The sequence below is a fragment of the Dyella sp. S184 genome (assembly GCF_009766065.1).
Classification (GTDB): domain Bacteria; phylum Pseudomonadota; class Gammaproteobacteria; order Xanthomonadales; family Rhodanobacteraceae; genus Rhodanobacter.
Window position 1 is genome coordinate 1 of record NZ_LMUE01000012.1, and the last position, 114,629, is coordinate 114,629.

Genomic DNA, 114,629 nt, shown 5'->3' on the forward strand with positions numbered 1-114,629 from the left:
AACGCTGGCCTGTCGCTTTGAGCCTAATAGGCGTCGGGCCGTAATGTCAAGTAGGGGATAATCGCCTTATTAAGCGGGTGTGCTGGAAAGACAGATTTTGACCTCGGCGGAGAAAAAATAATTGTGCCGACTCCTCTAGGATTTTCGCCGATAGGTTCACGAGTTCCGAAGTTTAGAGCGTTTGAAGAGAAAATATTACCTCCAGGAATACTTTTAGAGTACTACCTAACAGATCATGATTTCCAAGACGTCCTAGATGGGCACAGCAAAACTCGGAATAGTGCACTCTCTATAACAATGTCTAGAGAAATGTACGGGCATGATTTTAGCGAAGATAATTTTCTTGGAGCTGCCTACTTCAGAAGGGTGGTGGAAGGCAAAAATTTTGGCAAAGACGAAGCTGCTGAAAATGAGAAAAAGAAAGTTGATGCTGAAGCTAATGGAGTGATTCCCCATCTTGCTACTGATGGAAAATGGCTTGGTGTTTTTCTTGATCAGCACGATGCGATCGGCGTGGCATCAATTTCAAACGATGGCTCAAGAAACGTTTTATCTCTTTCGGTGACCGTAAGAGTCAAAAATAGATATATAAAATTGGGATGTGGTCGCGTTGTAAATACAGATGCAGAAATACAACCGTTTGAAAATATATGCTCCAAGTGGGCGAGAGATATTCTGAAATACAATCCTAGTTCTTAAGACTTGTAACGATACGCATCAATCGCGGTCTCCATTTCGCCGTTGAATCAAAAAGCTCAGATTCGCCGTCGAATCAAAAAGCTCAGAGATATTTTCTGACGGACTGTAAGGGTTTGGGCTGATGGTCGAGGCGGTTTTGAGCGCTGGATGAGCTCATCGCAACGACGGTGAAGAGGCGTCACGCAATGTCATCTGCGTCTGAATTTGCCTGGTATACCGCAGCATGTGATCCTGCGCGGATGGTACGTGACCTCTGCGCCACAACAGGGCGCACAAACAACAACGGCCTCCTATTGGAGGCCGTTGTTGTTTGTGCGATCCACCCACGCGTGCCTTGACTTAGAAACGGTATTCCAGGGAGGTGGAGAAGGCGGCGATATTTCTTTTTGCCTTTGTATCGGTGAACCCATTTGGGTTGTCGGTTGAATTGTATTTGATGTTGTAGTCATCGTAGTTCAGGCCGACGCTCACGTTGCTCGTTACGTCGTAACCCACGCCCATGCCGGCGTACCAGCCATTGCGGTAGCTCGTGTTGGAGACTGATGGACCGCCCGGCAGGCCAAAGACATGATCGGGCTCACAGGGGATGAGCGATGTTGTGCAGGCGACGGTGGTGTGTGAGCGCAGCCAACCGGCGTGTGCTGTTACAAACCAGTTGTCGTGGAAGTCGTATTTTCCGTTTGCGCCGACAGTCAGCGCTTTGGGTTGGATGGAGTAGACGCGGTACGGTTCTGAGTAATCTCGCTTGCCCTTGCCAAAATAGGCGTAGCCAATTTCCGGGCCAACAATGCCGTCCCAGCGCCAGCCAAAGCGCAAATTCTGGAATACACCGTTGTCGTGGGTAAGGTCGTCACGGTATTTGGGACGATTGCTTGCCGTCGCATCACGGTATTGTGAGGTGCCGAGATTGCCGGCCACGAAGAAGTTATCGAGCTGGTTGGTATCGGCGTTATTGCCGACTGACGAATCACTCTGGCTGGCCATGCTTGTTGCGGGAACTGCCACAACCATGGCAATAGCCAGGAGCAGTAACTTCTTCATGTGGAACTCCATGTACTTATAGTTGTTGAACCATGCAGGCGAGAAGCCGCTGCGAGCCGCGCAAACTACATGGTTAGAAGAAAATGATGAAGTGCAAAATTTTGCGACGACTTACGACGGAGTCATTGATGACGCTAGATCGCATTACTAATTTCGGTTGGCAAAGGTCAGGCCGCGTGGCCGACCAAGCAAATGTGTGCCGACGCACAGCTGACGCGTCTACCTAAAAGGCTTAGTAACGCCGCTGCTTCTGGCTCAGGACTTCTGCAGCCCGGCGACCATCTCCGCGAACCGCTGCTGAAAACGCGGGTCGGCATCGAGAGTCCTGCCAATCGCATCCACCATGGGCAGGAACTGCGAGTCCTTGCGGAAATCGCTACCGAATTCCCACAACAAGATTTCGCGCAACGCCGGCTCACGGGCGTCGGCAAGCGACTGCGCATCAGCCACATCGACGTGCGCTACCAAGGTGTGGAGGCGCTGGCGCAGTTCGTCGACAGAGTGCGGAACGGACTTAGGCGGTTTCCCGGCTGATTCCTTTGCGGCTATTCCGGTATTGGCGCCCACACCACGGGCCCGGTCGCGTGCCAGGGCACGCAAAGTTTCCAGCAACGAGGATGACGGTGAAATACGGTCGGTCGGCACGGATCTATCCAAAACCTGGTGTGATGTTGGTGAGACGTAGTCTATCCATTCGGATGAGAAGGGGTAGGCGGTCGAAGGATGCAGTTACCTGGTCTTGAGTCGGCCTGTCGTGCTGTTTGCGGCCCGTGGCGTCTTTGTCGGCGCCTAGATGAGCGTGCAAGAAATTACTGTTTATTTGAGCTGAGACCAATGGTTACAAGGGTTCACCCGTCCAAACGCAGCGCAAGAAATCGCTGTAAAAATTGCTATTTGACGAATACGGGACTTGCCTCGTAGGCTCCGCGCCATTGCAGCTCGAGTACCTAGTGGTAGCAGGGATTCGCTTGACAGTGCAGGGGCGCTGTACAGAGGGGCTGATGCAGTAACGTTTGGATGTCCATGTCCAAACGTACAGGGGATGTACGTGTTCGAGATCGTTGAGTGGGGCCGGTACCATCCTGCCCCTGCCGTAAGACCTATCCAGATAGTGCGGCAAAAGTTTAGGCACAGGCAGTGAGTCACGTGCCCAGCCTGGAGCAGTTCGCTGACAAGGACCCGTCGAATCCGGTTCTCTTGTGCGATCGCCACGATCCTGATGACCGTTCGGCGCGCTATGCGCAAAGTGTGCTGTTGCCGGATGACGGGCGGCTAGAGGAGGCGCATGCGCTGGTCGAGGGCATCCTCGCCAGGCAATCCGCCCACGACGTGAACGTGCCGTTGGACTTCGTTGTCCAGCTGCGCGAAATCGTGCGTCCGAAAGGGTAGCCATGGATAGCGATCTCGCCATGCACCTTTTATCGGAGACGCTGCTCACGGCAGCGAAGGTGTCCAGTCCGATCCTGCTGGCGACGCTCGTCGTGGGCGTCGTGATCTCGGTGCTGCAGGTAGTGACGCAGATCCAGGAAATGACTCTGACGTTCATCCCCAAGCTGGTGGTTGTCGTGGCGATGTTCCTGGCCACGGGTGCGTGGATGATGGCGGTGGTGGTGGAGTTTTCCAAGCGGCTGTTCGGCCTGATCGCAGGGATGTGAGTAGGCAGTGAACACGATGGACGTCCAAATCGGTGCGTTTCTACTGGCGATGGCGCGGTTCTCGCCGTTGCTGATGGTGCCTGCTTTCACGCCGTTTGCCTGGGTGCCGGCCTCGATCCGAGTTACGATTCTGCTTGCGCTGGCTATGACGGCGATGGGAGTCAATGCCTCGCCGATACCGCAGATCGGCATGGATGCGCCGTTACCGTTTGTGCTCGCATTGGTGGGCGAGAGCTTGCTCGGTCTGTCGTTCAGTCTGGCCATTGTTTTGCCAGCCGCCGCCTTGGGATTTTCTGCACGTGTCGTCGACATGCAGTCCGGTGTGGCCGCCGCCAGTCTTTTCAACCCATCCACCCACGTCACCGAGTCCTTGATCGGTACGACCGTGCAGTGGGCCGGCATGATGGTGTTCTTCACGCTGGGTATCCATCTGCGGTTGCTGCAAGGCATGGTGGCCTCGATCGACGTCGTCCCCTTGGGCAGTGGACGCATGACGTTGTTGCCCGAAACGTTCATCGCCATGCTGTCGTCGCAGTTTCTGCTCGGCATGATGGTCGTGGCGCCGGTGGTGCTGGGTCTGTTTGCGATCGATCTGGCCGTGGCCTACGCAAGCCGTTCCATGCCTCAGGCCAACGTGTATTTCGTTGCATTGCCGTTGAAGGTATTGGCTGGCTTTGTGCTGCTGGCCGGATCGCTGCGCTTTGCGCCGCAGCTGATTGAACGGCTTTACCGGGATGCGTTTTCGGCGTTGCCAGGCATGGGGGCACGCTGACCGTGGCCGACAACGATCAAAGCAAGACTGAACAACCAACGGCATTCCGCCTTGAGGAAGCGCGTGAGCGGGGACAGGTGCCGCGCAGTACGGAACTGAGCGGCGTGGTCGTGGCTATCGTCTTCAGCATCGCGTTTGCCGGATCCAGCTATACCTTGGCCTCTGCCCTCGCGCATTCGGTCAGCCATACGCTTCTGATGGCCGGCAATGCCCCCGAACCTTCGGCCGGGCTGATGCGATGGCTGGAACAGACATTTCAGCCGGTATGGCAGGCGATGGTACCTATCGCCTTGGCGATGGTCGTGGCCGCCGTCATCGCCAATCTCATGCAAACCGGTCCGACGTTCAGCACGACGCCGCTCGAGCCCGATTTTACGCGGCTCAATCCTGCGCAAGGGATGAAGCGCATTTTCTCGCTACGGGTCTTATGGGAACTCTTCAAGCTGAGCCTGAAGGTGGCATTGATCGCTGGTGTGGTGTGGGCGTTGGCACCTGGCGTCGATCGTCGTGTGGAAGCGGCGGCCTTCTCGGCACCGACGGGCATCGGCCAAGTGCTGCGCTCGACCTATGTGCAGGTGACCACGTGGATGATGGTCTTGATGGGCTTCGTGGCCTTGCTGGATCTGTTTTTCAGCCGCCGCGAATACATCCGCAAATTGCGCATGAGTCGTAACGATCTCAAGGACGAGGTCAAACGGCGCGAGGGCAGTCCGGACATCCGCCAGAAGCGCAAGCGCCTGATCGCGGAACTACTCAAACATTCGCGTTCGGTGCGTCGCGTACCGGATGCCGACATCGTGCTGACCAATCCGACCCACCTGGCGGTGGCACTCAAATACCGCCCCAAGACGATGCGCTCACCTATTGTCCTTTCAAAGGGCGCGGACGCACTGGCCGCACGCATGCGCACCATCGCTGCCAACGCCGGCGTGCCCTGTCTGCGTTCACCGGAACTGACGCGTGCGCTTTTCAAGGAATGCCGCATTGATGAGGCAGTGCCTGCGCACCTTTATATCCAGCTCGCTCCGGTCTATCGCTGGCTGATGAAGCGTCCCGACAACAGGATCTTCTCGTGAATACGCTGTTCGGCCAGCTATGGAGCGGCAAGCGCGATGTGATCCTCGTGCTCGGGATGATCATCATTCTGGTGATCTTGTTCACGCCGATTCCGCCGGCGCTGCTGGATTTCCTCCTGGTGCTCAACTTCACCGGTGCCCTGCTGGTGTTGCTGATCACTTTCTTTACCGATTCACCGCTGACGTTCTCAACGTTCCCTTCGTTGTTGCTGATCACCACGCTGTTCCGTCTGGCGCTGAATATCTCCGCGACCCGCCTGATCCTCGACAGCGGCAACGCCGGTCGCGTGATCAACGCCATCGGTGCCTATGTAGTCGGCGGCAACTACGTGATCGGCCTGGTGGTGTTTCTCATTCTTGTTGTCGTGCAATACGTGGTGGTGACCAGCGGCGCGCAGCGAGTGGCGGAAGTTGCTGCACGATTCACCCTGGATAGCATGCCCGGCAAGCAGATGAGCATCGACGCCGACATGAACATGGGGCTGATCGATCAGCACGAGGCCAAGCGCCGGCGATCCCAAGTCGAGAAAGAGGCAAGCTTCTACGGTGCGATGGATGGCGCGACCAAGTTCGTGAAGGGCGATGCCATCGCCGGCATCATGATTATCGTGATCGATATCATCGGCGGCCTCGCCGTCGGCATGGTCCAGCACAGTATGGCGTGGGGCGATGCTGCGCATCGCTACACCCTGTTGACCGTAGGCGACGGTATCGTCACGCAGATCCCGTCGCTGGTGATTGCGGTGGCGACCGGCATCATCATCACGCGTGCGGCCTCGGACGAGCATCTCGGTACCGAGATTGCGCGTCAGGTGCTCTCCAATTCGCGCACCTTGCTGATCGTGGCGCTTTCGCTGGCTGGATTGTTGTTCCTTCCTGGTTTGCCCGCATGGCCGGTCTTACTGGTTCTAATCGGTGTCGTGGGCTTGACGGTGTATGCGGCGCGAGCCACGCCCGAAGCCCCGAAAAGCGCCGAGGAGGTCATCGAGCCGACAGAGAAGCGAGCCGAAGAGGACCTGTACAAGCTGCTGACGGTCGAGGCGATCGAAATCCATCTCAGCAGCGCGATTGCGACGGCCTACAAGACACGCGGCCTGGATCTCGGCGATCGCATCGCAACGTTTCGCAAGCAATTCGCGCTGGATGCGGGTTTCATCTTGCCCAAGGTGAAGACCATCCAGGATCTGCCGCTGGCAGAGGATACCTACGAGCTGTTCGTGCAGGGCTCACGGGTAGGCCGCGGCGAATTGCGTTTTGATGCTCTTCTGGCCATCAATCCGGGTGGAAAGCGGCCGCGACTGGAAGGTCGCGAGACCCGCGATCCAGCGTATGGGCTACCCGCGCTTTGGATCAATCCGGAGCAGCGCCAGTACGCGCGCGGGGCTGGCTACACCCTGGTCGATCCGGAGACGGTATTGATCACGCATCTTGGCGAAGTGGTCAAGCGCCATGCGCCCGATCTGCTTACCCGTGCTGAGACCGAACGCCTGGTGACACGCGTGCGCGAACAGCAGGCATCACTGGTCGATGAGCTGATTCCCGGCGTGATGTCCTATACCGATGTGCAGAAGGTCTTGCAGCAGCTGTTGCGCGAGCAAGTCAGTATTCGCAATATCGTGACCATCCTTGAAGTACTGGTGGATGCCGGCAAGACGATCAAGCTGACCGAGGATCTCGTCGAACGTGTGCGTGAACGACTCGGTCCGACGATCTGTCAGCGCGTGAGCGACGCCAAGGGCGAACTGCATGTCTTGACGCTGGCGCCGGAGCTCGAACGCGCCATCACTTCCGCCGTACGTCAACGTGAAGGCGCGGGCATCCTGGTTGGCGAGGTAGGACAGCTCGAGGCTCTGCTGAGTGGATTGGCCAAGCATTCCGAAGCCATGATGACGCGCAACCATCTGCCGGTTCTGCTTTGTCCGAGTCCGGTGCGACGCCATCTGCGCGCGTTGATTCAACGCAGCCTTCCCCACGTCACCGTCCTGGGTATCAACGAAGTGCCTTCCACCGTCGTGGTCAAGGCCTTCGGTACCGTCACTGCCGCTACCACCGCTGCCGCTGCCGCATGAGGAGCTCATGAGCAATATCGTTTCTGCTATCTCGCGCTATCTGAGCAATGACGTTGAAGCGCTCAACGTCGTCAGCCAGAACGTGGCCAATATGGGCACGGCCGGCTATCGCACCGAACGCCTGAAACCTGATTTCAAAACGGGCATGCTTGATGCGACGCCGACCCTCGATCTCACCGACGGAAGCCTCAACGTCACGCGCAATTCGCTCGATCTGGCGATCCAGGGAAAAGGTTTTTTTGTCGTCGACGTGGGCGGCCAGCAAATGCTGACACGCGACGGTCAGTTCCATATTGATGCGGATCAGCAGCTGGTCGATGCATCCGGACATCCGGTCATGGGCCAGTCCGGGCCGATCACGCTGACCCAGCCGGGAGTGCATATCAATGCCGCCGGCGAAATCACCAGCGGCAAGGACAGCATCGACACCTTGCGCATCGTCGCGGTCGGTACGCCCAGTGCGTTGCGCGAAACCGGCGGTGGCCTCTACAGCTATGCAGGCGCTGAAGCGGATTTCGACGGCAGCATTCATCAGGGCGCGTTGGAGAAGTCCAACGTCGATGCGAGTACCGAGATGGTGCGAATGATGGAACTCACGCGCCATGCGCAATCCGTACAGCGTGCCATCGCAGCCTATGACGAGGCCATGCAGGCGGGCATCAACCATATTGGCGACAACAGCTAAGACTTGAGGACTGACCATGATTGATGCACTCGCTATCGCGACCGCTGGCATGAAGAGCCAGGAATTGCAGATCAACACCCTGTCGAACAATCTCGCGAACATGCAGACGCCGGGCTACAAGTCCCAGCGTGTGGCGTTCGGTGACATCGCGGTGATCACGCCCTCTCAGGTGGAGGCGGGGCTCAGCCCGGAACATACCGGCGCCGGTTCAGAGATCCTCTCCACCACGTCGATGTTCTCCCAGGGCACCATGTCTCAGACGGGCAACACCTGGGACATGGGTATCCAGGGAAGCGGATTTTTTGAGGTTGTCGATGTCAGCGGCAACCACCTATACACCCGCAACGGCCAGCTGCACGTCGATAGCGACGGTTACCTGGCTGACGTCGCTGGAAATCGGCTGGCCCAGAATATCCAGATCTCGCCGGACGCCAGCAACATCACGGTCAACGCCAACGGGCAGATCTACGCAAATATTGGCGGCAGTACCACCCAGACCCTGTTGGGTACGTTCGAGCTGAGCACGTTTCCATCGCCGGAAGGTTTGCAGGCGGTAGGCAATAACGATTACGTGGCCACGCAGGCATCCGGCGATCCGAGTGCGGCGAAACCGAACGCGGACGGGATAGGCTCGATCATGCAGGGCATGTTGGAAGGCTCCAACGTCGACCTGGACAATGAAATGTCGACGCTGATGATCGCGCAGCGTGCTTATCAGCTCAATGCACGTGTGCTGCAGGCGTCGGATCAGATCCTCGACACCATCAATAACCTGCGCCAATAAGATGTTCAGATGCCTGCTCGCATCGGGATTGCTGCTGGTGTCGCTGTCTAGCACGGCGGCAGCATCGTTCCAGCATGTCACGGCCCAACGCATGGTTGCCGTCGCGCGCGCGCGGATTGATGCCCAGCTGGGCGATGCGCGTGGAACGGCGCAGGTGACCGTCGTGGGTACACCGGAGGACGTCGTTGTATCGTCCGGCGCCATCGCGTTGAAGGCAGGTGAGCTGAAGGGAAAGTGGCCGCGTGCCCGTGTGGGGGTGCCGGTGATCGTCGAGGTGGATGGTCAAACGGTGCGCTCGGCAACGGTCTGGTTCGCACTGAGCGTGCCGGGGCCGGTGCTCGCTTATGCCAGCGATGCGCCGCTCGGCAAGACGGCCGCGTCGCTCAAGTTCGTGCCGCGCAGCGCAGATGTCGCCCAGGTGCAGGGCGATCTGGTACGTGATCCGCAGGATGTGGCAGGGATGCGCTTGCGCCACGCGGTCACCGCCGATGCCGTAGCGATACGCGAAGACTTCGAACGCGTGCCCGACGTGGATCGCCAGCAGAGGGTCCAGGTATCCGTCGCCTATGGATCTATCCACCTGGAAGGGCGGGGCATCGCCACGGGCCAAGGAAGTGTTGGCGACGTAGTGTCTGTGTTGGTCGATGGTGCTGAAACACCGGTGCGCGCGCGCATCACCGATAAGGGAGCGGTAGAAGTTGTCCAGTAAATATTTCCTGATCGCATGTCTTGCGTGGCTGTCGGTGCCCGTGCCAGCGCATGCGCAGACTTCCGGCTCAATGATCAACCCGGACACCTACCGTGGCCTGGTTGCCGATCGTCGAGCGCATCAAATCGGCGATACGTTGACCGTGATTGTCACCGAGACCGCGAGCGCCAGTGCAAGCGCCAATACGGACGCTAACAGTAGCGTGCAACTCGGCGCCAACACCCAGACCCATAGTGGCAGCCACAGCTATGGGCTGGGCCTCTCCGGAGACGATGCAGGTCAGGGCAAGACATCGCGTGCTGGTGCGCTGCAGGCGCAGCTGGCGGTGCGCGTCATCGCGGTGGAGGGCGATGGCATGCTGCGTATTCACGGTGCACAGACCGTGGCGATCAATGGCGAAAAGCAGCAATTCGTGCTTACCGGGCTCGTGCGCTCGGAAGATATTTCTTCGAACAACACGATTCTGTCCAATCGTATCAGCGAGGCGAATATTGAATTCACCGGTCGCGGCGACATCTCCGAAGCGCAGAAACATAGCGTCCTCTATCGCATCACCCGCTGGCTGGGGCTGATATGAGACGTATTCTGCTGGGTCTGCTTTTTGCCTTGCTCCCCTGCGCCGCGGCGTGGGCCGGCGGGGACGGCTATAGCGTGCGTTTGAAGGAAATCGCCCGGGTCGAAGGCGTGCGCGACAATGCGCTTACCGGGTACGGCATTGTGGTGGGGCTTGCCGGCACGGGTGACACCAGCAAGAACCGGCTGACCATTCAGTCGGTCGCCAATACGCTCAGCCACTTTGGCGTCAACATCAGCCCGGATGATCTCAACAGCCGCAACGTCGCGGCCGTCATGGTCACGGCGACACTGCCGCCGTTTGCAGAGTCCGGGCAAAAGCTTGATGTATCGGTGTCCTCGCTGGGTGATGCGCGCAGCCTCGCCGGCGGCGTTTTGATGCTGACCCCTTTGAATGGCCCAGATAACAAGATGTATGCGCTGGCACAAGGTGCATTGTCCGTCGGCGGCTATGAGGTCAGGGCATTCGGCAGCTCCGAGCAGAAGAACCACCCGACCGTCGGTCGTGTACCGGATGGCGCGTCGGTCGAACGCGAAGCGCCTTTGGGCCTAGGCAGTGATGGCCGCACGCTCGATGTGGTGCTTTATCAACCCGATTTCACCACCGCCGAGCGCGTTGCCGAGTCGCTGCGTCGCAACGCGGGCGTGGAAGCGGTTGCCGAGCATGCCGGAAAGATCCGAGTGACCTTTGCGACACCCCCGACCGATTTGGTCCGCACCATCTCAACGATCGAAAACGTCCTTGTGACCCCTGATCAGATGGCTCGCGTCGTCGTCAATGAGCGCACAGGCACGGTGGTATCCGGTGGCGACGTGCGGTTGGGTGCAGTGACGATTTCCCAGGGTGACCTGCGCATCGTGGTACAGACCGATTACATGGTTTCGCAGCCAGACGGCGTGCTGGTCAACCCTTCGCGCAACATTGGTACGGCCGTCGTTCCACAGGCCAATATCAATGTCCAGGATCCGGAGGCGAAGCTGGTCAATATTCCCAATGGCGCCACCGTGGGTGACCTGATTGCCGCGTTGCGCGCCATACACCTGACCACGCGCGATGTGATCACCATCCTGCAATCGATCAAGGACGCCGGCGCTCTGCACGGCGAACTGATCATTCAATGAGGAAGTGTTTATGGATTTGACTACCGAAGCGGTTCGTCTGGGCATCAGCATGGCGCGGGTGCGTGCTGAAATTGCCAGCGACAACATCGCCCACGTCGACGTGCCGGGCTATCGTGCGCAGCGCGCGGATTTCTCGAGTGCGGTAGGTCTGCTGCATCAGGCGGTGACGCAACCGTCGCTGGACAGCGATAGCTTGGAAACGATCACGCCGGCCACGCTGCGCGCCTCCACACGCTTCGCGAATGCCGATCCGAACGCGTCGGTAAATCTGGACAGCGAAGTGGCCGAACTGGAGACCGCGAGCGTGGATTTCCAGTCATTGTCGACGGTGATGTCACGGCGCTTTGCCCTGATGCAATTAGCACTGACGGGAGGGAATTAAAAATGTCCGTCGATTCGATTCTTGCGGCTTCGCGGTTTGGTCTGGCATTCGAGCGTCTGCGACTGGAAGCGGCCAGTCAAAACATCGCAATCGCCAATACACCGAATGCCCCCGGACACCCTGCACGACTGATGCGTGCCGTGGCTCCCTATGAAGCCGGCTTCGACGCGGCGGTCGGCGCGACTGGCCAGGGTTCTTCGTCCGAACCCATGCTGGTCGCGATGAACGCTGCGCCGCGTGAGGTACATGATCCATCGGATCCGATGGCCGACAAGAACGGCATGGTCAGCTATCCGGGTGTCGATATGGTGCAGGAAATGAGCACGCTGGTTGAAGCGAGCCGTGCCTACGAAGCCAACATCCGGGCGTTCAACACGCTGCGCGGGATGGCGCTGCATGCGCTGGACATTGGAGGTGAATCGTGAGTATTACCCCCATCGCGCCCCTCTCGATCGGTCAAATTGGCCTGCCGGAAGGCGGCATCGCTGACGTCGCGCAGAGCGGGCCGCAATTCATGCAGATGGTCGGTTCGGCGGTCGATGGACTGAATGGCAGCCTGAATGATGCCGATGCATCGGCTCGCTCGCTTGCTGCGGGTGGGAACGTGCCCGTGCACGACGTGATGATCGCCATGGAACATGCGCATCTTCAACTGCAATTTGCGGTTGAGGTCCGTAACCGGCTTCTTTCCGCCTACGAGAATCTGACGAACATGCAGGTGTAGGAGCAAGGAACATATTTGGTATTTCGGATCCGACCGAAATGCCTTTTCAACCGGATCGGTAGATTCGGGCAGGAACGATGGGTTTGTATCCCGCAGAGGGATTTTTGGAGTAGGTATGCGGCAGTTCTTTGTATCGATGTCTCGAGGCTCGCGCGTCGCGTTTGCGGCGTGCCTGCTGTTGATCGCGTTGGTGATCGGTGGCGCGGCTTGGTGGATTGCGCATCCACCTTACGGGGTATTGTTCGGTGATCTGCGCCAATCGGATGCCGCGGAAATCACCTCCACCCTTGGCCAGATGCAGGTGCCGTATCGCCTGACTGACGAGGGAAAGACCATCCTGGTGCCGAACGATCAGGTCTACGAAACTCGCATGAAGCTCGTCGCGCAGGGCGTACCTAAAGGTGGCAGCGTAGGTTTCGAGCTCTTCAAGGACTCCGATTATGGGGTGACTGAATTCGCTCAAAAGGTCAACTTTCAACGTGCACTTCAGGGCGAACTGGAGCGGACCATCGATTCGCTGGACGAGGTCACTTCGTGCCGTGTGCACCTGACGATCCGTCACACGGATTTGTTTGAACGTGACCAAGAGGCCTCCAAGGCGTCGGTGACCTTGAGTCTTCGGCCACAGAAGCATCTTGATGCGCGCAGTGTGGCCGGTATCCAGCGCTTGGTGGCTTCTGCCGTCGACGGCTTGAGTCCGGAATCGGTGGTGGTGCTCGATGACAAGGGTGTGGCGTTGTCCGGTTATGCCGCCGATGGGCAAGGTGGCGCTCTCGGAGGCGATCAACTCGACCGGGAAGCCAAGTTGGAAACGCAGATGCGCGAGCGCGTCGGCGAACTATTGCATCGTGTGATGCTGACCAATGACTTTACCGTTTCGGTCGATGTGCGTCTTAACTATGACCACGTCAAACAGGTCAGTGAACGGTTGATTGCCCAAGGCAAGGATGGCAATGGACTGCTCGTGCACGAAAAGACCAACTCAAGCGGCCGGATACCTGATAGCAGCGCCGATACGGATCATGTGGCCACCGGCCCGACAAGCAGTAGCAACGACCGTGATCTCGAATATGCGCACGGACGCGAGCAGGAAGAGGTCGAGCAGGCACCGGGCCGCATTGACCGCATCTCCGTGGGCATTGTCATTCCCTCGACGCTGCCCCAAAGCGAGATCAACAAGTTATCGGATGTCGTGTCCGCGGCACTGGGCCTGGATGCCTCGCGTGGCGATAAAGTGGACATCGCCGCGATCGCGGCGCCGGAGCCCGTAGAGGCCGCTGCGCCTGCAGCTCTCGTGGCGCTGCCCGCTGCCGATGCTGCTTTACCCGATACCGCGGCGACCGCGCCGGCTCAAGTAGTCGATATCGTTTCGCCGAAGTGGGTTTTTCCCGTGGCGGCGGTGCTGATCATCTTTCTTCTTATCGCTATCTCCAAAGCGCGCACCAGCGTACCGCCTCGCCTCTCGGCGCCGCAGCGTGAAGAAGCGCTGGCGCGGCTGCGCCGCTGGATCGAAACGGTAGAGACGGAATGATCAATAAGGTGGGTGTCCGTAAAGCGGCTTTGGCCCTGGCTTCCATGCATCCGGCGGATCGGCGCTGGATGCTGGCGCATATGCCGCCGGCCTGGCGCCCATCGCTCAATGCGCTGATTGGCGAAGCGCAGACGCACGTGTCGATCGATCCGGAACTGCTGCAGGCGGCCTTGGCCGACGAGCATGAACAATTTGAGCATGATCTGCCCACGCCCGACATCCTGATCGTGTTGCTGGATCGCTTGGCCAGTCATTGGGTTGCCCGTGTTTTGGTGGCTGTCGTTCCCGACCATGCGGAAATTTATTTGGCGACGTGCGACAAAAATCGTGGCGAAGCCATCCGTCGCGAAATGATGCGATTGCCCAACCCCTTTCCCACTTCCTTGGCGCATGCCATGGCTTGCTACCTGGGAGAGGCGGGTCATGCCGTCCGATCGAGCGGGGCCGCGCCGTGATCCGTCGGCTTGGGACGGATGCCGTACTTGAAACGATCGGGCGTCGTTTGGTCGCGGGCGGCCGCGAGGTGCCGCCTTTCGTGGCACCCGTGCATGCGGAGGATCCGAGTGGTACGCAAGCGTATCGAAGCGGGTACGCCCAAGGTTTCGAAGCAGGTGAACAGGACGGCCTACGGACGGTCGAAGCATACAAACAGCAAATCGAAACGGACGCACGTGCGAGGCTCGATGCTGCCTTGCAGGATCTGAGCCGTGAGCGTGAGCGTCTTGCCAGCTGTGCCGAGGGGCTCGGAGACGCTTTAGACCGCTACGGTGCGGCATTAGAAGACATGGCCTTCGAGATAGCGTTGGCCTCTCTGGCACGGTCGTTTGGAGAAATGTCGGGTGACCATGCCTTGCTGCGGCGATTGTGCACGCAGATGGTGGAGGAGCATCGGGCAAAGGCCGTGAGCCTGCGGGTTTCGACAGGGGATCGGGCCGTCTTGCCTGAGCACATTAGTGGTCTGGAGGTCATCGAGGACGCGGGGTTGGCCGACGGGGAATGTCGCATCGAAACCTCACACGGCCATGTGGAAACCTCGATGGCTATGCGTCTGGAGGCGATTGTCGCAACGATGCTCGACACCTTGCGGACGACGCGTCCATGAGCGCTGTGGAAACCATCAGCCGCTACCGTGAACTGCTCGCGCAGCGACCGTTTTCGCACGGGTATGGCGTGCTGCTTGGTTTCAATGGCCTCGTCATCGAAGCGATCGGTCCGGACGTCAAGATCGGCGAGCTTTGCGAAATCGAGGATAGTGGGCAAGATCGGCCTATTCGCGCCGAAGTCGTCGGGTTTCGCGAAGGGCGCGTTTTGTTGATGCCCTTCGGTCATCTTCGTGGGGTATCGGCAGGATCGCGAATTCGCTCGCTGGGCCATACGCTGCAGGTACCGGTTGCGCGGGCCATGATCGGGCGGGTGCTGGATGCTTTTGGTGCGCCCTTGGACAGTGGGCCGGCCATCGAGGCCGAAGACTATCGCGCCGTACAGCGTTCGCCGATCAATCCCTTGCAGCGGGCACCCTTGGACGAGGTTCTGGAAACCGGCGTCAGGGCGATCGATGCCGTCTTGCCCTTCGCCAAGGGACAACGCGTCGGCGTGTTCGCAGGTAGCGGTGTGGGCAAGAGCACCTTGCTCGGGATGATGGCTCGACATGTCCGCGCGGATGTCGTGGTGGTAGCGATGGTCGGTGAGCGCGGGCGCGAAGTGGGCGATTTTCTGCAGGAAGCTTTGGGGCACGATGGACTGCAGCGCTCAGTGATGGTGGTAGCGACGGCCGATCAACCGGCATTGGTACGCACCCACGCCGTGCACGCGGCGCATGCGGTGGCGGAGTTCTTTCGTGACCAGAAATTGGATGTGCTGTTGATCGTGGACTCGATCACCCGCTTTGCGATGGCGCAACGCGAAGTCGGCCTGGCAGTCGGCGAGCCGCCGACATCCCGGGGCTACCCACCTTCGGTTTTCAACTTGCTTCCGCAAATCCTCGAGCGGGGAGGGCGGGTACGCAACAGCGGCTCGATCTCGGCCATCTACAGTGTGCTCGTCGAGGGCGATGACATGAATGAACCGGTCGCCGATCACATGCGGGCCATCTTGGACGGTCATGTGGTGCTATCGCGTGATCTTGCGGCTCGTGGTCAGCTGCCGGCCATTGACCTGCTCACCAGCGTCAGCCGATTACTGTCGCGAGTGGCGGACAAAGAAGAGCGCCAGCTTATTCTGCGCACCAAGGCTATCGTCTCCACCTACGAAACGTCCCGTGACCTGGTGGATATGGGGGCCTACCAGGCCGGAACAAATCCGGCGCTGGACGAAGCCATCGCGATGCATCCGCGTATCGTAGAATGTTTCCGTCAGGAGCCGTCGCAATCGTCATCGCGCCGCGAAAGCATTGAAGCTCTGAGAAGTATCGTGACAGGGGGAGGGCGATCATGAAGCAACAAAAGTTGCACGCGTACCATGTCCTCCTGCGAATGGTGCGGGTACGCGAACTCCGTGCTTCTGCGGTTTTAAGCGAAGCGGCCGGCAAGGAGCGCACCTGTCAGTCGCGTCTTGACGACGTATTGGCTTCACGCGATGCGATATCGGCAGCCCATGGTCGATGTGTACAGAGCACCTCTACGGTCGATATGGGCCGTTATGAAATGCTTTCACTGCTCGACGGTGCCTACGCAGCGAAGCAGCAATCGGTGTCGAGCGAACTTACCGATGCCACGCTCGCGCGAAAGGATCGCGCGAGCGAGAACCTGTTGGCCAAGCGCTATCGCGAACGGGTGGGTGCACATGTCGATCAGCTGGATGGGGAGCTACATCGGGAGCGCGCCGCTAAGGCGCAGGAAGAATCTGTTGAACTGTGGCTGGAAAGCCGGAAGGGGCTATGACAGACGTCTCCAGTATTGATGCATCCTACCGTCAACATCATTTCGGCAGTGGGCGTTCGCCGCTCCATGATTTTGCCGATGAGTTGATGAAGGGTGCCAGAAAAGCATCCTCCATTGTGCCCAGTGCGGGTCACGCGGTGACGTCATCTTTCGCCACGGCAGAAAGCAGTTCTGAGTTGGTCAAGAGTGATCTCAAAGCACTCCCGGCGGCGCCAGTGGGGGTTCGCGTCGCAGTGGCTCCCTCCGTTGCTTCGACAAGCACTTCTACGGCACCGGTCAAGGGCGTCCTCGAATTGCCACCAAGCACCTTGGAGCCGATACGTCCGGTAGTGGTTCCTGCGGCTGGTCCAGCAGGGACGCCCGTTGAACCGGTCAAAGGGATTCTTCAGGCGCCCACGGGTGTTCCAGTCGCTCCCGTTCGCGTCTCGGCCATGCCTGTCGCCTCACCAGAAGACCCCGCCGCGCCCGCGGATCCCACCGTGATCGCGCAAACGGACGTTGCGGCTGATGAGGTTCCTGTGGAAGTTGCTCCCATGATGACCACGCAGGAACAAATACAGTTGAACACGGTGGTTCAGCCCACCGGGGTGACCGAAGCATTACTCGGTTCTCGCGTGTACGGTGTGCATCTCCTTGCGGGAGCCTATCTTTCCGAATTGGTCGTTTCGGAAAGTGAGAGGGAGTTCACCGGGCCACGCTCCGAGGCACCGCCATTGACGGAAAGTACGGTGCCACAGGAACTCGCCGCGGCTTCTTCATTATTAGACGTCAATATACCCACCCCGGATGAATCGCTACCGACGCAGGCTGCAGTGAGCGCGATCGATTTACTCCTCGACAGTGAGCCGTCTATGCCGACGGACGATATCGCGTTGACGAACGCTGTGGTGTCCGATGGAACCTCCACACTGCTTTGGTCCGAACGTTCCTTGCGCTTCACTCCGCAGCGTGACGGGACAGCCATCGCCTGGGTACGCGATTACCGTCTGGAGAGTCATGAAATGCCCCGGTTGATGGAGGCCCTGCGAGGGGAGGCCAAAGCCAAGGGTATGTCGTTGAACAAAATCATGTTGAACGGTCGCGAAGCCTGGTCTTCGCATAGCAATCAGTGAACGAGGAGCGTCATGTCAGTCCAGGCTATCGGTAGCACATTGAGTACAGCGAACTCGGCGACACCGTCCAGCGCCAGTATCAGTGAGCAGAATTTTATCCAGCTGTTCGTCAGCGAATTGCAGTTCCAGGATCCGATGGAACCGCTGGATAACAGTCAGTTCCTTACCCAGCTTTCGCAATTCGTTGGTATTGAGCAACAAAGCGAAGAGGTGACGGGAATTAATAACTTGCTTACCTTGGGTGCTTCGGAGCAGCCCTTGGACTTGCTGTCCCACACCGTCGAGATTGCCAATGCCGATGGCTCGACAACGACCGGTACGGTGACCGGTGTTCAGTACAGTACGAATGGAGCACAACTTACAGTGACTGCTTCAGGCAATAACGTATTAACCAACGTCAATCTGTCGCAGATTCAGGTCGTCTCACCCTAAGGAGGAAGCCATGTCATACAACCTCATGCAAGCGTTGTACACCAGCGTCACGGGCCTCAATGGATTTTCGCAGAGCCTGGATACCATCGGTAACAACATCAGCAATATGAATACTCCAGGATTCTGGGGTAGCGAGTCCTTTTTCGAAAACCTTGCGGGCGATATTGGAACCTCGATCGCCGGTACGGGCATGGATACGAGTCAGGGCGATATCGAACAGACCAACACGGCGACGGACGTGGCGATTAACGGGCAGGGACTTTTCGTTCTTAAGGATCCCCAAGGCAATCTTTATTACACGCGCTCTGGCCAATTTGAACTCAACTCATCCGGTCAGTTGGTTGATTCGGTCAATCAGTACGTGGTTCAAGGTTACGATTCATCCGGAAATTTTGGCGACATGAATATTTCCAGCCTTCAGACGTTACCGGCCAAACCCACGACCACGGTCAATTTGACGGGCAATCTGTCCAGCTTGGACCCCACCGACAGCGTCAGCAACATTGTTGTTTACGATGCTCAGGGGACGCCGGAAACGCTGACGATGACGCTGACCAACAACAACCCGTCGGGGGCGAGTTCGACGACGAATAGCTGGAGCGTGGTCCTTACCGATAGCAGTGGCAACACCGTCGGTAGCGGCACGATCAGTTTTGGTACCGATGGCACTCCCTTGGCCGGTTCCAACACGATCACCATGACAGGCGTCCTCGATGATGCGTCTCAGTCGATCACTTTCAATTTTGGTACCCCTGGAAGTCTGAGTGGGGCAACCAGCCTTGGCGGTACGGCGACAAGTCTCGCCGCGCAGGTGGTGGATGGAAACGCACCCGTGGGTCTTTCCTCCGAATCCTTCAACACGGATGGCGTGCTTGAGCTCACCTATGCCAACGGACAGACCGTAGCGGGCCCTCAGCTTGCTTTGGCGTCGTTCACAAACGAAGCCGCCATGCAGATGATTCAGGGCAATCTCCTGTTGGCGCCACAAAACGAGATCGCGCAAATGGGCACGGCCAACAGCGGGATTTTCGGTCAGGTTGAAGGAAGCAGCCTTGAGATGTCAAACGTGAATCTCACTCAGGAATTGGCCGACATGATCGTGATCCAGCGGGGCTATCAAGCCAGCTCCCGCGTGATGACGGTAGCCAGCGACATGCTGCAGCAGCTCTATGAAGCGACTCAAGGTAACTAAAGCATGACGAGTGAGATTCGCTTTGGCTGGCTCGGTGAGGCGCGACGTGCCGCACTGCGCACATCGATCGCTGCAGAAGTGATGGATTGGTCACGTGCATGGTGGATGCACCACGCGCCTGGCGAGGTCGACGTGCGCTCGATCGAGCCAGATAGCCTTTACTCCAAGGCGGTGATGCCGCTGGTATCAGCCAATGATGCCGGCGTGTTGGTCTTGCACCTCAACGGGAAAAGCACAGACGCTATCGGTCGTCATCTGGCCGGTGCGGCCGGTGACGAAGATGCAGGTCTGGCCCAGCGCATCGGTCAAGATGCGCTGGAGGATCTGGCTCTGCGCATTCGCCGCAAAGCGGGAGCCATGAAGGTTGCTGCCTTATGTCCAGACGTTACGCCGCTGGCTCTGGAACATGCTCGGCTGGGCGCCTATGCGGTAGCGCTGTCGTTGGGGCGGATGGAATTGGGTTTGGTCATGGATCGCCGGCTGGCCGATGGTCTTGCACCGCCATCCGCGATCAAGGGCCAGAGCCTGGTTCCACGCCAGGCAGCGATAGGGCATGCAGCACTTACCGTGACCGCCGTAATGAATTTCGGATCGATCGATTTGGCCCATTTATCCGATCTTTGCGTGGGCGAGGTCCTGGTCGGCGATCGGAAACTGGAAGACACCTTACACATCCATGTGGATGGCCACATCGCTGTCGCGAACGGGCATCTGCGTCGGCAAGGAACAAAACGTGCCGTCATGTTTGACGGCGTCAGCTCGCAGGAACTGCAAAAGTCATGAACGAAACTGTTATTGAACCTATCGAATTGGAAGAAGCCGCGTACGCATCGAGCGTGAGCGAGCCATTGATCAAGCGCAACCTCGCGCTATTGGGGCACGTTAGCGTCCGTCTGGACGTGCTCGTAGGTAGTGCACAAATCAACGTCGAAAAGTTGTTTTCCTTGAGCAAAGGCGACTCCATTGCACTGGACGCGGACTTGGATGCACCGATGGTCCTGCAGCTCGACGGCAAGCCTATTGCACGAGGGCATCTCATGGCAGTAGGGGACTCTTTCGGTTTGAAGATTACTGAAATTTTGTGAAGGCTTTGAATCAGAAAACCGCGGCACTGCGCGGTATGCCGCTTGCCCTCGCACTGAACGCGCCAGCCATTCCTTATAGGACCGATACGCCGGTGTCGGTGAGCAATCTTGCTCTGGCTATGCTGGTGACGGCTCTTGTTTTGGGCGCACTTGTGGGTGTGCTTGTTTACGTTCGCCGGCGTGGCTGGGGACTGGGCGGCCTACGTGCAAACAAACAAGCGGCTGAGGGTATTGAACTTCAGGCGACGCGACGCGTGAGCCTGTTAACTACGGCGCACGTGGTGGCCTATCGGGGACAGACGTATTTGATCGTGGAAAGTGCGCGCGGATCAACTACGACAGTGTCGCCTCTGCCTGTCGCCGCTCCAGCCTCAACAGGCGAAGCCTCATGACGAGAGGCAAGTATTTCGCATTGTTTGCGCTGTTACTGGGTGGCCTTCTCTTGCCGGTCGTGGGATGGTGTACCGATCCTATTCAGGACGCCATTGCGCGCGCTTCCAGCGAAGACTATTCGCCGATCTTGCGCTCATTCCTGCTGCTTTCGTTGCTCTCTTTGATCCCGCTGCTCGTGATTGCGATGACCGCGTTCACGCGCATTATTGTGGTCCTTTCACTGGTGCGCAGCGCCTTGGGTTTGCAGCAGACGCCGCCGAACAGCGTACTGCTTACACTGGCGATGTTTCTCACTCTTTTTGCGATGAATCCGGTATTTCAAAGCGCGAAGCAGGCCGGGCTAGATCCCTATATTCGACATGAAATATCTGCGCCCATCGCCGTTGAGCGTGTGTTCCAGCCGTTCAAGCTTTTCATGATCCAGCAGACCCATCAGGAGGATCTGCTCGCAGTCATTCGGATGGCCAAGATGACACCGCCGAAATCGGTGGATGATATCGGCGCGTTGCAATTGATTCCGGCATTCATGCTTAGCGAGTTACGCACTGCTTTCCAGATCGGCTTCGTTATATTCCTTCCCTTTCTGCTCATTGACTTGGTTGTGGCCGCTATTTTGATGGCGCTTGGCATGATCATGTTGCCGCCAACCACGGTCAGTTTGCCCTTGAAGATCCTGCTCTTTCTTCTTATCAACGGCTGGGGATTGCTGGCGCAGGCCTTGTTAAGCAGCTACCAGCACTGATTGATGAGTGGCCGCCTTGGAGAGCGAAGAGCGCGAACTATGGGACCGATGGCATACATCGCGGGATGCGGATGCCCGGCATGCACTGATCATCAAGTACTCGCCTTGGGCAAGGCTGGTCGCACGCGATGTCTATGTTCGTGTTTATGGAATCAGCGACGCATGGCACGATTGCGTACAGAATGCCCTGATCGGTTTGCTGGAAGCGATTGATCGCTTCAATCCCGACTTTGAAGCGAGCTTCCAGACCTACGCGCGCTATCGGGTCCGAGGCGCCGTGTTCAACGGGGTTAGGACGTTACGCGAAAGCACGGCGCAGGGTATGCGCAGTCTCGATCATTCGAGTGCCTTATCGGATCGGCTGCAGTCGCTGGACGATGATGACTCTTCCGATCCGCTCGAAGCTTTCGTGTCCACAGCGGTTGGGCTCGGTCTTGGATTTCTGCTGGAGTCGGGCTCCATGCAGTCCGACGTACATTCCACCGACGCCTATACGGAGCTGGAGAGGCACGAGCTGAGCACGCTGATCACTGGCGGTATTGAGCAGCTTCCACAGCGGGAACAAATGGTTCTGGTATTGCACTACTACCACTACATACCGTTTGTTGAGATAGCGACCCGTTTGGGAGTAACCAAAGGGCGGGTATCACAACTGCATAAACGTGCCATCGAGCGTTTGCGTATGCGTTTGCGAACGCGTTTGTCTATCGGACCCGATTAGCGCAGTAGTGTTAATGCTTGTTCCGGCGTGAATCAGGTCATCGCAAGTGGAACGATAAGGCCTAGCGTGTTCAAGCTAGCTATTTCGCGTTCGTTGAAAATAATGCTCGGCGGAAAATGCTTGCGATCCCGGGGCAGTCCAAATCCCTGATGCCGAGGAACTTGCAGGCGCGCGTGAGTGTGGCGCCGATCGAGTGTGGGTTATGCGACGGTTTCGAAATGACGACGTGCGGTGTTTGTACGCGGCTCACACGGCGCGATGGGAGGGTGTAATAATTTGCGAGCGAGCAGTTTCGGGGTGGCGTGCAGTGCAGACCAAGTAACGAGTCTCGTACTTCCAAACACAGGGCCATCCCATGCAAGACCGCTACACCGAAGCTATCCGTTTTGCGGAACGTGTCAGAGGCCGCGCTGACGCATTAAGCGCAGCCGCCACAAGCATTGCCGCTGCGGCGCGCGAACGCATGATCACTTCCGACGAGATCCACCAGCTGCTCGAGGTCATCGCCGACGATCTCAAGCGCACCGCCGACCAACTGCTCGACGAGTTAACTCGCCCTGCCGCTGCCGCGAACTGACCGCCTCGCCACCGGCAATAGCGCCACAGGCGTGGACGCGCGCAACCCATCAAGGTAGTCGGCCCACGCCTGCATCATCTTCTTTCGCTCGGCCAGGTACTGCGCCTTGTTGTAGATCCCGCGAATGCGGTTTTTGTCCTTGTGCGCCAGCTGACGCTCGATCGCGTCCTCGTGCCACTTGAGCTCGTTTAACGCAGTACTGGCCATGTGGCGCATACCGTGCTGCACGATCTCGCCCTTGAAGCCAAGGCGGTGCAGCGCAGCGTTGATCGTGTTGTCTGACATCGGTCGCTTGATCGTGCGCTCACCGGGGAAAACGTAACGTCCGCTGCCACTCAATGGATACAGCTCGCATAGCAGATTAACCACTTGCCGGCTCAGTGGCACCACATGCGGCTCGGCTGTAGCTTTCTTGGCCTTGCGCATTTTCAGCCGCACGGCTGGCACCGTCCACGTGGCCTTGGCCAAGTCGAACTCGATCCACTCAGCCATGCGCAATTCGCTTGGGCGCGTGAACACCAGCGGAGCGATTTTCAGCGCGTACCGTGTGACATAGCTACCCTGGTATCCATCGATCGCGCGCAACAATTCGCCAATACGGGCAGGGTCCGTGATGGTGGGGAAGTTGGCACCCTCAGCCGGTGGGATCGCGCCGATGACATCGGCAGCGGGATCACGCTCCGCTTTGCCGCTGACGATCGCAAACCGGAATATTTGACTGAGGTAGTTGCGCGTGCGGTGCGCGGTTTCCGTTGTGCCGGATTCATGGATCCGTTTCATGGTCGCGAGGATCTGTGGCGCTGTCACCGAGGCGATCGGTATCGGACCGAGCCACGGGAACACGTGCATCTCAAGCCGTCGCAGTACCTTGCCGCTGTATGTGTCCACCCATGTTGGCGATTTTTCCTTGTGCCAAAGCCGCGCGATCGCCTCGAGGCTGTTGGCCACCGCCACCTCTTGTGTCAGCTTTTCAACACGCCGCTGCATACTGGGATCGACACCGCTGGCCAGCAGCTTCCGCGCGGCATCGCGCGCGTCGCGCGCCTCAGCCACGCTGACATCGGGGAACACGCCGACACCCATCATTCGCGCCTTGCCAGCAAAGCGATATTTCAGCCGCCAGTAGCGCGCGCCGGTCGGCATCACCTGCAGGTATAGCCCCTTGCCAGCGGCAAGCCTGTACATCGTCTCGCGTGGCTTCGCGTTGCGCGCGGCCACGGCAGTCAACTCACCCATCAGCTCTCTCCTGGTGGTACATCCATGTCAAATCGACCGCTCCATCGATTTGTACCACCTAAAGTACCACCAGTCGGCGTGCGTTGCAGTGCATCTTGTTGCGACAACCTGAGACAACGAAATCAGCTATGACCTAGTCAGAGAGCCATTTTTAGCTGTGCAATGAGACCTGCTGCGTCTTGCTGATACCTATAAGTGGTGGGCCCACCAGGACTCGAACCTGGAACCAAAGGATTATGAGTCCTCTGCTCTAACCATTGAGCTATAGGCCCGCGCAAGAGCGGAAGTTTACCGTAGACCTTGTGTGCGATGGCACCGTTGTACTCGGTCAGTTCTTCCAGGCCTTACTCCCGAAACGAAACAGCCCCGCGTTGGCGGGGCTGTTTCAGTCTTGCAGGTTGCAACGGCTATCAATCGACGTCGAGGAACGAGCGCAGCTGTTCGGAGCGGCTCGGGTGACGCAGCTTGCGCAGCGCCTTCGCTTCGATCTGGCGGATCCGCTCGCGGGTGACGTCGAACTGCTTGCCGACTTCTTCCAGCGTGTGATCGGTGTTCATGTCGATGCCGAAGCGCATGCGCAGCACCTTGGCCTCGCGAGGGGTCAGCCCGGCGAGCACGTCGCGCACGGTTTCCATCAGGCCGGTCTCGGTGGCCGAGTCTACCGGCGAACTGGCGTTGCCATCTTCGATGAAGTCGCCCAGATGCGAGTCCTCGTCGTCGCCGATCGGGGTCTCCATCGAGATCGGCTCCTTCGCGATCTTCAACACCTTGCGGATCTTGTCCTCGGGCATCTCCATTTCCTTGGCCAGTTCTTCCGGCGTGGCCTCGCGGCCGAACTGCTGGAGCATCTGGCGGGAAATGCGGTTGAGCTTGTTGATCGTCTCGATCATGTGCACCGGGATACGGATGGTGCGTGCCTGGTCGGCGATCGAGCGGGTGATCGCCTGGCGGATCCACCAGGTGGCGTAGGTCGAGAACTTGTAGCCGCGGCGATATTCGAACTTGTCGACCGCCTTCATCAGGCCGATGTTGCCTTCCTGGATCAGGTCGAGGAACTGCAGGCCGCGGTTGGTGTACTTCTTGGCGATCGAGATCACCAGGCGCAGGTTGGCCTCGACCATTTCCTTCTTGGCGCGACGGGCTTTCGCCTCGCCACTGGCCATGGCGCGGTTGATGTCCTTGATGTCGATCAGCGGCAGGAACAGCTTGCGCTCGATGGTGGCGAGCTTTTCCTGTTCGGCGTCGATCGCCTCGCGGTGGGTCTTGATGTTCGGCGACCACTTCTGGCGCTTGCGGCCCAGTTCGGCCGCCCACTCGAGGTTGCCCTCGTTGCTGGGGAAGGTCTTGATGAACTCGGCCTTGGGCATCTTCACCTGCTTGACGAAGATGTCCATCAACACGCGCTCGTGGTGACGGATGTCGTTGACCACTTCGCGCAGCTTGCGCACGAAGCCGTCGATCAGTGCGGACGGCAGCTTCAGCTTGAGGAATTCCTCGGCCATCTGGTCGCGCAGCTTGACGATCTTCTTGTCGGTGATGCTTGCAGCCTTCGGCGCGGCCTTCTGGAACTTGCCGTAGTAGTCGCGCAACAGCTCCATGCGGCGCTTGACCTCTTCCGGGTCGGGACCGGTCGGGCCGGCTTCTTCCTCGTCCTCGGTCGCGGTCTCGTCGTCGTCGGCTTCCGTCTCGTCGCTGGGATCCGGCTCCGGCAGCAACAGCGCGGCGGCTTCCTTCTCCTTGCGGGCGAGGTCAGCGGCTTCTTCCAGGTCGAGGAAGCCGGCCAGGATTTCGCTGAGGCGGCGCTTGCCGTCCAGGTGCTGGTCGTATTCCTCAAGCAGCAGTTCGATCGTCAGCGGGAAGCTGGCCAGCGCGGTCTGCACCTGGCCGAGGCCTTCCTCGATGCGCTTGGCGATGGCGATTTCGCCTTCGCGGGTCAGCAGTTCGACCGTGCCCATTTCGCGCATGTACATGCGAACCGGGTCGGTGGTGCGGCCGACTTCGGCATCCACGGCGGACAGCAGGGCCACGGCTTCTTCGGCGGCGGCATCGTCGTCACCGGAGGTGTTGCCGGGTGCCGCGCCGTCGGCGATGGTGTCGGTGTCGGGTGCGGCATCGTGCACTTCGATGCCGACGCCCTTGAGTACCGCCATGATGTCTTCGATCTGCTCCGGGTCGACGATGTCGTCGGGCAGGTGATCGTTGATCTCGGCGTAAGTCAGGTAGCCCTGCTCCAGACCTTTGGAGATGAGCGCCTTGATTTCCGACTGTTGCTCATGGGGAGCTTTGCTGTTCATTAATTAACCGACCGCCGCGGGGTTCAAGAACCGGACATTATAGCGATGTGCTGCTTTTTTGACCAGTTTCAAGTGAGAAAAATTTTCAGCAAGGTACGCAAAAATCGCGCCAAATTGCGGCCTTGCAATGCTTTTGCAGGCTGCGGGCCACTTGTGGCCTGTCTGTATCCGTTCAGCCGGTGTCGAGCCAGAAAGTTACCGGGCCGTCGTTCACCAGCTGGATCTTCATATGGGCACCGAAGCGCCCGGTTTCCACCCCTGGATGCGACGCGCGTGCAAGTTCCAGCAGCCGCTCGAACCAGCGTCGGCCGTGCTCCGGCGGTGCGGCGCTGGTAAAACTGGGACGCATGCCCGAACGGGTATCGGCAGCCAGGGTGAACTGGCTGACCAGCAGCAGGCCGCCGCCGGTGTCGGTCAGCGAGCGGTTCATCTTGCCGTGGTCATCGGCGAACACGCGATAGCCGAGCAGACGTTCCAGCATGCGCTTCGCCTGCGCCTCGCCATCGTCGGGTTGCACGGCCACCAGCGCCAGCAGGCCAGGGCCGATCGCACCGACGGTTTCCTCGTCGACATCGACACGGGCGGAAAGGACGCGCTGGATCAGGGCAATCATGGCGACAGAGTAAGGATCACGTGGCTAGCTTACGGTGCTGCCGGGGGCGGTGAAAGATGCCAGATCGGTTCGGTGATCCCGGCGTGGCTGTCCGCTCCCGTAAACTGCGCGGATGCGTCCCGACATCTATCTCCTCTATCTGCTGTTGCGCCTGCTCGCGCTGCTGCCCATGCGTGTGTTGCACAGTATCGGCGGCGGCGTGGGCCGGTTGCTGCTGTGGCGGCATGGCCGCATGGTGCAGAACACCGCGGTGAACCTGCGTATCGCGCGGCCATCGCTGGATGATGCTGCGCAGATGGCGTTGTTGCGCGAGGTGATGATCGAGAGCGGCAAGTCGGTCAGCGAGATCGTCAAGGTCTGGGGCGCGGGTGCCGAGCCTGCGCTGGCGCTGGTGCGCGAGGTGCGTGGCGAGGCGTTGCTGGATGCCGCGCTGGACGCCGGCAAGGGCGTGATCATCGCGGCGCCACACTTGGGCTGCTGGGAATTGCTGAATTACTGGCTGTGCCGCAAGACCCCGATGGCGATCCTGTATCGGCCACCGCGGATCGCCGCGGTCGAGCAGCTGCTGCGCAAGGTGCGCGGCGCGCTCGCACCGGAGCAGGTGCGTGCCGATGGCGCTGGCGTGCGCACCTTGTACAAGCGGCTGGCGGCCGGTGGCACGGTCGGCATCCTGCCGGACCAGAAGCCGCGCGCTGGCGAGGGCGAGTTCGCACGCTTCTTCGGCCGCGAGGCGCTGACCATGGTGTTGCTGCCGCGGCTGGCCGCGCGCACCGGTGCGACCGTGCTATTCGCGTTTGCCGAGCGTTTGCCGCACGGAGCAGGCTATCGCATCCAGATACTGCCGGCGCCGGAGCGGCTGGCCGATGCCGATCCAGGCATCGCCTGCACTGCACTGAACCAGGGCGTGCAGGACTGCGTCGAGTTGGCCTTTGCGCAATACCAATGGCAATACAAGCGCTATTCGGCCGATGGCCTGATCAGCCCGTACGACAGAGAGCAAGAAGAGTAGGTACGCCCTACGGCCGTTCTTTTTCCAGCCTGCGCAGGAACACGGTCATTTCCTTTTCCGCCTGCTTGTCGCCGCGTTGCGCCGCCGCAGCGATACCGCTGCGCCACGCCTCGGTGGCAGCCTGCGTCTGACCAGCTGTCAGGTAGGCTTTGCCGAGCAGCTTCCATGCCGCCGAATAGGTGGGATCGAATGCTACTGCGCGCTGAAACTCATCGATGGCTTCGGCGGCCGCGCCCATACCCAGCAGCACACTGCCCAGCGAAAAGCGCAGCAGCGCGCCGTCGCGCGGACCGCCGCACTGCAGGCGCAGGCTGCTGATCAGTGCCGCATTCATGGCTGCGCGTGATAGCCCCTGTCATCGACGGGGTAGACCTGCGTCGGCTGGGCCGGCTCTGGCGGGGTAAGGCCGGCGCGCAGGTCGGCCAGCGAGGCGGCAGGCCAGACCACCAGCCACGACGAACGGAACGGCTGCACCAGCAGGGCATAGCGCAGATCGTTGGCCTCGAGCTTGCCCGGGTGTGCCACGATCAGGCCATCCGGATGGGCATGGGCAAAATCCTGCACGGCCTGATCGCCGAACAGTTCGGCGATCGGTTGGGTCAGCCGCCCTTCGAAATGGAACTCGCCTTCGTAATTGCCCAGGTAGCCGATCGGGCGCTGCGCTTGTTCTGCCTCGCTAAGCAAATGAGCGGTCGGGCTCAAGTCCCAACGCGGCCACAGGGTCAGGGTGAACAAGGCATTGAGGGCGAGCGTGCCGACCAGTCCGGCCACCGCCAGTCGGCGCAATTCGCCACGGCCGCGCAGCAACAGCAAGGCACCGAGTACCAGGAACACGACGGCGAAGTAACGACTGTACGGTGCAGCGGCATCCGGCCATTCGCCATGCACATAATTGCCGGCCACCAGCAGTGGCAGCGCGAACAGCAGCAGCGCAAAAACGATGCCGCCCACACCCAGCGGCCAAGTGCCGAACCAGGTATTGTCCGCGAGTGCCGGGCGCCGCTCGCGCAGCACTGCAATCGCGCCGGCCATCAGCAGCACGGCACCACCGAATTCCGGCAGCGGGTAATACAGCTGCTTGCCGGTGATCAGCGAGAACACGATGAAGCTGGGCAGCAACCAGCACAACGCAAAGCGCAGGCCGGGCTCGAGCGGCTTGCGCAGGCTGGCCAGGGCTAGCCAGACCCGTGGCCAGCCACTGAACGGAAACAGCAGCAACGGCAGCCACAGCAGATAGAACCAGAAGGGCTCGGCATGGTTCTGCAGGTTCTTTGCCTGCGCCAGACCGTTGACCACACGACCGGCGGTCTGGGTGAAAAACAGTTTCTGCCGGTAAGCCTCGCCACCGGAGAAGCCGGCCGGCAGCGCCCATGCCAGCAGCATTGCGCCGCCGAGCAGGAGCGCCAGCGCGCCGCGGCCGTACCAGCGTGCCCGATGCTGGCGGGCCCAGTCGTTCCACAGCGGCCCGAGCAGCCACGGAAATAGGACATGCAGCAGCATCACCGGACCCTTGGTCAGCAGGCCCAGGCCGATGCACAGGCCGAACAGCCACCAGCGCGGTTCGGCACGCCGCATCTTCGGGGTCAGGCACAGCAAGGCGGCCAGCGTCCACACCGCCAGCAGCACGTCGTACATGATCTGCAGGCCAAACAGGAACGCATAACCCAGTGCCAACAGCATCCATGGTGCCGCCTTGGCCATCCATGGCCGGCTCGGGAACAGTCGCCGCGCCAGCATCGAGATCAGCACCAGCTGCATGCCGCCGATCAGCACTTCGAGTACACGCGGCCAGACGTCATTGACACCGAACACGAACCAGCCGGCATGGATCAGCCAGAACAGCAGCGGCGCCTTCTCGCTGTACGGCTCGCCGTTGATATGCGGCACCAGCCAGTGGCCGTGCGTCCACATCTCCCACGCCACCGCCAGCGTGCGGGTCGAGTACAGTGGCATCGGTCCGTGCGAGAAGATCGCCAGCAGGGCGACCAGCGCCCACAGCGGCAGCCATGGCCATGCGGCCCGCAGGTGTTCGGAACGGCTATAGGCGCTGACTGACACGTGGCTCGCTCTTGGCGGATTTGAGGGGATTCTAGCCTGCGTCGGGTACCTGCAAGGCGATGGAGTCAGCGCTGCGTGTTCAGGCGGGTCCCCAGTAGCCGATGCGGCGACGGAGCTTTAGCTTGCGCCACAGGTTCAGCGGCTTGCGCCGGCGGTTGCGGGCGCCGGTGGCGATGAAGGCGTCGATCGCGTCAAGCACGCGTTCGCTGGAGTGGCCGTCGCGATACGGATGAATCGCGTCGGCGTAGTCGCGGATCGCCTTGAGCAGTTCCGGCGGCCTAGCCAGCGCTCGTTCGATCGCGGGCTCGAACTGTGCCGGTTCATCGATGTCAATCAGTTGCGGGCCGGGGCGGCGGTTCTTGAACGTCACCACCGGTTTGCCGGTGAGCAGGAACTCGTTGAGCGCGGACGAGGTGTCCGAGCACATCATGTCCACCTGTGGGAACAGTTCGAGGATGTTGTCGTTCTCGGCGAAGCTCAGGTATTCGTTCTGCAGCGCCTTGAACTTCGCCGTGGTCTCCGGATTCATCTTCGGGTGGAAGGTGACGATCCAGCGCCAGCGACCATCACGCGACAACCGTTTCACCTCCTCGTACAGCGTCTCGGCCGCACTCCACGAAGGTGAGAACGTCGAGTGATAGAGGATCACCGGCGGCTTGCGCACTTCCGGCAGCGGGCCGGTGATTTCCTGCATGAAGGGATCGAGCTTGGGAAAGCCGGTCTCGGTCACCGTGAAGTGGCCGACGTGGTCCGCGATTTCCTTGAACTTGGCGGTGTCGCGCGGCCCGGTCGTGCAGTACAGGTCGAAGAAGCCGCGGACGTAGATATGCCGCGGCTTGCCGGCGTCGAAGCCGTGGAACGTCTCCACCTTCACACCGGGGAAGAAATGCGGCACCGCATTGCTGGAGGTGATCACGGCGATCGGTTTCCAGCGGCGCACTTCGTCCACCGTGAGCAGGCGTTCATCCGCGACCAGATCCTCCGCGCCGGGGCCATCGAAGAACCATGCGGCCTCATCGCCGCGGACGCGGATCGCCTCCTGCAGCGGGCGCAGGATCGCCAGCGCGTAGCGCTCCGATCCGTACAGTAAATAATGTTTTTTGCTGCTCATCAGCGATCGATGCCATGCTGGGTGAGGATGTGCGCCGCTTGCGCCACCGACTCCGGGTTGTTGACCATTTCGTAGTAGCGCATGCGTTTGTACAGCGCATAGTTGGCCGCGGTCTGCGCGATCATGAAGCCGCGCCAGCCGTCGAGAAAGGCGAGCCTGAACAGATAGTCCTTGAGGAAGGCCAGCACAAACACGAACGGCGCCTGCCACATCCGCACCGGCTTGCCCTTGTCCAGCCAGTCGCGGCATTTCAGTTCGGCGTAGCGCAGCACCTTCAGCTGCTTGTGCGGCAGGGTCGGGTTGTTGACGTGGTTGAACGGTGCACGCAGCGTCGGTGCGGCGCCGTCGAAGCGTAGCGATTCGTGCACTCTTGCATCGCTCCAGCGCGCGCGGCTGCGGTGGTAAAGCCGCGCCATGCGCTCGCCGACCGCCGGGCGATACCAGCGCATCGGCCGGCCCATGTAGATCGTGCTGCGGCGCAGCCAGGCGGCCGGTGCGGCGCTTGTCATCAGTTCCGGCAGGCGCTGCTCGAGTTCCGCGGCGAGTTCCGGTGTGAGGTATTCGTCGGCATCCAGCACCAGGATCCAGTCGTGACGGCACTGCGTGGTGGCGAAATTGCGCTGCGGACCGAAGCCGAGCCAGTCCTGGTGGACGACGCGCGCGCCGTGCGCCTGTGCGATCGCTACCGTGTCGTCGTCGCTGCCGCTGTCGATCACCAGCTTCTCGACTGCAAACGGCACGCTGTCCAGACAGCGTGCGATATTGTCGGCCTCGTTGTGGGTGATGATGGCGAGGGTCAGCGGGAAGGTGGACATGCAACGGATTCTAGCCGATCCCCTCGGATGCCTGGTCGCGATGGTTGCCCATAGGTGACAGGGATGGGTCGCTGTCCGCAACGGCTGACATATCCTTTGAGTTCGATATGATGGGCGGATGGCACGAGCTGCTGGCAACTAGTGTTGGGGACACGTTGTCTCATCAGGCAGTAGTCACCTCCGGAGTGGGCGCGAATGAGCGACAACGTGAGCGAAGGCCTCCTGGCAGAGCCGCCCTTTTCGAAAGAGGCTGCGGTTGATCCAGCGACTGCCAGCCACGACCGCGGCGCGGGGGGGCAGGCAACCACGTTCGCGGTGGTCATCACCAGCTACAACTATCGCGATTTCGTGCTGGAAGCCGTGGAAAGTGCGCTGGCGCAGAGCCGCAAGGCGGTGCAGGTCATCGTGGTCGACGACGGTTCCACCGATGGGTCGGATGCTTTGCTGCGCGAACATTATGCTGCCGACGAACGGGTCACCCTGATCAGCGGAGTCAACGGTGGCCAGCTCAGTGCGTTCCAGCGTGGAGTGAACGCGGCGCGGGCGGAGGTCATCTGCTTCCTCGATTCGGATGATCGCTGGGAGCCGGCGTATCTGGCCCATCTCGGCGCGTTGTACGACACGCGGGCGGATATTGACTTTGTGTTTTCCGATCTGCAGTTGTTCGACCAGCAGGATCGGGTGATGAAATTTCACGACCACGCGGTCGACCTCGGCTACACCGCAATCAGCACCTATGTGCTGACGCAGTGGTATGGCGCCCCCTCCTCTGCGTTGTCGATGCGCGCGCGGTGGGCGCGGCAGGCACTGGATCTTCCAGACTCGTTCCAGCGGACTTGGCGGCTGTCGGCAGACAATTGCCTGGTGTTCGGCTGCAGCGTACTCGGCGCACACAAATACTACCTGCCGACCGGTTGCGTCCGTTACCGCATCCACGGCGCGAACGGCTGGTGGTCGAACGAGTCGCCGCGGCTCGAGTACATCAACAAGATGACCTCCAGTGCGCTGATCCAGCATTACGCCGCAAGGGTCGGCATGGGTCCCGAGTGCATCGAGTTCAGCAAGCTGGAATTCATGACCAAGCCACGGCCGCCGTGGAAGGAGACCAAGCGCTATGTCAGGCTGGTGATGATGCGACGGGTATCACCATGGCGAAAATGGGAGCGCGCGGTGAACATTCTCCGGCGCGGCTGGAGGCTGCGTGGCTGATACCACGACCATGCGTGAGGTGGGCGCGGTCCCAGCGATGCGTATCAGTGTCGCGGTGATCACCTACAACTGGCCTGCGGCGCTGGAGCTGGTGCTGCGGGCGCTGGCCGCGCAGACCGAGTTGCCCTACGAGGTGATCGTCACCGACGATGGTTCGCAGCCCGCCACGCGCGAACTGCTTGAGCGCATCGCGCAGGACTATCCGGTGCGCCTGGTGCATTTGTGGCAGCCAGACGATGGCGCGCGCATGAGTCGCGCACGCAATCGCGCGATTGCCGCCGCACAGGGCGATTACATTATCCTGCTCGACGGAGACATGGTGGCTGAGCGGCACTTCATCGCCGATCACCGGTTGTTTGCACGCCGTGGCTGTTTCGCGCAGGGGTCGCGCGTGTTGACCAATGAAGATCTGGCCCGGCGCATGCTGGAGCATGGCGTGTTGATGCCGGGCTTTTTCAGCCGTGGCATCGATCGACGGCGTCACACGCTGCACATGCGGGTAATGGCTTACTGGTATGCCAAGCCCAGCACCAAGCGGCGTGGTATCAAGAGCTGCAATATGGGGTTCTGGCGTGATGACCTGCTGCGCATCAACGGATTCAACGAGGCGATGACCGGTTGGGGCCGCGAGGATACCGAGTTGGCTGCACGCGCCTTCCACGCTGGCCTGTTCCGGTGCGACCTCCGTTTCAGCGCGCTGGCGACGCATCTCTACCATCGCACCCGCAAGCATGTCGTTGACAATCCGAACGACTTGATCGTTGACGACACGCGTGCGCGTCAGTTGATCCGTTGCGAACACGGTCTCGACCAGCACCTGGCCGAATTCACAACCGCTCCGGCTGACCTTCGTTCAGTTCAACGCACAGTTCAACGCACCCTGGCCTGAGCCGAACCCGGGCGCTCGGTAAGGCTGCGTGGTTGGCGACTAGGCATATGCGTACTTGTACTTGGCAGAGGCGGCGTCAGAGCGTGGGTCGAAGAGGCATGCATAGCCTGTGGCTGTGGACTGGGTCGCGTGGTGAGCGCCGATGACACTGCTGAAGATCCCCACGCGACCCACTTGATGAAATGCTTGCGCTGGAGCAACAGGGCGTAGACAAGTGCGACAGGCAAAGCAGCCAGCATGATCTTGATGAGGTAGCCCCAGCCCGCGCCATTGCCCAGGTATTTGCAGATGGCCAAGTGGCGGGAGCGTACGTAATGAAAGGACCTTATGAAGCTGACTCGCAAGCTCGGTGCGGACGATGCTCCCCCGGCATGCCATGCGTTGGCCGCCGGTTCCAACAGACATTCAAAGCCTGCCTTTTGCATGCGCAGACACAGGTCATCGTCTTCGTAAAACAGAAAGAAATTCTCATCGAACCCACCGATATGGCGGAACGCTTCCGCTCGCAACAGCAGGCAGCAGCCATTCAGCCACTGGGCACAGCAGATGGCGTTAGCTACCCGGTATGGTTTTTTCGGTGGAGTTTCGTAGAAGGCGGGACGAAAGCATTTTTGAGGCTTCTGGTTATCCCGCCAGCTTTGTGGCGCCACGATTCCAGCCGAAGGATAGCGGTGCAGCGCATCCATCAGGGTCAGCAGTCCATCGGGTTTTATGTTGCAATCGGGGTTGAGCAATAGGGCAAACGGGGTCTGAACCTGTGCCATTGCTTCATTATTGGCCTTGCCGAACCCACCGTTGTCCGCTCGTTCGATGATCCTAGCTTGTGGCATCAGCTTACGCACGGTCGATGTCGTGCCGTCTTTGCTGCCGTTGTCAATCACCAGCACATGGGGAAAAGGCTGCAAAGTGGCGGCAAGGGACTCGATAAGCGCCTGACTATGGTAGGTGACGCATATGATCGTCACTTGCTCAAAGGGGTTGCGATGCATTATCGGGGCCTCATTTGGATCTCTCCTGATTCCCCATGAGTCTCATCCTGACTTGGGTGACTTCCGTATTGGTGCTGGTTTACGACTTTCTTGTGCAGCTTCCGAGCATATGCGTGAAGATGCAATGATTACGCAGCCATTTATCCGCAATGTATAAGGTCGCCCATGAATGGAACATGTCGGCCATCAGGAAACCTCTTGAAGTGCTCCCTGTTTCCCGGCCAGCGGGATGCAACCCAGCAAAAGAATGAACAAGTGACGGTGTGAGAAGTCGTCCCAAAGACAGTTTGCGAGCCCGGCCGTCACGTAGATCAACAGGATACAGGCATAGATATCACGCTCCGGCCGGTTCAGGCGCACTATGTAGCGTGCCAGTGCCACCAGTAACAACAGATACACCAGCAAACCCGCAAATCCCTGTTCGGCCAGGATCAGCAGCATTTCCTGATGTGGATGTCCCATCAGGAAGGCATTGAAATCCGGGAGTCCCTCGATCGATTGCCGGTACAGCGGCGCCCATTGGCTCAGGCCGTGACCGAACACCGGAGCCGCGGCAATGATCGGGAGGGTGCGTCGCCACAATTCAAGACGAATGCCGGTGGAGGTCGGTGTCCGCTGGCTGACATAGAGCTCGGCTTCATGCGCGACCGATACGACCAGCCGCTCTCGAACCGCTGGCGTAAACCATACGATGGCTACGGCGGCGACAGCCAGGGTGCAGACGGTCAATACGGAACGCCAGCTCACGCGATCCTTGATGAGGGTGCGCCAACCCCAATACGCCAGTAGCGGGACAAGGGTCAGATAGGCCGTGCGGCTTTCGAGCACCGATGTGATGTTGATCAATACCAGCGCGGCCACCGCCGAGAAAAAGATCTTTCGGGGCCTGGATCGTGTGGTCATGGCCGCAGCCAAGGCCATGGATCCCAAAACAAGCAGGGCCACGCCTTGCTGGGTGTATTCCTTGAATACAGTATTGCGCATGGCCGGCTCTGAGTGAGCCAGCGCGCGCTGGGGAATCAAGCCCAGGTCCATGCCGTAGGAGATCAGCATTACCAGTCCCACGGCCAGGGCAAACGCAGCGAGTGCACGCCAGCGCCACTGCGATGTCTGCAGCAGCGAGCCCAGAACCAGGGGGTACCAGCATGCCCACACAAATGAGCCGGCCAGCGGCAGGACGGAGGTGGTGTACCAAGTGTGCACGGCACTCAGTATCAGCACCCCCGACCACAGCAGGGCGCCCTGCGCCACAGGATTGCGCGCGGCGACCAGCCAGCGTTGGCGTACGTCATTGCCGAGCAACGAAAAGACCACGCTCAATACAAGAGCAATATTGGTCGCAGGCTTGTTGAGGGGAACAACAAAAAGGCTGGCGACGGCGCACCATTGCCCTGCGATACGCACGGCATTGCGAATGCTAGTGAGGGGACGGGCCTGGGTACTCATTAAGGACGAGATGTCATCACCTGCATACGGCGTGCGGTGACTGACATGCTGGCCGGCGCTGGGCTCAACGTGGGCGCCACGAAGTGAGCAAGTTTATAGACGGGGGATAGGCCTTGCAAAGGTTCAACTCTCAGTAGTCAGTGTCGTCATTGGCACTTCCAGCGATGTGCAAGGTACAGCCGGCAACCACCGCATTGGCCTTGAACATCCACCACTCGCGCCGATTGGCGTGGCCGACATAGACGGCATGGTGGCGATCCACACAAGGACCCATCGCCTCGTCCAGGCTGAAAATCCAGCGATGGGCCGGATCCTGCCGCAGCCAGGCGATGGCGTCGGCGTATTGCTGCGGCCACGGCTCCAGGAAGCCGAATTCGGTGACCGGACCCTGCGCCATCAGCAGGTTCTGCTCCTTCCATGCCAGCAGGCCGATCGTCGCATCGGGCCCGGCGATGGCGCGTGCCCGCAGCATCACGTCACGCGCCGAGCGATCGCCGTTGAGCATGGGATAACCCCACAGGCCGTAGAGCCCCCACAGGATGAAGGTGAACAGCAGCCAGCCTAGCGCCGCACGGCGCACCCGGGTAAACGCGGCAACGAAGAGGCCGGCCAGTCCCATGCTCAGGAACAACCACCAGATCTGTGGGTCCAGGCTTTGTTCCAGCTGGACCGCCCATTTCGGGTGCATGTGCAGGGCCAGTGCCGCTGCGGTGGTCAGCGCGGTGGCCAGCAGCAGGGTCAGCGCAAACACCGCAACGCGCACGCCGTGCTTGCGCAACAGTCCGGGCAGCAGCGGCGCCAGCGCTAGCGCGGTGATCGGCAGCGCCGGCAGGATGTAGACGTCGCGCTTGCCCGGGCTGAACGAGAAGAACAGCAGCAGCAACACGATCCAGCCCAATGGCAGCAGGAAACGTGCATCCCGCCGTTTGAGCCGGCGCCACCATGCCGGCAGCGCCCACGGCAGCAGCAGCGACAGCGGCAGCCAGTCGACCACGATGATGCCGAAGAAATAGAACGGCGAATGCAGATGCCCGGTCGGCGTGGCGTAGCGATGCACGGTCTGTCCGAACAGGATGTTTTGCACATATCCGGCATGTTGCGGATCGCCGTCGGCGCGCGCGACCAGCAGCATCGGCAACAGCCACGCCAGGATCGGTATCAGGAACAGCGCCAGCCCACCGACCCAGCGCCAGCCGCCTTCCGGCAACGCCAATTGATGCCAGTGGCCGCGTCGGGCGATCAGGTACGGAATCAGCAGCAGCAAGGCCAGCACGCCGACGCCCTTGGTCGCCACGCCGACGCCGGCAAAGAAGCAACCGACGGCGAACCAGCGCCATGACGGCCCGAGCAGCAAATGGCGCAGCAGGCCGTAGTTGGCCAGGGTGATCCAGCCCAATAGCAGCGGATCGATCTGCGCGTTGCGCATCTGGTAGCCGAAGTGGATGGTCACCAGCATTGTGACCGCGGCGAGTAGGGCGCTGCGGTGGTTCCACAGCCGACGGGCGAGGTCGTAGACGAGAGCCAGCGAGCCCAGTGCGGCGACCAGTGAGGGCAGCAGGAACGCCACTCGCCAGGATCCGGTGAACAGGTAGGCCAGCGCCTGCAGCCACATGAATACCGGCGGCTTGTCCGGATACAGCTCGTGGCCACGGTGCGGGAATAGCCATTGACCGTGTTCGACCATCCAGTGCGCGACCAGCGCGAAGCGTGGTTCGTCGGACGGCCATGGATCACGCAGGCCGATGCCGAGGCCAAGTAGCAGCAGCGCGAACCCACCGAACAGGAGCAATTCCCGGCGGGCGCTGTTCAGCCATAGCGGGCGCGCATGGGACAGGGGGACGCGAGGCTTCACGGATCAGGTGGTTTTTGTCAGCGGTGGTGAACGAAGCCAAGCATAGCCCGGCAGTCAGGGTTATCCGAGCGTGCTTGGTCGCGTGGCCCGGTGCTGTCACTAGCCGAAAAATGGGCCTAGGTGCGCTTCTGCAGCACCGCGTAATACATGCCGTCGAGGTCACCGTCGCCGGGCAGGATCTGCCAGCCTACTGCCGCCGCGTGGCCCTCTGGCAACGTGAATGCCATGGCCTGCGCATCCGGCTGGGCGGCCAGCAGTTCGCCGACGATCGCCTCGTTTTCTGCGCGCAATACCGAGCAGGTGATGTAGACCAGCCGGCCACCTGGCGCGAGCAGAGGCCACAGTGCGGACAGGATCCGGCGCTGCTGCTCGCGCATGGCGGCGATATCGCTTTCGCGACGATGCAGCCGTACATCGGGGCGCCGCCGCAACACGCCGGTGGCCGAACAAGGTGCATCAATCAGGATGCGATCAAACAGCTGCCCCTTCCACCAGCCGGCCGTTGCGCCGGCGTCGCCGATCACCACCTTGGCATTCAGCCGCAACCGCATCAGGTTCTGGCGGATCCGTTCGGCGCGCTTGGCATCGAATTCCAGCGCGGTCAGGTCGATATCGGCGCGCTCGAGCAGGTGGCAGGCTTTGCCACCGGGAGCAGCGCAGGCATCGAGGACACGCAGCCCATCCTTGAGGTCGGCCAGGTCGGCAGCCACCTGTGCGGCGCCGTCCTGCACGGCAAACAGGCCATCCTCAAAACCGGGCAGGCGGGTGACGTCGGTGCTGTGCGGCAGCACCAGGGCGTCACTCAGCCAGGGATGGGCCGTGACCACTTGGCCAGCGCCTTGCAGCAGATCGATCAGGGCTTGTCGCTGGCTGCGCTGGCGGTTGACGCGCAGCATCAGCGGCGGTTCGCGGTTATCGGCGGCCATCACCGTCTCGGCCAATTCGGGCCAGTCGCGTTGCAGCGCCGCCGCCAGCCACGCCGGATGCGCGTGGCGGGTCTGCGGCTTGGCATCGAGTTGGGCGATCAGGGTTTCGCGTTCGCGCTGCCAGCGGCGCAGCACGGCATTGGCCAGTCCGGCCAGCTGCGGTCGCTGCAATGCGCGCACCGCCTCGACCGTGGCGGCCACCGCCGCATAGTCCTGCAGTTCGAGGATTTCCAGCTGGACCAGGCCCAGCACCAGCAGGGCGTGGATCGCCGGATCCTTGTGGCGCAGGGACTTTTCCAGCAGGCCGTCGATCGCCGCGTCGAAGCGCAGCCACCAGCGAGCGCCTTCGCTCAGCAAAGCCATCAGCAGGGCGCGGTCACGCGGATCAGCCAGGCGCGGCGCGTTGCGCTCCATCACGTCACGCAGCGAGGCGCCACGCAGGGCGACCTCGGCCAGCCCCTTGGCCGCCAGTGCACGGGTATCGGTTTTCATCGGACGTGTTTCATCGGAGCTGGCGCAGTTCGGGGCGGGCGTTGAGGTAGTCGACCGCGCCAATGCGTTTGCCGCCGGCGCGCTGCAAGAAGGTGACGCGCAGCGCGCCGCGGCCGCAGGCGAGGTCGATGCCATCGCGCCCGGCGGCGAGTACGTCACCGGGCGCAGCGTGATGATCGAATTCGATCGCCTGCGCGGCCCAGATCCGCAACGGCTCGCCGGCGATCTCGCCTTCGGCGACCGGCCACGGATCGAAGGCGCGCACCTGGCGTTCCAGCTCGATCGCAGGCTTGTTGAAATCGAGTTTCGCTTCGGCCTTGTCCAGCTTGTGTGCGTACAACACGCCTTCTTCCGGTTGCGGTGTGGCGGCCAGCGTCTCGCCGGCCAGTACCTGGCGCAGGCCCTCGGCTAGCACCTCGGCGCCCAGCGCGGACAGGCGATCGTGCAGCGAGCCGCCGGTGTCCACGCGGGCAATCGGGGTACGCCGCTGCAGCAGGACCGGGCCGGTATCCAGGCCGGCTTCCATCTGCATCAGGTCGATGCCGCTTTCGCTGTCGCCAGCAAGGATCGCGCGCTGGATCGGCGCGGCGCCACGCCAGCGTGGCAGCAGGCTGGCGTGCACGTTCCAGCAGCCCAGGCGCGGAATTGCCAGCACCTTGCGCGGCAGGATCAGGCCGTAGGCGACCACCACCAGCAGGTCGGGTTGGTACGCCGCCAGCGCCTGTTGCGCCTCGGCGGATTTCAGCGACTCGGGCTGTTCGACCGCCATGCCGGCCGCCAGTGCAGCGTGCTTGACCGGACTCGGGGTTAGCTTGCGGCCGCGGCCCGCGGGGCGATCGGGCTGGGTATACACGACCACGACCTCGGCGCCACTGGCACGGCAGGCTTCGAGGCAGGGGACGGAAAATTCCGGGGTGCCGGCGAAGACCAGCCGCAAACCTGGGCTATTCAAGCACTCGCCGCCTGCTTGCGCTGCTTGTCCAGCCGTTTCAGCAGCAGCGCGCGCTTCAGCGACGACAAATAGTCGACGAACACCTTGCCGTCCAGATGATCCAGCTCATGCTGGATGCACACCGCCAGCGGACCCTCGGCCTCGACGATGATCTCGTTGCCCGCAACGTCCTGCGCCTTCACCTTCACCTTGAGCGCGCGAGTGACGTCGGCGTACAGGCCGGGGAACGACAGGCAGCCCTCCTGATAGACCTGCGAGCCCTCCTTTTCAAGGATTTGCGCATTGATCAGCGCCAGCGGCTGCTTGCGGTCGTCGCTCATGTCGGCCACCAGCACACGCTGGTGCACATCAACCTGGGTGGCCGCCAGCCCGACGCCATTGGCGGCGTACATGGTTTCGAACAGGTCGGCGACGAACTGCTTCAGCTTGGCGTCGAACACACGCACCGGCTCGGCACGGGTACGCAGGCGGGGGTCGGGGAATTCGAGAATGGAAAGTATCGACATGGATTTTGCCTCGGCGCCAAAAGTGCGGGCGGTTTGGTAAAAGCCACCCCCGGCGCGATCTAGAATGTCCCTTATTGTACGTCGGCAAACATCCGAGCGCAGACGATTTTTGCCAACTGAAACCAGTTGCGTGCGTTAACCATTCGGTTACACTCGACCGAGCTCTGGGGAAGGGGGATTCCCACCAATGATCAGAAAGCTATTCGTCTTGCTGGCCGGCATGCTGGTCACCGTGGCCGTGTACGCGGCAGGTGCACAGCTGCGCGCCAATCATCCGGACAGTTATGTCGTGCGCCGGGGTGACACCCTCTGGGATATCTCCGCCAAATTCCTGTCCAAGCCATGGCTGTGGCCGGAGATCTGGCAGGCCAACCCGCAGGTCCGCAATCCCCACCTGATCTACCCCGGTGACGTACTCAACCTGTCCTTCATCAACGGGCCGCGGCTGGGGCTGGAGCCGAGCGTGCATCGCGAAGGCGAAGCCGTGACGGCGATTCCGCTGTCCGAGCTGAAGATGTTTCTCAAGGACACGCGGGTGATGGATTCCAGTGCCGTCAGTTCCGCACCGTATGTGGTCGGCCTCGAGGAGGCGCGCCTGGCTGGCACGGTAGGCCAGAACCTCTACGTGCGCGGCCTGCAGGGTGAGCCGGGCCAGCGCTGGGCGATCGTGCGGCCGACCCACATACTGCGCGGGTTTGACCAGGACGATCCGGGCAAGGCCGATCTGGTTGCCCATACGCTCGACAGCGATGCGTCGATGGTGGATGCACCTTGGCGCGAGGACACCAACAACTATGGGCATTACGGCGGTGATGCCGCCCTCGGTGTCGAGATCAGTGATGGGCATCACCACAGCCGTGGCGCTGACCTTGGTGTCGAGGTCAGCGTGATCGGTACGGCCGAGACGCTGCGCATGGGCGATCCGTCCACGCTGCTGCTGCTCGACTCGACGGTGGAAATCCGCACCGGCGATCGTGTGATGCCGTACGACGACACGCCATACGACCCGTATTTCTACCCGCATGCACCGAAGTCGGTGCCCGCCGACGCCAGAGTGATCGGCTTCGCCGATGCGATGGACGCAGTCGGCTCACGCCAGGTGGTACTGCTGTCGATGGGCGCCAAGGACGGGGTCGACAATGGCCAGACGTACTCGATCTACGAGCCAGGCGAAGCCATCCATGACGACGTGGCGAGCAGCAGCTGGCATCGTGGCGTGGGCAAGATGGTCCAGCTGCCGGACGAATATGTCGGCCATGTGATGGTGTTCCGCACCTTCAACCGGGTCAGCTATGGCCTGGTCATGGATAGCTTGCGGCCGGTGCATGTTGGTGGTCGTCTGCGCGCGCCGGATTAACCCGGCGCGTCGATATCGGTGTTTTCCTACAGCACGGCGCGGCCACCACCGCGCCGTTTCTTTTTGTGTCCGCTTCGTACACTGCAATGCATGAATGACATGGATGAACTGCGTGCATGGATGATCGCGCTACGGACGCCGGGGCTTGGGCCTGGCAGCCTGCGGGAACGACTGGCTGCGGCCGATAGCGACATCAAGGCGGTGCTGGTGCAGTTGCATGGCCTCGCCGCATCGCTTGGCGAGCCGGCACAGGCGTGGCTGGCGCAGCCGGACGAAGCCCGACTGGATGCTGACCTGGCGTGGCTGGCCACGCCGGGCCATCGGCTGCTGCGTTGCACCGAGGTGGATTTCCCGCCACAGCTGGAGAACATCCCGCAACCGCCTGCCGCGCTGTTCGTGGCCGGTGACGCCAGCCTGCTGCTCTATCCGCAGGTCGCCATCGTGGGTGCGCGCAGCGCCAGTGCGGCCGGATTGGCGCATGCCCGCGCATTCGCCCGCGCATTGGCGCAGGCCGGCTTCATGATCACCAGCGGCATGGCTGATGGCATCGATGGTGCTGCCCATGCGGCTGCGCTGGATGCCGGTGCGGCGACACTGGCGGTGATCGGTACCGGCCCGGACCGGGTCTATCCACGCAAGCATCATGCGCTGGCCCAGCGCATCGCCAGGCACGGCGCGCTGGTTAGCGAGTTCCCGCCGGGTACGCCGGCGCGGGCCGATCATTTCCCGCGCCGCAACCGGATTATTGCCGGCCTTGCGCTGGGCACGCTGGTCATCGAGGCCGGGCTGCGCTCTGGTTCGCTGATCACGGCGCGATTGGCTGCTGAGCAGGGGCGTGAGGTGTTCGCGCTGCCCGGTTCCATTCATAATCCGCTCGCCCGCGGCTGTCACCGCCTGATTCGTGAGGGTGCACGACTGGTGGAGAGCGCCAGCGAGATTGTCGAGACATTGGCGCCGGCAGCGCGCATGCTGGGCGGTGAACTGGCGGTTCGGTTGTTGACGGAATCGGCGGGTGTGACAGTCGGTTCGCCACTGGAAAGGCCCGTGGCGAATCCTGCGGGCGTCCTCCCAAGGGGGTTCGAAAATCCCGAATATCGGCAGTTATTGCTGGAACTTGGCCATGAACCGGCGACGTTGGACGAACTTGTGCAACGTACCGGGCAATCTGCCGCCGCCTTGTCCTCGCTACTGTTGATGCTGGAACTGGAGGCAAGGATCGAGAGCCTGCCGGGCAATCGCTTTCAACGGTTGCCGGACGGATCTTTTGCTGGCTGAGCGCTCACTGGCGTGGGTCTGGGCTTGACAGCCGTTGGCACGGCATGGTTTCAACTATATATATGTCCGGCACCGCAAACGCCGGTGGTTCGCTTCTGGAAATCCTGTTTCATGGCAAAAAACCTGCTCATCGTCGAATCACCGGCCAAGGCCAAGACGATCAACAAATACCTCGGCAAGGACTTCCATGTTCTCGCCTCCTACGGTCACGTGCGTGACCTGAAGCCGAAGGAGGGCGCGGTCGACACCGAGCACGGTTTCACCATGGCCTACGAGGTGATTGAGCGCAACGAGAAGCACGTTGACGCGATTGCGAAGGCAGCCAAGCTGGCCGACGACATCTATCTGGCGACCGACTTGGATCGCGAAGGCGAGGCGATCAGCTGGCACATCAGCGAGATCCTGAAGGAGCGTGGCTTGACCGAGGGCAAGCGGCTGCACCGCGTGGTGTTTTCCGAGATCACCCCGAAAGCAATCAAGGCCGCGGTGGCGGCACCGCGCCAGCTGTCGCACGACTTGGTCGATGCGCAGCAGGCCCGCCGCGCGCTGGATTACCTGGTCGGCTTCAACCTGTCGCCGGTGCTGTGGCGCAAAGTACAGCGTGGACTGTCGGCCGGCCGCGTGCAGTCGCCGGCGTTGCGCATGATCGTCGAGCGCGAGGAAGAGATCGAGGCGTTCAAGGCACGCGAATACTGGACGATCGAGGCACAGCTGAAGCACGCCGATGGCGATTTCACGGCGCGCCTGAGCAAGCTCAACGGCAAGAAGTTCGAGCAGTTCGACCTCACCAACGAAACCGATGCCCAGGCCGCACGGGATGTGCTGAAACAGGCCGCACACGGGCGCCTTACGGTCAGCGATGTCGGCTCGAAGGAGCGCAAGCGTCGCCCGGCGGCACCGTTCACCACTTCCACCCTGCAGCAGGAGGCCGCGCGCAAGCTCGGCTTCACCACCAGCCGTACGATGAAGGTGGCGCAGGGCTTGTACGAAGGCGTGGCGCTCGGCGACGAAGGCAATGTTGGCCTGATCACCTACATGCGTACCGACTCCACCATGCTTGGCGACGATGCGCTGGCCGAGTTGCGCCAGTTGATCGTGCGCGATTTCGGCGCCCATGCGCTGCCGGATGCGCCACAGGTCTACAAGACCAAGTCGAAGAACGCGCAGGAAGCACATGAGGCGATCCGCCCGACTTCGGCGATGTACACGCCAAAGGCGGTGGCCGCCTTCCTCAACGATGACCAGCGCAAGCTGTATGAGTTGATCTGGAAGCGCACCGTCGCCTGCCAGATGATCCACGCCACGCTGAATACCGTCTCGGTGGAATTTGCACTGCGCGATGTTGCCGGTGGCGACGCCTCGTTCCGCGCCAGCGGCACCACCGTGATCGATCCGGGCTTTCTTGCCGTGTACGAGGAAGGTCGCGACCAGAAGAGTGCCGAGGACGACGACGAAGGTCGCCGTCTGCCGCGCTTGGCCGTGGGCGAGCAGGTGCCGCTGCACGAGATCGCCGCCGACCAGCATTTCACCGAGCCACCGCCGCGCTACTCCGAAGCCAGCCTCGTCAAGGCGCTGGAAGAGCACGGCATCGGTCGCCCGTCGACCTACGCCAGCATCATCCAGGTGCTGCAGAACCGTGAATACGTCTTCATCGACAGCCGCCGCTTCAAGCCCAGCGATGTCGGCCGCGCGGTCAGCAATTTCCTCACTGCGCATTTCACCCGCTACGTCGACTACGACTTCACCGCGAAGATGGAAGACGAACTCGATGCGGTCAGTCGTGGCGAAGAGGCCTGGGTGCCGCTGATGGAGCGCTTCTGGCTGCCGTTCAAGCAGCAGGTGGACGAAAAGACCGAATCGGTCGATCGCAACGAGGCGACCGGCGCACGCGAACTCGGCGCCGATCCGAAAACCGGCAAGCCGGTGTCGGTGCGACTGGGCCGGTTCGGGCCGTATGCCGCTATTGGCACCAAGGAAGACGAGGACAAGCCGACGTTTGCCTCGCTGCGCCCCGGCCAGAGCATGCATACGATCACCCTGGCCGAGGCGCTGGAGCTGTTCAAGCTGCCGCGTCAGCTCGGGCAGGCGGAAAACGGTGATGAAGTCAGCGTGGCGATCGGCCGTTTCGGCCCGTTCGTGAAACAGGGCAGCACCTATGCCTCGATGAAAGCCGAGGACGACCCGTACACGATCGAGCTGCCACGCGCGCTGCAGATCGTGGCTGAAAAACTGGAGATGCTGGCGAACCGCCTGATCCTCGATTTCGGCAACGGCGTGCAGGTGCTGAATGGCCGCTACGGCGCCTACATCACCGATGGCGAGAAGAACGCACGCATCCCGAAGGAGCAGGAGCCGAAGGAGCTGACCGAGAAGCAATGTCTCGAACTGCTCGCGGCCGCACCGGTGCGCAAGGGTCGCTTCGGCAAGAAAACGCCTGCCAAGAAGACGGCGACCAAAAAAGCCGCCGTGAAGAAGGCGGCGCCAGCGACCAAGAAGGCGGCTGCCAAGAAAACCGCGACGAAGAAGACTTCTGCGAAAAAGACGGGCGCCAAGAAAACCGCCGCCAAGAAAACAGCAACCAAGAAAGCGGCGACGAAGAAGGCTGCCGCCAGGACAGTCGGGGCCTGAGTGCTGCGGCGTCTCAACCTTGCCGAGCTTGATGCCGCCGCTGCGTTGTTGCACGGCGGTGGCGTGCTGGCGTATCCGACCGAGGCGGTGTTTGGACTCGGCTGTGATCCGCATGATCGTGCCGCGTTCGAGCGGTTGTTTGCGCTGAAGCAACGACCGTTGACGCAAGGAGTACTGCTGATTGCTGCGACGTTCGAGCAGGTCGAGCGCTATATCGATCTGGCGACCGTGCCGACGGAGGTCATGCGGCAAGTGCGCTCCAGTTGGCCCGGGCCACATACCTGGATTTTTCCGCGTTCGGCGGCCGTGCCGGCGTGGATCGCCGGCACACATGCCGGTATCGCGCTGAGGGTCACCGCGCATGAACCTGCTGCGGCCTTGTGCCGCGAGTTTGGTGGTGCACTGGTGTCGACCAGCGCGAATCCGCATGGCCAACCGCCAGCGCGTTCGGCACCGACCGTGGCGGATTATTTCGGCGATGCGCTGGATGGCGTGCTGGACGCACCGCTGGGCGGACAGGCCAGCCCCTCGGTGATCCGGGATGCGCTGTCGGGCGCTATCATTCGGGCGTAAGCGGTCCAGGGGAGCGTGCCGGATCGAAAGTCGCATGCCATGCGACAGCTGAACCGTTGCGGGACGACCGTTTTCGCCGTTCACGTCGCCGTCCAGCAGTCGGCGCAATGCTGTTGCCCTGGCACAACGAATCGAGTAAGTCAGGGAGACCGCGAGTGGCGATCGTTTACGACACCTATCAGCGTGAAGCGCCGCAGCGGCTGCCGTTGCTGAGTGCGGCTGACCCCGTACGGGTGCTGGCATGGCGCGATGGCAACGCGGTGAGCGCCGCCCAGTTCCTCGCACACGTGCGTGCCGTGGCCGCCAGGCTGCCGATGGCCGCGGCGGCAGTGAACCTGTGCGAGGACCGTTACTCATTCATGGTGGCATTCTGCGCGATCGTGCTACGCGGCCAGACCAACCTGTTGCCATCGTCGCGTGCGCCGCAGGCGGTGGACGAAGTAATGGCAGCACATCCGGGCTGCTATGCGCTGGGCGAACAGGCGCTCGACCCCGCACCGAGCGGCTATCGTCAGCTCCCGCCGCTGGAAGTCACGCCATCGCTGGAGCTGGATGCGGCGTGGCCGATGATTCCGGCTGACCAAGTGGTGGCGATCGGTTATACCTCCGGTTCCACCGGTACGCCCAGTGCAAACGAGAAGACCTGGCGCAGCTTCCACGCCAGCAATACCGGCAATCTGGTGATGCTGCAGGCGGTCGTCGGGGCGCATTTCAGCGTGGTCACCACGGTGCCGCCGCAGCATATGTACGGCATGGAAATGTCGGTGCTGCTGCCGTTGCTCGGCGAAGTTGGCGTGCATGCCGGTCGCCCGTTCTTTCCCGCCGACGTGGCGGCTGCACTGGCCGAGATGCCGGCGCCGCGGGTGCTGGTGACCACGCCGGTACATCTGCGCGCGCTGGTCGAGTCCGGTATCGAGCTGCCGTCGATCACGGCGATGGTATCGGCCACCGCGCCGCTGCCGATCGAGCTGGCACAGGCCGCCGAGCGATGCTTTGGCGCGCCGCTGCTGGAGGTCTTCGGCTCCACCGAGACCTGCGTATTTGCCAGCCGTCGTCCTACCGTGGACGAAGACTGGTTGCTGTACGACGGCGTCACCCTGCATCCGCAGCCGGACGGTACGGCCGTCGAGGCGCCGCAGCTGGAGGGATCGGTCACGCTGGCCGATATCGTCAGCCTGTCCGAAGGAGGACGTCGCTTCCGTCTGCGCGGTCGGCATGCCGACATGCTGGAGATCGCTGGCAAGCGGGCCTCACTGGGCGATCTCAGTCGTCGCCTGCTGGCGATACCTGGGGTGCAGGACGGCGTGGTATTCCAGCTCGATGGTGGCGATGCACTCGGTGTGCACCGGATTGCCGCGCTGGCGGTGGCGCCGGGGCTGGACGAGCACGTGATCCTCGACGCGCTGCGCCGCGCCATCGATCCGTTGTTCCTGCCGCGTCCGTTGCGCTTGGTGGCTGCGTTGCCGCGCAACGAAACCGGCAAGCTGCCGCGGGCGGCGCTGCTGGAATTGCTGCAGCATCACGACTGAAGGACCCGCACAGCGCCGGCTGCGCGGGTGATCCGCCGCTGCCGCTACAATGCGCGCCTGCGCTGCGTGGCGCATGGGTGGCTCTCGGAGTGCAGGCATGAAGGTTCTGGTGATCGGCAGCGGCGGGCGCGAACACGCGCTGGCATGGAAGCTCGGGCAATCGTCGCAGGTTGACGAGGTGATCGTGGCTCCCGGCAATGCGGGCACCGCACATGAGCACGGCGTGCGCAACGTCGACGTGGCGATGGACGATCTCGATGGCCTGCTGCAGCTGGCCAAGCGCGAGAAGGTCGGTTTGACCGTGGTTGGCCCCGAGATCCCGCTGGTTGCCGGAGTGGTCGACCGTTTCCGCGCCGCCGGCCTGCGCATCTTTGGCCCGCGCGCGATTGCCGCGCAGCTGGAAGGCTCCAAGGCGTTCGCCAAGGATTTCCTCCAGCGCCACAACATTCCCACCGCGCGTTACGCGGTGTTCACCGATTTGAATCCGGCGCTGGCCTACGTGCGTCAGCACGGCGCACCGATCGTGATCAAGGCTGACGGCCTTGCCGCCGGCAAGGGCGTAGTGGTCGCACTGACCCTGGCCGATGCCGAGCTGGCCTTGCACGACATGCTGGGTGCGCACAGCTTCGGCGATGCCTCGACGCGGGTGGTGATCGAGGAGTTCCTCGACGGTGAGGAAGCCAGCTACATCGTGATGAGCGACGGCAGCCATGCGCTGCCGATGGCCTCGAGCCAGGATCACAAGCGGCGCGATGAGGGTGATCTTGGCCCGAATACCGGCGGCATGGGCGCCTACTCGCCGGCACCGGTGGTCACCCCCGAAGTCGAGCAGCGCATCCTGCGTGAAGTGATCGAACCGACCCTGCATGGCATGGCGGCGGAAGGAGCGCCGTTCATCGGGTTTCTGTATGCCGGCCTGATGATCGACAAGGCGGGCAACCCGAAGGTGATCGAGTTCAACGTGCGCTTCGGCGATCCGGAAACCCAGCCGATCATGCTGCGCCTGAAATCCGATCTGGTCGAACTGATCGATGCCGCGCTGGACGGCCGGCTGGAACACACCCAGGCGCGTTGGGATGTGCGCCCGGCGATTGGCGTGGTGATGGCGGCGGGTGGTTATCCCGGCAAGGTTCGCAGCGGTGACCTTATCGAGGGTCTCGATGCAGTGACCCACAGCGACAGCAAGGTCTTCCATGCCGGCACCCGGCTCGATGACCAGGGTCGTACCGTCACGGCGGGCGGACGCGTGCTGACCGTGTGCGCGCTGGGCAAGGACATCGCTGCCGCCCGCGAGCAGGCCTATGCCGCGGTCAGGCATATCCATTACGAAGCTGCATTCTGTCGTCGTGATATCGCGTATCGTGCCCTGCGGCGCGATTGAGGTTGGTGCCTGACGTGATGGCGATCAACAGCAATCCGGAGGGCGGGCGATCATGCAAGAACCTGCGTACGCCTGCGCATGGTAGGTCATTGGATGGGTTGACTTTTCCGAGCACGGCCTTTTGGGCTATGCTTGGAACTTCCCCCGCGTAGAGCCGAGGCGCACAGGCGTCTGACAGGTTTCGTGCTTGCTTTCACGTTGATGAGGTTTTCCCATGCGCAAGACGGTTTTGTCGCTGATGTCGGTTGCAGCACTGGCATTGGCCGGCTGCAACAATGCTCCTTCCTCGTCGCAGTCGACGGACACGGGCGCGGCTTCCGCCGGCTCTGCAGAGACGGCCACGGCCGCCAAGGTCGTCAGCCAGGTGAGCGGCACGATCTCCTTGCGCGGATCGATCCAGCCGTCGGCGACGGCCCAGCTGGTGATCAACCTGGTCGACGTGTCGGCGACCGCCGCGGGCTCTGCGCCGCTGGCGAGCAAGACGTCCCCGGCTGGAACATTCCCGCAGCCGTTCCAGCTGACCTTTAATCCGGCCCAGGTGAAGCCGGATGATCTCTACGTGGTTCAGGTCATCCTGACCGACGGCGAGCGTCACTACGTGATGCCGATGCAGGCGCCGGTGCTGGCCAAGGGCAGCAAGAATGATGGCGTGGCGATCGAGCTGGTGGCCGAACAGACCCCGGGCGAGAAGGTGCTGGCCGCCTTTACCGATGACCAGAAGCAGCTGGGTGGGATGAAGGTCAGCCATGGCACCAAGCTCGATCCGAATGCCTCGCGCGGCTGGCAGGTCTTCCGCCAGGCAGGCAAGATCCAGTTCATCCGCGAACTGGTCGACTACGGCGACAAGGGCTTCACCAGTACCGATTACGCCTACAAGGACGGCAAGGTGTGGGCGGTCGTGCAGCAGACCATGGCCAACAGCGGTGCGAAGCCGAGTTCGATCGATCGTGCCGGCTGGAGCGATGACGGCACGCTGGTGCTGAAGCAGCATCAGGTGGGCAGCGACGTGCAGACGCTCGACGACGACGCGGCAGCGAAGCTGCACAGGCAGGCGATGGACATCCTCAGCCTTGCGACGAACGGCAAGAACAAGTAAGCCCGTCGTCCGCAAAGTCGGATATGAAAAGGCCGTCCGCGCAAGCGGACGGCCTTTTTGCTGTGCGGTTTTTATGGATCAGAAGCCGATCTTGAAGCCCATGTTGAGGCTGTTGTACTTCTGGCTGTTGTCGCTGAAACGACCGTCGTAACCGATCCAGCTGGTCACGTTGGGGGCGAGCTGGGCGGACAGGCCGAAGCTGGCGGTACCCCAGGTCTTGTCCGGCACGAAGCCGGCCAGGGCGAACGTGCCATTCATGGTGTTCAGACCGGTGTTGATCTCGCGTGGATCAGCCTTGCTGTCACGGTTCCAGGCCAGCTGGGCATACGGTGTCATGACCAGGTTGCCAACTTGCCACTGGCCCTGCAGGCGCCAACCGAGGGTGGAGATCAGCGCCTGGCGATGCTGACTGCCGAACCACATGGCGGTGGCGTCGCTGCCATTTTCGCTGTAGCTGTCGACATCGATGTCCTGCCATTCCAGATTCGCGAACGGGCCAGTCTTGATGGTGCCGATGTCAAACCACCAGCCACCGGTGAAGCCGACGCCGCGGTGCGTGCCATCTGTATTGCCGGTTTCACTGGTCTGCGCGGCGCCGATCTGGAAGGTGCGGTCGATGTCGTCGAAGCTGGACTCGCCGTAGCTGGCGTAGGCGCCGACATAGCCGCCGCCGGCGTGATAGGTGAGATAGCCCAGCCCGGAATAGTCTTTCAGGGTGTAGCCGCCACTGCCCGGCATGTCGGCATTATTGCGTGCCGCACCGAAGGCGACACCGCCGGAGAGGTTGTCGGCTGGCTTGAAGTCGACGCCGAGCGTGAGGTTCAGGTTATTGCTGTTGGTCTGCGGCGAGCTGCTGCTGCCGTCGAAGCGTTGCTGAGCGTAATCGATGTTGACGAAGGCGCGCTCGGTGTCACCCAGGCTGTCCTTCAACATCTGATCGCGCAACACGCCTGTCTGCTCGGTGGCGGAAGCCAGCGGTGCCTCGCCGAGCAGCGAGATTTGTCCTGGCGCCGCCAGCTCGGACAGCACCACCTGCGCCAGCATGGCGTGGGCGGCGGTGGTCGGATGCACGCCATCGGCAAACAGATAGGTCTGATCCGCACCAGGTGCGACCAGGGTGCTGCCATCGCAGTCATGTGAGCTGGCGGTGGTGCAGGCCGGCGTGGTGATGTTGGTGAAACCGTACTTGGCGGGATCAGCCACCACCTGTTCGAACAACGCGTAGGTATTGACCCCAAGCGTGTGCGAGCCAAGCCCGGCATTCAGCGTCTGGTTGTAGGACTGCGACACGCCGGTAAGGAAAGCTTCGATGCCCGGCACCAGCGCTTCGTCCGCGTGCGCCGAGGGCGTATCTCCGATATTTGGCAGGTTGAACACCACCAGGTAATTCGCGCCGGCCTGCTTGATCTGGTTGATCAGCACCAGTTCCTGCGTGGCGGCGGCATTGATGTTCGCGGTCGCCTGTGCCGCGGTCTCGCCGGCACCGGGAATGACGGTACCGATGCCGTACTGGGTAGAGTGATAGAAGATGTCGTTCGCGCCACCCCAGACCATGTAGAGGCTGTGCGGATCGGCCTTGGTGCCATTGGCGAGGTAACCGGTGACCTGCTGGGTGATGGTCGGGATCGACGGATCCGGACCATCGTCATCGGTGACGATGCCAGCACCGCCGTAGGCATAGTCGCTGCCGCCCACGCGCGAGGGCTGCAGGTTGAAGCCGTAGTGCCCGGCCACGATCTGCACGGCGACTTCGCCGGGATTGGTGGTGAACTTGGAGTATTCGTTGAGCGAGGTGGAAAAGAACTGGCCGGTATCGCTCAAGCTGTCGCCGAACACCACGACGTTGTCGAACGGTGCACTCCCGGCCGCGTGTGCCGTGGTGGCCAGAAGCATGGCGGCGGCGATCGCCGTGACCAGATGACGTGTGCGAAGCATGTGCTGACTCCCCGGAAAGGCGGCCCGGGAGGGCCGCGTAACAAGGGCGTAACAATATCGGAAAACGTGCGGATGCGCATGGTCAGGCGCACCATCTTTTCCGGCTCTCGGCGTCAGTTCTTGCGAGCCCGTGCAAAGGCATCAGCCAACGCGTTTCCGCCTGGCGCCGGCGCCGGATTATTCGTGTTGCTGCGCGCCGGCGGGCGTGCATCGCGCTGACCCCTCGGCGTGTCGCTACCGGCAGCCGGTCGGCTGCGTGCCTGACCGGGCTCGTCGTCCAGCCGCATGCTGAGGCCAATGCGTTGGCGTGGCAGGTCGACCTCCATCACCTTGACCTTGACGATGTCGCCGGCCTTGACGGCGTCGCGGGGATCCTTGACAAAGGTGTGCGACAACGCCGAGATGTGCACCAGGCCGTCCTGATGCACGCCGATGTCGACGAAGGCGCCGAACGCGGCGACGTTGGTGACGCGGCCTTCGAGGATCATGCCGGGCTTGAGATCCTTCACGTCCTCGACGCCCTCGGCAAAGCTCGGCGCGACGAATTCCGGACGCGGGTCGCGGCCGGGCTTCTCCAGTTCTTTCAGGATGTCACGCACGGTCGGTACGCCGAATTTTTCGTCGGTGAACTGCTCGGGTTTCAGGCCGCGCAGGAAACCGGTGTCGCCGATGATGTTGCGTACCTCGCGGCCACACTGGGCGATGATCCTCTCGACCACGGGATAAGCCTCCGGGTGCACCGAACTGGCGTCCAGCGGGTTGTCGCCGTTCGGTACGCGGAGGAAGCCGGCGCACTGCTCGAAGGCCTTGTCACCGAGACGCGGCACCTTCAGCAGCGCCTTGCGGTTGGCGAATGGGCCGTTCGCGTCGCGGTGCTTCACGACATTTTCGGCGACGGACGCGGACAATCCGGCGACGCGCGACAGCAACGCAGCAGACGCAGTATTCACATCCACGCCGACTGCGTTGACGCAATCCTCGACACGCGCATCCAGCGCACGCGCCAGCTTGATCTGGTTCACGTCATGCTGGTACTGGCCGACGCCAATCGCCTTCGGTTCGATCTTCACCAGTTCGGCCAGCGGGTCCTGCAGTCGGCGTGCAATGGAGACGGCGCCACGCAGGCTCACGTCGAGCTCGGGGAATTCCTTTGCCGCGAGTTCCGAAGCGGAATACACCGAAGCGCCGGCTTCACTCACCACGATCTTGGACAGCTTGGCCTCCGGAAGCTTCTTGATCAGCTCGCCAGCCAGCTTGTCGGTTTCGCGCGAGGCGGTGCCGTTGCCGATCGCGATCAGATTCACGCCGTGCTGCCGGCACAGCTTCGCCAGTTGCACGAGGGATTCATTCCACTGCCGGCGTGGTTCGTGCGGATAGATGACATCGGTGGCGAGCAGCTTGCCGGTGGCATCGACCACCGCCACCTTGACGCCGGTACGGATGCCCGGGTCCAGGCCCATCACCGTGCTCGCGCCAGCGGGTGCGGCCAGCATCAGGTCCTTCAGGTTGTCGCCGAATACGCGGATCGCTTCGTCCTCGGCGCCTTCGCGCACGCGGCCGAACAGGTCGAGGGTGAGGTGCAGGTGCAGCTTGACGCGCCAGGTCAGGCGCACGGTTTCGCGCAGCCATGCATCGGCGGCGCGGCCACGGTTGTGGATGTTGGCGTGCGCGGCGACGCGGCCTTCGCCTTCGGCATGACCTTGTTCGCTGTCGGCGGCGGGGCTGAGTTCCAGCTCAAGAACGCCTTCGTTGCGCGCGCGCATCAGTGCCAGCAGTCGGTGCGAAGGGATCTTGCCGACCGGTTCGACGTGATCGAAGTAGTCGCGGAACTTGGCACCCTCGTTCTCCTTGCCTTCGACTACTTTGGCGCGGATCTGCCCCTGCGCCCACAGCCAGTCGCGCAGCTCTCCGACCAGGTGCGCATCTTCGGCGATCGACTCCATCAGGATCGCGCGCGCGCCGTCGAGCGCGGCACGTACATCGGCCACGCCTTTCTCCGCATCGACAAACTTTTCAGCGAAGGCCTCAGGGGCCAGCGTGGGATCCTCACGCAGGCCCAGCGCCAGCGGCTCCAGTCCCGCCTCGCGCGCAATCTGCGCCTTGGTGCGGCGCTTGGGCTTGAACGGCAGATACAGATCCTCCAGCCGCGCCTTGGTGTCGGCGGCAAGGATGTCACCCTTCAATGCGTCGCTCAGCTTGCCCTGTTCCTCGATGCTGGCGAGGATCGCGCTGCGGCGATCCTCCAGTTCACGCAGGTAATACAGGCGTTCTTCCAGCAGACGCAGTTGGGTGTCGTCGAGACCGCCGGTGACTTCCTTGCGGTAGCGCGCGATGAACGGCACGGTGGCACCGCCGTCGAGCAAGTCTACCGCTGCGTGTACCTGCTCCGGCTTGGCGGCGATGTCCTGGGCAATGCGTTGTTCGATGCTGAGCATGGGTGACTTTCTGTTCCTTGCAATGGCGCGCCGCGCCGGATGAATGCTATCGAGCCGACGATGATAGCAAGCGGCCTCGACACCTCATCAGCCGAATGTCGGACCCCTAACGAAAACGGCGCCGCGACGGGGTCGCGGCGCCGTGGATGGAAACAAACGATCAGGCGCTGAACGAGTTGCTGTTGCCGGAGGAGGCTTGGGTCGGCTTGAACTCGCTGGCGCGGCCATTCAGCACGAGGGTGCCGACCATGATGTCGTGCAAACCCTGCTTGCGCTGGGTCCAGGCCACCATCAGAAAGCCGATGCACAGGATGAGGCCGCTGAGTATCTTGGCCGGATAGCGCCCCAGTGCACGCATGAAGCTGATCCGATGGCCCTGCAGGTCGGTGACACGGATACCGAGCGCCAGCTTGCCGATGCTGGCCTGCCAGGTCGAGCTTTCGCATACGGCAAAGTAAGCCCAGTCGATCAGGATGCCGAGCAGGATCGCCGGCCACATCGCGGCATAGAAAGCCTGTTGTGCAGCCAGCATGAGATGCGGATCGCCAGCGGCGTTGGTGATGGCCTGTGTCATCGCCAGCTTGGCCGCATCAACTCCCATCATTTTCTGGATCAGCAGGGAAGGGAAGTACAGGATGATGGCGTCGAGAATGTAAGCGCCCACGCGTTTCCAGAAGCCGGCATAGTCCTCCAGCGCGGCAGCATTGGTCTGCGGCAGCGGCAGCAGCGGCGCGGTAGGTGCCGAATAGGGATTGGCGGTCGGCGGCGCGGTGCGCACTTCATCGGCGAACAACACCGACAGCGGCTGCCAGTCGGCGAGGCCTTCGTACCACGCCAGATCCTCACGGCTGAGCTGGCCGCTGCGCAACCACTGGCGCACATCGTCTTCTTTGTACGGGCCATGCCGCTCGCCATCACGACCGATCCAGATTTCCATCGAGCACACTCCCCAAGCTGGTCAAAGTGGGCATGATGCCATGAGTGTTGGCGGATTCTGCATGATGCAGGTACCAGTGCAGCACGCCGGGATGGATTGCGTCAGGCGGCGTGGCGCTTCAGATGCACCAGCAGCAGCGAGATCGCGGCGGGCGTGACGCCGCTGACGCGGGCGGCCTGGCCGAGCGTGGCCGGCTGCGTGCGCTTGAGCTTCAGCAGCACCTCGGCCGACAGGCCGCGCACCTTGTCGTAGTCGAAGCTGACAGGGATCGCCGTATGCTCGTGCCGGCGCTGGCGCTCGATCTCCTCGCGCTGGCGTTCCAGATAGCCGGAATACTTGGTCTGCACCTCGACTTGGGCGGCGACATCCTCGCGCTCCACCGCCGGACCGAGTTCGGCGACGCTGGTGAGTTTCGCGTAGTCCAGTTCCGGGCGGCGCAGCAGGTCCAGCACATTGGTCTCACGGCTTACCGCGATGCCGAGCTGGCGCTCGATCGCTGCACCGAGCGCATTGTTCGGCGCGGCCCACAGCGCGCCCAGGCGTTGTGTCTCGCGTTCGACCGCCGCGCGCTTCGCGCGCAGTGCATCGAAACGTGCCTGCGGCACCACGCCCAGCGCGTGGCCGGTTTCGGTGAGCCGCAGGTCGGCGTTGTCCTCGCGCAGATGCAGGCGGTACTCGGCACGCGAGGTGAACATGCGGTACGGCTCGATGGTGCCGTTGCTGGTGAGATCGTCGATCAGCACGCCGATATAGGCCTCGTCGCGACGTGGATACCACGGCGCCTTGCCCTGCACGGCGAGTGCCGCATTGAGGCCGGCGACAAGCCCCTGCGCGCCGGCTTCCTCATAGCCGGTGGTACCGTTGATCTGGCCGGCGAAGTACAGGCCGGGAATGGCTTTCGTCTCCAGCCATGGCTGCAGTCCGCGCGGGTCGAAGTAGTCATACTCGATCGCGTAGCCCGGTCGGGTGATATGCGCGTTCTCGAAACCCTTGATCGAACGCACCAGCGCCAGCTGCACATCGAACGGCAGCGAAGTGGAGATGCCGTTCGGATAGACCTCGAACGTGTCCAGTCCTTCCGGTTCGATGAAGATCTGGTGCGAGCCCTTCTCGGCAAAGCGCACCACCTTGTCCTCGATCGACGGGCAGTAGCGCGGGCCGACACCTTCGATCTGCCCGGTGTACAGCGGCGAGCGATCCAGCGCGCCGCGGATCAGTTCGTGGGTGCGCTCGCCGGTGTGGGTGATCCAGCAGCTGACCTGGCGTGGATGTTCGTCGCGCGTACCGAGGTAGGAGAACACCGGCGCCGGATCGTCACCGGGCTGTTCCTCGAGGCCGCTGAAATCGATGCTGCGCAGGTCGATGCGTGGTGGTGTGCCGGTCTTCAGGCGATCGGCGGCCACCGGCAGTTCGCGCAGTTTGGCGGCCAGCGTGCTGGCCGGCGGATCACCGGCACGGCCGCCAGCGTATTGCGCCGGCCCAATATGGATCTTGCCGGCGAGGAAGGTGCCGGCAGTGAGTACTACGGCGGTCGCAGCAAATGACAGGCCCATCTGGGTCACCACGCCGGTGACGCGGCCGTTCTCGATAATGAGGTCGTCCACCGCTTGCTGGAACAGCTCCAGATTGGGCTGGGTTTCGACGATATGGCGGATCGCAGCCTTGTACAGCGCGCGGTCGGCCTGGCAACGGGTGGCGCGCACGGCCGGCCCCTTCGAGGCATTCAGCGTGCGCCACTGGATGCCGGCGCGGTCCGCGGCGTGCGCCATCGCGCCGCCGAGCGCATCGATCTCCTTGACCAGATGGCCCTTGCCGATGCCGCCGATCGCCGGATTGCAGCTCATCTGGCCGATCGTCTCGATGTTGTGGCTGAGCAGCAGCGTGCGTGCACCCGTACGCGCCGCGGCCAGCGCGGCCTCGGTGCCGGCGTGGCCGCCGCCGATCACGATGACGTCGTAGCGGGTCGGATGACGCATGAAACTGCCCTGGCAGAGTAAAAAAGTGACGAAACGGGGCGCCATGGTAACGCCATCAAGCCCATGTGGACCGATCACGTTCATTGGCATGTTTCCTGCTTTATTCCATCAGCACTTTCACGGGCAGACGCTGCGCGACTACGCGCGCCGAGATCGAACGGACAGGGGTTCGATTGTGTACCGGGAAAGGAAGCAAGACGGCACCTCTCGGGGTGCCGTCGTCTTTTATGAGGCCCAAAAGACAAGGCCCCGCGGTTTGCAGCCGCGGGGCCTTGTGCTGATAGATCTGGCGCCCGGCGGTCTCAGGAACAGGGGGAATCCAGGATGACCGTATTGCCGAGCGCCAGAAACCGGAATGTTGCTGGCGCAGACAGCGAGCGCTGTCGCGGAACGTGTGTCGATATTTACCCCATACGCGTGAACAAGGGGTGACTGAAGAGGGTTTTTGTGCCGGGCCGCGGCAGCAGTTGACGTGCAGCGTCAGTCACGCGAAGTGGGTCATCGATCAAGCGTGACCAACATCACACATTGGCACGGGCAATGCATTCACCCCACTACCAACACGAACCAAGGCGAAGGAGACATACCATGGACATGAACTTCAACTTCGAACCGGTTTATCCGCATCACGATCTGCTGGTCGAGCTGGGTCAGGTCGAGATGGCGATCGATGGCCTGAGCGAGCGCCAGGACAACGAGCGCGGTGCGCTGCAGCCGGGTCTGGAATCGCGCATGCAGAGCCTGATCGAAGCGCTGGATCATCTGGCCGTCTGAATCATGTAGAGCATGTGCGTGGTGATCGCACCACGTGCACCGGGGATGACGCCGCGGGGCAGGCACGTGCACAGCCGCCCCGCCACCGCTCAGTGATTGAGCACGTTACCGATGATCTCGGCCAGATTGCGCGAAAGCCCGCCTTGCTCGGCCAGTCTGGCAATCGCTGCACGCGCCGCCTCGCGCCGCTGCGGTTCCAGTCGCTGCCAACCGTTGAACGCCGTGGCCAGTCGCGCCGCGAGCTGCGGATTCAGTGCATCCAGCGTGACCAGCCGTTCGGCGAGCAAGCGGTAACCAGCACCGTCGATGCGATGAAAGCCACTCGGATTGCCGCGCACGAACGCGCCCAGCAACGCCTGCACCCGGTTCGGGTTCTTCAGTGTGAATGCCGGGTCGCGTTCCAGCAGCAGCACGCGTTCCAGCGCGACATCGCCGGGCAATTGCGCCTGCGCGGCAAACCACTTGTCCAGCGCCAGCGCGTTGTCGGCGTAGCGTGCGTGATAATCGATCAGCGCCGGTGCTGCCTGCGCGGCATGGCCGCGCACCAGCACGGTCAGTGCGGCGAGCCGGTCGGTCATGCAGGACGCGCCCCGATATTGCACCGTGGCCAACACGCGGGCGCTGCTGCTGTCGACCAGATTCAACAGCTCCAGCACGCGACGCTTGAGCCGGCGTCGCGCCTGGCTGACAGCATCCAGCTCGGCATTGGCATGCGCGGCCAGCGTCTGGTAACGCTGGCGCAATGCCGACGCGCCCAGCTGCTCGGCCAACCGTTGCTGCAGGCGCTCACGCAGCATGTGGATATGCTGCGGGTCGACCGCCTGCTCGTGCTCGGCCAGCTCGATTTCACCCGGCGGGGTCAGCAGGTCGGCCAATAACGCATCTTCGATGGCGTCGTTGTTGAACAGGAACACCAGCGCATCGACCCAGGCCTGCAGGGCATCGGTGGCGGTGTCGTCGCGTAGATTTTCGTAGGCACGCAGGGCGAGTTGCTGGCCGGCCTCCCAGCGATTGAAGCCGTCGATGTCGTGGCGCAACAGCAGTGCCAGTTCGTCCGGCGTGTAGTCGAAGTCGAGGATCACCGGCGCGGAGAATCCGCGCAGCAGGGAAGGCACCGGCGCGGTGATGACGTTGTTGAAGACAAAGCTCTGCTCGGCCTGTGCCAGCACCACCATGCATTCGGTTTCACGGGTGGGTGGCTGGCCGTCCAAATGCAACGGCAGCATGTCACCGTTTCGCGTAAACAGGGACAGCTTGACCGGGATTGGCAAAGGCGCCTTCGGCCCGTGTTCAGTGCCGGCCTGGATGTGCTGGGCCAGCGTGAGCGTGTACTCGCGCCGGGCGGCATCGTAGTGGCCGTGCGCCTTCAGCCGTGGTGTGCCGGCCTGGGCGTACCAGGCAAGATATGGCGTGAGGTCGATCCCGTTGGCTTCGCCCAGCGCGCCGAGGAAATCTTCCAGCGTGGCGGCGCGGCCATCGTTGCGCTCGAAGTAGCGATCCATGCCGCAGCGGAAGCCATCCTTGCCTAGTCGCCCAGCCAGCATGCGCACCAGCTCGGAGCCTTTCTCGTACACCGTGGCGGTGTAGAAATTATTGATCTCGCTGTACTGCGCCGGACGTACCGCATGCGCCAGCGGGCCGGCATCCTCGGGGAACTGCGCACGACGCAGCAGGGCGACGTCCTCGATGCGCTTCAGCGATGCCGAATTCATGTCGGCGGAGAAGCTCTGCTCGCGGAATACCGTGAGCCCTTCCTTCAGTGATAGCTGGAACCAGTCGCGGCAGGTGACGCGGTTGCCGCTCCAGTTGTGGAAATACTCATGTGCTACCACGGCCTCGACATGTCGGTATTCATCATCGGTGGTCGAATCCGGATTGGCCAGCAGGCACTTCGCGTTGAAGATGTTGAGGCCCTTGTTCTCCATCGCGCCCATATTGAAATCGTGAGTGGCGACGACGTGGAACACATCGAGATCGTAGTTGCGGCCAAAGGCCTGCTCGTCCCAGCGCATCGAGCGTTCCAGCGCGTCCATCGCGTAATGGCAGCGGTCGATCGCGTCGGCCTCGGCCCAAATCTTCAGCTGTACGGCGCGTCCATCGGCGGTGACATAGTCGCGTTCGATCTTTTCCAGACGACCGGCGACTAGTGCGAACAGGTAACTGGGTTTGGGGTGTGGATCGACGAAACGAGCCCAATGGCGGCCGCCTTCCAGTTCACCGGCGCCGTCGGGGTTGCCGCCCGCCAGCAGTACTGGAAAGCGTGCGCGGTCGGCACTCAAAGTGACGGTGTAGCGTGACTGCACGTCGGGCCGGTCGGGGAAGAAGGTGATGTGGCGGAAGCCTTCGGCCTCGCACTGGGTCAGCAGGAAGCCGGCCTCGCGCGAGCCGGACAGGTAGAGGCCTTCCAGCGCGGTGTTCGCGGCCGGGCGCAGTCGCACGCGCGTTTCCAGCACGCTGCCGTCATGGGCACCATCGACTTCCAGCACGTTGCCGACGTAGCGGTACGCGGTGGCGGGCAGCTGCTCACCATCCAGTGCGATCGACAGCAGCTGCAGGTTCTCGCCGTCCAGCCGCAGCGGCGTTGTCTGCGCGGGATCACGGCGCAACAGCAGGCGTGCGAACAGTTCGGTGGCATCGATGCCGAGGTCGAAATCCAGTTCGACCGTCTCGACCCGCCAGGCGGGTGCACGGTAATCGCTGAGACGGATCAGTGCAGGGACTTGCTCGGAAAGTGCGTGCATGCGGACAACAGTGGGGGCGGATAATGATCAGGCTAACATGGGGCGCTTTAACGGCAGGAGAACCCGCAGATGCCAACGAACGCAACGCCATATACCGCCGAGCGCGCCCGGCTGGGCGACCAGGAGATCGTGGCGCTGACCGGTCCCGGCGCTAGCCGGCGCCTGCGCATCGCGCGTCATGGCGCGGCGCTGCTCAGTTTCGAGGTGGCGCTGGATGGGAGCATGCGTGATCTGGCCGACGGCTACCGCGATGCTGCCGAGGTGGCCAGTCGACCCGGTTCGCGTTTCGCGATCATGGTGCCGTTCGCCGGGCGGATTGCCGATGCACGCTACCACTTCGATGGCCAGCTGCAGGATCTGCAGCCCGGTATCGTCGGTGCCGCCCGCGCCAGCCGGCATGGCTTCGTGCGCGACACGGAGTTCGACATCACGGCACTCGAGGCGGATGAACACGCGGCGTGGGTGACCTTGGGCACGAGTTCGATCCGTCCGCAGCCCGGTTATCTGCATGCGATCGATCTGACGGTGACGTTCACGCTGGATGCTGGCGGGATCACCCTGGAGGTGCGCATGCGCAACGTCGGCGACAGCGCGGCACCGTGCTTCTTCGGCTGGCATCCGTACTTCCGGCTGGCCGACAGCACGGTCGATGGCTGGCAGTTGCAGATTCCCGCGCAGACGCTGATCCGTACCGATGCCGATCTGATCGCGCTGCCCGGCGCGGCGGCGTTCGTGGCACTGGACGATGTGCCTGCGCTGGATTTCCGCAAGCCGCGGCTGCTCGGCGACAGCATTCTCGATCATGAATACACGAACCTGATAGCCGACCCCGATGGCCGCATCCGGACCCATCTGCGCGATCCATCCAGCGGGCTTGGCATCGCGGTGTGGCAGGAACACGGCGTGATGCACGCATTCACCGCCGACACGATAAGCCGCGATGCGCGCCGCGCTATCGCGCTGGAGCCGATGGAGTGCATGGCCGATGCATTCAATCGCCCCGAATGCGCCGACGCGATCCGTTTGCTGCCCGGTGCCGAGCGCAGTTTCCGTTGTGGTGTGGAGGTCGAGTTGCCATGAGTTCATCGCTGGGTGCGTTGCCAAGTTTTGAACAGATACGTGATGCCGCTGCGCGCATCGCACCGCATGCACGGGTCACGCCGGTGTTGCGCAGCGAGGCGCTGGATGCGCTGAGTGGCGCCGAGCTGCACTTCAAATGCGAGAACCTGCAGCGCGGCGGCGCGTTCAAGTTCCGCGGCGCCTGCAATGCGGTATGGGCGTTGAGTGATGAGCAGGCCGCGCACGGCGTGGTCACCCATTCCTCCGGCAACCACGGCAATGCGCTGGCGATGGCCGCGGCGACTCGCGGCATCGCTGCGCATGTGGTGGTGCCGGAAGGCGCGGTACGCGCGAAGATCGAAGCGATCGAGCGCGCCGGCGCAATCCTGCATCGCTGCGCGCCGACCCAGGCCGCCCGTGAGGCGATGACGGCCGAAGTGGAAAAGACCACCGGCGCGGTGCTGGTGCACCCGTATGCCGACACTCAGGTTATGGCAGGCCAGGGCACCCTGGTGCTGGAGTTGTTGCAACAAGTGCGGGGGCTGGGCGCGCTGATCACGCCGGTGGGCGGTGGTGGTCTGGCCAGCGGCGCGGCGATTGCCGCACATGCAATCCATCCCTCGCTGGCCTTGTTCGGTGCCGAGCCACTAGGTGCAGACGATGCCGCGCAATCGCTGGCGCATGGTTCACGCGTCACCACGATGGTGCCGGACACGCTGTGCGACGGACTGCGTGCGCTGGTCGGCGAACGCAATCTCGACGCCTTGCGTGCCCATCAGGTGAACGTGATCACCGTCAGCGATGCAGAAACCATCGCAGCGATGCAGCTGCTGTGGTCGGAGCTGAAGCAGGTGGTGGAAGTGTCCAGCGCCACCGTGCTGGCGGCGATCCTGCAGCAGCGCGAGCGCTTCGCCGGTCGCAGGGTGGGCGTGGTGCTGACCGGTGGCAACGTCGATCTGCAGGCGTTGCCCTGGTACTAGAGCCTGCCCTGCGAAAGCAGGGCGTCAGGCTACTTCAGCGGATGTGGCGTTGCTGGCTTGATGTGCTTCGGCGGCGGTTGCGCCTGGCGACTTGTGTTCGAAAATATGCAGGTCCAGCTTGCTCACCGGAATCGGCCGGTAGCCTTCGCCGAACGCCACCTCGCCGGGCGTCCAGCCCTCGATGCAGCGCACCGCCCCCCAGAAGCGCTTCAGCGCGGCCCAGTGCAGGCCGACCAGGCCGTGGTCGTTGTCGGCATCGACGACCGGGTCACCCACGCCGGTCGGCCGCAGCGGCTCGCCGTACAACGAGGTGCGGAACAGCACGTCCCAGATCGAGAACACCTGGCCGTAGTTGCAGATGTGCAGGGTCGGCCGCTCGGGATCGACCAGCATGTGGTGCAGGCGGTGGAATTTCGGATCGACGAATACCCGCTCGAACACTTTGCCGAAACCGATGCGCGTGTTCGTATGCGAGAAGTTCTGCACCAGTTCGCCGAGCAGCATCAGCCACGCGAACTCGTCCGGGTCCACGCCGATTACCAGGCCTACTACGGCCAGGATCATCGACTGGATGAAACCATCGACCAGGCTGCCGCGATCGTTGGTCCAGCAGCTCATCTGCCGCGTACTGTGATGCATGCTGTGCAGCGCCCACCACCACGGGATCGCGTGCTGGGTGCGGTGCATCCAGTAGTACACGAAGTCGTAGATGACGTAATAGACCCCAAACAGCACGAATGGGTGCTGATTGAACCACGGTATCCAGTGCGTCAGCGCCAGCGGCGAGCCGGTGCTCGAGGTAGCGGTGTCGGCGCCGCCGAACAAATGGCTGAACGGGGTCAGCACCAGATAGGTGAACAGCGGGAAGATGCCCAGGAGCATCAGCAGCGTGTAGTTGCGATCGACCAGGGTCAGCTTGCGATCGGTCCAGTGCTCGGCGGGAAACCAGGTCTCCAGCGGGCGGAACAGAAAGCCGATGATGCCCACCTGCAGTGCCGCGATCATCAGCGACGCGGCGATGTCGTTGGGGTCGCCGGCCAGCCCGTTCAGATGCACCACATCCAGGAAGGGCACGACCGCATGGGCACTCAGCCAGCTGACTCCATGAGTCCATAATTGAGGCAGATCAAGCATCGGCATTTCTTCAGTTTCGGCAGCGTTACATGATATCGCTGCATGCAAGCCCGCAGGCTGAATGGCAGATCACGTGCGTTGCCGTGCGCCGATCCCGCTGACCGCGACCAGTCCCAGCAGCACCAGCGCGATGCCGAACAACTCCAGCACGGACGGCTGTTCGTGCAGGATCATCCACGCCAACAGCACACTGACAATCGGCACGCCGAGGCTGGATAGGCTGGCCACCGTGGTGGGCAGCCGCTGCAGCACGATTGACCACAACCACCAGGCCACGGCGGAAGCCAGCACCACGCTGTAGGCGAGGCCGCCGATGAAAGCCCAGTCCCAGTCGATCGAGCGCTGCGGTACCGCCAGCGCCACGATGCCCAACGCCACACCACCGGCCAGCATCTGCCACGCGGTGAGGTTGAGCACGGAGAGCGTATGCGTGCGGAACAGGCGCTTGCTGAGCACTGTACCGCCCGCCCAGGCGGCACCACCGGCCAGCGCCAGCGTGGTGCTAAGCACGCTGCCCATGCGGTGCCACGGCTCGATGATGCACAGCAGTCCCAGCGCGGCCAACGCCAGCCCTAGCCAGTGCCGACGGGTCGGCTTTTCGCCGAGCAGCAGCCGCGCCAGTAGCACGGCCCAGAACGGCATCGTGTAAGCCAGCAGTGCCACATGGCCGGCACCACCATCAAGCAACGCCCACTGTTCCAGCCCCTGGAACGCGGCGGTCTGGCACAAACCGATCAAGATCGTCGGCAGCAAAGGTGGTGGCCGCAGCGATTGCCGCGAGACCAGCAGGGCGGCAAACAGCACGCTCGTGCCAAGCAGGTAACGCAATGCGGCGAAATCGAACGGCCCCGCGTGCGCCACACCTGCTTCATCACGATCCAGCTGTAAGCCCAGAGCAGGATGGTGACGAGCAGCGCAGGGACGGCACTGCGCTGTGATGACGAAAGAGGGGACATGACGATACAGCCGGGAGGGAGCGACAAGTCTAGCGGTGTCGGCTAGGGTGTGCCGGCGTACCCGCGTGCCTTGTTTCCCACTCAGTCAGTGCCTGCCATGACCATGCCATCCGATCTGCCACGCTGCCACTGGGCCATCAGCAGCGATGCTTTGATGTGCCACTACCACGACACCGAATGGGGAACGCCGCTGCACGACGATCGCGCCCTGTTCGAGTTCCTGTGCCTGGAGGGCGCGCAGGCCGGCCTGTCCTGGCGCACCGTGCTGGCCAAGCGCGAGAACTACCGCAAGGCCTTCCACAATTTCGAGATCGCCCGCGTCGCCGCGATGAAGGATCGTGAACTGGAAAAGCTGCTGCTCGATCCCGGCATCATCCGCAATCGGTTGAAGGTGACGGCGACGCGCGACAACGCGAAAGTCGCACTGGAAGTAATCGAGGAGTTCGGCAGTCTGGACGTCTACCTGTGGTCATTCGTCGACGGCAAGCCGCTGGTCAATCGCTGGCGCGACAAGAGCGAAGTGCCGGCCAGCACCGAGTTGTCCGACCGCATGAGCAAGGCGCTGAAGAAGCGCGGTTTCCGCTTCGTCGGCACGACGATCTGCTATTCATTGCTGCAGGCGACCGGGATGATCAATGATCATCTCGTCGGGTGTTTCCGGCACAAGGCATGTGGCGGGAAGAAGTGAGCAGTTTTTCTCGTGAATGACTGCTCTCGACTCGAACGGGCATTTTTCCGCACCTCATTTCGCCACAAATCGGTACGACATTGAGAACAACTTTAGCCATGGGGGATGGTTATGAAGGTCTGGATGTTCGCTCTTGCGATAGGTCTTTTTGCGACATTTTGTGTAAGGGCAGATGACAAGCCAAGGTATCCGATCGATGTTTGGTATGACAAAGCCATGGACCAGACAAATGGCAGCACCTACGCGATGATCGATGTTGAAGGAAAGGCATACGAAAAATGGGATGCCGAACTGAATGTCGTTTATCAGCACCTTCTGCATAAGTTGAATGCACAAGATCAGGTCAAGCTACAGGAGGCCGAACGTAGTTGGATTGCATGGCGTGACAGCGAGTCAGCCTTTTCGAACCAGTTTTGGCCGAACGCGTCGGGAGGTCAAATGGGTACGCTGGACCGTTGGGCCGCCATCCACGAAAAGGTTGGCACCATTCGCGGCAGGGTCATCCAACTGATGGGATACGAGGAAGACCTTGCGCATCCGCCGTGAAGATCGCCGAATAAGTGACGGCAGGAAGGTTAGCGTGAGCTTTCAACCCAAGGCGGGCCTTCCGGATTGCGCAAGGCTTTCGATTTCAGCGCCGTCTCGACCCGCGCAGATTGTCGATCGAAAAGCTGGCAATCTCGCCGCCATCAGCACCACGCCGCGGCTGGCCGACGGGTGGCCCCCATGCATGGGCGGTAACCACTTCCCACGTCGCCGAAATGCGACCATCCACACGCATCGCCTCGTAGGAGGCGAGCATGCGCTGGTAGCGTGACTTGCCGGTGAGGCCGCGTTCGCGTGTGCTGTCGGCATTCGTGGCGCCGAGGCCCTGCAGTTCTTCGAGCAGTTTGCGCGGTTCGCTATAGGTCAGGGTGTAGCGGAACACGTCCAATACGGGATCGCGCAGGCCCGCGCTGAGCATGGCGTCGCCGACATCGTGCATGTCGAGGAAGCGGCTGACGTGCGGCTGCTGGTCGGCTTCGGCCCACGATGCGCGCAGTTCTTTCAACGTGTCCGGACCGAAGGTGGAGAACGCCAGCAGGCCGCCAGGTTGCAGCACGCGCACGCATTCGTTGAACAGCGCGGGCAGGTCGTCGATCCACTGGAAGCACAGGTTGGAATGCAGCACGTCGACGCTGTGGTCGGGCAGCGGCAGTGCGGTAGCTTCGGCGCAGACGCGCTGGAACGGCTTGAGCCAGCTCGCATGCTGCTTCGCGGCGCGCAGCATCGGCAGGGCGAGGTCGACAGCGATCACCTCGGCCTTGGTATAACGCTGCTTCAGCAGCGCGCTGCCGCGGCCTGTGCCGGCGCCCACGTCGATCACGCGTTGCGGTGCCTGCGTATAGAAGTCCAGACGTTCCAGCAGGGCGGCCTGTACTTCACGCTGCAGTACGTCATGCTGTTCGTAGCTTTTGGCGGCGCGGCCGAAGTGACGGCGCACCAGCTGGCGGTCGAGGTGGAAGTCGCTCATCGGGCCTGCCCTGGATGGATGTGTGCCAGCAAGGGCTGGAGTGCCTGTGCCACCGCATCGGCATGGCCGAAGAACGGTGCGTGGCCGGCGCGTTCGATTTCGTCGTAGCTGCCGCCGCATTGGCTGGCGGACCATTGCATCGCCTGCGGATGCACCAGCCGGTCACGGCGACCGGCGATCCATGCACTCGGTACACGGAGGTCAGGCAAGCCGGCGCGGCGGTCGCCGGTGCTCAGGATGCGGATGCCTTCCTGCAACACGCGCAGATCGGGTTCGCCACGGGCGAACACCAGCGTGCGCAGCTGGCGCAGTTCGGCGCGTGGATCGGCACTGCCCATCGCCTCCAGCGCGAGGAAGCGTTCGATCGTGCCGTGGTAATCGGTTTCCAGATCGGTGGCCAACTGCTGCACCATCGCGGCATCGTTGCCATACGGCCAGCTGGCATCGCGCACGAAGCGCGGCGTGGCGCACAGCATCGCCAGGCCGCGCACCTGCTGAGGCAGATCCAGGGCGGCAGTCAACGCGATCAGTCCACCCAGCGACCAGCCCAGCCAGATTGCTGGTGGCGTGATCGCGGCAATCGCCGCGGCGCAGGTACTCGGCTCCAGCGGCAGCCCGCAATCGCGTGAGTAGCCATGGCCGGGCAGGTCGACCACGTACATCGTGCAGTGTGCTTCCAGCGCCTCGACCAGCGGCGCCAGCACGCCACCGTGCATCGCCCAGCCATGCAGAAGCACCATCGGCACCGGGCCGTGGCCATGCGTCTCCATGTACAGGCTCATGCGTCGGGGTCCTTGTCCTTGGCGCGTGGTGCGGGCATCGGGATGCCGGCTGGCGTCAGTGCGCTGTCGACTGCAACGCGTCCATCGAACACGAAGCAGTCGCCGCGCCAGTGTGTGCCGTCGGTCTGTTCCAGGTATTTCAGGATGCCGCCTTCGAGCTGGTAGACGTGTGGCATGCCGAGGTCCTGCATGTGCAGCGCGGCCTTCTCGCAACGGATGCCGCCGGTGCAGTACGAGACGATGGTCTTGTCGTCGTAGCGTGCGCGATCGGCAGCGATCGCCGCGGGAAACTCGGTGAAGCTGGCGATGCGGTAATCCACTGCCTGCGGGAACTTGCCGACCTCGACCTCGTAGTCGTTGCGGGTATCCAGCAATACGACTTCACGACCGTCGTCATCATGGCCCTGATCCAACCAGCGCTGCAGCGTGGGTGCGTCCACCGCGGGTGCGCGACCGCCTTCGGGACGGACCGTCGGCAGTCGCATGGTGATGATTTCCTGCTTCAGGCGCACCCGCAGGCGGCCGAACGGCACCTCGTCGGACAAGGACTCCTTCGGTTCGATATCGGTGAAGCGCGGATCTTCATGCAAGCTGGCGATGAAGTCATCGATCGATGCGCGACTGCCGGCGAGGAACAGGTTGATGCCTTCGGGTGCCAGCAGGATCGTGCCTTTCAGCGCCAGCGCTTCGCAGCGCTCACGCAGCCGCTCGCGCAGCGCGGGCAGGCCGTCCAGGCTGATGAATTTGTAGGCGGAGATGTTGACGATCGACATGCGGGGCTATCGGCAGAGCAAGCGGGCAATTATACGCGGCGGCGACTGGACGCCTGTCTTCAGGCTGATGAGGGCGGCAAACGCAAGGTTTCCAGTGCGGCCAGCAGACGGTCGACGTGTGCATCCTCGTGTGCCGCCGACAGCGTGATGCGCAGGCGTGCCTGACCAGCGGGCACGGTAGGCGGCCGGATCGCGCTGACCAGAAAACCCTGTCGTTCGAGTGCCTGCGCCGCGGCCAGTGCGGCATCGGCGCTGCCCAGCAGCAGCGGCTGGATCGCGCTGGTCGAGGTTGCCAGCGGCAGGCCGAGTTCGGTCGCACCGCGGCGAAAGCGCGCGATCAGCGTGGCGAGTTTCTGCCGTCGCCACCCCTCGGCCTGCGCCAGCTGCACCGCCTCGAGTGCGGCGGCGGCTAACGCCGGCGGCATCGCGGTGGTGTAGATGTACGGCCGCGCGAACTGGATCAGGCCCTCGATCAGGGCGGCTGGACCGGCGACGAAGGCGCCGGCGCAACCTAGCGCCTTGCCCAGCGTGGCCATCAGCAACGGGACTTCATATTGTCCGAGATTTGCAGCGCTGATGCTGCCGGCGCCGTGTTGGCCGAGTACGCCAAGACCGTGCGCGTCGTCGACCATCAAGGTGGCGCGTTCTTTCGCGCACAGGGCCGCCAGCTCACCCAGCGGCGCGATATCACCATCCATGCTGAACACGCCGTCGGTGGCCAGCAGCGCGGCGGCATCCGGTCTCGACGCTAGTTGGCGCGCGGCAGCGGCGACATCCGCATGTGGATAGCGTTTCAGTTCGGCGCCGCTGAGCTTCGCGCCATCGAGCAGGCAGGCATGGTTGAGCTTGTCCTGCGCGCAGATATCGCCGCTTGTGAGCAACGCCTGCAGCACGCCGAGGTTCGCCATGTAGCCGGTGGAGAACAGCAGTGCCCGCTCGCGGCCCGTCCACACGGCCAGCGCTTCCTCCAGTTCCGCGTGTTCGGTGCGGTGGCCGCAGATCAGATGCGCCGAGGTACTGCCGACACCGGCTTCCCTGGCTGCGCGCGTGAGTGCGGCGACCAGCTGTGGATGCTGCGCCAGACCGAGGTAGTCGTTGCTGCAGAACGACAGCAGGCGCTGGTGTCCGGTTTCCAGCCAAGGCCCGTCGACGCGGTCGATCGTGCGCAGACGGCGCAACAGTTGCGCATGCTCACGTTCGGCCGTCTGTGCGGCCAGTCGTGCGAGCAGGTCAGGCCGCAGCGCTGCAGCCACAGCCCTGTCCGCAGCTGGCCTGATCCATGCCGGGATGATCCGTTTCGAGGATGTCCGCGTGCACGGTGCCGGCTTCCTCGATCACCTGCAGCGGATGCAGATCGAGCCGGCGGAACAGCGCGCGGTCGTGCTCCACGTCCGGGTTGCCAGTGGTCAGCAGTTTCTCGCCGTAGAAGATTGAATTGGCGCCGGCGAAGAAGCACAGTGCCTGCACCGCATCGTCCATCTGCTGGCGGCCGGCCGACAGGCGCACCATCGAGGCCGGCATCAGCAAGCGCGCGACCGCGATCGTGCGCACGAACTCAAACGGATCCAGCGCTGCTGTACCCGCCAGCGGCGTACCTTCCACCTGCACCAGTTGGTTGATCGGTACCGACTGCGGATGCTCGGGCAGGTTGGCCAGCGTCTGCAGCAGGCCGGCGCGCTGGTCGCGCGATTCGCCCATGCCGACGATGCCGCCACAGCAGGTCTTCATGCCCGCATGACGCACATGCTCCAGTGTGTCGAGCCGGTCCTGGTACTGGCGAGTGTGGATCACTTCGCCGTAGAACTCAGGCGCGGTGTCGAGATTGTGGTTGTAGTAATCGAGTCCGGCAGCTTTCAAGGTGTCGGCCTGCGTGCCGGTCAACATGCCCAGCGTGGCGCAGGTTTCCAGGCCGAGGCCTTTCACCGCGCGGACGATCTCGGCCACCTTCACCACGTCGCGATCCTTCGGGCCACGCCAGGCCGCGCCCATGCAGAAACGGCTGGCACCGGCATCCTTCGCCGCCTGCGCACGTTCCAATACGGCTTCGACGCTCATCAGCTTCTGCGCCTGCACGCCGGTGTCGTAGCGCGCCGCCTGCGGGCAATACGCGCAGTCTTCCGGGCAGCCGCCGGTCTTGATCGACAACAGGGTGGACACCTGCACCGCGTTCGGATCGTGATGTTCGCGATGCACCGAGTGCGCGCGATGCAGCAGCTCGTTGAACGGCAGCGCAAACAGGGCGCCCACTTCGGCGCGGGTCCAGTCGTGGCGGATGGCAAGGTCGACCATGGAACAGCAACTCCCGTACATGAGGCGGCAGAGTGTGGAAGTCGCCCCGGAGCGTGTCAACTAGATACGTTGACGAATGGTTGACGCGAACGGGAGCGCAGTTCAGCCATTACTATCCCGCTACCAATGCAACCTGACATGGAGCGGATCGGCATGAGTGAAGGACAAGGCAGCAGCGGCAACGTGCTCGCGGCCATCTGCAGTTTCTTTATCCCGGGATTAGGCCAGTTGGTGCAGGGGCGTTTGCTCAAGGCGATCGTCATGTTCGTGCTGGCTGCCCTACTGTGGATCATCCTGCTTGGCTGGCTGATCCATTTGTGGTCGATCCTCGACGCTGCGTTGTACAAGCCCGGACGCTGATAGGAGATGCGCATGGATGCGCTGATAAAAACCTGGCGGCCGCTGCAACGCTTCGTGCTGCCGTGGCGTTGCCTGCTTTGTGCTGCTGCCGGCGGCCATGACATCGACCTGTGCGCCGATTGCGCGGCCGAGCTGCCACGCAACCGCAGCTGTTGTGCGCGCTGTGCGCTGCCGTTGGCAACACCGGCAGCGATGTGCGGCGAATGCCAGCGCCGTGCGCCACCGTGGTCCGCCGCATGGGCACCGTTCCGTTATGGCTGGCCGCTGGATCGACTGGAGTCACGCTACAAGTTCGGTGCCGATCTCGCCGCCGGCCGCGTGCTGTCGACGTTGTGGCAACGTGAACCTTGCCCGATCGACCTACCACAACTGCTGCTGACCGTGCCGCTGCATCGCAGCCGGTTGCGCCAGCGTGGCTACAACCAGGCACTGGAGCTGGCCCGTCCGCTGGTGCGCGAACTGGGTGTGCCGTTGCGTCACGACGTGCTGCAACGCCTGCGCCGCACCGATGCACAAACCGAACTCGATGCCATCGGCCGGCGCCGAAACGTACGCGGCGCATTCGCGATGCGCCAAGGCATCGAACTGCCAGCTCATATCGCGATTCTCGATGACGTGATGACCACCGGCGCCACCCTGGCCGAATGCGCCCGTGTACTCAAGCGCTCCGGTGTGCGACGGGTGGATGTATGGGCGTTGGCGCGGGCGCCAAAGTCGAGAAACGAGTGAAGAGGAGTGAGAAGTGAGTAAGAGCGTAGTGTTGCGATGACCCACTCGTTTCTCACTCCTCTTCACTTACTGCTCGCTCTCAGCGCACCGCCAGCGCCAGCACGATGCCGATCCAGACCACCAGTCCCAGCCAGTTGTTGTGGCGGAACGCGGCGAGGCAGGCATCGCGGGCGCGGGCGCGGATCAGCCACAGTTGGTAGCCGAACAGGCCCGCGGCGACGGCGAGGCTCAGCCAGTATGGCCAGCCCAGCGCCGCGCGCTGGCCGACAAACAGCATGGCCAGCACGAAGGTGCCCATCAGCACGCCGAGGATCGGCAGGTCGGCATCACCGAACAGGATCGCCGTGGACTTGGCGCCAGCCTTGAGGTCGTCGTCGCGGTCGACCATCGCGTACTCGGTGTCGTAGACCACCGACCAGATAATGTTGCCGATGAACAGCAGCCAGCCCACCGGTGGCACTGCATTCGTCACCGCGGCGAACGCCATCGGAATCGACCAGCCGAAGGCGGCACCGAGCACCACCTGCGGCATATAGGTGTAGCGCTTGGTGAACGGATAGATCGCCGCCAGCGCGGCACCGGCGAAGGACAGCTCGATCGTCAGCCGGTTGGTGAACAGCACCAGCACGAAGGCGAATACCAGCAACGCGGCGAACACCAGCAGTGCCTCGCGCGGCGTGACCCGACCCGAGGCGATCGGCCGCCCGGCGGTGCGCGCGACCTGCGGGTCCAGCTTGCGGTCGGCAAAATCGTTGATCGCGCAGCCGGCCGCACGCATCGCGAACACACCGAGGGTGAAGATGATCAGCGGCTTCCACGGCGGAAAATCACCGGCCGCCAGCCACAGCGCCCACCAGGTCGGCCACAGCAGCAGCAGCGCGCCGATCGGCCGGTCCATCCGGGTCAGCACCAGATAGTCCAGCGCCTTCGCGCGTCGGCTTGGCGGCAGTTTCTGCAGCAGCCAGTTCAGCACTCGCGTGGCGCGGGTCGAGCTATCGGCTGGCTGGACCGGCTTGGCAACGGGCTTCGCCGCACCGGGCCGGGGCCGGGCGGTGGGGGCGGCCGCGGTATTGCGTCGCTGGCGTTTGCGGGGAGGGGTGGCCATCCGCCGAGTTTAGCGTGGCCGCCACGCTCTGTTCGCGTGCTGGATCACTTCAGCAGATGCAGCGTGATTGCTCCGGCCGGCATCGTGTCGTCCTGTTCACTGCCGCAGCAGCAGCCGGTAGGCGGGATGGTCGCTCTCGTCCCAATGCGGGTAGCCGAGTGCGGCCAGAAACGACGGCAGCAGGGCATGCTCATCAGGTGGCACTTGGATGCCGACCAGGATGCGGCCGTAATCGGCGCCGTGGTTGCGGTAGTGGAACAGGCTGATGTTCCAGTCCGGGTGCAGCTGGCCGAGGAAGTGGGTGAGCGCGCCGGGGCGCTCGGGGAATTCAAAACGGTAGAGCCGCTCATTTTGTGCCAGCGACAAGCGGCCGCCGATCATGTGGCGCAGGTGCAACTTGGCCAGCTCGTCGTCGGTGAGGTGGAGTACGTCGAAGGCCTGCTCGCGGAACGCGGCCGCCAGCGCCTCGCGTTCGTCGCGACTGGCAATCTGCACGCCGACGAAAATATGTGCGGAACTGGCATCGCCAATGCGGTAGTTGAATTCGGTGATGCTGTGCCGCCCCAGGGTGGCGCAGAAGCGGCGGAAGCTGCCGCGTTCCTCCGGGATCGTCACTGCGAACACCGCCTCGCACTGCTCGCCGACTTCGGCGCGTTCGGCGACGAAGCGCAGGCGGTCGAAATTCATGTTGGCGCCGGAAACGATCGCCACCAGCGCGCCGCCGCGGTTGCCGTGAGTAGCGACATATTGCTTCAGCCCAGCCAGCGCCAGTGCGCCAGATGGCTCCGGCACGCTGCGAGTTTCCTGATAGATGTCGCGGATCGCCGCGCAGATCGCGTCGGTATCCACCCGTAGCATCGCGTCCACATGCTGCTGGCATAGCGCGAAGGTGAGTGCACCGACCTGCTTCACCGCGGTACCGTCAGCGAACAGGCCGACTTCGTCCAGCGCCACGCGCGCGCCGCTTTCCAGCGCGCGCGCCATGGCGTCGGCATCGACTGCCTGCACGCCGACGATTTTCACCTCTGGCCGCAGCGCTTTGATACACGCTGCCACGCCGGCCAACAGTCCGCCGCCACCGACCGGCACGAACACCGCATGCAGCGGTCCTGGATGCTGGCGCAGGATTTCCAGCGCTACGGTGCCCTGGCCAGCGATCACCGCCAGGTCGTCGAACGGGTGTACGAAGGTGGCGCCACGCTCGGCCTGCAGTTGCGTGGCCGCAGTCTGTGCATCGCTGTAGGAATCGCCAGCCAGCACGATCTCCACCATCGCGCCGCCGAGTCGGCGCACCGCCTCCACCTTTACCTGCGGCGCGGTCACTGGCATCACGATGGTGGCATGGATGCCGAGTTTCGCCGCTGCCAGCGCCACACCCTGCGCGTGGTTACCGGCGGAAGCGGCGATCACGCCGCGCGCGCGTTGCGCCGGGTCCAGCTGCACCATGCGGTTGTACGCGCCGCGCAGTTTGAACGAGAACACTGCCTGCTGGTCTTCACGCTTGAGCAGTACCGGCTGGCCGAGGCGAGCGCTGAGCAGCGGCGCGGGTTCCAGTGCCGACTCGTGCGCCACGTCGTAAACACGCGCGGCGCGGATCTGCGTCAGCAGATCGTCGCCTGCTACCGCATCGTCATCGGCAGCAGGCGCGGCGACTGCATTCATGCCGCGAGTGCCGTTGCCGGATGTGCCACCTGCAGCACGTCGACCAGCTTGCGCGTCTGCTGCAGGATCTGGCTGAGGCCGGCGTCGTCGCACTGCAGGCTCAGGGTCAGACGAGAGACGGCAGGATCATGCGTGGCGGCCACGGTCAGCGTGTCAATGTTGTAGCCGCGAGCGGCAAACAGCCCGGCCACGCGTACCAGTGCACCGGCTTCGTTCTGCAACAGGATGGACAGTGTGTGGTTCATGGCGAATGACTCCGGTAGTTGGTTCCTTTCCGGGAGGCAACCTCTTTGTTCGTCATTCCCGCGAAGGCGGGAATCGCTCTTGAGAGCGGTGGAGCGATTCCCGCCTTCGCGGGAATGACGTCGTTGGAGGTTTCCAGGTCAGGCAAGGGAAAAATCAAAAGCTCAGAACATGTTCGAAGTGGCCGTCTCGCCCGTGGCCGCCACCGCACGCGAGGCAATGAACTCGCCGGTGATCATCTGCGCGTAACTGGCGCCAGGACCGACCATCGGATACACGCCGGCATCCGGATCGATCATCACTTCGAGGAACGCCGGGCCATCGAACGCGAGGAACGCCGCGATCGTCGCCTCCAGATCCTCTGTGCGCTCCAGCCGTTGCGCCCAGGCGAAGCCGTCGGCCTGCGCGGCAAGCACGAAGTCCTTCTTGTGCAGGCTCTTGTCGGACGCGGCGAAGCGGCCCTTGAAGTACAGCTTCTGCCACTGCCGCACCATGCCGTCGCCGACGTTGTTGAGCACCACGACCTTGATCGGCAGGTTGTAGGTGGTGACGGTTTCCAGCTCTCCAAGGTTCATGCGGATGCTGCCGTCGCCATCGATGTCGATGACCAGCTTGTCGGGATGCGCGAACTGCGCACCGACCGCCGCCGGCAGTCCGAAACCCATCGTGCCCATCGAACCGGAAGTGAGCCAATGCCGCGGTGCGCGGAAGTCGAAGTATTGCGCCGCCCACATCTGGTGCTGACCTACGCCGGTGCTGATGATCGCGCGGCCATCAGTATGCCGGTTGATCGCTTCCAGCACGGCGTAGGGCTGGATCAGCGCAGTGCTGCGGTCATAGTTCAGCGCATGTACGCGCTTCAGTTCGGCAACGTGCGCATGCCAGGCATCGAGCGAGGGCCGCAAACCATGCGCGCTGCCGTAACTGGTCAGGCGCTCCAGCGCGCGCACCAGCGGGCCGACATGATGCCAGTGCACCGATTTCACCTTGCCGATCTCGGCCGGATCGATGTCGATGTGTGCGATGAACTTCGCGCGCGGTGCGAACTTGTCCGGTACGCCGGCCACGCGGTCGTCGAAGCGCGCGCCCAGCGTCAGCACGAAGTCGCAATCCTCCACCGCGTAGTTTGCATACGCGGTGCCGTGCATGCCGAGCATGTGCAGGGCCAGTGGATCGGTGGTGTCGAACCCGCCCAGGCCCATCAAGGTGGTGGTCACCGGCAGCCCGAAGGTGTCGACGAATGCACGCAATGCGGTTGCCGCACTGGCTGCGATCACGCCACCGCCGGCGTAGATCAGCGGACGTTTTGCCTGCATCAATGCAGTAAAGAAGGCGGCACAGTCGGCATCGCTCAGTACCGACTGTTCCACTGCGCGCAGACGCGCGCGGTAGCCAGTCAGCGCCAGCTCGCCGGTGCCATGAAACTTCAGCGCGGTGTTCTGCACGTCCTTCGGCACGTCCACCACCACCGGGCCGGGACGACCGCTGCGGGCGAGGGTGAACGCGGTGCGCAGGGTCGCTTCCAGTTGCGCTGGATCGGTGATCAGGAACACATGCTTGGCGCAGGCACCCATGATGTTGCTGATCGGCGCTTCCTGGAACGCATCGCTGCCGATTGCCACCGTGCTCACCTGACCGCAGATCACGACCAGCGGGATCGAATCGGCCATCGAGTCGCGCACCGGCGTAACCATGTTGGTGGCGCCGGGGCCGGAGGTGACCACCGCCACGCCGACCTTGCCGGAGGCACGCGCGTAGCCCGCGGCCATGAAGCCCGCGCCCTGTTCGTTGGCCGGCACGATCAGCGGCATCGGCTCGTCGCCGTTGTCCTTCAGGTGTGTCGCGTTGTAGCGGAACACGGCGTCGTACACCGGCAGGATGGCGCCGCCGGAATAGCCGAACATCACTTCGACGCCTTCATCGGCGAATACCTGCACGATCACGTCGGCACCACTCATCGCGTGGCCGGCAAGCGGATGGTGGTTGGCGGTGATCGGAGGTGCGGCGTCGGCTGTCAGCAATTGCGTTGTCACAATGGTTCCCTGGATGCGCCGGAGGTGCCGGCGGCTTGACGGAGATTCGGGCGGCGGACGTGGCGAGCGGAGTCGCCGCCAGTCCGATGCCGGAAGCGTCTAGTTGCTAGTTGCGGATCAATTCGTCTTCGGTGGCCGATCGTGCCGGCACGCCGTAGGTCGACACGATGCGCAAGTCCTGCGCGAGGGCCGAGAAGTTCTCCCACGCGATGCCGTTGATGTCGGCATCACGGGTGAAACCGCGGGCCTCGTCGTCCTCGAAGCCCACATGACGCAGCTGACCGGCGTGTTCGGGCTGCCGGTTGATCGAGAAGTTGAGCAGGTCGGTGCGCCACATCGCATACGTGCCCGCGACCACCGCTTGCGGCGGTTGGCCGAGTCGTGCGCTGTAGTCGGCGATCGAGGCCTCCAGGTCGGCAACAGCCAGGGCGATATGGAAACGTTTCACGGTTAACCTCCTCGTTCATGCATGGGGAAAGGCCGCCCGCCACGACTGGCGGGAAGCCTGTTGCCGGCTATCAGCCGACCTTCTTCAGCGGTGTGGCTTCGGTCTTGGCAGCGGACGGCCGCAGCCACGGCATCTGCGCCCGCAGCTTCGCGCCGACCACTTCGATCGGATGATCGAGATCGGCCTGCTTCAGGCGCTTGTAGTTCGGCAGGCCGGCGGCGTATTCGGCCGTCCAGTTGCGCGCGAAAGTGCCGTCCTGGATGTCGGTGAGGACTTCCTTCATGCGTGCCTTGGTGCCGGCGTCGACCACGCGCGGGCCGCTGACGTAGTCGCCGTACTGCGCGGTCTCGGAGACGAATTCCAGCATCCGCTTGAGGCCGCCTTCGTAGAAAAGATCGACGATCAGCTTCAGCTCGTGCATCACTTCGTAGTAGGCGATCTCCGGCTGATAGCCGGCCTCGACCAGGGTCTCGAAACCCTTGATCACCAGCTCGCTGGCGCCGCCGCACAACACAGCCTGCTCGCCGAACAGGTCGGTCTCGGTCTCTTCCTTGAAGTCGGTCTTGATGATCATCGCGCGGCCACCACCGATGCCGTCGGCGTAGCCCTTGGTCTTCGCCTCGGCGTGGCCACTGACGTCCTGGTGCACCGCCCAGATGCACGGCACACCGCGGCCACGCTCGTACTCGCTGCGCACCAGCGCGCCAGGACCCTTCGGGGCGACCAGGATCACGTCGATGTCGGCGCGCGGGGTGATCTGCTTGAAGTGCACGTTGAAGCCATGCGCGAACAACAGCGCGGCGCCCGGCTTGATGTTCGGCTCGATCACTTCCTTGTACAGCGTCGGCTGCACCATGTCCGGGGTCAGCACCGCGACCAGGTCGGCGCCGCGCACGGCATGGGCTGGTTCGACAACGGCGAAGCCATCAGCCTCGGCGCGCTTCCAGGTCGGGCCGCCGGGGCGCAGGCCGACCACGACATCGAGGCCGGAGTCGCGCAGGTTCAGTGCGTGCGCGCGGCCCTGGCTGCCGTAGCCGAGCACGGCGATGCGGGATTTGGCGAGTGGGTTGGTGGTGGCGGTACTCATGCGGCAACTCCTTCGGTGGTTTCGGTGTGGGTGTGCTTGGATGTGGCGGTAGCGGTAGGCAGCTGGGTGGTGGCGCCGTCGGAGGCGGAGCCGACCAGACGCGCGTACTTGGCCAGTGCGCCCTGGGTGACTTTCGGTTTGGGCGGCTGCCAGTTGGCACGGCGACTGGCCAGGTCGGCCGTGGTGCGCAGCTCGCGGTGTTCGGCATCGATCACCACGCGATCGCCCTCGCGCAGCAAGGCGATCGGGCCGCCACGCACCGCTTCCGGTGCGATGTGGCCGACCATGAAGCCGTGGGTGGCGCCGGAGAAACGGCCGTCGGTGATCAGTGCCACGTCGTTGCCGAGGCCACGACCGACCAGCGCCGCGGTGACGCCCAGCATCTCGCGCATGCCGGGGCCACCGGCGGGACCTTCGTTGCGGATCACGATGACGTCGCCGGCGTGGATGCGGTCGCCCTGTACGGCGGCGAAGGCTTCTTCCTCACTCTCGAACACGCGCGCGCTGCCTTCGAAGTGGCCACTCTTGCCGGCGAGCTTGAGGATGCAGCCTTCCGGCGCGAGGTTGCCGTACAGGATCGAGTAGCCGCCGCGCGGTTTCAGCGGCCGGTTGACCGGATGCACCACGTCCTGTGTCTCGGCGCGTGGTGCGGCCGCCGCTTCGGCGAACAGGCTGCGACCCGTGACGGTGGGTGCATCGTCCAGCATGCCGGCGGCGATCAGCTCTTGTGCCACCCGCGCGCTGCCGCCGGCGCCGAACAGTTCGACTGCGGTATAGCGACCAGCTGGCAGCAGGTCGGCGATCACCGGCGTGTGCACCGAGGCGGGCTCGAAATCTTCCAGCGCCCACTCGACGCCGGCCTCGCGTGCGATCGCCAGCAGGTGCAGCACCGCGTTGGTGGAGCCGGCGGTAGCGGCGACCATGCGGGCGGCGTTGCGGAACGAGGTACGCGTCAGCATGTCGCGTGGCGTGCGCTCGACCTTCAGGCATTCCATCACCAGCTCACCGCAGCGATAGGCGGCGGCGCCCTTGGCCGGATGGGTGGCGGGGATGTCGTTGTAGCCCATCGGCGACAGGCCCAGCGTGGTCAGCACCATCGCCATCGTGTTGGCGGTGAACTGGCCACCGCAGGCGCCGGCACCGGGGCAGGCATCGCGCTCGACTGCGCTCAGTTCCTCGTCGTCGATCTTGCCGGCGCCATGCGCACCGACGGCCTCGAATACTTGCTGGATGGTGATCGGATGATTGTCGTGCGTGCCGTGCGCGATGCTGCCGCCGTACAGCGCGACGCCGGGGATGTTCAGCCGTGCCAGCGCCATCGCTGCGGCCGGAATGGTCTTGTCGCAGCCACACAGCACCACCATCGCGTCGAGGCAGTGGCCGTCCACCGCCAGCTCGATTGAGTCGGTAATCACCTCGCGGCTGATCAGCGAGGCACGCATGCCCGGCGTACCCATCGCGATGCCGTCGGTAACGGCGATCGTGTTGAATTCGATCGGCGTGCCACCGGCGGCGCGGATGCCGGCTGCGGCTTCGACCGCCAGCTCGCGCAGGTTGAGGTTGCACGGGCTCACGTTCGACCAGGTGTGCACCACCGCGACCAGCGGCCGGGCAATCGCCGCGTCGTCCAGTCCGGTGGCGCGCAGCATCGCGCGGGCGGGGGCGCGGTCGGGGCCGCTCTTGATCAGGTCACTGCGCATGGGTGTTCCGGTGAGTTGGCAAGAAAAAGCGTCCCCTGCGTGCAAAGGGGGTTGGCGAAGCGGATGGGAACGTGCGCGTTGGGAACGCGCGGAGGGCATCCGGTGCCGGAAGCACGCGGGGGACGGCAGAAAATACGGACACGTCCATGTGGCCGTTGGGAAAGTGTTGAGAAGAGCCGGAGCTCTGCATCAGCCGCATGCGCGTGCCCCGCAGAAGAACGCGGCGGCGCTGTCGGCGTACTCCTCGATCGCGGCCAGCACGGCGTCGCACACCGCCGCGGTGCCGGCGCTGCCGCCGATGTCGCGGGTGTGCGGACCATGGCGCAGCACCTGATCGACCGCTGTCTCGACGGCCACCGCTTCGGCTTCCAGTTCCAGCGAATGACGCAGCAGCATGGCCGCGGAAAGGATCGCGCCGATCGGATTGGCCACGCCATGGCCGGCGATGTCCGGCGCCGAACCGTGGATCGGTTCGTACAGGCCGGCCTTGCCCTCACCCAGTGACGCCGACGGCAACAGGCCGAGCGAACCGGCCAGCGCAGCGGCCTCGTCGGTGAGGATGTCGCCGAACAGGTTCTCGGTGACCACCACGTCGTAGCGGTTCGGCTGGGTCAGCAACAGCATCGCCATCGAGTCGACGAGCTGGTGCTCGACCTTCACGTCGGGATAGTCAGCAGCGACGCGCTGCACCGTGCTGCGCCACAGGCGCGAGGTTTCCAGTACGTTCGCCTTGTCCACCGAGGTGACGTGATGACGACGGCTGCGTGCCAGCTCGAACGCACGGTGCACCACGCGCTCGACTTCGGCGACGGTGTATTTGCACTCGTCGGTAGCGGTATCGGCCGTGCGGGTTTTTGCACCGAAGTACGCACCACCGGTCAGCTCGCGCACGAACAGCACGTCGACGTTTTCCAGTTTCTCGTTCTTCAGTGGCGACAGGTCGGCCAGCGCCGGATGCACCTGCAGCGGACGCAGGTTCGCGTAGACGCCCAGCGCGGCACGCAGCGCCAGCAGTCCCTGTTCAGGGCGCACCGATGCGTTCGGGTCGGACCACTTCGGGCCACCGACGGCACCGAGCAGCACCGCATCGGCGCTCTGACATGCCGCCAGCGCAGCCGCTGGCAGCGGCTCGCCGGTGGTATCGATCGCGGCACCCCCGATCAGCTGCTCATCGAAGGTGAACACGTGCTCGTAACGCGCAGCGACGGTTTTCAATACGGCCACGGCAGCCGCAGTGACTTCGGGGCCGACGCCGTCGCCGGGCAGGGTGACGATGTGTGCCTTCATGCCGCTTTCTCCTGTTGTTCGTAATGTGTGATCGCGTCAGCGTGTTGCAGCAGGTAGCCAAGCTGGTCGACGCCGTTGAGCAGGCAGTGCCGCGCGAATGGTTCCAGCCGGAACGGAATGTGGCCACCGTCGGGCAGCGCGATGAACTGCTCGCGCACGTCGATCACCAGCTCGATGCCGGGATGCTTGAGCAGCCAGCGGTGCTCCAGTTCGTCGATGACGATCGCCAGCAGGCCGTTCTTCAACGCGTTGCCGCGGAAGATGTCCGCGATCTCGCTACACAGCACCGCCTGCACGCCGTAGTCGAGCAGAGCCCACGGTGCGTGCTCGCGCGAGGAACCACAGCCGAAATTGCGTCCGGCGACAACGATCGAACAGCCCTGCGCCTGCGGCTGGTTCAACGGAAATGCCGGGTTGTCGCTGCCATCGGCCTGATAACGCCAATCGTGGAAGCACAGCTTGCCCAAGCCTTCGCGGGTGGTGGTGGTGAGGAAGCGCGCCGGGATGATGCGGTCGGTGTCGATGTTTTCGTCGGCCAGCACGGCGGTGCGCGAGTGGATGCGGGTGATGGGCTTCATGCGGCTTGCTCCCGGCGGTGATCGGCGGTGGCCGGGTAGTCGCGCGGATCGGCAATGCGGCCGGCCAACGCAGACGCGGCAGCGGTGGCCGGGCTGGCCAGCACGGTGCGTGCGCCCTTGCCCTGGCGGCCTTCGAAGTTGCGGTTGGAGGTGCTCACCACCAGCTGACCCGGTTGGGCCAGATCGCCGTTCATCGCGATGCACATCGAGCAGCCAGGCACGCGCCACTCGGCGCCGGCGGCGGTGAACACCTGATGCAGGCCTTCGCGTTCGGCATCGCGGCGCACCGCTTCGGAGCCCGGCACCACCAGCATGCGCACGCCGTCGGCGACGCGACGACCACGCATCACGTTGGCGGCCTCGCGCAGGTCGGACAGGCGCGAGTTGGTGCAACTGCCGACGAACACCACATCGACCGGCGTGCCCTGCATCGGCTGGCCGGGCTTGCTCTGCATGTAGTCGAGCGCGCGATGTTCCTGGGCATTGGTCGCGGCCGGCACCGGCGCGTCCATCGCGATCGCCATGCCCGGATGGGTGCCGTAGGTGACCGTCGGCTTCACCGTGCTGGCGTCGATGCGCACCTCGCGGTCGTAGGTGGCGCCGTCATCGCTGCGCAGCGCACGCCACGTCGCCACGGCGGCATTCCATGCGGCGCCCTGCGGCGTACGCGGGCGACCCTTCAGCCATGCGAACGTGGTGTCGTCCGGCGCGATCAACCCGGCGCGTGCGCCGGCTTCGATCGACATGTTGCAGACCGTCATGCGCTCGTCCATCGACAGCGCTTCGATGGCCGCGCCGCGGTACTCCAGCACGTAGCCGGTGCCGCCATCGACACCGATCGTGCCGATGATGTGCAGGATCAGATCCTTCGCGCTGATGCCGGCAGGCAACTGACCGTCCACATGAATCGCCATGGTCTTCGGCTTGCGCTGCAGCAGGCATTGCGTGGCCATCACGTGGCCAACCTCGGTAGTGCCGATGCCGAACGCCAACGCGCCGAACGCGCCGTGGGTGGAGGTGTGGCTGTCGCCGCAGACGATCGTCATGCCGGGCTGGGTGGCGCCAAGCTCCGGGCCGATCACGTGCACGATGCCGCGGTCGGCGCTGTCCCAGCCGTGCAGCTCGACGCCGAACTCGCGGCAGTTGGTTTCCAGCTGGGTCACCTGCGCCTGCGCCTCTGCATTCGCATACGGGCGGCTGCCGTCGGCGTTCGTCGGCAAGGTCGGGGTGGAGTGGTCCAGTGTGGCCAGCATGCGATCGGGGCGACGCAGCTGCAGGCCGCGCTCGCGCAGTTCGCTGAACGCCTGCGGCGAAGTCACCTCATGCACCAGATGCAGGTCGACGTAGAGCACCGCCGGCGTGTCGGTGGTTTCGGGTACGACGACATGCGCGCCCCAAACTTTCTCGAACAGGGTCTTTGCACTCACGCCGATGCCTCCATCATTTCGTGCGCTCGTCCATGAGCGCGATCACCAGCTGGCACTGGTTCGTGGTTAGGGACGACCGCATTGACGAAACTCAGCCAGTTCCAGCGATCTTCGGTGCGGCCGTCGAACAGACCGAAGAATGCCTGCTGCAGTTGCTTGGTGATCGGGCCGGGCATACCTGCACCGACGACCTTGCGATCGACCGAGCGCACCGGCGTGATCTCGGCAGCGGTACCGGTCATGAACACTTCGTCGGCGGTGTACAGCGCCTCGCGTGGCAGGTCACGTTCTTCCACCGTGATGCCGAGATTGGCGGCCAGCGTGAGCACGCTGTCGCGGGTGATGCCGGCGAGGATGCCGGCGCTCGATGGCGGCGTGAGCAGCTTGCCGCGCTTGACCAGGAACAGATTTTCGCCCGCGCCCTCGCTGAGCAGGCCGTTGTGGCCCAGCGCGATGCCTTCGTCGTAACCGCCGCGGCGCGCTTCCAGCCCTATCAGCTGGCTGTTGAGGTAGTTGCCGCCGGCCTTGGCCCAGCTCGGCAAGGTGTTCGGTGCGGGACGATGCCACGAGGACACGCAGACGTCGGCGCCTTTTTCCACCGCATCGCCCAGATATGCGCCCCAGTCCAGCGCCATGATCGCTACTTCGACCGGCGCGCCCTCCTTCGGCAGCACGCCCAGGCCACCGGCGCCGCGGAACACGATCGGTCGCACGTAGGCCGAGCGCATCGCGTTGGCGCGGATCAGTTCGATGCAGGCGGTGTTGATCTCGTCTTCGCAGTAGCCGATCTCGATCTCGTAGATCGCGGCGGACTCGAACAGCCGGCGCGTGTGCTCGGCCAGCCGGAAATACGCCGGGCCTCGCGGCGTGGCGTAGACGCGCTCGCCCTCGAACACCGAGGAGCCGTAGTGCAGGGCATGCGTGCTGACATGGACGCTGGCATCGGCCCAGGGCTTGATGCGACCGTTGTGCCAGAGGAAGGGCGTGTTGCTCATGAAAACTCCTCGAATGACTACAGGTTGGCGACGGCGACCGGCGCAGCGACCGGTTGCTGTCGTTCGATGCGGTTGACGATCGCCAACGCGGCCTGCGCGGTCGCCTCGACGATGTCGGTGCTGACGCCGTGACCGCGCCACTCGCGCGAGGCGTGGCGTGCAGTGAGCTGGGCGTGGCCCTGGGCATCGCCACCTTCGCTGACGGCGCGTACCTTGAAGTCGCTCAGCTGCAGCGCGTTGCCGGTGGCGCGCTCGATTGCGCGCAGCACGGCATCGACCGGGCCGTCACCGATCGCCGCTTCGCCGACTTCACGACCGTCGTCATGGCGCAGCTTCACCGAAGCCGAGGCGCTGCCGCCCAGATGCGTGCTGGTATTGAGCTGCACCAACCGCCATGGACCCGCGGCATCCGGATCCAGGCCCAGCGCGATCGCTTCCAGATCCTCGTCGTGCACTTCGCGCTTCTTGTCGGCCAGCGTCTTGAAACGCGCGAAGATCACGTCCAGTGCCGCGTCGTCCGGCGTGTGGCCCAGGGTTTCCAGGCGCTGGCGCAGCGCAGCGCGGCCGGAATGCTTGCCCATGACCAGCTTCGTTTCGGCGATACCTACGTCCTGTGGGCGCATGATTTCGTAGGTGCCGCGGTGCTTGAGCATGCCGTGCTGGTGGATGCCCGATTCATGCGCGAACGCGTTGTCGCCCACGATCGCCTTGTTGCGCGGCACCGCCTGCCCGGTCAGCTGGGTCAGCAGGCGCGAGGTGGGATACAGCCGACGCGTGTCGATGCGGGTGCCGACGCCGAAGTGCGGCGCGCGCACCTTCAGTGCCATCACGATCTCCTCCAGTGCGGCATTGCCGGCGCGCTCGCCGATGCCGTTGATCGTGCATTCCACCTGGCGCGCACCGGCGCTCACCGCAGCGAGGCTGTTCGCCACCGCCATGCCCAGGTCGTCATGGCAATGGCTGGAGAAGATCACTTTGTCCGCATCGCGCACTTGCCGGCGCAGGTAGGTGAACAATTCGACGATCTCGGCTGGCGTGGTGTAGCCCACCGTGTCCGGTGCATTCAGCGTGGTGGCACCGGCGGCGACTGCGGCACTGAACACCTCGGCGAGGAATTCGGGTTCGGTGCGCAGCGCGTCCTCGGCGGAGAACTCCACCTCGTGGCACAAGCCACGGGCACGTTCGACGGCAGCCACCGCAGCATCGACCACCTGCGCCTTGCTCATGCCCAGCTTGTGCTCGCGGTGCAGCGGACTGGTCGACAGGAACACATGGATGCGTGCATGCCGCGCCTGTTCCAGTGCACGCGCGGCGCTGTCGATGTCGCCGTTCTGGCAACGTGCCAGCGCACATACCGTGGTGCTCTTCAGCGTGCGTGCGATTTCGGCCACCGCGGCGAAATCATCCGGGGAAGCCTGCGGGAAGCCAGCTTCCAGCACATCGACGCCGAGCGCCTCGAGCGCTTGTGCAATGCGCAATTTCGTACGCCGATCCATCGAGAAACCGGGTGCCTGCTCGCCGTCGCGCAGGGTAGTGTCGAAGATGCGCACGCGATCGGCGGCAGCGCTGACGCTGCCGGATGTTGTTGCTGTTACGTCTGATTCGGGGTTCATCGCTGGCTCCGTGGATGCGAGCCGAGGGCAACAAAAAACCCCGCGCCGTTGCCGGTGCGGGGTTTTTGGGAGTCTTCAGGTTACTTTCTATCTACCTGGACACATGCCCTCAGCCCGCACCTCCGTTGATAATAAGGAGTACGAGTACAAGGGTAAGAAGGAGCGTGCCGCGAAGCTGCAGCAGGCCGGCAACCGTCGGGAGACGGTTGGTTTCGGCAGTGCGGCAGGGGTTGTTGCGTTGCGACATGCGACCGACCATACGCGAAGCTGAAATGGCTAGTCAACAGTTTCCTTTGAAACTGATCGCTCGATCGCGATGATTGCGGTATGGATGGCTAGCCATCCATATGATGGATCGGCTTCCGTCCTGCGCACGCGTGTCGCGCGCGAACTGTCACGGCAAGTGGCGATCAGTCGGTGCAAGCAGATAGAGCTGCAAAGCCTGCCGGGACTGACCTGAGGTTGCCCGGCAGCTGGTCAGTCCCGGCCCCGCATTCGGACCTGAACCATCAAGCTTGGGCGTGTTGCAGCAGCCATTGCCGCAATGCGTTTTCGTTGGCAGCCAGCGGCTCGGACGAGGCCGGGCGTGCCAGCATCGCCGCGAGTGACGCGGGCACCGCAAGCGGTTGCTCGATCAGCGGTTCGACCACGCTCTCGAACTTGGCTGGGTGCGCAGTGGCGACCACGGTCCACGGAGTTGCGTCGCCGCTCGCGCGCAGCTGATCAAGCAGATGCGCGGCAGTGGCGGTGTGCGGGCAGAACACGTAACCGTATTCGTGCGCATGGTTGGAGATGGTTTGCCGGATCGCTGCATCGCCGACACTGGCTGCCTGCAGTTGCTCACGTAAGGCGTGTACATCCGGATAAGTCCAGCGCAGTCGATCGAAGTTGCTCGGCGCACCCACGTCCATCGCATTCGCCAACGTGGCGACGGCTTCGCGTGGCGTATACGGGGCGCCCGAAAAATAGTCGGGCAGGGTGGTGTTGGCGTTGCAGGCCAACCGTAGCGAGCCGATTGGCAGGCCGATCTCACGCACCCACAGGCAGGCCAGTGCGTTGCCCAGGTTGCCGGTGGGCACGATGAAATTCAGCGGCTTGTGGTGTTCGCGCCACCAGCTCAGCGCCGCGTGCGCGTAGTAACTCATCTGCGGCAGCAGCCTGCCGAGGCTGATGCTGTTGGCCGAGGAGAGCGGCAACTGCGCCTGCAGCGTGGCATCGTTGAGTGCCGCCTTGACCATGCGCTGGCAATCGTCGAAGCGGCCGACCACGCGCAGTGCCGTGACGTTGTCGCCGAAGCAGCCGAGCTGATGCGCTTGGCGCGGCGACACCAGCCCATCGGGATACAGGATCACCACGCGCACGTTCGGCTTGCGATGAAACGCGGCCGCCACCGCCGCGCCGGTGTCGCCCGAGGTGGCGACCAGGATCGTCAATGGTCGTGCATCGTTGCGCGGCAGGCGGCGCAAGCAGGCGGCGAGGAAGCGTGCACCGAAATCCTTGAAGGCCGAGGTGGGGCCATGGAACAGCTCCAGCACCATGGTATTCGGGTGGGCCGGTAGCGCATGCAGCGGCGCGTCGAACGTGAATGCTTCCACGCAGATTGCCGCCAACTCGTCGGCCAACGGATCACCGGCAAAGAACGGCGCCAGCAAGATGGCGGCGGTGTCGGCCAGGGTTCCGTGTGGATCGAACGCGGCCGGATCGATCGACGGCAACGCCTCCGGCACATACAGTCCGCCATCGGGTGCAAGTCCGGCCGCGATCGCCTGACTGATCGGCACGGTCGGGCCGGCGCTGCGGGTGCTGTGATAGCGCAGCGGTTCGACCTCGCTCATGCATCCACCTCGAGCGAGGGAATCAAGGCGGCGGCTGGCCCATCGATAGGCGACACCCACGCATCGCTATCGAGACCGGCGTCGGCGAACGCAGTCTGCATCGCGGCAGAAGCTGCTTCGGCGTCGCCGCGGTTGTCGTACCAGCCGAACACGCTGGGGCCGGCGCCGGAAATGCTGGCGCCGAGTGCGTGATGATCCAGCGCAGCCTGCTTCACCTGCGCGAAGTTCGGGATCAGCGGTGCGCGGCGTGGTTCCACCAGTACGTCCTTCAGGCCTTCGCGTACCAGCGCCGCGTCGCCGCGGTAGCAGCCGGCCAGCACCAGCGCGAGGTTCGAACTTTGCGCGACGAACTCGCCGAGTTCGTAGTGGCCGGCCAATGCCGCCCGTGCCTTGCGCGTCTCCAGCACCACATGCGGATGCACCAGCGCGCAATGCCATACGGCCGGCACTTCGATGCGCAGCAGGCGCTCGTGGGTGGCCAGCACCAGGCCGCCAAGCAGCATCGAACCGAGGTTGTCGCCATGCCGGCTGCCGCTGGCCACTGTTTCGCCGTCCAGCGCGAAGCCGTACAGCGATTCGCGCGGCAGCGGCTGCGCCAGCAACGCATTCGCGGCGACCAGCGCGGCCACGCAGGATGCGGCCGAGCCGCCCATGCCCGAACCCAGCGCGATGCCCTTGTGCAGCACCAGTTCGAACCCATGCTGCAGGCCGAGCGCCTTGCGCAGCGCGAGCAGGGCGACGCCGGCGGTGTTCTGGCGCGGGTCGGTCGGCAGTTCGGTGACGCAGCCGCGGATCGCGACAATGCGTACCACCGGTTCGTCGATGCGGCGCACCTCGGCGCGATCGCCAGCGCCAGCCACGCTGTGGCCGAGCAGGTCGAAACCCACGCCCACGTTGCCGACACTGGCAGGTGCGAAGGCGCAGGCGACCTGCGGGAGTTTGGGGCGACGCGGTGAAGCCATGACGGGTTCCAGAAGTAAGGTGTTCATGCGCGCACCTCCAGCGAATCGGCAATGCGCAGCAGATCGGTGAACACGCCGGCGGCGGTCACTTCGGGACCGGCGCCGGGGCCTTGCACCGACAGCGGATTGTCGCAGTAACGGCGTGTCGTGAACTGCACGATGTTGTCGGTCAGTCGCGTATGTGCGAAAGCATGCTTCGCCGGCAGCACAACCAGCTTCACGCGAGCGCGGCCATGACGGTCCAGGCTGGCGACATAGCGCAGCACACCGCCGATGGCCCGCGCCTCGGCCAGCCGGGCGGACATCAACGGATCCAGTTCGTGCAGTCGCTGCATGCATGCTTCGAGCGGCAGCGCCACCAGCGCGGGTGGCACCAGACTTTCCACCACGACTTCCTCCAGCGACAGCGGCCAGCCCGCCTCGCGCGCCAGGATCACCAGCTTGCGCGCCACGTCCAGACCGGACAGGTCGTCGCGCGGATCAGGCTCGGTATAGCCCAGCGCATGCGCCTCTTGCACCAGCGCCGAGAACGGTTGCTGGCCATCATGGCGGTTGCACAGCCACGCCAGCGTGCCGGAGAACATGCCTTCCACCGCGAGCAGTTCGTCGCCGGTATCGAGCAGGTCGCGCAGCGTCTGCACTACCGGCAGGCCGGCGCACACGGTGGCCTCGTAGCGGAAGCGCATGCCGTCGGCACAGGCCGCGCGGATCGCCTGCCAGCGTGCCAGCGCACCGCTGCCGGCCAGCTTGTTCGGCGTCACCACATGCAGCCCGGCGGCCAGCCAGTCGGCGTAGTGACTGGCGACGACATCGCTGGCGCTGCAGTCGATCAGTAGCGCGTGGCGGCCATCGTTGCCGCGTACGTGCGCGGCGAATTCATCGAGATTACCCGGCCGCCAGATCTGCGCACGCTCGCCGTGGCGGTCGCGGCCGGCATGGTTGAGCTCGGGATCGTCGCAGTCCAGCCACATCCGCCGGCTGGCAGCGACGCCGCACAGCTGCAGCTCCAGCCCGGTCTCGCGCAGCAGCCGTGGCTGGGCAGCGCGCAATTGGGTGAGCAGCGCGCTGCCGACGCGGCCGGGTCCGATCAGGCCGACCGCCAGCACGCGCCGGCGCCGTGCAGTCGGCATGGCGAAACCGAACGAGGGTCGAGGGACGGCAAGTTGGGGTGCACAGACATTCACGATGACCTCCTGTGAGGCCCGTGCTCGCTGGCGGATCGGCTTGTGCGTGGGAGTGCACCGGCCCGCCTCATCGAGGGCGGGGCCGTTGCGTAGTGAAGAACCTATTCGCGCACGGACACCCACCCCGACCGAGTCGTGGTGGTAGTCGTAATCGTGGTGGCGATGGAACGAGCGTTGACGCCCGCCGGCAACAGCAACTGCCCGGTGGAAACCGGTGCGGCGTGCATGCGTGTTGGGGTGGAATGCGGCGACATGGCATGACCTTAGAGCGATTGCTGCAGTGCGGTCAACAGATTCATTTGCAACTTTTGCTTATATCCACATCGGTGCCGATCAATCCGCCGCCTGCGCCATGAAGATTACCGACGCTGGCTTTTGCGTCTGCGGATGCAGCGGTTCGCGCATCTCCAGCAGTCGCAGGCCATGTTCCTGAAAAAGCCGGATCCAGCTTTCCATGGTGCGGAAATACCAGGGCGCTGCGTCGCTGAAGTCCGTGCTGAAGCCGGCCCAGGAGCCCTGTCGCCAGCCATCCTGATAAGGGTGATCGCCACATGCGATGACCGGATGCAGGGTTTGCACCAGGAACGTACCGTGTGGTTTGAGCAGTGAACGGACGACGCCAAACAGCCCTGCAACGGATTCGTTGCCGAGCAAGGCGAAATTGCACACGATGGCATCGGCGGACAGCTTGAGTTCGCCAGCAGCCACGTCCTCATGCGACATCACGCGGAAGTCACCGCTGCCAGCTTGCTGCGCCTGTTCGATGAAGGCAGGGATCGCATCGATCCCGATCACCTCGATACCGCAGCCAGCCAGTGCACGGGCGAGCCAGCCTTCGCCGCAGCCGATGTCGAGTACGGAGCGCGGCGAGCGAGCCAGCGTGGCCTCGACGATCGCCCGATCAGTGACCAGCCGACGGCTCTCGATCTGCTGCCCGCGCACGGCAGTCGTCCATGGCGCGGCATTCCTGCCCCATGAATCGACGATCTTTGCATCGCTGAGTGGGTCGAGGCTCATGCCATGTCTCGCGAGTTACGGGCGGATTTCCAATACGGTTGCTTTCGCAACGCGTTGCTGACGTACGGCCAGAGCGTGCTGCAGATCCACGAGAGTCGGCCATGTCGAATCTGAGGTCAATAATGCGGCTTGATCACGATCGCAGGAAATCTGGATGCCCATGGTGTCGAGCAACTGACCGACGAAGGCTGGACCACCGCGTGGCATCATCGTGCTTGCTGCGCAGTGTGCGTGATCGCACAAGGTACGGCCGCTAGGCTGCAATCCCACTAGGATTTCCTTGAGGACACGAACGATGGCCGACTCGGTGGATTTTCTCGTTGTGGGGGCCGGCCCGGCCGGCTGCGCGGTGGCTGCGCGACTGGCCGCGGCCCGGCCCGATCTGACTGTCGCCATCCTCGAGACTGGGCCGGAGCGCACGCCGCTGCGCTCGAAAGTGCCGCTGGGTATCGCTGCCCTTGTGAGCCTGAAAGGTTCGGCCAATTACGCCTACGCCACGACGCCGCAGGCGGGGCTGCAGGGACGCCAGGGTTTCCAGCCGCGCGGGCGCGGCGTCGGTGGCTCCAGCCTGATCAACGCGATGATCTACATTCGCGGTCAGCCGCAGGATTACGACGGCTGGGAAGCATTGGGCTGTAGGGGTTGGGGCTGGAACGATGTGCTGCCCTATTTCAAGCGCAGCGAGGACAACGCGCGCGGCGCCTCGGAGCTACATGGCGTCGGCGGTCCTTTGCGAGTCGAGGATCTGCGCGAGAAAAATCCGGCGACGCAGGCACTGATCGAGGCAGCCGTGCAGGCGGGTTTTCCGCACAATGACGATTTCAACGGCGCCGTGCAGGAGGGAGTCGGCGCTTATCAGGTTTTCCAGAAAGCCGGCCGCCGCTTCAACGCTGCCGAAGCCTATCTCGGCGCGGCCGGCGTGCGGCCAGCCAATCTGCAGGTGATTGCCAACGCCCAGGTCCGGCGTATCCGCTTCGATGGCACGCACGCCACCGGGGTGGTCTATCGCAAGGGCGGTGCCGAGCATTCGCTGGGCGCACGCGGTGAGGTCATTCTTTCAGCTGGTGCCTTCGGCTCGCCGCAATTGTTGATGGCCTCGGGCGTGGGTCCCGCCGAACACCTGCGCGAGCACGGCATCGATGTCGTGGCGGATCGTGCACAGGTCGGACAGAACCTGCAGGACCATGTCGACTACACCTTGAACGTGCGCGCCAAGGCGCCGGGTCTGTTCGGCATCACCTTGCCGGTGCTGTATCAGGGAGTGATGAGCATGCGCGCGTGGAGTCGCGATGGGCGCGGCATGCTGACCACAAACGTGGCCGAAGCGGGCGGTTTTCTGAAGAGCGATCCTTCGCTCGACCGGCCCGACCTGCAGCTGCACTTCTGCAACGGCATCGTCGACGACCACAACCGCAAGCTGCATCTGGGCTCGGGCTATTCGATCCACGTCTGCGCATTGCGTCCACACAGCCGCGGTCAGGTTCGTCTAGCTAGCGCCGACATGGGCAAGGCACCGCTGATCGATCCGAATTTCCTCAGCGATCCGCGCGATCTCGATACCTTGCTCGCCGGTACGAAGATCAGCCAGCGCATCATGGCCGCGCCCGCGCTGGCCGCATGGAACGGACGCACGATCTACGGCAGCGGTCGCGATGACGACGAAACACTGCGCCAGCTCATCCGCGCCCACGCCGACACGATCTATCACCCGGTCGGCACCTGTCGCATGGGTGACGATGCAGAATCCGTGGTCGATCCATCGTTACGCGTGCGCGGCGTCGAAGGCCTGCGCGTGGTCGATGCCTCGATCATGCCGCGGGTGATCAGCGGCAACACGCAGGCGCCTTGCGCGATGATCGGGGAGAAGGCGGCGGACATGATTCTTGCGGCGGGTCGCACCAGCTATTAGGTAAGTATCGTTCGTGGTGTTTTTCCGCTGCGCCGCTCGCTGCAGTCGACCACAAGCAGACGTTCAACGATGGAGTTGAGCGGCGGCGAAGCCTTTCGCTTTGAACGAGTTGCTAGCCATCATAGCCTGTGCCTCAAGATCCAAATGGCTTTAAGCGTCAGGTACCCGAATAAGCCCAAAGCAGGGCCTGTAAACAAGCCGATCACGGCATGTGCATCGTTTGCTGTGCACGTTGGAAGGCGTAGTCACTCACGCAGACCCAACCGCGAAACGGCTGGTTGACATCGCTGATGGCGAGCATCACCAAGGTAATCAAGATGGTGAGCGAGAAAACCTGAAGCGTGTGTAGCCGGCGATTTACCGAACCGAACATGATTACCGACAGTAGGGTCAAGGCAGCCCCAATCAGCAGGACCGCCCAAAAAATGAAAGGTAGCCGATACACGCTTTGAAGCAACCGCGTTCGCCTGCGTGCGGTTAGGTCACTCAATTCGGATAGCGCGTGGTCCTGGGCGGTTATTTCCGATGGCGTGGAGGCCTTTACCTGCATGAGCGTTCGCCACATGTCCTCGTTGATTCCATAGCTCCGGTCGGGCACTCGCCCTGCAGCCATGGCGGGCCAATCCCCTTCGACCACGGCGTCGGCGTAGGCTCGACTTTCCGCTTCGAGTTTAAGGCGTTGTTCCTGAGGCAAGCCCTCGGCAAGTCGATAGACAGTGCGCAGGGCATTCGCCTCGAGGTCCACATTGAGGGTGGCCGCGCCGAAATTGGTCCACACGGTGTAGAGCATAAATCCCAGAATCACCGCGTAGGTGGTGCCGAGAACGCTCAACTGCCAGCCAATGAGGTCGTCGCCGTACTGTCTTTTCTCAAAAGGCCACAAGCGATTCATGAGCGCCATGACCGTCAGCGACACGATCGTGGTGACGCAAAAGATCAAGATGTTCTGTGGGAGCGTGAGCATAGCGAATGTCCGATTTGATCTGACTTTGCCGAGAGACCACCTGCGTTGCTGACTCGCGTTGATTATATTGGCAGATAACGCGGCTCGACCCGGCCTCGCCACCCTTCTGACATGGCAAACGGGCGCAACATTGAATGGGTTGCGCTCCTGCATTCCTTGCCATCCTTGCCCCCTGTTGCTCACCCTATGTCACCAATACGCGGACGTCAGCAGGTTTTACGGAGCTGACGTGCGTCTTTCGCTTAACAATGGGTGTCAAAGGTGTATGACCCCCGCCTTAGCCCGATCACGGAACGAATGGACTTGCTTGCAGACAAGATGGCGCGATGGGAATACCGCATGAGTCCAGGGTCTGAAATTTGAAAATCATCGCGTCAGCAGACGCCAAGCGTTCTGGCACGCTCCAAACAGTAATGCAATCGCGACTACATAAGTGACCTTCCAGGCGATTGACCAGGCCAAGAGTGTCGCCATGCCGGCAATGAACAAACCCAACGTTGCGACCATGGGCACTATGTATTCTCTTAGCTTCATATTGAGCGTTGCCAGGCTTCGGCACATTCGCCAGTGACTAACATGCCAAACGGCTCGCAGAATACCTAACCACAGGATGGCCCATCCAATCACGTAGGGCGAGACTGCGGGCACGAGGAAAAGCAGCGCGACGGCAAGTACGGCCAAGAAATCCATAAAGCTGCGCTTGGCGATCATGAGCATCCAACGACGTTCCTCATCAGATGCCAGGTTCAGCTTTACTGAAACTGAAACGAACAGAAGCCCATTCAAGGTAGCCGCAACTTCCGCGATGGTTGTATAGGCAGGCTGCCAATCATTCATGGACAAGGAACTCATGCCGGATACTCCTATTGTTCTGCTCCACAAGCCTCGATGACACATTTGCTGTCAGAGGCTCTTCCTGGATTGCCCATACTTAGTGGCAATCCAGTCAAAGAAAGATGCTTGCCATAGACTTGGAGCACCAATCTGACAGTGCTCATTACCACCAGATTCTTTATCGAACACCACCGTTGTCACGCTGCGCGCGTGGGTAAGGCTTTGCTTGAATTGGTCTACCTGCTCAAGCGGAATGAAATGGTCGTTAGTGCCCGCAAGGATCAAGACATCCGCCGTGATCTTGGATGCAACGGGAGCCAAGGTATACTGACTAAACATCTTGCCGATGTCATATGGGCTGCTGAGACCAAACACCCACATGCCATTTTCCCGCGTCCACTTTCGACCTGGATCATTACTTAACTTGGATAGGAAATCCAAGGTGCTAGTGTGTCCGTTCGCGATCAACCATTTTACGAATCCAGGCGTGCCGCGACTAACCGCTTCGCCGCCGTCATAAAACACATCCTGGGCTACCACGCCGTCGATGCGCGGATCGAACGCTGCGGCACGCGGAGCCAGGTACCCACCTAAACTCTCGCCGAGCATTACTATCTTCATCGGCTTGGGATGCGAAGCAAGAAATGTATCAAGCACTGCTGCGTTCGGCCTCTCCCATTCCGGCGTCATGGTCAAGCCCTGCTCGCGTAGTATTGAGCCTTGGCCAGGCCCTTCGTAGACGAGAACGGAGTAGCCCCGATCATGTGCCGCAGCAACGATGGAGAAGTACATCTCCTCCATCGTTCCGTCGTAACCGGTGATAGCCACGATTAGCGGCTTATCTTCTGCCCCAGTCGGGCCAGGGTAGTAAAGCGCGTTGAGGTGATATTTCCCGTATGGGACACTGATGCGTTCATAGAGAACATGTAACGCATTCAGTCCCGCATAGAAATTGTCGATGTTTTTCTTCCATGCCACCGGTCGCCTCGGGTCTTTGGGCGCGAGGAAAAAATCCGACGAACGATAGTAGTTATGCGCACGTAGCAAGGCACGTCCCTTCGATATCGGGTCGCTCGTCCGGTGGGCCAACGCAGCAAGGCGATCTCCTTCCGCTGTCCATGCGTTGTACCAGCCCTCTGCATCCCCCGCTTTCACGTTCGCGATGGTTTGCAGTACCTCGTTCGGATCAGCGCCTACGACGGATGTGTCGTTCAAGACCCGAAGTGCTTCGAAGTGATACGTCTGGTTCGCATACAGATGCGACGTCCCGTAATCCCTTGGGTGCTTATGCACATACCAACCAATACCGACAAGAAGCAGAATCGCGATCACAACGAGTATTCGGCGCATGGCCCATCTCCTCTTGTGTCTGGTGAGTGAGCGCACCGTCCGCCCAGGACAGACGGTGCGCACAACTAAAATCCCTTAGCTTGCCTTCTTTCCGGCGAAAGTCTTCCGAATTCGCACGAATAAATGCGTCAGATTTTGGCGCGAAAGTATGCCTGTCTCCCCTCGCCAGTCAACGGAATAAGTTATCGCGCGGGAAACCTGCACGGACTACAAGTCGATGCAAGGACTCGCGCCGCCTGATCGAGCCACGACCCACTGGCGTGAATGTCTGCTTCGGATGGGCGGTCTCAACCGGTCGACGCAACGCCTGCTAAACATCTCGTCGACCATAAAGACTCATCTTCCGACTAGCCGCCGAAAATGTCGCCATCGTCGCAGCGAGGACGAACAGCGCAACGACGATTCCCATAAGCCGCTGTAGCGCGGCGGATGCATCTGTTGACCACGCGTGATCCTGTACGAAAATCATGATGAACCCGACGCCAAATTGGGTTCCGATATAGCTCACTTCCGCCGCTCCCGCCTGGATATGTGCTGCCAACCAAACGCCTGCACCCAAGACGACTAGCCACAGGAGAGGACTCTTGCCGATCAGTGGTAACAGGGGAGCCGCAAGCAAGGCAGCGCAAAGGCAGCCCAAGAGTCGATTGAGCAATCGAATGTGTACTGCTTCGGTGACCTGGCCATGTACCAGGACGGATAATGGTACAAGTAGCACAGCAACCGCTGAAACCATCGACTGGGCGAAATTTGGCAACGCGTGGAAATGGTTGACCACACCGATGAGCGCGATGGTGATGGAACCCTGCATGGCTTGCGATATTCGCGTGGATCGCGAATGCCCGATGATGGGCGGCGCATGTGTTTCCCGCGCACCATACGCTTCAGGCAAGGAAGCGCTGACTGAGGAACCGTCGCTGCGAAGCAATCGTTCGACGCAAAGTGACACCGCCGAGATCGTAGCCGTCGCAAGAATTCCCACAGCAACATCTAAAATTCTGTTGATTGCAAGATTGGTTGGCGAAGCAATACTTACGGAATCACTAAGCACCATAAGCGCGGTGACGGTTCCAAGAACCCAGCTATACACGTAAGGTGAACCGAGCATCCAGTAAATACCCAGGCCGGATACCAGCGCGAGCACAAGAATGGTCAGCCAGGCTTGGTGAAATACGAGAGCTGCCAACAGTGCCCGCCGATCGCACCAATTACCGTGCCCGTAAGCCGCTCCAGGCAGCGCTGAAAGACCACACTTGGGCGTGCTCTGACGAGCACATAAGCGCTTAGTGCGACCCACCAGCGCTCCTTGAGGTTGAAGATGTCTGCGAGATACACGGCGAGCACAACGGAGGCGACAGTTTCCGCACACAATTTTCCGCGGTCGCCGCCATGGCTGATGAGGCGTAGTTCCACAAAAATCCCGTCAGCCATGCAACGTAAACGCTGGCGTAATGGCGACGCATCCTTTTGATCGGAGACCTCGTTCAATCGAACACCCTCGCTGTGGCGGCCGATATAACCCCGAGACAGAACTCTCTGAATCGTCTGTAACGATACCACCCGCGGTGAATCCTAGACCAACAAGCTGACTGAGATGCGCGGGCAAAGATGGCCGCCGTCTAAAGCAGACATCACCACTCCTGCTTGAGTCGCGCTCAATGCGACAGATCAATCGCATAAGTCGCCGTGCCGTCGCCGTGATCCTTCAGCTCGTGGATATCGTCGAGGCCGGCTTCATGCGCCAGTGCCTGCTTGTTACTCGCACCCTTGAACACCACCGGGCCATGCGTCTTCACTCGTGCAAACTTCCATGAAGTCGGTTCGAGATCTTTCGCACCGATCATGCGATGCTGCTCCAGCCATTTGGCCAGGATCTCGCGGGTACCGTCCGGTGCCGAAAGCACGATGTTCTTGCCGTCGAGGCCGGGGAAGTTGCCGCCGCCGCTGGCGCGGTAGTTGTTGGTGACGACGATGAACGGCTGGTCTGGGGTGACCCGCTTGCCGCGATACATCAGCGAGGTGATGCGCTGGCCGACCGGCTTCGACACGTTGATGACGTAGTGGATACCGCCCTGGATCTGGTCGAAGTTGAAGCCGGGATAGTGGTCGTTGATCAAGTCCTGTTCGCCGGTCTTGCTCGGGTCGATGCGGTTGAAGCGCTCGGCGGATTTTTCCAGCCATGCCTTGAGCCCGGCACCGTCGACCTTCACCGCGGCCAGCGTGTTCGGATAGAAGTACAGGTCGGCGGCGCTGCGCAGGGTGAGCGGGCCGGGCGCCACGTCGGTGTAGTCGTCGGGACCACCGAAGCCGCTGCGGAACGCGGCGGCGGCGGACAGCACAGGCACATCACGAAGTTCCGGATGCAGTCGCGGCAGTTCGCTGCGCACGTAGTCGGCCTGCGCCGCGTTGACCGCGGCCAGCGCGGTCATGTTGCCCTCGTCGGCGAAGTAGCTGCTCAGGTGCAGCGTGCTGTCGCCGATCGGCGTGTTGACATAGGCGATCGCGGCCTCATGCGCCTGCTGCACCAGTGGTGCGATCTCGGGATCGACCGGCACGCACTGGTTCTTCTGCGGGCAGATCGGCCGCACTTCGCTATGCGTATTGTCGAGGTCGACTACCCAGCGGCCGTTCTGGCGATTCAGCACCAGCTGTATCACGCCCAGGTCCTTGCCGAAGAAGCCACTCATCACCGCCGGCACATTACGGACGAAACCAAGTCGCGCATCGACGTCCTTCATGCCGGCGTAATGCGGGCCGGGGAACTCGGTATGCGAATGACCGAGCAGCAACACGTCGATGCCTTTCACGCCGGCCAGATACCAGCCGCCGTTTTCCATTTGTGGGGTGTACGGCGCAGTGTCGAGGCCGCCGTGCAGGATCGCCACGATCAGATCGGGATGCTGCGCTTCGAGTTGCGGCAGGTATTTCTGCGCCGCCTCGACCACACCGCTGACGGTGACCTTGCCGGCCAGGTTCTGCTTGTCCCACTGCATGATCGGCGGCGGGGTGAAGCCGATGATGCCGATCTTCAGCGGCACGCTGACCTTGCTGCCATCTTGTGTGTAGGCCTCGATGGTTTTCGTGACCACCGCCCACGGCTTGAAGATCGGCTGGCCGTCGCGCGCGCTGGCGACGTTGGACAGCACCAGCGGGAAGTGCGGGCCAGCGCAGTGATTCGTATGACTGCCATCGACGTTCATCGGCGTGCCGGTGACCTGCGACAGGAAGCCCAGGCCGTAATTGAATTCGTGGTTGCCGATGGTGCCGCCGTCGTAGCCGAGCGCATCCATCGCCTGATAGACCGCCAGTTCCTGGTCGCAGCCGACCGGCTTCACCAGCGCTTGGTAGTCGGCCAGCACGCTGCCCTGGATGGTGTCGCCGCTGTCGAACAGTAAGGTGTTGGGAAATTCCGTACGGGCGCGGCGGATCAGGGTGGCGGTGCGCTCGTAGCCGAGCGAATCGTCCGGCTTGAGCTTGTAGTAGTCGTAGCTCAGCACATTCGAATGGATGTCGGTGGTTTCCAGGATCGCCACGTTCGCGCGCGCGCCGTCCTGCAGCAGCGGGTTCGGCTTGACGGCATGGGCGGCGCAACCGGCGAGCAGGGCGGCGGCAAGGATGGCGGGAGAAAGGTGACGTAAAGACATGTCGGTTCCGTGGGGCACGTGCGGGTTCAGACCGTGAAAACTAACAGATCGGGATGACCCTTTGCCCTGCATCGAAGGCGGCAAAGCCCAACGCCGGTGGAACGGCGTGCCGGGCAAACCGCCGGTTGCCGGTGCAAGACCGTAAGATGGCGCATCTCATGGCACACCGGGTCCTTACAGGGGGACTTTCCACTGATGCGTCGAATCTCTTTGCATTTCACACGTGGCCGTGTGGTGTCGCTGTGTGCGCTGGTGTTTTTCGCCGGCTGCCTCGCGCTCACCGCGCTGCGCGAACCCGAGCCCGTGCAACAGGTCTTCGTTGCGGGCCTGATGCTGTCCACGGTCATCGTGCTGCTGTCCGTGTTCGGGCGCTTTGCCAGTGCGTTGGTGATAGGTGGCGGGTTATTCGTCGCGCTGCGTTTCATTTCCGAGCTGAAGGAGCGCTATCTCGAATCGCAGCTGCTGCCGTCGGACTTCATTTATTACGCCAGCACCAGCTTGGTGGATACGCTTCGTCATTACCCGCATCTGTATGGGCTGGGGATCGGCATCTGCGTGGTGGTGCCGCCGCTGCTGTACCTGGTGTGGCGCTGGGACTGGCGCATGCTGGTTGGTCTGCGACGCAGGCCGGCACTGGGCCTGCGCGCTGGCGGCATCGTGCTCGGCGTGTTCGCGTTCTGGCTGTGCATGTTGCCTGCCGGGCCGTTTGCACGGGTGCATTCGCGCAATGTGTGGGAGAAGATGTCCGACGATGCGCAACTGACCAACTTCTTCATCAACTTCCGCGACTCGGCCGTGACCTTGCCGGCGATGGCGAGCGATGCCGTTGCCGAGCAGCAGTGGGGCTCGACCGCGGCAGGCGAGCCGGGCACCACGCAGCCACCGTATCCGGACATCGTGCAGGTGCTGGAGGAAAGCACCTTCGACCCATCCAACTACACCGTGTGCACCGTGCCGGCCTGTCACCTGACGATGTTCCAGATCGATGCACGCACCCGCGGCACCGGCGTGCTGCGCACGCATACCTTCGGTGGCGGTACCTGGGTCAGCGAATTCGCCACGCTCACCGGCATGCCGCAGGACATCTTCGGTGCGGGCGGCATGTATGCGCCGTTCGTGCTGGCACCACACGTGCACGATGCACTGGCGCTGCAGCTGCGCCGGCTCGGCTATCTCACCATCGCTATCTATCCCACCGATGGCGGCTTCATCAACGGGCGCAACGCGTATACGGCGTATGGCTTCGATCACATGTATGACGTCAACGAGCTCGGCCTGGAAGAATGGGACGAGACGGACAAGCAGATGTTCGATGCGGCCAAGCGCGTCTACGACAAAGTGAAGAAGCCGGGCCAGCCGGTGTTCGTGATGATCCTGACGATCAACCAGCACGGTCCGCACGACGATCCGATGTCGACCTTGCCGGTGCCGTTCCAGAACCTGCTGCATGGCCTGAAGGCGACGCCGGCGCTCAACTTCGACACTTATCTGTCGCGCCTGCACGATTCCGATGTGGCGATGAGCGGGCTGGAGCATGACTTCCTCGACCGTGCGCAGCCGACCGTGCTGGTGCACTTCGGCGACCACCAGCCGTCGTTCGACGGGTTGATCCGCGGCCTGCAGCGCACGGTGCCCACGCCGTTGCAGCCGTACCGCGACTACCTCACCTATTACATGATCAAGAGCAACTTCGCCGGCCCGGCGCTGCCGAGTTACCCGATGCTCGACATCGCGTTCCTGCCCAGCATGGTGCTGCAGGCCGCGGGCTTGCCGAAGGATCCGTACTTCTCCGCGGAGACCGAACTGCGTACGCGTTGCAACGGGCTGTACGACGACTGCAACGCGCCCGGCTTGATTGACTCCTACCATGCGTGGACCTTCGGGCGACTGCACGTGTATCAGTAATGGCAGAGCGCTGGAGTACAGCAAAGGCTACTGACCGTGGAGGTCAGCCAGGGGCAGTTTTTGTCGTCATCCGGCAGCGACGGGATCGCAAGATCACACGATAACCGCATGGCCTGATACACGTATTTCCTGTCGATGCGAGTGCTTGAGCGGCATGCGGGAGCATGGCTCGACGGAGCTGGAGTGTTGTCGTGGCCGCGGCCGTACTGGCAAGTGTCTTGCTTGATGATTGTCATGAACGACATCACCACCGACACGCCCATGCCCGCCGAAACCATATCCAGAAATCAGCAGACACAAACTGCAGACAACGAAGCAAGCCTGGAACAGCAGATGACCGATCTTGGTCTCTCCAACGATACCAAGCGATTCCTGCGCCACCTGCACGTGGCCGAGAAGCAGCTCAACGATGCCTTCAACAAAGGCCGCCAGTGCGGTGAACTGGAAGAGCGGGTGAGCGAGGTGTATCGCGACCTGTATGGCGCTGGTTGCGCGGTGCGTACTGCGCGCTAGAGGGCGCGGCCGCTTCCCGGCGACGCTCGTGCTGGATTCCGGCGTCGGTAATCCGCAATGCGAGGCGGACATTCGGTACCATGCCGCAGTGGGTTAACGCCAAGGTCTGCGTGACTTGTGCTCAAGCCGCCCAAGCGAGTTCGAATTTTCCGAGTTCAGGTTTTCAGGGTACGCACGCTGTTCCGGTGAAGCTTCCGTGCCGGCCCTCGATTCCGGTGCAGTGAAACGGTCTGAGTATCAATCTCTCCATCTAACGAAAGGGATGCGTTGTGGAATTACTGATTGGCCATGTCAAATCCAAGACGTTCCTCGGGCTCCTTCTATTGCTGGTTACGATGTTTCCCTTGAGTGCCCAGGCTGATATTTACAAATGCAGCAAGGGCGGCGAGGTCGCCTACCAGGAAACTCCCTGCGAAGGCGCCAATGTAAAGACCACCCATATTGAAGACAGGGGTTCGGGTTACTTCGTGGGGTGTTTTGCCACCACGGGATACCAGCCTGCGCAGACCATTGAAGTACGTGCCAATGGTGCGGGTGCTTACCAGCTGGTTGATGAACAAAATCCACTAGGGTCCGGGACGGTCTTGAAAGAGGCGACCCGGGAAGAGCTGGCAACGGTGAGTGATGGGCTCCATATAAAAATTACCGATGGCTTGAATCGGCACATGTATCAATCCACCAGCACTACGGTTTACACAACCCGCTATGGCAATCGCTTTATCCAGCGTTCCACACCTGTCGCGCAGCCGATAACGTCGGCGAGCCTGTATGGTGTTTACAGGGGAATGAATTCTGCAGGCTCCCCCATCACCCTCCTCTACAGGGGCGGCGGCACGCCACAGATCATCGAGAAAGCTGCTTGTCCTACGCTCTAGGGTCGACAGATACGGGATGAAGCTCCTTGATGGAGCGGGGCCCTTGTACTTGATGACGCTCCGGTCCGGCTTGGTGGAAATTCGTTCAACTCTTGCCGTCAGCGCGGGGCTGCCTGAGTCGCATCGTGAAATCGAAACGAAGGACCCATAACGGCGCTGCCCTAGGCGCCTTGCACGGTAGCTGGCAAGACTGCAGCCAGTTTCGAGTCGCTATGGATGATCCGCTGGTGATCGTTCGATTGGCAGGACGAAGCGAAAGCCGCGTTGCTCCAAATCGGTCAGTACACGATCAAGCGCTACGGCCGTAGCTGGCCTGTCATGCATCAGCAGGATGGATCGATCTTCGGTCTGCTCCAGGCTCCAACTCAGAATCTGATCAGGCCTCTTCAGCCAACTGTCTTCACTGTTGGCATTCCACAGCATTTGCTCCATGCCAGCCGATTGTGCAACTTGCATGACCTGGGGCGATGTCTCGCCAAAAGGGGGACGGAAGAAGCGTGGCCGGTGTCCAGTCAAGCTGGTGATCCGTGTACTGCATCCTTCGATCTGATGCTGCAGATCGACAAGGTTCAGCCCATTGAGGTGCTCATGGTCGTAACTGTGATCGCCAATAATGTTGCCAGTATTTGCGATCTCGCTCAGCACACGGTCTGCTGCTTCGTTCAAATGACCACACACCAGGAAAAACATGGCGTGGGCATGATGCCAGCGCAAGACATCCAGGATACTTTCGTCAATGACGCCATCCTTATAGAAGCCATCGTCGAAGGTCAGGACGACATATTTTCGCCCCACCAGCTTGTCGCTGGCTTCGCGCCAGAATGGATAGTCAAGCGGATCAACGCTTTTCTGGTCGGCGTTCAACACAAAACGCGGTGGAGGCAAATTGGCTCCGGCCAGCAGCAAGAAACCTGCACACAGCACCATCACTCCAAACGCGGCGGCGATATGACGAACGCTGATGTGGATTGGTTTGGCAAGAGCTTTTCGTAGATTCATGGATGCGAACGCCGCTTGCTATGGCTGTTGACGCAGAATTCAAAACTGCCAGCTTGCACGGCAGCGTGATTGAACCTCCATTGGCCAATGCAGGTTTCTTTCTGTTGCTCTTCGCGCGCTAACTTAGGGCGCGTCAAGTTGAGATGGATTTTCCTCAACAGAGGATTGCTGTTGCTGATCATCCTCAGCGTGCAGCGCCTTCTCCCGGGCATGCAGGTCATTCAGCTGCTGACGTGTAGCCCTGAAACTACCGGTCCAATTCTCGACAGGAGCGTTCGCCCAAGCTTGAGCGCGGTACTCGGCAACACAGTTTGACGTCCATGCGCCGATGGCGATCCCAACGACGGCGGCAATTCGCCATGAAAACGGTATGTTTCGCATGTTATGTACTCATAAAGGGGCTTCAGAGCCGGCCAGCAGAGACCCGACATAGGCACGAGCTGAAATCGGATAATTGCTGCTTGTTGGACATAAAGCACAAACGGTGCCATGCGGCGTTAGTCGAAAAATGCGGCCCGCCACCTCACTGCGGAGGTAGTGCCAGGTTGAGGGGGTCGCCGAAAGTTCCTCAAACTACCGTTTCCGGGTACGAAATGGACCGAAGTGGGCACCCGAGGATCCAAGGAAATTTCTGGAAGGGCAAGATTCGACTGCGCGTGCCGCCTTTTAGCGTGTTGGTGGGGGCGCGCTGGAAGAGCGGATGAGTCAGTTTTATCGCGACCTGTATGGCGCCAGTTGCGCGGTACATGCCGCACGCTAGAAAAGCGTGGGTTTACAGGAAGTCGTTAGCGGCTTCATCGCTAACGCGCGCCATTGGCCGACGTCGTGTGAAAGTGAGGCCGAAAATTGAGTATATAGCCCATGTGCGCCAGTGATTTAGGATGTCGTGCCGACTCAATTGCGCCGGGCGAACAAAGCACCAAGCACGAATCCCAAGGCGCCCGCCACCAGCATCGTTCCGATCGGGCGGTTAGCGCCCAAGTCGCGCGCGCTTTCCAAGGCTTCGCCGGCTTTCGCCTGAATGTTGCCTGCCACTTCGCGCACCTTGCCGGTGACCTCTTGCGTGGCGTCACCTGTCAGCGCGCCTGCAGCACCCTGGATCTTGCCGGCTACGCTGCGCGCGGCACCTTCGAATTCATGTTCGTTCATCGGGATAGTTCCTGAGCATCGTGGTGAGAGTAATGGTGCCTAGCGCTTCTTGGCCTGGCTGCGCATGTTGTCGGAGGCGTTGCCGACGTCCTTTTGTGCCTTGCCGGCATTCTTTTCGATCTTGCCTGCCGCTTCCTTGACCTTGTTGCCGGTGAGCTTGCCCACGGCTTCTTTCACGGCACCCTTTACTTCTTTCTTGGTGCCTTCAACGCGATTCTTGTCCATGACGTTCTCCGATTTAATAGTGTGACGAGAAACTTAGTGGAAGCGCTCCCTGGGCAAGTTCAAAGGGCAACGCCGAGTGTCTGTAGGTCAAGGCTGCTGACTATCCGTACTGAGACGACTGCAGGTCGTCAAAAGGCATCTTTCCATGCTTGACCAGAATGCGATCGAACTTGATCAACACCCAGTCGTAGTCGAATGACCCGGCATCTTCGACGATAAAGTCAGAGGCTCTAGAGAATGCCGACCAGAAATCCTCATCAAGCGGATTTTCTCGGATCAGAGACGGCATGCCTTTGTCCAAGTTGTCCAGCTGCTTCTGGAGCTCGTTGCGGGTCTTTGCCATAAGATCATCCTGTGGATTCAGGGAGCAAAACATGCATCCAGAAAACATGCATCCAGCAAGCGCAAGGTGCGCGGTGCCGGGATGGCGGTCTGACTTACGCCCCGTCGCCTTAGTTAGCCGGCGGCAGCGAGCAGACAGGGGTCGTAGGGACCGGTTACGACAGTGATTACGGGTGCGTCGAGCCGCTTACTTGCGGGCCCTGTCGCGCAACCTGTCAGCCACTTCGCCGACCTTGGCCTGCGTCTTGCCGACGTTTTTCTCGGCGATGCCTTCGGCCTGTATCTTGGAGTCGCCGGTTACCTTGCCGATCGCTTCCTTGACCGAACCCTTTACCTGTTTGGCAATACCTTCAACGCGGTTCTTGTCCATGCCGCCACTCCTGCTTGGCTGGCAGTACCGAATGGACTGCCGGGTGTACAAAGCTTGCGCCGGGCATGCGGTAGCCGACAGCTGCATTTGAGCCAAATGCGTTAGTGCATTTGCACAGCTCGCTTTACTTGCGAGACGTACGACGTCCCTTGGCGCCGGAGAAGCCGCGCTCGTGGGCCCACACGATTGCCGCGCCGCGGCTGTGGACGTCGAGCTTGGAGTAGAGCGTTGCAACATGGTTACGCACGGTGCTTGGCGACAATGTCAGGCGCCCGGCGATCTCCTTGTCGGCAAGGCCTTCGCATATCAGTTCAAGCACGTCGCGCTCGCGAGCGGTCAAATCGGCCAGGGCCACTCCGGGTGATTTGAGTGTATTGACGTTACGCACATTGGCCAGCTTCTCGATCAGGGTCTGGCTGAACCATGAAGCATCCTGCATCACCGCTTCGATGGCCTTGACCAACTCCATTTCCGAACGCCGACGCTCGGTGATATCCATAAGCACGAGCAGGTAACACGTGATGCCCTGGATGCTCACCGTATCTGCGGATACCAGGCACTCGATGGTCTCGCCACTTTTCTTGCGAATGGCGTAGTCCACGTTTTGCAGGCTGCCGGATTTCTCCAGCGCCTGCGCCAGCTGCATGTTGGCCTGCGGTCCTTCGAGGATGCCAATATCAGTCAGTGACTTGCCCAGCACTTCTTCGGCGGGGTACTCCGTGATCAACGCAAAAGCCTCATTGACCTCGATGACATGCAGCCTATCGGCGCTGCAAACCAGGGTGGGTATCGGCGTCAACCGGAAGGCCTTGGCGAAGCGCTCTTCGCTCTGGCGCAGTGCATCCTCGGCCTTGCGGCGTGGCTCGAGATCCATGAAGGAAAACAGCATGCTTGCCTCGTCGCCGACTTCGATCGGTTGACCGGCGACGATCACAAGCTTGGTACCGCCTTCAGGCAGCTTCAACTCGGCCTGCATTTGTGGAATGGTGGTGCCTTGCCCAAGATGCTCAATGGCCAGGTCTCGTCGTTCGGCTTGCTCGAGAACATCCAGTTCGTAGACCGAGCGGCCGATCACCTGTTCGCGCGTATACCCGGTCATCTCCAGAAAACCCTGATTCACCTTGACATAACGCAGGTCACTCAGTCGACAGATCACAGCCGGCGCGGGATTGGCGTTGAAGGCTTTCTCGAAGCGCTGTTCGGCGCTGGCCCAGTCAGTGGCATCGGCAATGATCAATACCAGGCAGTCGGGTTCGCCCGCGGCATCGGTGAGCACTAGGCTGCGCACGCGATGCACCCAATATGCATCCTCATCATGTGCGGCTTCCACTTCCACTACGACATCCGTGAAGCATTCGCCGGCAATCACCCGATCGATGGGGTAGTGGCCTTCAGCCACCTTGTGGTTGTTGCGGTAGCGCAGCCGGAATCTTTCGCGATACTCGCTGACCGTGGCGCCTAGCCCCTTCACATCGCTGAGACCGTGCATCCTCAGCGCCGCCTCATTGGCCCACAGGATGGTCTGGTCCGGCTCGATCAGGATGACCCCATCGGACAGGCCGGCAATAATCTGCTGCAATTGCTGGCGGTTGGTTTGTGTCCGCAGAACGGCATCGTTCATGGATCTGCTCTTGGGCTGCCCGGTGCCATTCGCATGGTCATTGCTTAAGCACGTCTGGGTCGGAGTGCCAAGGATCATATGCCACCCGTTCGTGGACATGGCGCGAATGCACTAGTGCCACTAGTGCATTCGCAACATGTCTCGAAAGGCCATCACATGCAGACTGCGCATCGCCAGACTTCCGTATTGGCGTCTGAGCAGAAGCACACCGGTGGCCGTCGGCAGCAGTTTTCCTTCTGGACGTTCCCGGGTATCCCAATTCACTTCCGGGGAAGCAGATTCCTGTCTGCTGATCCCGGCGATGCACGAATTATCTTTCCAATGGACATGCCCACGCCCGAAGGTGTTCGACGCTACCCCGAGACCCAGGGGTGGTTCACCTTCAATCCTTTGACCCGGCTTTGGTTCGAGCCGATGCATGCGCCGTGCATATGCGTGGAGCAATGCGCGAACCCCTGCAAGGGGCGGTGTGGATGCATGGCCTGCCTGGGATCCTGGGCCGAACAACACCTGCAAGTTGGCATCTTCAAGCTTGGCGAGACAAGTCAGGGCTGAGCGTGGCCCGAGGCTGAGCGGATATCTGTCTAAAGCGGATATCCCAGGTCTCCCCGGTACCAGTTCAACAAATGCTCAATGACGATCCGCTCAGGCCTGATCAAATCAGGCATGATCAAATAGGTCTCTTGCCTTCGGCGCTGAGCTGCTTGAGTCTCACGGTGAAGTCGAAGTTCGTGGTGTTCAACGGGCTGCCGCATGTTGCGGTTTGCAGTCGGCTATGGGCGGATGCAGTGGCTGCGCTACGGCTGCTGTCGAGTCTGGCGATTGCCGACCGGAGTTTCCCGCATGATTCGCCTATGCTTAGGCCGTCCTTGCCGCCACTGGAATGCTGGCCATGTCGGTTGCCGTGCACGCCCATGAAAAACCGCTTGCCGCGAAGGTGCTGGTGATCGGCCATCGCGGTGCGCCGGCACGGCGACCGGAACACACGTTGGCGTCCTACGGCAAGGCGATCGCCGATGGTGCCGATTTGGTCGAACCGGATCTGGTGATGACGAAGGACGGCGTGATGGTGGCGCGGCACGAGAACGAGATCGGCGGCACCACCGATGTCGCCAACCATCCCGAGTTTGCCGCGCGCAAGACCAGCAAGCTGATCGATGGCCATGCCGAGACCGGCTGGTTCACCGAGGACTTCACCCTGGCCGAGCTGAAGACGTTGCGCGCACGCGAACGTCTACCGCAGTTGCGCAGCTCGAAGTACGACGGCGAGTTCCAGGTTCCCACGCTGGACGAGATAATCGACTTCGTCGCCGCCGAGTCGGCCGCGGTCGGCCATCCGGTCGGGATCATTCCGGAGATCAAGCACGGCAGCTATTTCCAGCAGCTGGGCCTGCCGATGGAGGACCGGCTGCTGGCCACCTTGGCTGCACACAGCTATACGCGTACGGCTCCCGTGGAGATCCAGTCATTCGAGATCGCCAACCTCAAATATCTGCGCGGCAAGCTGGGCACGGCGCATCCGAACATCCGCCTGCTACAGCTGATCGATGCTGCCGAGCAGCAGCCATATGACGTGGTGGTCGCCGGCGGCAAGCTCAGCTACGGCGAGATGCTGACACCGGCAGGACTGCGCGTGATCGCACGCTATGCCGATGCGATCGGCCCGAACATCAGCGCGATCATTCCGCCCACGGCCGATGACCATCTGGGCGCGCCGACCACCTTGGTGCACGATGCGCACGCGGCCGGACTGGAGCTGCATCCGTATACCTTCCGTCCGGAGAATCAGTTCCTGGCCAGGGATTTCTGGCAGGGCAGTGATCCGAAGACATTCAACGAGGCTGGCCTGATCGCCCAGATCCGCGTTTATCTCGATACCGGCATCGATGCGTTCTTCGTCGACGATCCGGCCATTGGCCGCAAGGCGCTCGAAGACCGATGAAGTTGATCTTCTGAGCCATAAGGTGCTGCACCTTTAGACCGCTAAGATGATCGCCAGAAAATGTCTGCCAGACATTCCTAGTCCCAGGTTGCGTGCGCGAAATGTCCCCAAAAAGCTACATGGTCACCACCACCATGACAGATGCGTGGAGCGGTCTAGGTAGAAGATAAAGCTGTCGACACACCTCAATCAGGCAATAGCAGTCATGAAGACAATCCCCCTCATCGGTGTGCTGGCGATGGTTTGCTATGCCTCATCCGCATTGTCAGGTACAGGGATGGAGGCTCAAGAGCGCCTGGTCAAGGACATGCCGCTCCAGCCCTTTTTCCATTCCCACCACCCATGGCAACTGAAGATCTATCAGCCCATCGGCCAAGATGCAGAGATGGGCGACAACCCGGTGAGGGTATGCTTTGTGGGACCCATGGATGCCAAAGCGCCCGAGGTCCAGTGCAATGCGCTAGTCGGCGGCAGCTTCCCTAAGGGTCAACCAGTCCCCCTCCAGACCCTGGATAGCGTAGATCTGGAGATGCTGCCCTCCAGCAATGACCCAGCCGGGCGGCCATCCATCGTGGTACGCGCGACTTTCTGGGGTGGCGGTCCTGGACTGCTGAAAGGCCTTTTTGTATGGGCCGATACCAGTACGGATCATCGACAGGGCCAGTTTATGCAGACGTTCAAGTCGGACATCACCCAGGCGGGTGAACAGAGATTTCTGAAACAAGGGCCGTTAGCGGGAGCCTTTGTCGCTGTGGATCAGGTCTATGAGGGCAACGAGCCCAACATGGCATCGCCGGTGCGCTACGACATGAGAATCTATGAGCCTGCTCCGTTGGGCTATGTCGAAGTGCTCAGCACACTCAGCAAAAAACGCTACCCGAGCAACCACACGGGTGACGGGCTGCCTGACGCAATTGGCACGCTGACGTCTGAGATGAGTGGGGCGCTCAAGGCGGTTTACCCCACGGGAGTGTCGGAGCTGCTTCGTTAAGTGCTCGGGTTACGCGAGGCTTGCGCCCAGGGCAGTCGTATCTGCACTTAAACGACCAGGCTTTAGGTTATGTCAAATTTGGGTTGGAAGTGGACATTTTTAGCCAGTCTGTACCTGCTGAGTGGAGTCGACGCGCGCCTGTCACAGAAGTGCAGCGATGGCGACCGTGCATGCCTGGCACCTTCATCCTCCTGAGGGATCTGCATGCGCCATCTGGTGCTTGCGTTGTCACTCGGCGTAGCTGCTGTGAATTGCAGTCGACTCGTGACTATGATCGGCGGATTCGGTTTCGCATGGATCATGCATGTCGGTTATGTCATCAGCCACCTGGCCAGCGCAGAGGCGTACTTGGCTTGCTGCTTTCACACTGATGGTGGCGGTCGCGGCGATCCTCGGCGCCCTGCTGGCTGATCCCGCGCTGGCCGATGGCTGGCGGATGCTGCACTGGGTGTGCAAGCCGCTGGCCACGGCACTGATCCTGCTGCTGGAATGGAGCGCACAGCCGTCCTTGTCGACGCGCTATCGGCGCCGGATTGCGGCCGGCATCGTCTGTTCGCTGTTCGGCGACGTGTTGCTGATGTTGCCGCAGGATCTGTTCGTGCCCGGGCTGGTGGCCTTCCTGTGCGGCCACCTGTGTTTTCTTGCGGCGTTTCTCAGTGACAGCCGGTTTGCCGTGCGACCACAGTGGCTGCTCGCCAGTTGGGGTTACGGCGCGGTCAACCTGTGGCTGTTGTGGGATTCGATCGGCGTGTCGCTGCGGTTGCCGGTAATTGTCTACGTCGTGGTGCTGTCCAGCATGGGTGGACAGGCGCTGGCGCGTGCCTGGATGTTCGTGCGGCGTGGCGATGCACAGGCCGGCGGCGCTTGTCGGGCCGCCGTCGGTGCCGTGCTGTTCATGCTCAGCGACAGCCTGCTGGCCTGGAACCGCTTTCATGCCGCGATCCCGTTATCGAGCCTGTGGGTGTTATCGACGTATTATCTGGCCTTATGGTGGATCGCGCGCTCGGTGCAGCGCGACGACACCCTGGTCGAGGCAGGTGTTGCGCAGTGAACACACCGGAACTCATCATCACCTGGGCGACGCCGGTGTTCTTCCTGCTGATCGGGATCGAACTGCTGGTGGCGAAGCTGCGTGGCAGAAAGGCATACGCCACCAACGACGCGATGAACAGCATCGGGCTGGGCGTGATCTCGCAGATCGTGGGCGTGTTCAGCAAGCTGCTGACGTTCGGCATTTACGCCTGGTGCGTCGAGCATCTGGCACTGTTCAAGCTGCCGGCGGACAGCATCTGGGTGTGGGCTGGCGCCTTGCTGCTGTACGACTTCTGCTACTACTGGCTGCACCGTTGCGGGCACGAGGTGAACATCCTGTGGGCCGCCCACGTGGTGCATCACCAGAGCGAGCATTACAACCTGTCCACTGCGCTGCGCCAGACCGGCAGCGGCGCGCTGTTGGGCTGGCTGTTCTACCTGCCGCTGGCCGTGCTCGGTGTGCCGCTCAAGGTCTTCGTGATCGTGGCGCTGATCGACCTGCTGTACCAGTTCTGGGTGCACACCGAACAGATCCGCCGGCTCGGCTGGTTCGACCGCGTGTTCTGTTCGCCGTCCAACCATCGCGCGCATCACGCGGTGAACGATCGCTACCTCGACCGCAACTACGGTGGCATCCTGATCGTATGGGATCGGCTGTTCGGCAGCTTCATCGAGGAAGATGACAACGACCCGCCGGTATACGGCACGCGCTCGCCACTGCGCAGCTGGAATCCGCTATGGGCAAATGCCGAGGTGTACTGGCATACGGCGATCGATGCGTGGCATGCGGAACGCTGGCGCGACAAGCTGCTGCTGTGGATCAAGCCGCCGGGCTGGCGGCCGGCCGATGTGGCGGCGCGCTATCCGAAGCCGGCTTTCGTGATGCCTACCGAGCGCTTCGATCCACCGGTTCCGAAAGCATTGATGATCTATGCCATGGTGCAGTTTGCATTGTTGCTGGCGATGACGACGCAGTTTCTCGGCATGGCCGGCGCAGCCAGCCTGTCGGCATTGCTGGCTTATGCGTTGTATCTGGTGGCCAGCCTGTGCGTGCTCGGCGCATTGATGGAAGGACGACGCTGGGCGCTGTGGGCGGAAGGTCTGCGTGTGCTGGCGACGGCCTTGGTGCCAGTGCTGGTGGGTCGCTGGTTCGGTATCGGCCATCTGGACAGCCGCATTGCACTCGCTATAGCGGCAGTATTCGGGCTCAGTGCGCTGGCATTGCCGTGGCTGCAGCAGTCATCCCGTTTCACGGGAGCGGCCTCGACCGCGAACTGAGCTGTTGGGGCTGAGGCTGCTTCCACAAATCCGGGTGCCGTGTTGCACTGCGCTGTGTGTGTTGGGTCGCATTCGCTATGATCGCCGCTTGCTTCCTCAGGGTCAGGCGATGAGTTTCTTCAGCAAATTGGTGCGGCACAAATCGATCGAGCAGTTGCAGGCGGAGGTGGGCACGCGCAGCGATTTTCGCCGTGTGCTGGGGTTGTGGCAGCTCACTGCGATCGGCATCGGCGGCATCATCGGCGTCGGCATCTTCGT

107 protein-coding genes, 1 tRNA gene and 1 pseudogene (1 of these 109 running past the window's edge) are annotated in these 114,629 nt (G+C 62.3%); 53 read left to right on the forward strand and 56 right to left on the reverse strand.

Annotated features, from left to right (window positions below):
• Positions 1–123: 123 nt before the first annotated feature.
• Entirely contained in the window at positions 124–699 is a 576-nt protein-coding gene (locus tag GSQ75_RS15740; protein ID WP_158755837.1) for a hypothetical protein, read from the forward strand.
• A 339-nt stretch (positions 700–1,038) separates the two neighbouring features.
• On the opposite strand, the gene GSQ75_RS15745 is transcribed toward GSQ75_RS15740, so the two are convergent.
• Both GSQ75_RS15745 and GSQ75_RS15750 read right to left on the reverse strand, forming a co-directional pair.
• Positions 1,039–1,740 carry an outer membrane beta-barrel protein gene (locus tag GSQ75_RS15745; protein ID WP_158755838.1) on the reverse strand — a complete coding sequence of 234 codons (702 nt, stop codon included), beginning with the start codon at positions 1,738–1,740 and terminating at the stop codon, positions 1,039–1,041.
• A 255-nt stretch (positions 1,741–1,995) separates the two neighbouring features.
• Complete coding sequence (locus tag GSQ75_RS15750) at positions 1,996–2,385, reverse strand: hypothetical protein (protein WP_158755839.1); 390 nt, start codon at positions 2,383–2,385, stop codon at positions 1,996–1,998.
• A 492-nt stretch (positions 2,386–2,877) separates the two neighbouring features.
• On the opposite strand from GSQ75_RS15750, the gene GSQ75_RS15755 reads away from it, so the two are divergent.
• From GSQ75_RS15755 to GSQ75_RS15880, 26 genes are all read left to right on the forward strand, one after another.
• Complete coding sequence (locus GSQ75_RS15755) at positions 2,878–3,129, forward strand: hypothetical protein (RefSeq protein WP_158755840.1); 252 nt, start codon at positions 2,878–2,880, stop codon at positions 3,127–3,129.
• A 2-nt stretch (positions 3,130–3,131) separates the two neighbouring features.
• Complete coding sequence (locus GSQ75_RS15760; RefSeq protein WP_158755841.1) at positions 3,132–3,395, forward strand: flagellar biosynthetic protein FliQ; 264 nt, start codon at positions 3,132–3,134, stop codon at positions 3,393–3,395.
• Between the two features lie 16 nt (positions 3,396–3,411).
• Entirely contained in the window at positions 3,412–4,167 is a 756-nt protein-coding gene (locus GSQ75_RS15765) for a flagellar biosynthetic protein FliR (protein WP_158755842.1), read from the forward strand.
• A 2-nt stretch (positions 4,168–4,169) separates the two neighbouring features.
• The gene (locus GSQ75_RS15770) at positions 4,170–5,243 is read left to right on the forward strand and encodes an EscU/YscU/HrcU family type III secretion system export apparatus switch protein (protein WP_158755843.1); all 1,074 of its coding nucleotides are present in this window, start codon (positions 4,170–4,172) and stop codon (positions 5,241–5,243) included.
• The gene (locus tag GSQ75_RS15775) at positions 5,240–7,312 is read left to right on the forward strand and encodes a flagellar biosynthesis protein FlhA (RefSeq protein ID WP_158755844.1); all 2,073 of its coding nucleotides are present in this window, start codon (positions 5,240–5,242) and stop codon (positions 7,310–7,312) included. Before GSQ75_RS15770 ends, GSQ75_RS15775 begins: the two co-directional genes overlap by 4 nt.
• 7 nt (positions 7,313–7,319) lie before the next feature.
• The gene (locus tag GSQ75_RS15780; protein ID WP_158755845.1) at positions 7,320–7,997 is read left to right on the forward strand and encodes a flagellar hook basal-body protein; all 678 of its coding nucleotides are present in this window, start codon (positions 7,320–7,322) and stop codon (positions 7,995–7,997) included.
• Between the two features lie 16 nt (positions 7,998–8,013).
• Positions 8,014–8,781, forward strand: coding sequence for a flagellar hook-basal body complex protein (locus tag GSQ75_RS15785; RefSeq protein ID WP_158755846.1), 768 nt, complete (start codon positions 8,014–8,016; stop codon positions 8,779–8,781).
• Positions 8,782–8,818: 37 nt separating this feature from the next.
• Positions 8,819–9,490: a flagellar basal body P-ring formation chaperone FlgA gene (gene flgA, locus GSQ75_RS15790; RefSeq protein WP_158755847.1), complete on the forward strand. Its 672-nt coding sequence runs from the start codon at positions 8,819–8,821 to the stop codon at positions 9,488–9,490.
• Entirely contained in the window at positions 9,480–10,067 is a 588-nt protein-coding gene (locus GSQ75_RS15795; RefSeq protein ID WP_158755848.1) for a flagellar basal body L-ring protein FlgH, read from the forward strand. The genes flgA and GSQ75_RS15795 overlap by 11 nt, the downstream gene beginning before the upstream one ends.
• 74 nt (positions 10,068–10,141) lie before the next feature.
• Entirely contained in the window at positions 10,142–11,185 is a 1,044-nt protein-coding gene (locus GSQ75_RS15800; RefSeq protein ID WP_254058611.1) for a flagellar basal body P-ring protein FlgI, read from the forward strand.
• Between the two features lie 10 nt (positions 11,186–11,195).
• Entirely contained in the window at positions 11,196–11,567 is a 372-nt protein-coding gene (locus GSQ75_RS15805; protein ID WP_158755849.1) for a hypothetical protein, read from the forward strand.
• 2 nt (positions 11,568–11,569) lie between these two features.
• Positions 11,570–11,992 carry a flagellar basal body rod C-terminal domain-containing protein gene (locus GSQ75_RS15810; protein ID WP_158755850.1) on the forward strand — a complete coding sequence of 141 codons (423 nt, stop codon included), beginning with the start codon at positions 11,570–11,572 and terminating at the stop codon, positions 11,990–11,992.
• Complete coding sequence (gene fliE, locus GSQ75_RS15815) at positions 11,989–12,291, forward strand: flagellar hook-basal body complex protein FliE (protein ID WP_216840701.1); 303 nt, start codon at positions 11,989–11,991, stop codon at positions 12,289–12,291. The genes GSQ75_RS15810 and fliE overlap by 4 nt, the downstream gene beginning before the upstream one ends.
• Positions 12,292–12,406: 115 nt before the next feature.
• A complete protein-coding gene (gene fliF, locus GSQ75_RS15820) occupies positions 12,407–13,822 on the forward strand; it encodes a flagellar basal-body MS-ring/collar protein FliF (protein WP_158755851.1) in 1,416 nt (471 codons plus the stop codon).
• A complete protein-coding gene (locus GSQ75_RS15825; protein WP_158755852.1) occupies positions 13,819–14,277 on the forward strand; it encodes a hypothetical protein in 459 nt (152 codons plus the stop codon). Before fliF ends, GSQ75_RS15825 begins: the two co-directional genes overlap by 4 nt.
• A complete protein-coding gene (locus GSQ75_RS15830) occupies positions 14,274–14,924 on the forward strand; it encodes a FliH/SctL family protein (RefSeq protein WP_158755853.1) in 651 nt (216 codons plus the stop codon). The genes GSQ75_RS15825 and GSQ75_RS15830 overlap by 4 nt, the downstream gene beginning before the upstream one ends.
• A complete protein-coding gene (locus GSQ75_RS15835; protein WP_158755854.1) occupies positions 14,921–16,255 on the forward strand; it encodes a FliI/YscN family ATPase in 1,335 nt (444 codons plus the stop codon). The genes GSQ75_RS15830 and GSQ75_RS15835 overlap by 4 nt, the downstream gene beginning before the upstream one ends.
• Positions 16,252–16,701, forward strand: a complete 450-nt coding sequence (locus GSQ75_RS15840; RefSeq protein WP_158755855.1) for a hypothetical protein — start codon at positions 16,252–16,254, stop codon at positions 16,699–16,701. Before GSQ75_RS15835 ends, GSQ75_RS15840 begins: the two co-directional genes overlap by 4 nt.
• Complete coding sequence (locus GSQ75_RS15845) at positions 16,698–17,813, forward strand: hypothetical protein (RefSeq protein WP_158755856.1); 1,116 nt, start codon at positions 16,698–16,700, stop codon at positions 17,811–17,813. Before GSQ75_RS15840 ends, GSQ75_RS15845 begins: the two co-directional genes overlap by 4 nt.
• Positions 17,814–17,825: 12 nt before the next feature.
• The gene (locus GSQ75_RS15850) at positions 17,826–18,245 is read left to right on the forward strand and encodes a flagellar hook capping FlgD N-terminal domain-containing protein (protein WP_158755857.1); all 420 of its coding nucleotides are present in this window, start codon (positions 17,826–17,828) and stop codon (positions 18,243–18,245) included.
• 10 nt (positions 18,246–18,255) lie between these two features.
• Positions 18,256–19,437 (forward strand): flagellar basal-body rod protein FlgF, encoded by a 1,182-nt coding sequence (gene flgF, locus GSQ75_RS15855; protein ID WP_158755858.1) that lies wholly within the window; start codon positions 18,256–18,258, stop codon positions 19,435–19,437.
• A gap of 132 nt (positions 19,438–19,569) precedes the next feature.
• Entirely contained in the window at positions 19,570–20,220 is a 651-nt protein-coding gene (locus tag GSQ75_RS15860) for a hypothetical protein (protein WP_158755859.1), read from the forward strand.
• A complete protein-coding gene (locus tag GSQ75_RS15865; RefSeq protein ID WP_158755860.1) occupies positions 20,217–20,522 on the forward strand; it encodes a FliM/FliN family flagellar motor C-terminal domain-containing protein in 306 nt (101 codons plus the stop codon). The genes GSQ75_RS15860 and GSQ75_RS15865 overlap by 4 nt, the downstream gene beginning before the upstream one ends.
• 388 nt (positions 20,523–20,910) lie before the next feature.
• Positions 20,911–21,657 carry a flagellar type III secretion system pore protein FliP gene (fliP, locus tag GSQ75_RS15870; protein ID WP_158755861.1) on the forward strand — a complete coding sequence of 249 codons (747 nt, stop codon included), beginning with the start codon at positions 20,911–20,913 and terminating at the stop codon, positions 21,655–21,657.
• A 16-nt stretch (positions 21,658–21,673) separates the two neighbouring features.
• On the forward strand, positions 21,674–22,378 hold the full coding sequence (locus tag GSQ75_RS15875) for a sigma-70 family RNA polymerase sigma factor (protein WP_158755862.1): 705 nt from the start codon (positions 21,674–21,676) through the stop codon (positions 22,376–22,378).
• Positions 22,379–22,733: 355 nt separating this feature from the next.
• Positions 22,734–22,955 (forward strand): hypothetical protein, encoded by a 222-nt coding sequence (locus tag GSQ75_RS15880; protein WP_158755863.1) that lies wholly within the window; start codon positions 22,734–22,736, stop codon positions 22,953–22,955.
• Here the strand turns inward: GSQ75_RS15880 and GSQ75_RS15885 are convergent.
• The 4 genes from GSQ75_RS15885 to dtd form a co-directional block, all read right to left on the reverse strand.
• Positions 22,926–24,191, reverse strand: a complete 1,266-nt coding sequence (locus GSQ75_RS15885) for an integrase arm-type DNA-binding domain-containing protein (RefSeq protein WP_158755864.1) — start codon at positions 24,189–24,191, stop codon at positions 22,926–22,928. The two genes, GSQ75_RS15880 and GSQ75_RS15885, sit on opposite strands and share 30 nt — an antisense overlap.
• Positions 24,192–24,387: 196 nt before the next feature.
• Positions 24,388–24,463 (reverse strand) — tRNA-Ile (locus GSQ75_RS15890).
• A 138-nt stretch (positions 24,464–24,601) separates the two neighbouring features.
• Positions 24,602–26,485, reverse strand: coding sequence for an RNA polymerase sigma factor RpoD (gene rpoD / locus GSQ75_RS15895; RefSeq protein WP_158755865.1), 1,884 nt, complete (start codon positions 26,483–26,485; stop codon positions 24,602–24,604).
• A gap of 172 nt (positions 26,486–26,657) precedes the next feature.
• Positions 26,658–27,098 (reverse strand): D-aminoacyl-tRNA deacylase, encoded by a 441-nt coding sequence (gene dtd, locus GSQ75_RS15900; protein ID WP_158755866.1) that lies wholly within the window; start codon positions 27,096–27,098, stop codon positions 26,658–26,660.
• A 112-nt stretch (positions 27,099–27,210) separates the two neighbouring features.
• On the opposite strand from dtd, the gene GSQ75_RS15905 reads away from it, so the two are divergent.
• Positions 27,211–28,107 carry a lipid A biosynthesis acyltransferase gene (locus GSQ75_RS15905; RefSeq protein ID WP_158755867.1) on the forward strand — a complete coding sequence of 299 codons (897 nt, stop codon included), beginning with the start codon at positions 27,211–27,213 and terminating at the stop codon, positions 28,105–28,107.
• A 7-nt stretch (positions 28,108–28,114) separates the two neighbouring features.
• On the opposite strand, the gene GSQ75_RS15910 is transcribed toward GSQ75_RS15905, so the two are convergent.
• From GSQ75_RS15910 to GSQ75_RS15925, 4 genes are all read right to left on the reverse strand, one after another.
• A complete protein-coding gene (locus GSQ75_RS15910; protein WP_158755868.1) occupies positions 28,115–28,441 on the reverse strand; it encodes a tetratricopeptide repeat protein in 327 nt (108 codons plus the stop codon).
• A complete protein-coding gene (locus GSQ75_RS15915; protein WP_158755869.1) occupies positions 28,438–30,165 on the reverse strand; it encodes a glycosyltransferase family 39 protein in 1,728 nt (575 codons plus the stop codon). The genes GSQ75_RS15910 and GSQ75_RS15915 overlap by 4 nt, the downstream gene beginning before the upstream one ends.
• Positions 30,166–30,244: 79 nt before the next feature.
• Positions 30,245–31,276: a CDP-glycerol glycerophosphotransferase family protein gene (locus tag GSQ75_RS15920; RefSeq protein WP_158755870.1), complete on the reverse strand. Its 1,032-nt coding sequence runs from the start codon at positions 31,274–31,276 to the stop codon at positions 30,245–30,247.
• Positions 31,276–32,091, reverse strand: coding sequence for a glycosyltransferase family 2 protein (locus tag GSQ75_RS15925; RefSeq protein ID WP_158755871.1), 816 nt, complete (start codon positions 32,089–32,091; stop codon positions 31,276–31,278). Before GSQ75_RS15925 ends, GSQ75_RS15920 begins: the two co-directional genes overlap by 1 nt.
• Before the next feature lie 195 nt (positions 32,092–32,286).
• On the opposite strand from GSQ75_RS15925, the gene GSQ75_RS15930 reads away from it, so the two are divergent.
• Both GSQ75_RS15930 and GSQ75_RS15935 read left to right on the forward strand, forming a co-directional pair.
• The gene (locus tag GSQ75_RS15930; protein WP_158755872.1) at positions 32,287–33,300 is read left to right on the forward strand and encodes a glycosyltransferase family 2 protein; all 1,014 of its coding nucleotides are present in this window, start codon (positions 32,287–32,289) and stop codon (positions 33,298–33,300) included.
• A 37-nt stretch (positions 33,301–33,337) separates the two neighbouring features.
• Positions 33,338–34,189, forward strand: a complete 852-nt coding sequence (locus GSQ75_RS15935; protein WP_158756162.1) for a glycosyltransferase — start codon at positions 33,338–33,340, stop codon at positions 34,187–34,189.
• On the opposite strand, the gene GSQ75_RS15940 is transcribed toward GSQ75_RS15935, so the two are convergent.
• The 6 genes from GSQ75_RS15940 to def all read right to left on the reverse strand — a co-directional run bounded on the left by GSQ75_RS15940 (position 34,171) and on the right by def (position 41,352).
• Positions 34,171–35,178, reverse strand: coding sequence for a glycosyltransferase family 2 protein (locus GSQ75_RS15940; protein WP_158755873.1), 1,008 nt, complete (start codon positions 35,176–35,178; stop codon positions 34,171–34,173). The two genes, GSQ75_RS15935 and GSQ75_RS15940, sit on opposite strands and share 19 nt — an antisense overlap.
• A 186-nt stretch (positions 35,179–35,364) precedes the next feature.
• Positions 35,365–36,624: an O-antigen ligase family protein gene (locus GSQ75_RS15945; protein WP_158755874.1), complete on the reverse strand. Its 1,260-nt coding sequence runs from the start codon at positions 36,622–36,624 to the stop codon at positions 35,365–35,367.
• Between the two features lie 130 nt (positions 36,625–36,754).
• On the reverse strand, positions 36,755–38,476 hold the full coding sequence (locus GSQ75_RS15950) for a glycosyltransferase family 39 protein (RefSeq protein ID WP_158755875.1): 1,722 nt from the start codon (positions 38,474–38,476) through the stop codon (positions 36,755–36,757).
• Between the two features lie 116 nt (positions 38,477–38,592).
• Positions 38,593–39,894, reverse strand: coding sequence for a 16S rRNA (cytosine(967)-C(5))-methyltransferase RsmB (gene rsmB / locus GSQ75_RS15955; RefSeq protein WP_158755876.1), 1,302 nt, complete (start codon positions 39,892–39,894; stop codon positions 38,593–38,595).
• Between the two features lie 10 nt (positions 39,895–39,904).
• Complete coding sequence (fmt, locus tag GSQ75_RS15960; RefSeq protein ID WP_158755877.1) at positions 39,905–40,846, reverse strand: methionyl-tRNA formyltransferase; 942 nt, start codon at positions 40,844–40,846, stop codon at positions 39,905–39,907.
• The gene (gene def / locus GSQ75_RS15965) at positions 40,843–41,352 is read right to left on the reverse strand and encodes a peptide deformylase (protein ID WP_158755878.1); all 510 of its coding nucleotides are present in this window, start codon (positions 41,350–41,352) and stop codon (positions 40,843–40,845) included. The genes fmt and def overlap by 4 nt, the downstream gene beginning before the upstream one ends.
• 187 nt (positions 41,353–41,539) lie before the next feature.
• Between def and GSQ75_RS15970 the strand changes: the two genes are divergently transcribed.
• The 7 genes from GSQ75_RS15970 to GSQ75_RS16000 all read left to right on the forward strand — a co-directional run bounded on the left by GSQ75_RS15970 (position 41,540) and on the right by GSQ75_RS16000 (position 51,191).
• Positions 41,540–42,709, forward strand: a complete 1,170-nt coding sequence (locus GSQ75_RS15970; RefSeq protein WP_158755879.1) for a LysM domain-containing protein — start codon at positions 41,540–41,542, stop codon at positions 42,707–42,709.
• A 90-nt stretch (positions 42,710–42,799) separates the two neighbouring features.
• Complete coding sequence (dprA, locus tag GSQ75_RS15975; RefSeq protein WP_158755880.1) at positions 42,800–43,984, forward strand: DNA-processing protein DprA; 1,185 nt, start codon at positions 42,800–42,802, stop codon at positions 43,982–43,984.
• 111 nt (positions 43,985–44,095) lie between these two features.
• On the forward strand, positions 44,096–46,612 hold the full coding sequence (locus tag GSQ75_RS15980; RefSeq protein ID WP_158755881.1) for a DNA topoisomerase I: 2,517 nt from the start codon (positions 44,096–44,098) through the stop codon (positions 46,610–46,612).
• A complete protein-coding gene (locus tag GSQ75_RS15985) occupies positions 46,613–47,185 on the forward strand; it encodes a Sua5/YciO/YrdC/YwlC family protein (protein ID WP_158755882.1) in 573 nt (190 codons plus the stop codon).
• 155 nt (positions 47,186–47,340) lie between these two features.
• Positions 47,341–48,714, forward strand: coding sequence for an AMP-binding protein (locus GSQ75_RS15990; protein ID WP_158755883.1), 1,374 nt, complete (start codon positions 47,341–47,343; stop codon positions 48,712–48,714).
• A 97-nt stretch (positions 48,715–48,811) separates the two neighbouring features.
• A complete protein-coding gene (gene purD, locus GSQ75_RS15995) occupies positions 48,812–50,095 on the forward strand; it encodes a phosphoribosylamine--glycine ligase (RefSeq protein ID WP_158755884.1) in 1,284 nt (427 codons plus the stop codon).
• A 214-nt stretch (positions 50,096–50,309) separates the two neighbouring features.
• Positions 50,310–51,191 (forward strand): DUF1481 domain-containing protein, encoded by an 882-nt coding sequence (locus GSQ75_RS16000; RefSeq protein ID WP_158755885.1) that lies wholly within the window; start codon positions 50,310–50,312, stop codon positions 51,189–51,191.
• A 78-nt stretch (positions 51,192–51,269) separates the two neighbouring features.
• On the opposite strand, the gene GSQ75_RS16005 is transcribed toward GSQ75_RS16000, so the two are convergent.
• From GSQ75_RS16005 to mnmG, 4 genes are all read right to left on the reverse strand, one after another.
• Entirely contained in the window at positions 51,270–53,126 is a 1,857-nt protein-coding gene (locus GSQ75_RS16005; RefSeq protein ID WP_158755886.1) for an autotransporter domain-containing protein, read from the reverse strand.
• A 113-nt stretch (positions 53,127–53,239) separates the two neighbouring features.
• Positions 53,240–55,561, reverse strand: coding sequence for a Tex family protein (locus tag GSQ75_RS16010; protein ID WP_158755887.1), 2,322 nt, complete (start codon positions 55,559–55,561; stop codon positions 53,240–53,242).
• A gap of 160 nt (positions 55,562–55,721) precedes the next feature.
• On the reverse strand, positions 55,722–56,498 hold the full coding sequence (locus tag GSQ75_RS16015; protein ID WP_158755888.1) for an RDD family protein: 777 nt from the start codon (positions 56,496–56,498) through the stop codon (positions 55,722–55,724).
• 101 nt (positions 56,499–56,599) lie between these two features.
• Positions 56,600–58,474 carry a tRNA uridine-5-carboxymethylaminomethyl(34) synthesis enzyme MnmG gene (gene mnmG / locus GSQ75_RS16020; RefSeq protein ID WP_158755889.1) on the reverse strand — a complete coding sequence of 625 codons (1,875 nt, stop codon included), beginning with the start codon at positions 58,472–58,474 and terminating at the stop codon, positions 56,600–56,602.
• Between the two features lie 588 nt (positions 58,475–59,062).
• On the opposite strand from mnmG, the gene GSQ75_RS16025 reads away from it, so the two are divergent.
• The gene (locus tag GSQ75_RS16025) at positions 59,063–59,248 is read left to right on the forward strand and encodes a hypothetical protein (protein WP_158755890.1); all 186 of its coding nucleotides are present in this window, start codon (positions 59,063–59,065) and stop codon (positions 59,246–59,248) included.
• An 89-nt stretch (positions 59,249–59,337) separates the two neighbouring features.
• Here GSQ75_RS16025 and pepN read toward each other — a convergent pair whose 3' ends face one another.
• Positions 59,338–61,989 carry an aminopeptidase N gene (gene pepN, locus GSQ75_RS16030; protein ID WP_158755891.1) on the reverse strand — a complete coding sequence of 884 codons (2,652 nt, stop codon included), beginning with the start codon at positions 61,987–61,989 and terminating at the stop codon, positions 59,338–59,340.
• A 69-nt stretch (positions 61,990–62,058) separates the two neighbouring features.
• Here pepN and GSQ75_RS16035 point away from each other — a divergent pair, with 69 nt between their 5' ends.
• Together GSQ75_RS16035 and GSQ75_RS16040 are read left to right on the forward strand one after the other, a co-directional pair.
• Positions 62,059–63,069, forward strand: coding sequence for an aldose epimerase (locus tag GSQ75_RS16035; RefSeq protein WP_158755892.1), 1,011 nt, complete (start codon positions 62,059–62,061; stop codon positions 63,067–63,069).
• Entirely contained in the window at positions 63,066–64,028 is a 963-nt protein-coding gene (locus GSQ75_RS16040) for a pyridoxal-phosphate dependent enzyme (protein WP_174236747.1), read from the forward strand. The genes GSQ75_RS16035 and GSQ75_RS16040 overlap by 4 nt, the downstream gene beginning before the upstream one ends.
• A gap of 24 nt (positions 64,029–64,052) precedes the next feature.
• Here GSQ75_RS16040 and GSQ75_RS16045 read toward each other — a convergent pair whose 3' ends face one another.
• Entirely contained in the window at positions 64,053–65,162 is a 1,110-nt protein-coding gene (locus GSQ75_RS16045) for a sterol desaturase family protein (RefSeq protein ID WP_158755893.1), read from the reverse strand.
• Positions 65,163–65,231: 69 nt separating this feature from the next.
• On the reverse strand, positions 65,232–66,023 hold the full coding sequence (locus tag GSQ75_RS16050) for a DMT family transporter (RefSeq protein ID WP_254058612.1): 792 nt from the start codon (positions 66,021–66,023) through the stop codon (positions 65,232–65,234).
• Positions 66,024–66,215: 192 nt separating this feature from the next.
• On the opposite strand from GSQ75_RS16050, the gene GSQ75_RS16055 reads away from it, so the two are divergent.
• Both GSQ75_RS16055 and GSQ75_RS16060 read left to right on the forward strand, forming a co-directional pair.
• Positions 66,216–66,806, forward strand: a complete 591-nt coding sequence (locus GSQ75_RS16055) for a DNA-3-methyladenine glycosylase I (protein WP_158755894.1) — start codon at positions 66,216–66,218, stop codon at positions 66,804–66,806.
• 111 nt (positions 66,807–66,917) lie between these two features.
• Entirely contained in the window at positions 66,918–67,352 is a 435-nt protein-coding gene (locus tag GSQ75_RS16060; RefSeq protein ID WP_158755895.1) for a lysozyme inhibitor LprI family protein, read from the forward strand.
• A gap of 85 nt (positions 67,353–67,437) precedes the next feature.
• On the opposite strand, the gene bioC is transcribed toward GSQ75_RS16060, so the two are convergent.
• Genes bioC through bioB form a run of 5 tightly spaced genes read right to left on the reverse strand, consistent with a single transcriptional unit; the run spans position 67,438 to position 72,163 of the window.
• Entirely contained in the window at positions 67,438–68,319 is an 882-nt protein-coding gene (gene bioC, locus GSQ75_RS16065; RefSeq protein ID WP_158755896.1) for a malonyl-ACP O-methyltransferase BioC, read from the reverse strand.
• On the reverse strand, positions 68,316–69,101 hold the full coding sequence (gene bioH, locus GSQ75_RS16070; RefSeq protein WP_158755897.1) for a pimeloyl-ACP methyl ester esterase BioH: 786 nt from the start codon (positions 69,099–69,101) through the stop codon (positions 68,316–68,318). The genes bioC and bioH overlap by 4 nt, the downstream gene beginning before the upstream one ends.
• Complete coding sequence (locus tag GSQ75_RS16075) at positions 69,098–69,874, reverse strand: sulfurtransferase (protein ID WP_158755898.1); 777 nt, start codon at positions 69,872–69,874, stop codon at positions 69,098–69,100. Before GSQ75_RS16075 ends, bioH begins: the two co-directional genes overlap by 4 nt.
• A gap of 59 nt (positions 69,875–69,933) precedes the next feature.
• On the reverse strand, positions 69,934–71,127 hold the full coding sequence (gene bioF, locus GSQ75_RS16080; RefSeq protein ID WP_254058613.1) for an 8-amino-7-oxononanoate synthase: 1,194 nt from the start codon (positions 71,125–71,127) through the stop codon (positions 69,934–69,936).
• Positions 71,105–72,163 (reverse strand): biotin synthase BioB, encoded by a 1,059-nt coding sequence (gene bioB, locus GSQ75_RS16085; protein WP_158755899.1) that lies wholly within the window; start codon positions 72,161–72,163, stop codon positions 71,105–71,107. The genes bioF and bioB overlap by 23 nt, the downstream gene beginning before the upstream one ends.
• A 153-nt stretch (positions 72,164–72,316) precedes the next feature.
• Between bioB and GSQ75_RS16090 the strand changes: the two genes are divergently transcribed.
• Both GSQ75_RS16090 and GSQ75_RS16095 read left to right on the forward strand, forming a co-directional pair.
• On the forward strand, positions 72,317–72,523 hold the full coding sequence (locus tag GSQ75_RS16090; RefSeq protein WP_158755900.1) for a hypothetical protein: 207 nt from the start codon (positions 72,317–72,319) through the stop codon (positions 72,521–72,523).
• A gap of 6 nt (positions 72,524–72,529) precedes the next feature.
• Entirely contained in the window at positions 72,530–73,252 is a 723-nt protein-coding gene (locus tag GSQ75_RS16095; protein ID WP_158755901.1) for a ComF family protein, read from the forward strand.
• 79 nt (positions 73,253–73,331) lie between these two features.
• On the opposite strand, the gene ubiA is transcribed toward GSQ75_RS16095, so the two are convergent.
• The 16 genes and pseudogenes from ubiA to GSQ75_RS16175 form a co-directional block, all read right to left on the reverse strand.
• Positions 73,332–74,225: a 4-hydroxybenzoate octaprenyltransferase gene (gene ubiA, locus GSQ75_RS16100; RefSeq protein ID WP_254058636.1), complete on the reverse strand. Its 894-nt coding sequence runs from the start codon at positions 74,223–74,225 to the stop codon at positions 73,332–73,334.
• A gap of 228 nt (positions 74,226–74,453) precedes the next feature.
• On the reverse strand, positions 74,454–76,019 hold the full coding sequence (gene ilvA, locus GSQ75_RS16105; protein WP_158755903.1) for a threonine ammonia-lyase, biosynthetic: 1,566 nt from the start codon (positions 76,017–76,019) through the stop codon (positions 74,454–74,456).
• Positions 76,016–76,264, reverse strand: coding sequence for an acetolactate synthase small subunit (gene ilvN, locus GSQ75_RS16110; protein ID WP_158755904.1), 249 nt, complete (start codon positions 76,262–76,264; stop codon positions 76,016–76,018). Before ilvN ends, ilvA begins: the two co-directional genes overlap by 4 nt.
• Before the next feature lie 162 nt (positions 76,265–76,426).
• A complete protein-coding gene (gene ilvB / locus GSQ75_RS16115; RefSeq protein WP_158756165.1) occupies positions 76,427–78,220 on the reverse strand; it encodes a biosynthetic-type acetolactate synthase large subunit in 1,794 nt (597 codons plus the stop codon).
• A 181-nt stretch (positions 78,221–78,401) separates the two neighbouring features.
• Positions 78,402–78,743 carry a hypothetical protein gene (locus tag GSQ75_RS16120; protein WP_158755905.1) on the reverse strand — a complete coding sequence of 114 codons (342 nt, stop codon included), beginning with the start codon at positions 78,741–78,743 and terminating at the stop codon, positions 78,402–78,404.
• Between the two features lie 70 nt (positions 78,744–78,813).
• On the reverse strand, positions 78,814–79,830 hold the full coding sequence (gene ilvC, locus GSQ75_RS16125; RefSeq protein ID WP_158755906.1) for a ketol-acid reductoisomerase: 1,017 nt from the start codon (positions 79,828–79,830) through the stop codon (positions 78,814–78,816).
• A complete protein-coding gene (locus tag GSQ75_RS16130; RefSeq protein ID WP_158755907.1) occupies positions 79,827–81,530 on the reverse strand; it encodes a dihydroxy-acid dehydratase in 1,704 nt (567 codons plus the stop codon). The genes ilvC and GSQ75_RS16130 overlap by 4 nt, the downstream gene beginning before the upstream one ends.
• A 189-nt stretch (positions 81,531–81,719) precedes the next feature.
• Entirely contained in the window at positions 81,720–82,817 is a 1,098-nt protein-coding gene (gene leuB / locus GSQ75_RS16135; RefSeq protein ID WP_158755908.1) for a 3-isopropylmalate dehydrogenase, read from the reverse strand.
• Complete coding sequence (gene leuD, locus GSQ75_RS16140; protein WP_158755909.1) at positions 82,814–83,395, reverse strand: 3-isopropylmalate dehydratase small subunit; 582 nt, start codon at positions 83,393–83,395, stop codon at positions 82,814–82,816. The genes leuB and leuD overlap by 4 nt, the downstream gene beginning before the upstream one ends.
• The gene (gene leuC, locus GSQ75_RS16145) at positions 83,392–84,822 is read right to left on the reverse strand and encodes a 3-isopropylmalate dehydratase large subunit (RefSeq protein WP_158755910.1); all 1,431 of its coding nucleotides are present in this window, start codon (positions 84,820–84,822) and stop codon (positions 83,392–83,394) included. The genes leuD and leuC overlap by 4 nt, the downstream gene beginning before the upstream one ends.
• Entirely contained in the window at positions 84,819–85,817 is a 999-nt protein-coding gene (locus GSQ75_RS16150; RefSeq protein WP_158755911.1) for a branched-chain amino acid transaminase, read from the reverse strand. The genes leuC and GSQ75_RS16150 overlap by 4 nt, the downstream gene beginning before the upstream one ends.
• 17 nt (positions 85,818–85,834) lie before the next feature.
• Positions 85,835–87,430, reverse strand: coding sequence for a 2-isopropylmalate synthase (locus tag GSQ75_RS16155; RefSeq protein ID WP_158755912.1), 1,596 nt, complete (start codon positions 87,428–87,430; stop codon positions 85,835–85,837).
• Positions 87,431–87,939: 509 nt separating this feature from the next.
• A complete protein-coding gene (gene thrC, locus GSQ75_RS16160; RefSeq protein ID WP_158755913.1) occupies positions 87,940–89,265 on the reverse strand; it encodes a threonine synthase in 1,326 nt (441 codons plus the stop codon).
• Positions 89,262–90,227: a homoserine kinase gene (locus GSQ75_RS16165; RefSeq protein ID WP_254058637.1), complete on the reverse strand. Its 966-nt coding sequence runs from the start codon at positions 90,225–90,227 to the stop codon at positions 89,262–89,264. Before GSQ75_RS16165 ends, thrC begins: the two co-directional genes overlap by 4 nt.
• A gap of 23 nt (positions 90,228–90,250) precedes the next feature.
• A pseudogene (locus GSQ75_RS16170) lies at positions 90,251–91,327 on the reverse strand (homoserine dehydrogenase); the annotation flags it as partial.
• A gap of 417 nt (positions 91,328–91,744) precedes the next feature.
• Positions 91,745–92,428, reverse strand: coding sequence for a class I SAM-dependent methyltransferase (locus GSQ75_RS16175; RefSeq protein WP_158755915.1), 684 nt, complete (start codon positions 92,426–92,428; stop codon positions 91,745–91,747).
• A gap of 295 nt (positions 92,429–92,723) precedes the next feature.
• On the opposite strand from GSQ75_RS16175, the gene GSQ75_RS16180 reads away from it, so the two are divergent.
• Entirely contained in the window at positions 92,724–94,337 is a 1,614-nt protein-coding gene (locus tag GSQ75_RS16180) for a GMC family oxidoreductase N-terminal domain-containing protein (RefSeq protein ID WP_158755916.1), read from the forward strand.
• Positions 94,338–94,539: 202 nt separating this feature from the next.
• On the opposite strand, the gene GSQ75_RS16185 is transcribed toward GSQ75_RS16180, so the two are convergent.
• The 6 genes from GSQ75_RS16185 to GSQ75_RS16210 form a co-directional block, all read right to left on the reverse strand.
• Positions 94,540–95,301: a DUF4239 domain-containing protein gene (locus GSQ75_RS16185; protein ID WP_158755917.1), complete on the reverse strand. Its 762-nt coding sequence runs from the start codon at positions 95,299–95,301 to the stop codon at positions 94,540–94,542.
• Positions 95,302–95,667: 366 nt separating this feature from the next.
• Positions 95,668–96,153 (reverse strand): hypothetical protein, encoded by a 486-nt coding sequence (locus tag GSQ75_RS16190; RefSeq protein ID WP_158755918.1) that lies wholly within the window; start codon positions 96,151–96,153, stop codon positions 95,668–95,670.
• A gap of 51 nt (positions 96,154–96,204) precedes the next feature.
• Complete coding sequence (locus GSQ75_RS16195) at positions 96,205–97,485, reverse strand: alpha/beta fold hydrolase (RefSeq protein WP_158755919.1); 1,281 nt, start codon at positions 97,483–97,485, stop codon at positions 96,205–96,207.
• Positions 97,486–97,795: 310 nt separating this feature from the next.
• Complete coding sequence (locus tag GSQ75_RS16200; RefSeq protein ID WP_158755920.1) at positions 97,796–98,671, reverse strand: hypothetical protein; 876 nt, start codon at positions 98,669–98,671, stop codon at positions 97,796–97,798.
• The gene (locus GSQ75_RS16205; protein WP_158755921.1) at positions 98,638–98,973 is read right to left on the reverse strand and encodes an FUSC family protein; all 336 of its coding nucleotides are present in this window, start codon (positions 98,971–98,973) and stop codon (positions 98,638–98,640) included. The genes GSQ75_RS16200 and GSQ75_RS16205 overlap by 34 nt, the downstream gene beginning before the upstream one ends.
• A gap of 167 nt (positions 98,974–99,140) precedes the next feature.
• The gene (locus tag GSQ75_RS16210; RefSeq protein WP_158755922.1) at positions 99,141–101,129 is read right to left on the reverse strand and encodes a bifunctional 2',3'-cyclic-nucleotide 2'-phosphodiesterase/3'-nucleotidase; all 1,989 of its coding nucleotides are present in this window, start codon (positions 101,127–101,129) and stop codon (positions 99,141–99,143) included.
• Between the two features lie 195 nt (positions 101,130–101,324).
• On the opposite strand from GSQ75_RS16210, the gene GSQ75_RS16215 reads away from it, so the two are divergent.
• The 3 genes from GSQ75_RS16215 (at position 101,325) to GSQ75_RS16225 (ending at position 104,422) form a co-directional block, all read left to right on the forward strand.
• Positions 101,325–103,034: an alkaline phosphatase family protein gene (locus GSQ75_RS16215; protein WP_254058615.1), complete on the forward strand. Its 1,710-nt coding sequence runs from the start codon at positions 101,325–101,327 to the stop codon at positions 103,032–103,034.
• Positions 103,035–103,268: 234 nt separating this feature from the next.
• On the forward strand, positions 103,269–103,547 hold the full coding sequence (locus GSQ75_RS19240; protein WP_254058616.1) for a hypothetical protein: 279 nt from the start codon (positions 103,269–103,271) through the stop codon (positions 103,545–103,547).
• Between the two features lie 269 nt (positions 103,548–103,816).
• Positions 103,817–104,422 (forward strand): hypothetical protein, encoded by a 606-nt coding sequence (locus tag GSQ75_RS16225; RefSeq protein ID WP_158755923.1) that lies wholly within the window; start codon positions 103,817–103,819, stop codon positions 104,420–104,422.
• Between the two features lie 210 nt (positions 104,423–104,632).
• Here GSQ75_RS16225 and GSQ75_RS16230 read toward each other — a convergent pair whose 3' ends face one another.
• From GSQ75_RS16230 to GSQ75_RS16260, 6 genes are all read right to left on the reverse strand, one after another.
• A complete protein-coding gene (locus GSQ75_RS16230; RefSeq protein ID WP_158755924.1) occupies positions 104,633–105,421 on the reverse strand; it encodes a polysaccharide deacetylase family protein in 789 nt (262 codons plus the stop codon).
• Positions 105,422–106,315: 894 nt separating this feature from the next.
• A complete protein-coding gene (locus GSQ75_RS16240) occupies positions 106,316–106,570 on the reverse strand; it encodes a CsbD family protein (protein ID WP_158755926.1) in 255 nt (84 codons plus the stop codon).
• Between the two features lie 39 nt (positions 106,571–106,609).
• Positions 106,610–106,795, reverse strand: a complete 186-nt coding sequence (locus GSQ75_RS16245) for a CsbD family protein (protein ID WP_158755927.1) — start codon at positions 106,793–106,795, stop codon at positions 106,610–106,612.
• A 100-nt stretch (positions 106,796–106,895) separates the two neighbouring features.
• Entirely contained in the window at positions 106,896–107,138 is a 243-nt protein-coding gene (locus GSQ75_RS16250; protein ID WP_158755928.1) for a hypothetical protein, read from the reverse strand.
• A 186-nt stretch (positions 107,139–107,324) separates the two neighbouring features.
• On the reverse strand, positions 107,325–107,507 hold the full coding sequence (locus tag GSQ75_RS16255) for a CsbD family protein (protein WP_158755929.1): 183 nt from the start codon (positions 107,505–107,507) through the stop codon (positions 107,325–107,327).
• Between the two features lie 124 nt (positions 107,508–107,631).
• The gene (locus GSQ75_RS16260) at positions 107,632–109,128 is read right to left on the reverse strand and encodes a helix-turn-helix transcriptional regulator (RefSeq protein ID WP_158755930.1); all 1,497 of its coding nucleotides are present in this window, start codon (positions 109,126–109,128) and stop codon (positions 107,632–107,634) included.
• A gap of 883 nt (positions 109,129–110,011) precedes the next feature.
• Between GSQ75_RS16260 and GSQ75_RS16265 the strand changes: the two genes are divergently transcribed.
• The 5 genes from GSQ75_RS16265 to GSQ75_RS16285 all read left to right on the forward strand — a co-directional run.
• On the forward strand, positions 110,012–111,070 hold the full coding sequence (locus tag GSQ75_RS16265; protein ID WP_158755931.1) for a glycerophosphodiester phosphodiesterase: 1,059 nt from the start codon (positions 110,012–110,014) through the stop codon (positions 111,068–111,070).
• 205 nt (positions 111,071–111,275) lie between these two features.
• Positions 111,276–112,061, forward strand: coding sequence for a hypothetical protein (locus GSQ75_RS16270; RefSeq protein ID WP_158755932.1), 786 nt, complete (start codon positions 111,276–111,278; stop codon positions 112,059–112,061).
• A gap of 304 nt (positions 112,062–112,365) precedes the next feature.
• Positions 112,366–113,112 (forward strand): lysoplasmalogenase, encoded by a 747-nt coding sequence (locus tag GSQ75_RS16275; protein ID WP_158755933.1) that lies wholly within the window; start codon positions 112,366–112,368, stop codon positions 113,110–113,112.
• A complete protein-coding gene (locus GSQ75_RS16280; RefSeq protein ID WP_158755934.1) occupies positions 113,109–114,371 on the forward strand; it encodes a sterol desaturase family protein in 1,263 nt (420 codons plus the stop codon). The genes GSQ75_RS16275 and GSQ75_RS16280 overlap by 4 nt, the downstream gene beginning before the upstream one ends.
• Before the next feature lie 109 nt (positions 114,372–114,480).
• Positions 114,481–114,629, forward strand: the 5' portion of a protein-coding gene (locus GSQ75_RS16285) for an amino acid permease (RefSeq protein WP_158755935.1). Its footprint extends 1,360 nt past the window's final position; only the first 149 of its 1,509 coding nucleotides appear in the window; the start codon lies at positions 114,481–114,483; its stop codon lies off the right edge, out of view.

Bases quoted from the DNA above. Each gene is read 5' to 3' on its own strand.
- dprA (WP_158755880.1), top strand. From the start codon at position 42,800: ATGAATGACATGGATGAACTGCGTGCATGGATGATCGCGCTACGGACG.
- GSQ75_RS15810 (WP_158755850.1), top strand. From the start codon at position 11,570: ATGTCCGTCGATTCGATTCTTGCGGCTTCGCGGTTTGGTCTGGCATTC.
- dtd (WP_158755866.1), bottom strand. From the start codon at position 27,098: ATGATTGCCCTGATCCAGCGCGTCCTTTCCGCCCGTGTCGATGTCGAC.
- GSQ75_RS16095 (WP_158755901.1), top strand. From the start codon at position 72,530: ATGCGCATGGATGCGCTGATAAAAACCTGGCGGCCGCTGCAACGCTTC.
- GSQ75_RS15845 (WP_158755856.1), top strand. From the start codon at position 16,698: ATGACAGACGTCTCCAGTATTGATGCATCCTACCGTCAACATCATTTC.
- GSQ75_RS19240 (WP_254058616.1), top strand. From the start codon at position 103,269: ATGAACGACATCACCACCGACACGCCCATGCCCGCCGAAACCATATCC.
- GSQ75_RS15930 (WP_158755872.1), top strand. From the start codon at position 32,287: ATGAGCGACAACGTGAGCGAAGGCCTCCTGGCAGAGCCGCCCTTTTCG.
- GSQ75_RS16195 (WP_158755919.1), bottom strand. From the start codon at position 97,485: ATGCGCCGAATACTCGTTGTGATCGCGATTCTGCTTCTTGTCGGTATT.
- purD (WP_158755884.1), top strand. From the start codon at position 48,812: ATGAAGGTTCTGGTGATCGGCAGCGGCGGGCGCGAACACGCGCTGGCA.
- GSQ75_RS16165 (WP_254058637.1), bottom strand. From the start codon at position 90,227: ATGGCTTCACCGCGTCGCCCCAAACTCCCGCAGGTCGCCTGCGCCTTC.
- GSQ75_RS16155 (WP_158755912.1), bottom strand. From the start codon at position 87,430: ATGAACCCCGAATCAGACGTAACAGCAACAACATCCGGCAGCGTCAGC.
- GSQ75_RS15885 (WP_158755864.1), bottom strand. From the start codon at position 24,191: ATGGGTGAGTTGACTGCCGTGGCCGCGCGCAACGCGAAGCCACGCGAG.
- GSQ75_RS16255 (WP_158755929.1), bottom strand. From the start codon at position 107,507: ATGGACAAGAACCGCGTTGAAGGTATTGCCAAACAGGTAAAGGGTTCG.
- bioC (WP_158755896.1), bottom strand. From the start codon at position 68,319: ATGAGCGACTTCCACCTCGACCGCCAGCTGGTGCGCCGTCACTTCGGC.
- GSQ75_RS16265 (WP_158755931.1), top strand. From the start codon at position 110,012: ATGCTGGCCATGTCGGTTGCCGTGCACGCCCATGAAAAACCGCTTGCC.
- GSQ75_RS15835 (WP_158755854.1), top strand. From the start codon at position 14,921: ATGAGCGCTGTGGAAACCATCAGCCGCTACCGTGAACTGCTCGCGCAG.
- GSQ75_RS15945 (WP_158755874.1), bottom strand. From the start codon at position 36,624: ATGAGTACCCAGGCCCGTCCCCTCACTAGCATTCGCAATGCCGTGCGT.
- GSQ75_RS15940 (WP_158755873.1), bottom strand. From the start codon at position 35,178: ATGCATCGCAACCCCTTTGAGCAAGTGACGATCATATGCGTCACCTAC.
- GSQ75_RS15760 (WP_158755841.1), top strand. From the start codon at position 3,132: ATGGATAGCGATCTCGCCATGCACCTTTTATCGGAGACGCTGCTCACG.
- GSQ75_RS16075 (WP_158755898.1), bottom strand. From the start codon at position 69,874: ATGTCGATCGTCAACATCTCCGCCTACAAATTCATCAGCCTGGACGGC.
- GSQ75_RS16055 (WP_158755894.1), top strand. From the start codon at position 66,216: ATGACCATGCCATCCGATCTGCCACGCTGCCACTGGGCCATCAGCAGC.
- rpoD (WP_158755865.1), bottom strand. From the start codon at position 26,485: ATGAACAGCAAAGCTCCCCATGAGCAACAGTCGGAAATCAAGGCGCTC.
- GSQ75_RS15805 (WP_158755849.1), top strand. From the start codon at position 11,196: ATGGATTTGACTACCGAAGCGGTTCGTCTGGGCATCAGCATGGCGCGG.
- thrC (WP_158755913.1), bottom strand. From the start codon at position 89,265: ATGAGCGAGGTCGAACCGCTGCGCTATCACAGCACCCGCAGCGCCGGC.
- GSQ75_RS16005 (WP_158755886.1), bottom strand. From the start codon at position 53,126: ATGCTTCGCACACGTCATCTGGTCACGGCGATCGCCGCCGCCATGCTT.
- GSQ75_RS16275 (WP_158755933.1), top strand. From the start codon at position 112,366: ATGTCGGTTATGTCATCAGCCACCTGGCCAGCGCAGAGGCGTACTTGG.
- GSQ75_RS15980 (WP_158755881.1), top strand. From the start codon at position 44,096: ATGGCAAAAAACCTGCTCATCGTCGAATCACCGGCCAAGGCCAAGACG.
- GSQ75_RS15850 (WP_158755857.1), top strand. From the start codon at position 17,826: ATGTCAGTCCAGGCTATCGGTAGCACATTGAGTACAGCGAACTCGGCG.
- GSQ75_RS15825 (WP_158755852.1), top strand. From the start codon at position 13,819: ATGATCAATAAGGTGGGTGTCCGTAAAGCGGCTTTGGCCCTGGCTTCC.
- GSQ75_RS16090 (WP_158755900.1), top strand. From the start codon at position 72,317: ATGAGTGAAGGACAAGGCAGCAGCGGCAACGTGCTCGCGGCCATCTGC.
- GSQ75_RS16015 (WP_158755888.1), bottom strand. From the start codon at position 56,498: ATGGAAATCTGGATCGGTCGTGATGGCGAGCGGCATGGCCCGTACAAA.
- bioH (WP_158755897.1), bottom strand. From the start codon at position 69,101: ATGAGCCTGTACATGGAGACGCATGGCCACGGCCCGGTGCCGATGGTG.
- GSQ75_RS16250 (WP_158755928.1), bottom strand. From the start codon at position 107,138: ATGGCAAAGACCCGCAACGAGCTCCAGAAGCAGCTGGACAACTTGGAC.
- GSQ75_RS16150 (WP_158755911.1), bottom strand. From the start codon at position 85,817: ATGAGCAACACGCCCTTCCTCTGGCACAACGGTCGCATCAAGCCCTGG.
- GSQ75_RS15970 (WP_158755879.1), top strand. From the start codon at position 41,540: ATGATCAGAAAGCTATTCGTCTTGCTGGCCGGCATGCTGGTCACCGTG.
- GSQ75_RS16210 (WP_158755922.1), bottom strand. From the start codon at position 101,129: ATGTCTTTACGTCACCTTTCTCCCGCCATCCTTGCCGCCGCCCTGCTC.
- GSQ75_RS16060 (WP_158755895.1), top strand. From the start codon at position 66,918: ATGAAGGTCTGGATGTTCGCTCTTGCGATAGGTCTTTTTGCGACATTT.
- bioB (WP_158755899.1), bottom strand. From the start codon at position 72,163: ATGGTCGACCTTGCCATCCGCCACGACTGGACCCGCGCCGAAGTGGGC.
- GSQ75_RS15840 (WP_158755855.1), top strand. From the start codon at position 16,252: ATGAAGCAACAAAAGTTGCACGCGTACCATGTCCTCCTGCGAATGGTG.
- GSQ75_RS16215 (WP_254058615.1), top strand. From the start codon at position 101,325: ATGCGTCGAATCTCTTTGCATTTCACACGTGGCCGTGTGGTGTCGCTG.
- GSQ75_RS15920 (WP_158755870.1), bottom strand. From the start codon at position 31,276: ATGAGCAGCAAAAAACATTATTTACTGTACGGATCGGAGCGCTACGCG.
- leuD (WP_158755909.1), bottom strand. From the start codon at position 83,395: ATGAAGCCCATCACCCGCATCCACTCGCGCACCGCCGTGCTGGCCGAC.
- GSQ75_RS16185 (WP_158755917.1), bottom strand. From the start codon at position 95,301: ATGCTCACGCTCCCACAGAACATCTTGATCTTTTGCGTCACCACGATC.
- mnmG (WP_158755889.1), bottom strand. From the start codon at position 58,474: ATGCGTCATCCGACCCGCTACGACGTCATCGTGATCGGCGGCGGCCAC.
- GSQ75_RS16190 (WP_158755918.1), bottom strand. From the start codon at position 96,153: ATGAGTTCCTTGTCCATGAATGATTGGCAGCCTGCCTATACAACCATC.
- GSQ75_RS15905 (WP_158755867.1), top strand. From the start codon at position 27,211: ATGCGTCCCGACATCTATCTCCTCTATCTGCTGTTGCGCCTGCTCGCG.
- GSQ75_RS15935 (WP_158756162.1), top strand. From the start codon at position 33,338: ATGCGTATCAGTGTCGCGGTGATCACCTACAACTGGCCTGCGGCGCTG.
- GSQ75_RS15745 (WP_158755838.1), bottom strand. From the start codon at position 1,740: ATGAAGAAGTTACTGCTCCTGGCTATTGCCATGGTTGTGGCAGTTCCC.
- GSQ75_RS16025 (WP_158755890.1), top strand. From the start codon at position 59,063: ATGGACATGAACTTCAACTTCGAACCGGTTTATCCGCATCACGATCTG.
- ilvN (WP_158755904.1), bottom strand. From the start codon at position 76,264: ATGAACCACACACTGTCCATCCTGTTGCAGAACGAAGCCGGTGCACTG.
- fliF (WP_158755851.1), top strand. From the start codon at position 12,407: ATGCGGCAGTTCTTTGTATCGATGTCTCGAGGCTCGCGCGTCGCGTTT.
- GSQ75_RS16130 (WP_158755907.1), bottom strand. From the start codon at position 81,530: ATGCGCAGTGACCTGATCAAGAGCGGCCCCGACCGCGCCCCCGCCCGC.
- GSQ75_RS15765 (WP_158755842.1), top strand. From the start codon at position 3,412: ATGGACGTCCAAATCGGTGCGTTTCTACTGGCGATGGCGCGGTTCTCG.
- GSQ75_RS16180 (WP_158755916.1), top strand. From the start codon at position 92,724: ATGGCCGACTCGGTGGATTTTCTCGTTGTGGGGGCCGGCCCGGCCGGC.
- GSQ75_RS16270 (WP_158755932.1), top strand. From the start codon at position 111,276: ATGAAGACAATCCCCCTCATCGGTGTGCTGGCGATGGTTTGCTATGCC.
- GSQ75_RS16260 (WP_158755930.1), bottom strand. From the start codon at position 109,128: ATGAACGATGCCGTTCTGCGGACACAAACCAACCGCCAGCAATTGCAG.
- GSQ75_RS15780 (WP_158755845.1), top strand. From the start codon at position 7,320: ATGAGCAATATCGTTTCTGCTATCTCGCGCTATCTGAGCAATGACGTT.
- GSQ75_RS15865 (WP_158755860.1), top strand. From the start codon at position 20,217: ATGAACGAAACTGTTATTGAACCTATCGAATTGGAAGAAGCCGCGTAC.
- leuB (WP_158755908.1), bottom strand. From the start codon at position 82,817: ATGAAGGCACACATCGTCACCCTGCCCGGCGACGGCGTCGGCCCCGAA.
- def (WP_158755878.1), bottom strand. From the start codon at position 41,352: ATGTCGATACTTTCCATTCTCGAATTCCCCGACCCCCGCCTGCGTACC.
- GSQ75_RS16045 (WP_158755893.1), bottom strand. From the start codon at position 65,162: ATGCTTGATCTGCCTCAATTATGGACTCATGGAGTCAGCTGGCTGAGT.
- ilvB (WP_158756165.1), bottom strand. From the start codon at position 78,220: ATGAGTGGTGCCGACGTGATCGTGCAGGTATTCGCCGATGAAGGCGTC.
- GSQ75_RS16010 (WP_158755887.1), bottom strand. From the start codon at position 55,561: ATGCTCAGCATCGAACAACGCATTGCCCAGGACATCGCCGCCAAGCCG.
- GSQ75_RS16240 (WP_158755926.1), bottom strand. From the start codon at position 106,570: ATGAACGAACATGAATTCGAAGGTGCCGCGCGCAGCGTAGCCGGCAAG.
- GSQ75_RS16245 (WP_158755927.1), bottom strand. From the start codon at position 106,795: ATGGACAAGAATCGCGTTGAAGGCACCAAGAAAGAAGTAAAGGGTGCC.
- GSQ75_RS15910 (WP_158755868.1), bottom strand. From the start codon at position 28,441: ATGAATGCGGCACTGATCAGCAGCCTGCGCCTGCAGTGCGGCGGTCCG.
- GSQ75_RS15925 (WP_158755871.1), bottom strand. From the start codon at position 32,091: ATGTCCACCTTCCCGCTGACCCTCGCCATCATCACCCACAACGAGGCC.
- rsmB (WP_158755876.1), bottom strand. From the start codon at position 39,894: ATGAAAACCGATACCCGTGCACTGGCGGCCAAGGGGCTGGCCGAGGTC.
- fliP (WP_158755861.1), top strand. From the start codon at position 20,911: ATGACGAGAGGCAAGTATTTCGCATTGTTTGCGCTGTTACTGGGTGGC.
- GSQ75_RS16000 (WP_158755885.1), top strand. From the start codon at position 50,310: ATGCGCAAGACGGTTTTGTCGCTGATGTCGGTTGCAGCACTGGCATTG.
- GSQ75_RS16035 (WP_158755892.1), top strand. From the start codon at position 62,059: ATGCCAACGAACGCAACGCCATATACCGCCGAGCGCGCCCGGCTGGGC.
- GSQ75_RS16175 (WP_158755915.1), bottom strand. From the start codon at position 92,428: ATGAGCCTCGACCCACTCAGCGATGCAAAGATCGTCGATTCATGGGGC.
- flgF (WP_158755858.1), top strand. From the start codon at position 18,256: ATGTCATACAACCTCATGCAAGCGTTGTACACCAGCGTCACGGGCCTC.
- GSQ75_RS16230 (WP_158755924.1), bottom strand. From the start codon at position 105,421: ATGAATCTACGAAAAGCTCTTGCCAAACCAATCCACATCAGCGTTCGT.
- GSQ75_RS16040 (WP_174236747.1), top strand. From the start codon at position 63,066: ATGAGTTCATCGCTGGGTGCGTTGCCAAGTTTTGAACAGATACGTGAT.
- GSQ75_RS15785 (WP_158755846.1), top strand. From the start codon at position 8,014: ATGATTGATGCACTCGCTATCGCGACCGCTGGCATGAAGAGCCAGGAA.
- pepN (WP_158755891.1), bottom strand. From the start codon at position 61,989: ATGCACGCACTTTCCGAGCAAGTCCCTGCACTGATCCGTCTCAGCGAT.
- ilvC (WP_158755906.1), bottom strand. From the start codon at position 79,830: ATGAGTACCGCCACCACCAACCCACTCGCCAAATCCCGCATCGCCGTG.
- GSQ75_RS15880 (WP_158755863.1), top strand. From the start codon at position 22,734: ATGCAAGACCGCTACACCGAAGCTATCCGTTTTGCGGAACGTGTCAGA.
- ilvA (WP_158755903.1), bottom strand. From the start codon at position 76,019: ATGAATGCAGTCGCCGCGCCTGCTGCCGATGACGATGCGGTAGCAGGC.